The sequence below is a fragment of the Agrobacterium burrii genome (assembly GCF_017313405.1).
Classification (GTDB): Bacteria; Pseudomonadota; Alphaproteobacteria; order Rhizobiales; family Rhizobiaceae; genus Agrobacterium; species Agrobacterium burrii.
Map to the genome: position 1 here is coordinate 388,540 of NZ_JAFLNA010000001.1, position 114,271 is coordinate 502,810.

Here is a 114,271-nt window from a genome sequence, read left to right on the forward strand (position 1 = left end):
CGGTGAACTTGCCGCTTTTGGCCTGCCGGTTCTGGCCGGCACGTCGCGCAAGCGTTTCATAGGGTCGCTGACGGGCAGGGATGCTGCCCATGAACGCGATATCGGAACGGCTGCGACGACAGCGATCCTGCGCCTTTCGGGTGCTTCGATTTTTCGCGTGCACAATGTCACTGCCACACGCGATGCACTGGCAATTGCCGATGCGGTTCTTGCCAAAGCGCCGGCAAAGGCCGATGCGTAGATCAACGAGTGCCGGAATGCCGTGTCCTGACAAAGGCGCGGCTTTCGGGCGAAACATTCCTGCCATGGAGGCGATGCGATGAGCCGCTATACCATCATCCTGAAAAACTGTTCCTTTTTCGCCCGTCATGGCCTTCTCGAGCAGGAGGAGGTGCTGGGCCAGCGCTTTTTCGTCGATGCCGAGATGGAGGTCGAGGCGGGTGACGCGCTGGAAACCGACGAGATCGAAAATACAGTCGATTACGGCGTGGCCTTCGCTGTTATCGAAAAAATCGTCGTGGGCCAGCGCCGTTATCTGATCGAGGCGCTGGCGAACGACATCGCCAAAGCGCTGCGCGCCCGTTACCCGCAAATCGTCTGGCTGCGCATCACGGTGCGTAAACCGTCCGCGCCCGTTCCCGGCATTCTCGATTATGCGCAGGTGAGTGTTGAACACCGTGCCTGAAAAGATGACAGTCGCCGCATTGGGTCTCGGCGGCAATATCGGCGATCCCGCCGCCGCAATGGCCAAGGCCTTGCACGAACTGGATACGCATGAAAATTGCCGCCTGTTGGCCGTCTCCGGCCTTTACCGCACACCTCCCTGGGGTAAGACGGATCAGGCGGATTTCTTCAATTGCTGTGCGCTGGTCGAAACCTCGCTCACAGCGCCCGCGCTGCTGCAATTATGCCTCGGCATTGAAAAGGGCATGAAGCGGGTGCGCACGGAACGCTGGGGGCCGCGGACCATCGATATTGACGTGTTGACCTATGGCGATGAGGTTGTCGTAACGGAAAGCATCGAAGTGCCGCACCCGCGCATGACCGAGCGCGCTTTCGTCCTGATGCCGCTCGCCGAGATCGCCCCGAATATCGACGTCAGGGGAAAGCCGGTACGGGAATGGCTTCAGCAGGCGGATAGAAGCGGCATTGTCCGCACAAACGAAAAGCGGGAGTGGTGGACACTCCCGCTCGGTAATGACTGAGAAGATTATCGCGCTTAAGGCTTGATCGAACCAACAGCGAGCTGGTCGATGTCGCGCGCCAGCGTCACGCCGATGACGGGGATCATCTGGTCGGCGACCTTGACGGAAATGGTGATGTTCATCGAATTGTCACTCGAGACGCGGGCAACCATGGCGCCATTGAGCTTGGAACGGTTGATGCCGACAACGACCTTGTCGCCACTGACCTGTCCGGAGGTGATGTCCAGTCCCTTGCCCTCGGCGCCATCGAGGAACTTGCCTTCGTAGCTGCTGCCCTTCTGGCTGATGATGGCGGACATGGGCTGGCTGAAGACGCCGACGCGGCAGGTGCCGCCAAGCTTGATGCCGGTCTTTTTGTCATCGAGCGGTTCGCCTGTCAGATCGCAGGTGAATTTGGTGCCCTTGTATTTGCCCGCGACGATTTCGCCCGGACCTTTCCAGACGCCGGCCACGGAGCGGAAGAATACGTCGTCGCGATCGCGCGATGCTGCATGGACGTCAGACAGGCCGAAGCCGCCGCTGACGGACAATATGGCGGCAAGTCCGCCCACAAGCGAAAAGAAGCGCGAATACATGATACTTTCCCCGGCGAAGAAGCCTGTTCGATAGGCGGCAATCTACCGGCGGAATGGTTAATGCTTGGTTTATTTCACCCGTATTTGCGGCTTCGCCCGTAACCTTTTGAGCCGTGTATGCCCCACCGATCAGGCTTTTTCACCGCTTTTTCCGCCGCTTAAATCGGGCGTCAGGTCGGACATGAAATCACCGATCCCCGGCCGCTTCACCGCACGAAACGGCAGCGGGCGGCAAAGGTCCATCGCCGCAATACCGATTCGTGCCGTCATCAGGCCGTTGATGACGCCTTCGCCGAGGCGGGCGGAAAGCTTCGAGGCAAGACCGTGGCCAAGAACTTGCTGGGCCAGCCCGTCGCCGACGGCAATCGAGCCCGTGACGGCAAGATGGGCGACGACGTCGCGCAGCAGCCGGAGCATGCCGAGCGTGCCGGGACGGCCGCCGTAAAGCTCGGCCATGGCCCTGACCAGCCGTGTCACCTCGAACAGCACGTAAGCCAGATCGACGATGGCGCGCGGGCTGACGGCGGTGACCACGGAGACACGCTTGGAGGAATTGAGAATCAGCGCCCGCGCCTGCCGGTCGAGCGGTGCCAGCAATTCACGCTCGGCAAGCTCGATGAGATGCGGGCCGTCAATCACATCGTTTTCCGTATCCTTCAGTGCCGCACGGCCCTTGGCTGTTTCGGCCCGGTGGGAGAGGACGGCATTGAGGCGGGTGATAACAGCACGGGCGGGTTTCGGACTTTTGTCGAGGCTCGCCGTCTCCGCATCTGCCTTGAGCGACTGCACCGCGTTGAGCCGCATGATGCCGAAGACTTCCCGCCCGACAAGGACGAGAACGGCGAAAAGCGCGACGATAAGGGCGATACTCGCCGTGTAACCCAGCCAGTCGGAGCGGGAGAACAGGTTGCGGATAAGCTGGTCCGCCCAGAGGCCGAAGGCGAGCGAGAACAGGACACCAAGCGCGCCGAGCGCGAGCTTGCCGAAAGAGAAGCGGTTTTTCTTCGGTGAGGCCACCGGCAATGCGGCCGCATCGATCTCTTCAGGCGCCAGAAACGGATCGTCCTCGTCAGGCGTCAATGAAATCTCGGTATCGAAGCTGCGCGGCGCGCGTTTCCGCGCCGGCGACGGCCGTGCCGTCTGCTCTGTCTCGAGGGTGAAAGCCGCCGGGCGGCGGGCCTGCGGATCGTTTTGTGTGGGAGCCTTCATGCGAGCTTGTCTCCGAACAGGAACTGCATGGCGCGGTCGAGCCTGATATGGGGAACGGAAAGCCGGATGCCGCCGCTACCCGGCTCGTCAACATTGGGCGGGCGGAAGCGCACGACATTGACATCCGGTAGCGTCGCCTTGTCGCCATCCTCGTCTATGCTGCGAAATAACGGTTCCGGGTCTTCGGGCAGGTCGCCGGGAAAGATCGCCGTCTTGCGGTTGCCGTCGAAGGTCTCGCCATTGATGGTTTCACCGGCCATCGGCGTGCCGACGATGACGGGCAGTTCGTGGCCATCCTGACGCACGCTTGCCTCTCTGGTGGCGCGCACGGAAGCGAGAGCCATGACCTCTATGCCGGCACCGTTCATGCCGATGGTGGTGATGGCGCGGTCCACCAGACGACGGGTCAGCCGCTCCAGCCGGTCATGGCTTTCGTGATGCAGATGGTCGGCCTTGGTGGCGGCAATCAGCACCTTGTCGATGCGACGGCCGATGAGCGAGGACAACAAACTGTTGGTGCCGGGGCGGAAACAGGCAAGAACATCGCCCAGCGCCCGTTCCAGATCCTGAACGGCTTCCGGTCCGCGATTAACGGCCTGCAGCGTGTCGATCAGCACGATCTGACGGTCGAGGCGGGCGAAATGCTCGCGGAAGAAGGGTTTGACCACAATCGACTTATAGGCGTCGTAACGCCGCTCCATCATCGCCCGTAGCGAGCCCTTTGGTGCCTTTTCGTCGGTCAGCCCCGGCAGGGGCGCAAAGGTCAGCGCCGGAGAACCCTCCAGATCGCCCGGCATCAGGAAACGGCCGGGCGGCAGGGTGGAGAGCGATCTCTCGTCGGACTTGCAGGCTTTCAGATAGGCTGCGAAGCTCTCGGCAAGGCGGCGCGCCGTCATCTCATCGGCAGGCGCATTGATATCGAGCGAAGAGGCGATCGCCAGCCACTCCTGCGCCAGTTCGGCGCGGATGCCGCTCCCGGCAAGTGCGACGGTCGCATCGCTGAACTGCTTGTAGTCCTGTGAGAGCAGCGGCAGGTCGAGCAGCCATTCTCCGGGATAGTCGACAATATCGATGGATAGCTTGCCGGCCGAGAACCACCGGCCCCAGCCGCTGGCGCTCTGGTAATCCAGCGTGATCCTGAGTTCCGAGATTGCCCGCGTCGAATCCGGCCACAGCCTGTCGCGCACCAGCGCCTGAATATGGTCTTCGTACTGGAAGCGGGGAATAGCGTCGTCCGGCTGCGGCTCAAGGCGCACATTCGAGACGCGGCCTGACCGCATGGCCTCGAATAGGGGCAGGCGGCCGCCATTCAGGAGATTATGGACGAGGGAGGAAATGAAAACCGTCTTTCCCGCCCGCGAAAGGCCTGTAACGCCAAGCCGTAATGTCGGATGGGTGAGGTTGCTCGCACGGTCGGCCAGATTATCGAGCGCGATAAGCGCACTGTCTGTCAGGGACGTCAGAGAAGGCGGCAATGGCAGTTTCCCGGCTGTGGTTCATGATCACGGCTGCAATATAGGAAGTCGCGGCTGCCCAAAAAAGAAGCGCCCCGGTGGATTTTCACGACAGCCGCCATCGGCGATGGCTCCGTCACGCGTTGGGGCGGCTACTTGCCCGGTGAGAGAAAATCGACCAGCCGCCAGCGATCCTCGCCATTTGCGCCACTGCCGTCGTAATCGAGCACGGCGAGCCCTGCGGTCGGGAAACCGGAGGGCAGGGCGGCATGCAGCATATCCTCGCCGATCATCGCCTCCAGTGTCGCCTCCATGGTGGGGTTATGGCCCACCAGCATCACCGAACCAGCATCCGTCTGCGCTGCGATGAGGGAGAGATAGGTTTCGCTGCGCGCATTATACATCTCATCGACATAGGCTATTTCGATGCCTTCGTTGAAGGCGCGCTGCCAGGCCTGCGTGGTCTGCCGACAGCGTGCGGCGGTGGAGGATAGGAGCACGTCGGGGCGGTAACGCCGATCGGCGGCAAGGTCGGCAATGATCTCCGCCTCGGCAAAACCTGCCTCGTTCAATCCCCGGTCGAAATCGCGTTCCCCCGGCGCCGCCCAGGCGGCTTTGGCGTGGCGTAAAAGATAAACTCGCTTCGGATGAGAATCTGTCAAGGGCAGGAACCGGCGTTCGAAACTCTGGGTACAGCCGGATGCTACAGGATAGGATCGAGGGACCGCAAGTCCTCTTTCCTGTTGGCAAGTCGCATTGAAGTGATCGAAGAACAGATCGTCTCGACGCCAATAGAGGATAAAAATTAGTCATTTAGATGATTTTTGTGTCAGTTTTAAAAATGCCTGAAAACTGATCTGTAGACTTGAACCGGCCTATATCATTGGAGTATACACCGCCGCATTGAGATGTTCTTCGAGGAGAATCGCGTTGAGTGAGAAGATCGATCTTAGCAAATATGTACTCTCGGAAGACGACGAGTTCATGAATGCCAGCCAGCGGGCCTACTTCCGCGCGAAGCTGGTCGCCTGGAAAAATGACATCCTGAGAGAAGCGCGCGAGACCCTCGGACATCTCGCCGAAGAAAGCGCCAATCACCCCGATCTCGCTGATCGGGCTTCATCCGAAACAGACCGGGCGATCGAACTTCGCGCCCGCGACCGTCAGCGCAAGCTGATTTCCAAAATCGATGCGGCTCTTCAGCGGATCGAAGACGGCACCTACGGTTTCTGTGAGGAAACGGGTGAACCTATCGGCCTCAAGCGTCTGGACGCCCGCCCGATAGCGACGCTCTCCATCGAGGCGCAGGAACGTCACGAGCGTCGCGAAAAAGTTTATCGCGACGAATAACAAGGCTGCTGTGCCGGACGCCGCAGCGAACCGGCCATCTTAAGCACCTGCACAAGCACAAGCAAAAGGGCACGGAATTGTTCCGTGCCCTTTTGGCATTGAAGCTTTATGCGCGCCGCCTCAGCGGTCGCGGGTAACGGAAAGCTCGCCAAAAATACGCGCCATTTCCTTTTGCACGTCACCATCTGGCGACGCTCCGGTAACTGGTGGCGAAACGGGCTCGTTTTTCTGCTGCTTTTCGGCGGCGGCAATTGCCGGTTCGTTATCCGCATCCCGGCTCTTGGCTATCTCCGCTTCGAGAAAGCTCTCGAAATCGCTGGCCAGCTCATCGGAAAATTTCGGTTCAGCGTCGTTGGACGCAAAAGCCGGACTTTCCGGTTTCGGCGGGAAGGGGGCAGGCGGCGCGTTCTGCTCAGGCTTCAGTTGTTCAGGCTTCATGCCGGGAAGAACCCGCTCGCGCGCCGCATCGAGAAAATCTGCGGCGCTGGATTGGTCGAACACCGGCTCGCGCGCGGCAAAAACCGGTGGGGCGATGACCGTCGGCCGTTCTTCTTCCACCTTTGCCTGCGTCGCCTGTGCTGGCACCGGCGGTGCGACCGGTATCGGTGTCTGTACCGGAGCGGGCACGAAGGGTTCCGCACGACGCGGCTCGCTTCGTTCGCTGGCCATGTCGAGCGACGCGGCGGTTACTGGCAAAATGGCAGCTGCCGGGGCTGCGGCAGCCATTGTTGGCGGTGGCGGGACGGGACGCACGATCTCCCTCTCTGGTGCGGCCTGTCTGACCGGTGGAGCGGGCTCGCGGACTGCCACGGGCGGCGGCGATACGGGTTGCGGCGGTGTCGATGGGCGCGGCGGCAATGGTGCAGTTGTTGCAGTCGGTTGTGGCGGGCGAGGAGCAGGCGGGGCCGGCTCCGGCCGTTGCGGCTGTCTCACCGGTTCCTGCGACACGGGAGGGGCTGCCGCTGCGACGGGCGGCTGTTGCGGCAGGGCGGCGCGGCGTTCCTGGGGAATAGACGGCTCGGCCCTCTTCGGTTCGCTCTCCTGACGCGGCAGGGCCTTCAGTTCCGGCTCCTGCACGTCCCTGACGATAGGGATTGCGCCGATACCGCTTTCGATGACGATATCTGTCGGGCCGCCGATCATCACCAGATGCTCGACATTGTCGCGGCGAACCAGCACCAGACGGCGGCGCGCATCAACGGCCGTCGCGTCGAGAACCTGCAGGCGCGGCTGCCGGTTGCGCCCGCCACGGATAAACGGCGACGAACCGCTGCGCCGGCGCAGGATCCACAAAGCGATCGCCAGAATGAGCAGCGCCGCACCCACACCGACGACGGCAACGATGAGATTATTTCCATAGGTGCCGATAAAATCTTCCATCATGGAGATCATCCCTTCAGATTTTCTGGCCTTTAATTTCTTGGGCAATTAATATTGCCGTGGTTCTTATAGTGTGAACATCAAACAGGAAAAGACGATTTTTTTGGGCGCGATACAAGGTTTATCCGCCACCGTCCCCCTGGAACACAAAACCGCCTGGTGTGGCTTTCGGTTCCCTTGCCGACTGAAAGGCCTGTGTATTGCGCCTTTCCAAGCGTTTTCCCTGTGCGTTTTTAAGCCTTTGTGGCCCGGCGGAGCTTTTTGATGCGCAAGCGAGTTGCTACAAGAAATTTTAACGCCCGATTCCGTCGAGAACCGTGGCTGACCGAATGACGACCTGCACGACTGCGAGGCCAAGATGACACGGGTGCGCGAGACAAGCGACAACGACCTTCCGCTGGTGGACAGGCGTGCCCGTTCCGGCACGGTTTTGCGCATCCTGCTTCTGGCGCTGGTGCTGATCGCCGCTGCCGCCGCGTTCGTTTATTTCAAGAACTCTTTGGAAAACGAAATCGTGCTCGGCATTCTCGGCGTGCTGGCGATGATGGGCATCTTTTTTCTGGTGTCGTCGATCATCGGTTTCATCGAGGTCATGCCCCAGTCGCAATCGGACGGGCTTGCCCGCCGGTTCCTGTCTGCCCATCCCGAGGGCACGCTGATCACCGATGCCAAGGGGCATATGGTATACGCCAACGCCACCTATTGCCGCATGAGCGGCACCACCAGGGCGAGCGATATCCAGAGCCTCGAAACGCTGCTGTCGCGCAGCCGGGAATCGACCGAGGCGCTTTACCGGCTCATCAACGTGCTGCGGGAGGGGCGCGACGGATACGAGGAGTTCCGGCTGCAGAAACCGCTGGGCGAGGATGGGAGCGCCGGGCCGCACTGGTACAGGCTGAAAGGCCGGGTGCTGAAGGATGCGGGCGGCGAGGGTCTGCACGTTTTCCAGATCGCCGACATCACGCCGGAGCGTGAGGATCAGGAACGGTTTTTCCGCGAATTGCAGAATGCCATCGACTATCTCGACCACGCGCCGGCCGGTTTCTTTTCCGCTGGACGCAAGGGCGAGATTGTTTATCTGAACGCCACCCTGTCCGAATGGCTGGGCATCGATCTGGCGCAATTTTCACCCGGCTCGATGACGGTGTCCGATATCGTCGCCGGCGAAGGCATGGCGCTGATCGAATCCGTCCATCCGCAGGGCAGCGCCAAGCGCACCGAAATCCTCGATCTCGACATGCGCCGGGTGAACGGCCAGAGCATGCCGGCCCGCCTCGTGCATCAGGTCAGTTCCAAGGACGGTGCGCCGGGCGAGAGCCGGACAATCGTTCTGATGCGTCCCAAGGGGCAGGAGGATACGGAATCTTCCTCTGCCATGCGTTTCACGCGCTTCTTCAACAATACCCCGATGGCGATTGCCTCGCTGGATGGCGAAGGTCGCATTCTGCGCATCAACGCGCCGTTCCTGAAGCTGTTTTCCGGCGTTGTCGGACGTGACGATATCGATCGCGGCGTGGCGCTTGAAACCGTCCTGCATGACAATGAGAAGCCGCGGCTGGAACAGGCGCTGGCCGAGGCGAAGGACCGACAGGGCGATATCGCGCCGTTCGATTCGCGCCACCCGAGCGACGAGACCAGACATTTCCGTTTCTACGTCAACGCTGTCATCGATCAGGACGACGAGGCGCCGGAAGAAGTGGCGATCGTTTATGCCATCGAGGTGACCGAGCAGAAGGCGCTCGAAACCCAGATGGCGCAGACGCAGAAGATGAATGCCGTCGGCACGCTGGCAGGCGGCATCGCCCACGATTTCAACAATGTGCTGACCGCCATCCTGCTGTCGTCGGACCACTTGCTGCTACAGGCGCGGCCTGCCGATCCGAGCTTCGCCGACCTCATGGAGATCAAGCGCAACGCCAACCGCGCAGCTGTTCTGGTGCGCCAGCTTCTGGCGTTTTCGCGCAAGCAGACGATGCGCCCGGCGATCCTCAATCTGACGGATGTCATCGGCGATCTGCGCATGCTGGTCGACCGGTTGATTTCCGGCACCAATGTCAAGCTTGAGGTGGATTACGGACGCGACCTCTGGCCGGTGAAGACCGATCTGTCACAATTCGAGCAGGTGCTCATCAATCTCTGCGTCAATGCCCGCGATGCCATGCCTGAAGGTGGCAAGATCACCATCCGCACCCGCAATGTGGATGCGCAGGAGGCGGCAGCACTCGGCCGGCCGGAAGTTCCGGCGGAAGACATGGTCATGGTGGAAGTTGCCGACAATGGCACCGGCATTCCGCCTGAAATCATGGACAAGATTTTCGAGCCCTTCTTCACCACCAAGGAAGTCGGCAAGGGCACCGGTCTCGGCCTGTCGATGGTCTATGGCATCGTCAAGCAGTCCGGCGGTTACATCTATCCCGAATCGGAAATGGGCAAGGGAACAGCCTTCCGCATCTACCTGCCGCGCCATATGGTGGAGGCCGTTGCGGGCCAGCAGCCTGGAGAAGCAGCGCTCGCTCCTGTGGCGGCACCTGAGCCGGTAAAGGAAGAACCGCTCGACCTCACCGGCAACTCCGCTGTCGTACTGCTGGTGGAGGACGAGGAGGCGGTGCGGCGCGGCGGCAAGCGCATGCTGGAAACCCGTGGCTACACCGTGCATGAGGCGGGTTCCGGCACCGAGGCGCTGGAGGTGATGGAAGAGCTGGAAGGCAAGGTCGATATCGTCGTGTCCGATGTGGTGATGCCTGAAATGGACGGCCCGACGCTGCTTAAGGAACTGCGCAAGTCTTATCCCGATCTGAAATTCATCTTCGTGTCCGGTTATGCCGAGGACGCATTCGCGAAAAACCTGCCGGCGGACGCCAAGTTCGGCTTCCTGCCGAAACCTTTTTCGCTGAAGCAACTGGCCATTGCCGTTCGCGAAATGCTCGACGCCAAGGAATGACGACGGATTTTCGCCGTCGCCTGCCATGCGCGGGAACCGCTGCCGCCTGGCCAAAAAATGCTTCGGGGACGGCGGGTGTCACGCAGTTTGCCGAAGCGCTGCCGCAAGTCCCCAATTTTTCCCGAGGTTTGCCTCCTTGCAAACGCAATAGTGATTGCGCCGTTGCGCAAGGGGCTTAAAATCGCGTCACGACGACCTAGATATGAAGAGGCGAAGTTCTCCCTGCTGGCGATGAGCTGTCGGTTCGAGAATAGTGTGGAGAATGATGAAAGATGATCGCTAGGCCGATCTACATGCAGGGCGAGGGCGACGGGGAAGACGGCGGCAACAACCGCGGCACCTCCGTTATCACCCGCGTCAAGGCAAAGACGAAAAGACCGAATTTGTACCGTGTTCTTTTACTGAATGACGACTACACTCCCATGGAGTTCGTTATTCATATTCTGGAGCGTTTCTTCCAGAAGGATCGCGAAGCGGCAACCCGTATCATGCTGCACGTGCACCAGCACGGCGTGGGCGAATGCGGGGTGTTTACATATGAGGTCGCAGAGACGAAAGTAAGCCAGGTCATGGATTTCGCCCGACAGCACCAGCATCCGCTGCAATGCGTCATGGAAAAGAAATGAGGATCGCAACGTGCCAACTTTTTCCCCCAGTCTCGAGAAGGCGCTGCACCAGGCACTGACCTTTGCAAATGAGCGTCACCACGAATATGCGACGCTTGAACACCTGCTTCTGGCGCTGATCGACGACGCGGATGCCGCTGCCGTCATGGGTGCCTGCAACGTCGATCTCGATGCGCTGCGCAAGACCGTCAGCGACTACGTCGACAACGAACTGACCAACCTCGTGACCGGTTATGACGAGGATTCCAAGCCCACCTCCGGCTTCCAGCGCGTCATTCAGCGGGCTGTCATCCATGTGCAATCGTCCGGCCGCGAGGAAGTGACCGGCGCGAACGTGCTTGTCGCCATCTTCGCCGAGCGCGAAAGCCATGCCGCCTATTTCCTGCAGGAACAGGAAATGACCCGTTACGATGCGGTCAATTACATCTCCCATGGCATCGGCAAGCGTCCGGGCACCTCGCAGACGCGCGCGCCGCGTGGGGCCGACGAACCCGAAGCCGATCCGAAAGCCAGCCGCAGCAATCCCGAGGAAGAGGGTCCGTCCGCTAAAAAGCAGCAGGACGCGCTGAAAGCCTATTGCGTCAACCTCAACGACAAGGCGCGCAACGGCAAGATCGATCCGTTGATCGGCCGTCACGAGGAGGTCAACCGCACCATCCAGATCCTTTGCCGCCGCTCCAAGAACAATCCGCTTTATGTGGGCGATCCGGGCGTGGGCAAGACGGCTATCGCCGAAGGTCTGGCCAAGCGCATCGTCGAGGGCAAGGTGCCGGAAGCGCTCGCCAACGACACGATCTTCTCGCTCGACATGGGCACGCTGCTGGCCGGCACCCGCTATCGCGGCGATTTCGAAGAGCGGCTGAAGCAGGTCGTCAAGGAACTCGAAGAGTTTCCGGGCGCGGTGCTGTTCATCGATGAAATCCATACCGTCATCGGTGCCGGCGCGACGTCAGGCGGCGCGATGGATGCGTCTAACCTGTTGAAGCCGGCTTTGTCTTCGGGCGCTATCCGCTGCATCGGTTCGACCACCTACAAGGAATATCGGCAGTTCTTCGAAAAGGACCGCGCACTGGTGCGTCGTTTCCAGAAGATCGACGTCAACGAGCCGTCCATCGATGACACGATCGCGATCATGAAGGGTCTGAAGCCCTATTTCGAGGAGTATCATCACCTCAGATATTCCAACGAGGCGATCAAGGCTGCCGTCGAATTGTCGGCCCGCTACATTTCCGACCGCAAGCTGCCGGACAAGGCGATCGACGTGATCGACGAGACCGGTGCGGCCCAGATGTTGCTGCCGGCGTCCAAGCGCCGCAAGCTGATCACCGAAAAGGAAATCGAGGTCACCATCGCGACGATGGCCCGCATTCCGCCGAAGACGGTCTCCAAGGATGACGAGATGGTTCTTGCCAATCTCGAAAAGGAACTGCGCTCGGTCGTTTACGGTCAGGATATCGCCATCGAGGCGCTTGCCACGGCCATCAAGCTGGCGCGTGCCGGCCTGCGCGAACCGAACAAGCCAATCGGCTCCTACGTCTTCTCCGGCCCGACGGGCGTGGGCAAGACGGAAGTGGCCAAGCAGCTTGCCGCCTCGCTCGGTGTCGAGATGCTGCGCTTCGACATGTCGGAATATATGGAGCGCCATACCGTGTCGCGCCTGCTCGGCGCACCTCCCGGTTATGTCGGCTTCGATCAGGGCGGTCTGTTGACCGATGGCGTCGACCAGCATCCGCATTCCGTGGTGCTGCTGGACGAAATCGAAAAGGCCCATCCGGATATCTACAACATTCTGTTGCAGGTGATGGACCATGGCTCGCTGACCGACCACAACGGCAAGAAGATCGACTTCCGCAACGTCATCCTGATCATGACGACGAATGCGGGTGCGTCCGAAATGGCCAAGTCGGCCATCGGTTTCGGTTCTTCGCGTCGCACGGGTGAGGATGAAGAGGCGATCAACCGCCTGTTCACGCCGGAATTCCGCAACCGTCTGGATGCGATCATTCCATTCTCGCCGCTGCCGACCGCCGTTATTCACAAGGTCGTGCAGAAGTTCGTCATGCAGCTGGAAACCCAGCTGTCCGAACGCAACGTCACCTTCGATCTGCACGAAGATGCGATCTCCTGGTTGGCGGAAAAGGGTTACGACGAAAAGATGGGCGCTCGCCCGCTGTCGCGCGTGATCCAGGAACACATCAAGAAGCCGCTCGCCAACGAGATTCTCTTCGGCAAGCTCAAGAAGGGCGGCGTCGTCAGCGTCACCGTCGGCAAGAAGGACGACGGTTCCGACGGCCTTAAACTTGAGGTTCTGCCGGAGACCGCGCCTGTGAAGCCGAAGCCGGAGGCGGAGCTGAAGGCCGCCAAGTCGCCGGGCAAGGCGTCGAAGGCCAAGGCGAAACCCGCCTCGAAGGCGGCGGAGGAGGCGGATGTTCTAGTCGCCGAGGCGGACAAGCCCGACGAAGAGAACAAGCCGCGCCGCAAGGCCAATACGGTGCCGAAAGTGCCGAAGAAGAAATGATGCGGTTGCTCAACCGATAAACCGATGCCGGGCGAAAGCCCGGCATTTTCATGTGTAAAGCGCGACGCATTTCCCGAATTCACGCGACGCGGTTTTTGTTTTATGCACGTCGTTATCCTGAAGCCGCTACTCAGTTTCGGGCGACATGTATTATTGGATTCTGAATGCAAACGGCCGATAGCGACACCATCTCCCTGCGTGGCTGGTTTTTCAGGGGAATGCGGGGCATCTTCTCACTGCCCTCGCTCATTCTCATGACATCCTTCGTCGGTTTCAGCGCCTTTGCGCTGGAATCCGGGGTGCCGCGTGGCGAGGCGGTGTTCATGACGCTGATGATCTGGGCTCTGCCAGCCAAGATGATCCTGATCGGCTCCATGGTCGGCGGCGCCAATCTCGCCGCCTGTTTTCTGGCGGTCACGCTGTCCTCGGTCCGGATGATGCCGATGGTCGCCTCCATCGTTCCGGAGATGCGCGGCGCAAAGACGCCGACATGGATTTTGCTGTTTCTCTCGCATTTCGTCGCGATCACCGCCTGGGTTTTCGCCACGCAGAACCTGTCGAAAGTGCCGCGTGAGGCGCGCGCCGCTTGGTTCGCCGGTTTCGGCATGACGCTGACCGTCATCAACGCCATCATCGTCGGCCTGTGTTACGGCGTCGTCGCCGCCTTTCCGCCATTGGTCGCCGGTGTGCTATTTTTCCTCACACCCGTCTATTTCGTGGCATCGATCTGGGCCACCGCCCGCCATTCCGTCGTCAAGGTGGCGTTCATCATCGGCGTGATCGCCGGGCCGGTTTTCGCGGTGATCGCTCCTGAATTCGATATTCTTTACGCCGGAATTGGTGGCGGCACGCTCGCCTATCTGATCGATCGCTTCATCTTCCGCCGAAAGATCAAACCCGTGTCACCGGAGAGCGAACCATGATGACCGAGCCATGGTGGGTGCCCTATCTGTTCATCGCCATCGCCGGTTGGCTGGCGACCGATCTGTGGCGCTGGCTCGGCGTTCTCGCCGGTAACCGCCTCAAGGAAGATTCCGAGGCGCTTTATTGGGTGAGGGCGGTCGCCACCTCGCTGGTCATGGCTGTCACCGCCAAGCTTATCGTCTTTCCAACCGGAACGCTTGAGGCCACGCCCCTGTGGCTGCGCATCGGCGCGGCGGCACTCGGTTTCGTGGCATTTCTGCTAGCCGGCCAACGCGTCATCGTTGGCGTGGCGGTCCCTATTGTGCTTCTGGCCGGCGGGCTTTTTGTGCTGGGTTTTTAATACTCGCCTTATCCGAATATTAAGCCCGTTGCCGTACTCTGCCAGTGACTGGAACCGGGGCGGGAATTCCATGCGACTATTCGCGGCAGAACGTTTTGTACTTAGCTTCATCGCCATGTTATTCGTTGTCGATGCCATATTGATTGCCGCCAAGGGCATACGTGTCGATTATGCCGGATATCTTGTGTGTATGCTGGCCGGCGCCGGCGTGTTCATCCTCGGTCAAATCTACCGTAGGAGCGGGCGCGATTTTCGCATTGCCGCCGCCCTGACGTCTGCAGGACTGTTCATCCTCTTCACGCTTGCCGCCTCGATTTTTAATTACATGTTCCTGCCCGTCGCCTTTACGACGATCGATCATGTGCTTTTCAACGTGGATGCTGCGTTTGGTTACAGCTGGGCAGGCATCGTCCTGTGGTCGGCGACACACCCTTGGATCGGAACAATCCTGTTTTTTGTTTATGCGACATCGCTGCCGCAGCTTCTGGTGATCGTACTCACGCTAGGGTTCACTGGCAGGGAAAGGGCACTGCACCATTTTCTCGTGACGGGGGTGTTCGGTGCCTTTGCCTGCATTGTCTTCTGGATATTCTTTCCGACATTCGGACCGTCTGCCTATGTGGAACTGCCGCAGTGGGTTTCGCAGGCGATCCCTCTGGCGGTCGACAATGGTTACGGTCAGGAACTCAATCGCCTCGCAGCAGAAGGTGTCAGCTATCTCTCTCCCAAAAATGTGCTGGGCCTCATCGGCTTCCCTTCGTTTCACATCTTCATGGCGGCGATGTCTGTTTGGTTTGTGCCGCGCCATTGGCTGGCGATGTCGGTGATCCTGCCGCTGAACCTTTTGATGCTGCCGGCCGTTCTCGTTCAGGGCGGACACCATCTTGCCGATGTTTTCGGCGGTCTCATCGCTTTTGTCATCGTCTGCGCCGCCTCGGCCCGCCTGCTCAACTGGATGTCGGCAAGGGAGCGCACCGGTGAGACGGTAAGCGTTCCGGCTCAACTTACCGCGGCGGAATAATTGCCATGGGTTTCGCTCTCGCGGGCTTCCGCGAGAAGCCAGTCGGATAACAGCCGGGCCGATGCGCTCATCACTTCGGCTTCAATCAGCCAGTAATATTTTTCCGTATCGGCCGCCCGGTCGAAAAGCACTGTCAATTGTCCCCCGGCGATCTCGTCGCGCAGAAGTGCAGTCGGGCAAAGGCCGATGCCCTGGCCGGCCTTCAGCGCGGTCACCAGCAGGTTAAAATCCGCGAAGATCGGTCCAGCGCTCTGTGGCAGGGGTAGGTGAGCGGTTGCAAGCCAGTCCCGCCATGCCGTCTCGCCGTCGTCATGCAGTAGCTCCGCTTGGGATAGGCGCGATGCGTCGTCAAAGGGACCGGATTTCGCAATGTAAGCCGGTGCGCATGTCGGGCGCGTCTCGGCACTGAAGAGCGCCACGGCTTTCTGTGCAGGGGTCGCGCCATGTATGATTCTGAGATCGGCCTCCACGGCGTAGTCCGTGCCGGAATAGCTGATCGACACCTGTATGTCTGGATGCAGCGCCCGGAAGCGGGGCAGGCGGGGTGTCAGAAAATGCGCCACCACGGAGGGCAGGCTCGCCAGGCGCACAGTCATGCGGTCGTGGCCCCGACGGATACGCTCCGCGCCGGAGGCGATCTGACGTAGGCCACCTGAAACCGTGACGCCGAATTCCTGGCCGGCCGGGGTAAGTCTCACGCCTCTCGCATGCCGGTCGAACAGAGCCACGCCAAGCCAAGCTTCCAGATTGCGCACATGCTGGCTTACCGCAGTTGCCGTCATGCCAAGTTCCTGCGCAGCCATAGAAAAGCTTTGTTGTCTGGCGGCGGCTTCAAAAGCGCGAAGGGTGGCGAGCGGCGGCAGTTTCATGGTTGATGAGGGTAAGTTACGCTTGGGCTGAGCGCAAGAAAAACCCTTCTTGTCAGCCGGGCGTTCATGCCGCAATTTCACGTCGACATTTACATTGCGCGAGGATTTCATGACCCCTATGCCTGCTGCCGAACCCGTCGATGCCGCCGCGCGCCGCGCTATCCGCCCCGTCGTCGTTTACCCAAACGGCTCGCTTGAGACGCCGGACCTTGCGCGTCTGGAAAAGGCAAGGGAGGGCATGGAGAAGATCGACGAGGTCATTGTGCCGCCGCGTGACGGCCGGACTTTCAATGTGCCGAAGGGGCATTTTTTCCGCATCGTCAGCATCGAAGGTCCGCAGGTCGGGGACTTGAACCTCTGGAACGCGCATGACCTGAGCGAGCGCTTTTTCAGCGGCAAGACCCGCGCCCTGCATGCCACTCATGTTTCCGTCGGCAACCGGCTGTGGAGCAACCTGCCGTCCCTGCGACCCATGGCGACTATCACCCACGATACATTGTCATGGTATGGCTGGGACGAGGATGGCGGCGGCGTGCATGATGTAATTGGCACCCGCTGCGATCCCTATACCAACAAGCTGCTCAGCGGCGGCGACTATCATCATTGCTGCCATTCCAACCTGACGACCGCCCTTGCTTCGGCCAGCGGCCTGTCATTCCGGGAGGCCGAGCCGCATGTGCATGATGTGCTGAACGTCTTCATGTGCACGGGGTTCACCCGCGACACCCATCAATATTTCATGAAGGCCAGCCCGGTGCGTCCGGGAGATTATTTGGAGCTTTTCGCAGAAATCGATCTCATCGGCGCGCTCTCTGCTTGCCCCGGCGGCGATTGCGGCTCGGCCCATTCCAGCGATGCGGCTGCCTGTTATCCGCTGAAGGTGGAGATATTCCGGCCGGATGTGGCTGTGCTTGAAGGCTGGCCGTGGCCGGAGCGGAATGCCTATCACCCTGTAGAGTGATGGTAAACATCACCGTCGTCATGCCGGACCAGATCCGGCATCCAGCCACGGCGCGTCTGCGCCGTGAGGAGAGTCTTTCGCGATCAACGACTTGATCGCGCTGGACCCCGGATCTGGTCCGGGGTGACGGTGTGCGGATGCCATGGCATCCTCAACTGCTAACGTGTTGCGCTCAGCCTCAGGAAGCCAGCGCCGCCTTTATCTTCTCCGCATGCGCCTTCAGCACCTCGCCATCGGCCATGGCGCCGGAATGGGGCTTCAGCGGCTCGCCTTCCTTGCGCGGAATGACGTGGAAATGCAGGTGGAAAACGGTCTGGCCGGCCGCCGGTTCGTTGAACTGGGCGACAAAGACGCCATCTGCGTCGAAAGCCTCCTTGGCGGCCACGGCCAGTTTCTGCACCACGGCAATGGTCTTTGCCAGCACTTGCGGATCGGCATCGAGCAGGTTGCGGGAGCCGGTCTTGGGCACGACCAGGAGATGGCCGGGGGCCTGCGGCATCACATCCATGAAAGCCAGCGTATGCTCGTCCTCGTAAAGCTTGTGGCTCGGAATTTCGCCGCGCAGGATTTTTGCAAAGATATTGTTGTCGTCATAGGCGCTCGCCGTCATCGGTGATCTCCTGGTCGCAGATTATGCGTCCGGTTCGTGTTCCTGTCTGTCGCCCTTGCGGAAGGGCGTGTGTTCATCAAGATAATCGCCGATATGCTCGACTTCCTCGCGCTCACGCTGAAGATAATCGGCAATGGCGCGGCGCAGGCCCGGATGGACGATGAAATGCGCCGAATGGGTGGTGACCGGCACGTAACCGCGCGCCAGCTTGTGCTCGCCCTGCGCACCGGCTTCCACCCGTTTCAATCCCTTGGAAAGCGCAAAATCGATCGCCTGATGGTAACAGACCTCGAAATGCAGGAAGGGATGTTCCTCGATGCAACCCCAGTGACGACCGTAAAGCGCGTCCGAGCCAATAAAGTTGATCGCACCGGCGATATAACGCCCGTCGCGTTTCGCCATCACCAGCAGAACATCGTCAGCCATGCGTTCGCCGATCAGCGAATAAAATTCCCGCGTCAGATAGGGCCGGCCCCATTTGCGGCCGCCGGTATCCAGATAGAACGCGAAGAACTGGTCCCAGATGTCCTCGGTCAGATCGCTGCCGGTTAGCCAGTCGATTTCGATGCCGTTTTCCAGTGCCGCGCGGCGCTCCTTTTTCAGCCCCTTGCGCTTGCGTGAGGAAAGAGCGTCGAGAAAATCATCATGGTCGCGATAACCGTCATTGATGAAGTGGAATTGCTGGTCGGTCCTGTGCAGGAAATCGCGGGGCAGAAGTGCTGCAAGATCGTCTTCGGGCAGAAACGTGACATGTGCGGAGGAGACGCCGATCTTTTCCGTCACCTGCGCGAGGCCGGAGGCCAGAAGCGGCTTGAAGCGTGTTTCGTCCACGGTTTCGGAAGTGAGCAGCCGCGGCCCTGTCGCCGGCGTGAAGGGAACCGAACATTGCAGTTTCGGATAATAATGACCGCCAGCCCGCTCGAAAGCATCCGCCCAGCCATGGTCGAAGACATATTCGCCCTTGCTGTGGTTCTTCAGATAGGCCGGTATCGCCCCGACCAGATCCCCGGACGCGTTTTCGAGCAGCAGATGGTTTCCAAGCCAGCCGGTCTTGGCTGTTGCCGATCCGGACTCTTCCATCGATGATAAAAATGCGTGAGAGATGAAAGGATTGTATGGTTTTCCTGACGTATTGCGTGATGTTCCGGAAAGCCGTTTCCAGCTTTCCGGATCGATATCCCCCAGGGATTGCGCAACGCGAATGGAATAGTCTTCTGTCATGCCGTAGCGGAGGGGTTCTCTCTCGGGTCGAAACCTTCGAATGTCATCTGGTCCGCATATTTATAGGTAGTCTCACGCGCATTTTCATCCCTGACCGTCCAGGTAATCACCGGAAGCCCAAGTTTTCTTTGCGCCTCGATGAAGCTGTTGGGCAGGTGACCCCAATGATAGGAGATGAAATCAAGCCCAAGCTGCATCGCTTCGTCATGACTAAAGAAGTCTTCCGGCTTGTCGCCTTCGGCGGTGAGACCCAGAGGCCAGGGAGACCCCGCAGCCTTCAGGTCCTTCAGCAGGTGATGGTCGAAGCTCATCAGCGCCACATGGCCCTTGTAGCCCTCGAGGTCCTCCAGAACCGCCTCGGCAAAACCGTCATCGACGCCGTCGCCCTTGCGGCCCTTCAGCTCGATCACCAGCGGCACCTTGCCGGCGGTGAGCGCCAGAAGCTGCTTCAGCGTCGGAACACGATCCTTCGTCTGGCCGACCGAAAGCATGGCCAGTTCACCCGACGTGCGTTCGCGCACGTCGCCCTTGATGCCGGTCAGCCGGGCCATGTCGTCGTCGTGAAAAATCACTGGCACGCTGTCGGCTGCCAGCTGAACATCGCATTCGATGGCAAAACCGGCTTCGACGGCGCGGGAAAAGGCGGAAAGCGTATTTTCCCAGACCGCCTTGTTGAGATCATGATAACCGCGATGGGCGACGGGCTGGGCCGTCAGCCAGGAAAGTTTTAGCGTCATGCGTCGATTTCCACGATGGCGTCGATCTCGACGGCGGCATTGAAGGGCAGGCAGGCCATGCCGACGGCGGCGCGGGCATGTTTGCCGGCATCACCGAGAACATTGGCGAGAAGATTGGATGCGCCGTTGATGACGAGATGCTGTTCAACGAATTCCGGAACGGAGGCAACGAAGCCGTTCAGCTTGATGACACGACGGATTTTCGAGAGGTCGCCGTTCAATGCGGCCTTGACCTGCGCGAGAATATTGACGGCGCATAATTCGGCGGCGCGCTGGGCTCCCGCAACGTCGACGTCGCGGCCAACAAGGCCCGTCACCGCAATCTTGCCAGATTCCATCGGCAGTTGACCCGATACATACAGAAGATTGCCGCTGATGGTGAAGGGAACGTAGTTTGCGGCTGGTGCTGCGGCTACGGGAAGCGTAAAGCCAAGTTCCTTGAGGCGGCCTTCGATGACATCAGACATTTTCGTCTCCGGTTTTGTTGTAAATCCTTCAAGAATCCGGCATTCAGAAGATGTTGATCCAAAAGCCGGGCGGTTGCTTGTACAATATGAGCAGCGAGTCCAACAGGAGATATTGCATGTTTGTCAGGACGCTTGGTTTTGTTGCCGCAACAGGGCTTATGACCGGCCTGTCAAACGCCGCCAATGCCTTGCCGGTGGCGGTTCCGGACCTCGTCGCCCATCGCGCCGTCTACGATCTCGAACTCAAGGATGCGTCCGATCGCTCCGGCATCGAGGGCATGACGGGCCGCATGGTCTATGAATTCACCGGCTCGGCCTGCCAGGGTTATAAGACGGATTTCCGTTTCGTGACGCAGATCAACACCGGCGACGCGGTGCGCATGACCGACCAGCAGACCACGACCTTCGAGGATCTGGCTGCGAAGAAGTTTACCTTCGAGACCAAGTCCTACACCGACGACAAGCTGGACAAGGAAGTGCAGGGGGCGGCAATCGACAACACCGACGGCGTCAAGGTCGATTTGACGAGGCCCGATGCCCGTCAGGTCAGTCTCGTCGCCAGCGAATTCCCGACGCAGCATATGTTTCAGGTCATCGAACATGCGAAACAGGGAAAGCGCATCTTCGAATCCCGGATTTTCGACGGTTCCGATGATGGCGATGAAAGCCTGATCACCTCGACGCTGGTCGGCAAGTCGCAGATGCCGAAGGATGGCGACGCGGATGCCGGCAAGGCGGGTGATTTCGCCAAAGCCGCATTCTGGCCTGTCACTATCGCCTATTACAACGACAAGACGGGAACGGATTCGCTACCGATCTACCGCATGTCCTTCAAGCTTTACGAAAACGGAATCACCCGCGATCTGACCATGGATTACGGCGATTTTGTTCTGACCGGCAAACTGGCGAAGCTTGATATTCTCAAGCCCGGAACCTGCGAAAACAAGCCGGTTCGCTGAAAGGCGGGCTGTTCGCGCGGTTTTTTTGCATAAAAGCTTGCTTTTTATCTGGGGCGATTGTATGCGCCTCACCATTCCACACGCGAAGCTTGGGATGTTCCGGGAGAAATCCGGTCCGTTCCGCCCGGTGGTGCCGATAAAACGGCGCTGTTTGCTTCGCGGGGGTTAAACCGGAAAAGGAGTAACTAGGCATGGCATTGCCCGATTTTTCTATGCGTCAGCTTCTGGAAGCTGGCATTCACTTCGGCCACCAGACGCATCGCTGGAACCCGAAGATGAAGCCGTACATCTTCGGCGACCGTAACAACATCCACATCATCGACTTGGCTCAGACCGTTCCGATGCTGTCGCGCGCCCTTCAGGTCGTGTCCGACACCGTTGCTCGTGGCGGCCGCGTTCTGTTCGTCGGCACCAAGCGTCAGGCGTCCGAAATCATCGCCGACAGCGCAAAGCGTTCGGCCCAGTATTACGTCAACTCCCGCTGGCTCGGCGGCATGATGACCAACTGGAAGACGATTTCCAACTCGATCCAGCGTCTGCGCAAGGTTGACGAAATCCTGAATTCGGAAGGCTCCGGCTATTCCAAGAAGGAACGCCTGAACCTTGAGCGCGAGCGCGAAAAGCTTGAAAAGGCTCTCGGCGGTATCCGCGATATGGGCGGCGTTCCGGACCTGATGTTCATCATCGACACCAACAAGGAAAAGATCGCGATCGAAGAAGCCAAGCGTCTTGGCATTCCGGTCGTTGCGATCATCGACAGCAACTGCGACCCGGATCACATCGATTACCCGATCCCCGGTAACGACGACGCATCGCGCGCCATCTCGCTTTATTGCGACCTGATCGCCCGCGCTGCCATCGACGGTATCGCACGTCAGCAGGGCGCTTCCGGCCGCGACATCGGCGCTTCGGAAGAAGCTCCGATCGAGCCCGCGCTCGAAGACGAGGCTGGCGCCTGATAAAGGCCCTGTCAGGCGGCGATTTCTTAATCGCCGTCTCCTCGATAAGGATATGACAAGGCCGTCAAAGACCTTCAGTGGGTTGACGGCCTTGTTCGTTTCATACCGCTCCGTCGGGTCTTCGGTGAAGGCTTGGCGTTCGATGTGGTTGAAATGCGGTGACCGCCTTCATAACGCTGTCACACTTCGACGGCACCCATCATTTCGATGTATGGAGACGCCGCAGCACTTGGGAATGCGCATGCCCCTTTCCTGAAATCCTCTCCGGTTTCAAAGGGTGTGCGGCCGGGTACACTCATCACCCAGAACTTCGGCACGGCGAATTCAGCCGGCTGACCGATCGAACCGATAAGAGGCAAACAATGACCGAAATCACAGCCGCAATGGTGAAGGAACTGCGCGAGAAATCCGGCGCAGGCATGATGGACTGCAAGAAGGCTCTTGCTGAGACCAATGGCGACATGGAAGCGGCGATCGACTGGCTGCGCGCCAAGGGCATCGCAAAGGCTGACAAGAAGTCCGGCCGCACGGCTGCCGAAGGTCTGATCGGCGTCGCCACCATGGGTCACAAGGCTGTTGTTGTCGAACTCAACTCCGAGACCGACTTCGTTGCCCGTAACGACGCGTTCCAGGACCTCATCCGTGGTATCGCCCAGGTCGCTCTCTCCACCAACGGCACCGTTGAGGCTGTTGGCGCCGCAACCTACCCGGCGACCGGAAAGTCCGTTTCCGACAGCATCAAGGACGCGATCGCCACCATCGGCGAAAACATGACGCTGCGTCGTTCGGCTGCGCTCGAAGTCGAGCACGGCGTTGTCGCGACCTACATCCACAACGCTGCCGGCGACGGCATCGGCAAGCTCGGCGTTTTGGTTGCCCTGAAGTCGGTTGGCGACAAGGCCGTTCTGAACTCCATTGGCCGCCAGGTCGCCATGCACATTGCTGCGACCAACCCGCTCGCCATCCGCTCGGAAGAAGTCGATGCCGCTGTTGCCGAGCGCGAACGCAACGTCTTCATCGAACAGGCCCGCGAATCCGGCAAGCCGGAAGCCATCATCGAAAAGATGGTTGATGGCCGCATGCGCAAGTTCTTCGAAGAGGTCGCCCTTCTGTCGCAGGCTTTCGTCATCAACCCCGACATCACTGTCGGTGCTGCCGTCAAGGAAGCCGAAAAGGAAGCTGGCGCCGCCATCGAAGTGACGGGCATGGTTCGCCTGCTGCTCGGCGAAGGCGTCGAGAAGGAAGAAAGCGATTTCGCAGCAGAAGTCGCCGCAGTCGCCAAGGGCTGATTATATTTACCCAATCTTGGGAAAACGGGAGGGCATCGCGTGACAACGCGGTGCCCTTCGTGTATCCGCGTTTCGGTTACATTTCCGAGGAGTCATGATGTCTTCCAAGCCGATCTACAAACGTGTTCTTCTCAAGGCTTCCGGTGAAGCCCTCATGGGTGATCAGGGTTTCGGTATCGATGTGGCGGTGGCCGACCGGATCGCCTCCGATATTGCCGAAGCGAGGGCGATGGGTGTTGAAGTCGGCGTCGTCGTCGGCGGAGGCAATATTTTCCGCGGCGTGGCCGTGGCCTCCAAGGGCGGCGACCGGGTTACCGGCGACCATATGGGCATGCTGGCAACCATCATCAACGCGCTGGCGCTGGCAACCTCGCTGCGCAAGCTCAGCATCGACACCGTCGTTCTCTCCGCAATCGCCATGCCCGAGATCTGTGAGAGCTTCTCGCAGCGTGCGGCCCTTCACCACCTCGCGCAGGGCCGCGTGGTGATTTTTGCCGGCGGCACGGGCAACCCCTTCTTCACCACCGATTCCGCCGCAGCGCTGCGTGCCGCCGAAATGGGTGCCGAGGCGATCTTCAAGGGCACCCAGGTGGACGGCATCTATTCCGCCGATCCCAAGAAGGACCCGACGGCCACCCGTTTCGACGAGCTGACCCACAGCGAAGTTCTCGGCAAGGGGCTGGCGGTCATGGATATCGCCGCTGTGGCGCTTGCCCGCGAAAACCATATCCCGATCATTGTCTTCTCGATCCACGAGAAGGGCGGTTTCGCACAGATATTGACCGGCGGTGGTCGCAAGACCATCGTGCACGACAAGTAATCAAGAAAAGACGCCGCCCCTGGGGCGAATTACGGCCGGAAAGGCCGATAGAGATGGAGTATCTAGATGAGTGGTATTGACCTCAACGATATCAAGCGCCGCATGGATGGCGCCATCAATGCATTCAAGAGCGATATTGCATCGCTGCGCACCGGCCGTGCTTCGGCCAATATTCTCGATCCGGTGACCATTGAAGCCTATGGCTCGCGCGTGCCGCTCAATCAGGTTGCCAACATCACGGTTCCTGAGCCGCGCATGCTTGGCGTCAACATCTGGGACAAGTCGATGGTCAACGCCGTCGACCGCGCCATTCGCGAATCCAATCTCGGCCTCAACCCGATCGTCGATGGTCAGAACTTGAGAATTCCGCTGCCTGAACTCAACGAAGAGCGCCGCAAATCGCTCGTCAAGGTGGCCCACGACTATGCCGAAAAAGCCAAGGTGGCGATTCGCCATGTGCGTCGCGATGGCATGGACGGCCTGAAAAAAGCCGAAAAGGACGGTGACATCGGTCAGGACGAGAGCCGTGGACAGTCTGAAAAGGTCCAGAAAATGACCGACGACACGATTTCCGATATTGAACGCTTGCTTGGCGAGAAGGAAAGGGAAATCATGCAGGTGTGATATCGCTTGCGATAGCCCTGTATTTTATTCGTTTTAATTCCGCACTGCCTGTTAATGGATCGATATGCCGACGACGACACGTTCCTCAATACCCGAGCACGTCGCCATCATCATGGATGGAAATGGGCGTTGGGCAAAACAGCGCGGTCTCCCGCGCGTGATGGGGCATCGCCGCGGGGTTGAGGCCGTGCGCGAGACTGTGCGTGCGGCCGGCGACTGCGGCATCAGCTATCTCACGCTTTTCGCCTTCTCCTCGGAAAACTGGCGCAGGCCCGAATCCGAGGTGAGCGATCTGATGGGGCTTCTGAAGGCCTTCATCCGGCGCGACCTTGCGGAGCTGCATCGTGAAAATGTCCGCGTGCGCATTATCGGCGACCGGCAGGGGCTGAAGAACGACATCCGCTCTCTTCTCGAAGAAGCCGAGCAGATGACGGCTGATAACACCAAGCTGACGCTGGTGATTGCCTTCAATTACGGCAGCCGTGACGAGATTACCCGCGCGACGATGGCGATCGCCCGCGATGTCGCCGAAGGTCGGCTGGATGCCGCATCGATCACGCCGGAGATGATTTCGGCGAGACTTGATACGTGCGGAATGCCGGATCCGGATCTCATCATCCGCACCAGCGGCGAAGAGCGCCTGTCGAACTTCCTGCTCTGGCAGGCGGCCTATTCCGAGTTCCTGTTCGTTCCCGAATATTGGCCAGACTTCGACCGGCAGCTGTTCTTTTCCGCAATCGAGCAATATGCAACGCGTAATCGCCGCTTCGGCGCCATCGCCGAGCAGGTTGCCGTGGCAGGCGCCTGATGAGCCGTGAACTCAGACTGCGGATCGTCTCCGCAATCGTCATGGCGGCGGTCATATTGGCCGCCACCTGGTATGGCGGCATCCTGTTCCGTATCGTGGCCGGCCTTCTGGCGATCCTCATCTATTATGAATGGTCGACGGTTACCCGGCTGTCCGAAACCAACTCCACCGGCAATGCCTGGGGCTGGTTTGCGGTCGCCGTCATCGCCGGCAACACGATTTTTGGCGAACCCTCGCTTGATCTGCCGCTACTGTCAGGTTTTACGCTGACAGCCGCACTTTTCCCTGTCCTGCGCGGCAAGAACTGGTGGCTGGTGGGCGGCATCATTTATGCTGGTCTCAGCGGCATTTCGCTGGCTGCCATTCGTGGCGATGAGTTGACCGGCTTCGTTTCTATCCTGTTCATTTTCGCCGTTGTCTGGTCGACGGATATTCTGGCTTATTTCGTCGGGCGCGCCATTGGCGGACCAAAGCTTGCGCCGGCGATCTCGCCCGGCAAGACCTGGTCTGGCGCCATCGGTGGGGCCGTGGCTGCGTTGATCGGCGGCGGCGTGGTGTCGCTCGCCTATCACGGCAGGATCAGCCTGCTGATACTTGGGCTTGCGCTTATCCTCTCGGTCTTCAGCCAGATCGGCGATCTTTTTGAATCCTTCGTGAAACGGCGTTTTCAGGTCAAGGATTCCAGCCATCTCATCCCGGGCCATGGCGGCTTCATGGACCGTGTTGACGGTCTTGTTTTTGCCTGCTTTACGGTATTCCTCATTGCTTTCGTGCATGCGGCAGCGACAGGCGACGTGCCCGGATCGGGCGGCGGTCTGTTGCCGGGCTTCTAAGCGGCGCGAAAGGTCACGATATAAAGGGCACATTGTCATGAACACAGTAATGGCGGCGACCGGTTTTCTGACCGGCTACATCGTGCCCTTCGTCCTGGTGCTGTCACTGCTCGTTTTTGTCCATGAAATGGGCCACTATCTCGTCGGCCGCTGGAGCGGCATCCGCTCGACAGCCTTTTCCATCGGTTTCGGCCCGGAACTGATCGGCTTTACCGACCGGCACGGCACGAGATGGAAGATTTCCGCAATCCCGCTCGGCGGCTACGTCAAGTTCTTCGGCGACGAAGATGCAGCGAGCAAGCCGGATAGTTCCGGCCTGTCGCATATGTCGCTGGAGGAGAGGGCGCAGACGCTTTCCGGTGCAAAGCTCTGGAAAAGGGCGGCGACGGTGGCCGCCGGTCCCATAGCCAACTTCATTCTGGCGATTCTCATCTTCGCGGTCCTGTTCGGTGTTTATGGCCGGATGATCTCCGATCCGATCGTGGCCTCGGTGCGTGAAAACAGCGCCGCTGCAGCCGCCGGCGTGCGCCCGGGTGACCGTCTGGTGGCAATCGACAGCGAAAAAGTCGTGACCTTCGAGGATGTCCGCCGTTATGTCGGCATCCGGCCGGGCACGCCGATCACCGTGACTGTCGAAAGGGCGGGCGAGGAACTGAAGCTGCCGATGGTTCCGACCCGCACCGAAACCACGGACCAGTTCGGCAACAAGCTGGAAATGGGCATCATCGGCATCGTCACCGACCAGACCAGCGGCAATTTCCGCCATATTGAATATTCGCCGACGCAGGCGCTGATGGAAGGCGTGCGCGAAACGGGCCACGTCATCACCGGCACCTTCAACTATATCGGCAATCTCGTGACCGGGCGCATGAATGCCGATCAGCTCGGCGGCCCCGTCCGCGTGGCGCAGGCATCCGGCCAGATGGCGACACTTGGCATTTCGGCCGTGATCCAGCTCGCCGCCGTGCTTTCCGTGTCGATCGGCCTTCTGAACCTGATGCCTGTCCCGGTTCTGGACGGCGGGCACCTGGTGTTTTACGCCATCGAGGCCATCCGCGGCAGGCCGCTTGGCGTCGGCGCGCAGGAAGTAGCGTTCCGTATTGGTATGGCAATGATTCTGGGTCTTATGGTTTTTGCAACATGGAATGATATCAGCAGCTTGATTGGCTGAGGATTGTGTTTTAACGGTTTTGTTAGGGGCTTGTTTACCTTGTTTTTATGCCGAAGTGGCGAATGAGCCACTCTGGATCACGAAGTAAACAGAATTTAACGTTCTGACTTGCTTGTAGGGGAAAAGCAGGTAAAACGACGCACATGGCCGGAGTCGGGTTCCGCCCGCTGAGGGACAACGTAAAAAGGTAAGATTTGAAATGAAGGCTGGTTCAAGATTTTTGAACGCTGTGTCGGCGGTTGCGCTGTCTGCTGGTGTTTCTTCGGTTGCGGGCCTTGGCGTGCTTGCCTCTGCTGGTGCTGCAAACGCAGCCGTTATCAGCAAGATCGATGTTCGCGGGGCCGAGAGGTCCGGTGCGGACTCCGTGCGTTCCAACATCACCATTGCGCCGGGTAAGAACTTTTCCAATTCGGATATCGATGAATCGGTGAAGCGTCTTTACGCCACCGGTTACTTCTCGAATGTCTCCATGCGCGTTTCCGGCAGCACGCTGGTCGTGACCGTCAATGAGAACCAGCTGGTCAACCAGGTGGTCTTCAACGGTAACCGCAAGATCAAGGACGACAAGCTTGTCGGCATCGTGCAGACCCAGTCGCTCGGCCCGTTCAATCAGGCTATCGTGACGGCGGATATTGCCCGCATCAAGGAAGCTTATGCCGCAATCGGCCGCAGTGACGTCGAAATCACCACGCAGACCGTTTCCGTCGGTCAGGGCCGTGTGAACATCGCTTTCGTCATCAACGAAGGTGAGCGTACCAAGATTGGCCGCATCGATTTCGTCGGCAACAATTCCTATAGCGACGGTCGTCTGGCCGCCGTCATCAATACCAAGAAGTCCAACATGCTGTCGTTCCTGACACGTAAGGACGTCTATAACGAGGACAAGCTGCGCGCTGACGAAGAGGCGCTGCGCCAGTTCTATTACAACCGCGGCTATGCCGACTTCCGGGTCGTGTCGTCCGACGCTGTACTGGACGAGTCCAAGAACGAATACACCATCTCCATCACGGTGGATGAAGGCAAGAAATACGACTTCGGCAACGTCGCCGTCGAATCGACTGTTCCGGGTGTTGACGGTTCTGAATTGCAGGGCCTCGTTGAAACCCGCCAGGGCGCCAGCTACAGCGCCAAGGAAGTTCAGCAGAGCATGGAAGCGATTTCCAAGCGCGTCGCCGGCGAAGGTTATCCTTTCGCCCGCGTAACGCCGCGCGGCGACCGCGACATGTCCGGCAACACCATCGGTGTGACCTATATCGTCGATCAGGGCGAGCGCGCTTATGTCGAGCGTATCGAAATCCGCGGCAACACCCGCACGCGTGATTACGTTATCCGCCGCGAATTCGATATTTCCGAAGGCGATGCTTTCAACCAGACGATCATCACGGCGGCAAAGCGTCGGCTCGAAGCGCTGGGTTATTTCTCGAAGGTCAACATCTCGACCGCCGGCGGCAGCGCGCCTGACCGCGTCGTGATCGTTGTCGATGTTGAGGACCAGTCGACGGGTTCGTTCGGTATTGGTGCTGGTTACTCGCAGAACGACGGCGTTCTGCTTGAAGCTTCCATCGAAGAAAAGAACTTCCTCGGTCGTGGCCAGTATATTCGTCTCGCCGCCGGTGCGGGTGAAGACGACGCGCGTACCTACACGCTGTCCTTCACCGAGCCCTATTTCCTCGGCTATCGCCTCGCCGCAGGTTTCGATCTGTTCAAGAGCCAGAGCCGCAGCGAAGACTATTACGATTACGACGAGCAGGGCTTCTCGCTGCGCGTGACCGCGCCGATCACCGAAGACCTCTCGACGACGTTCAAGTATACCTACAAGCAGATCAATTATGATGGCGAAGGCGATTGGGAAACCGGCAGCAATCTTGCCGAGCCCTACAAGGCTCTGATCCGTGGTGGTGACTGGACGCAGTCCATCATCTCCAACACGCTGAACTACAATACGCTCGATGATCGCAACATGCCGCGCGAAGGCTGGCAGGCTGCCCTGACGAACGAATTTGCAGGTCTCGGCGGCGATTCCGAATATTACAAGATCTACGCCAAGGCGCGCTTCTATTACACGCTGTCGGATGAGTACGATGTTATCGGCTCGCTCACCGGTCAGGCGGGTCATGTTGTTCCGACTGGTGACAATCTGCTGGTATTCGATCAGTTCAAGTTCGGCGGCCGTCAGGTTCGCGGCTTCAAGAACGACGGTATCGGCCCGCGCATCGGTTCCGACTCCATCGGCGGCACGACCTACTTCGCAGCTTCTGCTGAAGTCACCGCCCCGATGCCTGGTGTTCCGGAAGATTTCGGCCTGCGTCTGGCTGGTTTCGTCGATGCCGGTACGCTTTACGGCAACAAGGTCGCCAACAGCACTGGTGTAAAGGATGACAACTCCATCCGTGCATCCGCTGGTATCGGCGTGATGTGGGCATCGCCCTTCGGTCCGATCCGCGTCGACTACGCGGTGCCGATCGCCAAGGAAGACTATGACGAGGAACAGCGTTTCCGGTTTGGCATGTCCAACACTTTCTGATATCGGCAGTCCAGAACTGCAACTTTGAACGTTCTGGAGTGTCCGGCTAATGGAATACAACGCCTTTTTTCCGCCCCACGAGGGACTGCGATTGAAAGACATCGCGGACCGTTTTGGGGCGGAACTGTCTGATGAGACAGCAGGAGAGCGGATCATCAGGTCCGTCGCGCCGGTCTACCGCGCAAAACCCGATCAGCTCTGCTACATTCTCACCCGCAAGAACCGTGACGAGTTGCAGAGCTGCGAGGCTGGTGCCGTCATTTGCGACGCGGCGCTGGCGGATATGCTTCCGCCTCACATTCCGGCACTGATATCGAAAAATCCGCATACGCTTTTTGCGCAGGTGGGTGCCTTGTTGCATCCGTCCGCCATGCGTCCCGCGACGATTGCGCCGATGGAGGCCGAGATTTCTCCGGCTGCCCATGTCGACCCATCGGCGAAGCTGGAGGCCGGCGTGATCGTTGAGCCGCTCGCCGTGATCGGCGCTGGCGCTCATATTGGTGCGGGTACAAGGATCGGTCCGGGCGTCATCATCGGCCCTGACGTGCAGGTGGGGCGTGATTGCACCATTGCCGGTGGCGCGAGCATTCTTGTGGCCCTCATCGGCAACAATGTGATTATCCATAATGGTGCACGCATCGGTCAAGACGGTTTCGGTTATGCCCCCGGTCCGCGCGGCATGCTGAAAATCGTGCAGATCGGCCGGGTCATCATTCAGGACAATGTCGAGATCGGGGCCAATACCACGATCGATCGCGGCACGATGGATGATACCGTCATCGGCGAAGGCACCAAGATCGACAATCAGGTCCAGATCGGCCACAACGTTCGCATCGGCCGCCATTGCGGCATCGTCAGCAAGGTCGGCATTGCCGGCAGCACCCGCATCGGCGATGGCGTGATGATCGGCGGCGCGGCGGGCGTCAATGGCCATATCACTATTGGTGACGGGGTGCAGATCGCAGCAATGAGCGGTGTGGTCGCCGATGTTCCGGCCGGCGCCCGTTACGGCGGAACGCCTGCGCGTCCGATGAAATATTTCCTGCGCGACATGGCCGAAATTCTGGCACGCGCTGAAGCGCGTGATAAAAAAACAGGAGAGAAAAACAATGACTGAAGAAACGAAGACGACGCTCGGCGCGGCTGACATTCTGGAAGTCATGAAGCTTCTGCCGCATCGTTACCCATTCTTGTTGATCGACAAGATCATCGATATCGATGGTAACAACTCGGCGACCGGCATCAAGAATGTCACGGTCAACGAACCGCATTTTACCGGCCATTTCCCGGACCGGCCGATCATGCCGGGTGTTCTGATCGTTGAGGCCATGGCCCAGACGGCTGGTGCGATATGCGCTCGCAGTCAGGGCGAGGGTGGTCACCTCGTCTATTTCATGACAATCGACAATGCGCGTTTTCGCAAACCCGTGATCCCCGGCGATCGTCTGGAAATCCACGTCGTCAAGCAGCGCCAGCGCGGCAATGTCTTTAAATTCCATTGTGAGGCGAAGGTGGAAGGCGCGCTGGTGGCGGAAGCCGATGTCGGTGCGATGATGATCCCCGAGGACCAGCAATGAGCAAGATCGCCGCCTCGGCCAGAATTCACCCGACCGCCATTGTCGAAGACGGCGCGGTTATCGGTGAAAATGTTGTCATCGGCGCGCTCAGCTATGTCGGTGCAAAGGTCACGTTGCACGACGATGTCATATTGCACAATCATGCTGTCGTTTCCGGCTTGACCGTTGTCGGCCGTGGATCAGTCATCCATCCCATGGCGGTCATCGGCGGCACGCCGCAGGCGATTCGTCACGATGGGTCGGAAACGACGCTCGAGATCGGCGAACGCTGCATCATGCGCGAAGGCGTGACGATGAATGCCGGCAGTTCTGATGGTGGCGGCAAAACCATTGTCGGCGACGACAATCTGTTCCTCGCCAATTCGCATGTGGCGCATGATTGCCTCCTCGGCAACCATATCGTCCTGTCGAATAATGTGATGCTGGCGGGTCATGTGACTATCGAAGACCGCGCTATTCTTGGCGGCGGCTGCGCCGTGCACCAGTTTACCCGCATCGGCCGTCAGGCCTTCATCGGCGGGCTGTCGGCGGTTAACTACGACGTCATTCCCTATGGCATGTTGAACGGCAACCCCGGCATTCTCGGCGGCCTCAATGTGGTCGGCATGACACGTGCCGGCATTGAACGGGCGGATATTCACAAGGTCCGGCGCGTCTTCAAGCAGGTTTTCGAGGCTGAAGGCACGATCCGCGGCAATGCGGCGGCAATCGACCGCAATGACTATCTGGATTGCCCACAGGCCCTTGAAGTCATCGACTTCATCGGTGCTGGCAGCGACCGCCCGATCTCTTCACCAAACCGGGGCAAGTGAGCCGTGACAGGCGGCGGGCGTCTCGCCATCGTGGCCGGCAGCGGCCAGCTGCCGCTTTATGTGGCGGCCGCCGCCCGCGAGATGGGTGAAAATCCCTTCATCGTGCGCCTGCGCGATGATTCCAGCTTCGACTGGAGCGGCTTCGACAATGCCGTCATCAGCGTGGGCGACGTGGCAGGGCTCGGCCGTTTGCTGCGTGAAAACCGGGTGGACCGCGTCGTGCTTTCCGGCGCCGTGGCGCGACGGCCGGAATGGCGGGAAATCCGCCCGACGGTCGGAATCGTCCTGAAACTGCCCTCCATCGTCCGCACGTTGCTGTCGGGCGGTGATGACGCCGTGTTGCAGATGGTGATCAAGGTCATCGGGACGCTTGGCGCAAAGGTCATCGGCGCCCACGAGATTGCACCCGGCCTGCTTGCCACGACAGGCACTTTGGGTGCACAGAAACCCACAGACGAAGACCTGCGCGATATCTACAAGGCGGCTGAGGCGGCACTTGCGCTCGGCACGCTCGATGTCGGGCAGGGGGCTGTCTCCGTCGGTGGCCGCATCGTTGCGCTGGAAGGCGTCGAGGGCACCGATGCCATGCTGGCACGTGTTGCGGCACTGCGCGCCGAGGGCCGCATATCGCCCCGCCGCAAGGGTGTGCTGGTGAAGCTTTGCAAGCCGCAACAGGATATCCGCGCCGACCTGCCGACCATCGGCATCGAAACCGTGGAGAATGCGCAGAAAGCCGGACTGGCGGGCATCGCTGTCGAAGCGGGACGGGCGCTGGTGCTTGACCGCGACGAGATGTTGAAAGCCGCCGATCAGGCGGGCATATTTGTCTGCGGCATCGATACGTCACTCGGTGGTGATATGATCGGGGAGAGATGATCGGATGACGGCAGCATTAAAAGTGGCGGTTATCGCCGGGGAAGTATCCGGCGATCTTCTGGGCGCAGATTTGATCCGCTCCGTGAAAGCCCGATATCCGGGTTCCATCGAGTTGATGGGCGTCGGCGGCGAGGCGCTGGAGGCGCAGGGGCTGACCTCGCTGTTCGATTATTCCGAACTCTCCATCATGGGCTTCACACAAGTCCTCAAAAAGCTGCCAAAACTCATCGCGCGTATCAATCAGACTGCGCAGGCGATCATTGCCGCAAGGCCGGATATTCTGCTGATCATCGACAGCCCGGACTTCACGCATCGTGTTGCGAAAAAAGTCCGCAAGCAATTGCCGCATCTTCCGGTCGTCAACTATGTCTGCCCCAGTGTCTGGGCGTGGAAGGAATATCGCGCCACCGCGATGTTGTCCTATGTCGATCACGTTCTGGCCCTGCTGCCTTTCGAACCAGAGGCGATGCGGCGTCTCGGCGGCCCGCCGACCACTTTTGTCGGCCACCGCCTCAGCGTCGATCCCGATCTGCTGACGGTGCGGCAAAAGCGGGCGGAACGCTTGCCTCCGGCAAAGGGTGAGCCGAAAACCATTCTCCTCCTGCCGGGGTCGCGCTCCACTGAAACGACGCGGCTGATGGAGCCGTTTCGCGAGGCTGCAAAAGCCTTCGTGGAACGCAACGGCCCAACCCGGTTTCTGCTGCCCACCGTGCCGCGGCAGGAAAGCCGCATGCGCGAGCTGGCGGCGACGTGGCCTGATGATATCAAGCCTGAAATCGGCACGGATGCTGCGTTCAAGTGGAATGCGTTTGCGCAGGGCGATGCGGCGATTGCCGCCTCCGGGACCGTCATTCTCGAACTGGCACTAGCCGGCGTGCCGACAGTATCGGTCTACAAGACCGACTGGATTTTCACCATGCTGAGCAAGCGGATAAAGACCTGGACCGGCGCGCTTCCGAACCTGATTGCCGACTACCCTGTCGTGCCGGAATATCTGAACGAGGTGGTGCGGCCGGGGTCCATGCTGCGCTGGGCTGAGCGCCTGTCATCCGACACCACCGAGCGGCGGGCAATGCTTGAAGGTTACGCTCTGGTGCAGCAGCGTTTGCACACCGACGTGGCGCCGGGCGAAACCGGCGCTGCCATTCTGCTCGATGTGCTGAACGGCCGCAGACAGCAAGGCTGAGCGCGCAACGCTCGCCCATGCTGGTCGCCAAACCCTGTTGGCTTCTTTCTCCACTCAATACGCAACAAAAAAGGCCGGCGGATTTTCATCCGCCGGCCATTTATAGTCTATGGTTTCGCGGGCTTAACGCTTGGAAACCGGAACGTAGTCACGCTTGCCGGCACCGGTGTAAAGCTGGCGCGGACGGCCGATGCGCTGCTGCGGATCTTCGATCATTTCGTTCCACTGTGCGATCCAGCCGACGGTGCGGGCGAGCGCGAACAGAACGGTGAACATGGTGGTGGGGAAGCCGAGCGCCTTCAGCGTGATGCCCGAATAGAAGTCGACATTCGGGTAAAGCTTCTTTTCGACGAAGTAGGGGTCGGAAAGGGCAATCTTCTCCAGTTCCAGCGCGACCTGCATGATCGGATCGTCGGAATTGCCGGTGGCTTCCAGCACTTCGTACATCGTCTTCTGCATGATCTTGGCGCGCGGGTCGTAGTTCTTGTAGACGCGGTGGCCAAAGCCCATCAGGCGGAACGGATCGTTCTTGTCCTTGGCGCGGGCAATGTATTCCGGAATACGGTCAACAGAGCCGATTTCGTTCAGCATGTTGAGCGCCGCTTCGTTGGCGCCGCCATGTGCCGGACCCCAGAGGCAGGCGATGCCCGCCGCAATACAGGCGAACGGGTTTGCACCCGAAGAACCGGCAAGACGCACCGTGGAGGTGGAGGCGTTCTGCTCGTGGTCGGCATGCAGGATGAAAATGCGGTCCATGGCGCGGGCCAGAACCGGATCGACCTTGTATTCCTCGCAAGGCACGGCAAAGCACATGTGCAGGAAGTTGGAGGCGTAATCCAGATCGTTCTTCGGGTAAACGAACGGCTGGCCGATATGATACTTGAAGGCCATGGCGGCGATCGTCGGCATTTTCGCGATCATGCGCAGCGAAGCGACCATGCGCTGGTGCGGATCGGTAATGTCGGTCGAGTCGTGGTAGAAGGCCGAGAGAGCGCCGACCGTGCCGCACATGACGGCCATCGGATGCGCATCGCGACGATAGCCGGTGAAGAAGCGGCTCATCTGCTCGTGCACCATGGTGTGGCGCGTCACGCGGGTGTCGAAATCCTTCTTCTGCGCCGCCGTAGGCAATTCGCCGTAAAGCAGCAGATAGCAGGTTTCCAGGAAGTCGCCCTGTTCGGCCAGCTGCTCGATCGGGAAGCCACGATGCAGGAGAACGCCCTCGTCACCATCGATATAGGTGATCTTGGATTCGCAGGAGGCCGTCGATGTGAATCCCGGATCGTAAGTGAAGGAGCCCGTGTGTTTGTACAGCGTGGCGATATCGACGACGCTCGGTCCAATCGTGCCTTCCCTGACCGGGAGCTCGACCTGCTTGTCGCCAAATGTCACTGTAGCGCTTTTGTCCGTCATACTGATCCTCCGAGAACATGCGGGTGGAGGCGTTGAGACACGCCTCGCGGTTAAGCGTCTACCGATTAGCTATATGATCCTTGCGCCGATGCCAAGCTATTCGAAGGTCAAATTGTGCATTGCGGCAAACGCAATGACGTTGCTTGCGGCTTTATCGGCCATGGCAATTCAATCTCGGTCAACGCTCCGTTAAAGGATAAGGATTGCAATCCTTCGCGCTGCCCTGCAAACCTGTTTCCAGTGCGGCAGGGGCGGCGCGGATTGCTCGGTCAAGGGGAAAGAAAGCATCTCGGATATGCCGAAACGTTGCAGGGCGGCTTGCCCGGCACGCATGAAATCCTGTTTCCCGTTCACCGCGCCGGCGACGTTGTAGCTTATGATTTTCCAGCCCCTGTTCCCAGGCGCAATCTCAAGGCAGTCATCGCCCGAAAAGTTGCCGGCTGCCTCGCTGAAGAGCGCGCATTCGGCCACGATTTTCTTTTCGTTCCCGTCTTCATCGGCTGCGGCGCGATCCTGTGGTTCTCTCTGGAAGTCACGCTGTCTTTATCCGTTCTGGCAATGGCATTCCTGCTGGCTGCCGGTCTGGCACTTTTTACCCGATATGACAGCGGCCTGTGGGCAGCCATCTGCAGCGTTGTCGCTTTTCTTCTGCTGGGCATGCTTCTGGCAGACCTTGAAACCCGGCGGGCGGCAACCGTGGTGCTGGATACTCCGGTCACAACCACCATCACCGGCACGGTGGTGCGCCGGGAGGTGGATGCACGCGGCTCCTGGCGATACGTCGTTCAACTGATCGCGACCGAAGGGCCGACATTGTCGCGCCTGCCGAAGAGGATTTCGCTGCTTGCCCGTGGGGGAGGTGAGCCGGTGGCGCTTGGCGCCACCATCAGCGGCAAGGCGCGGCTCTCGCCGCCATCCGGCCCCGCTTTGCCGGGGCTGAACGATTTCGCCTTCGCTTCCTATTTCAAAGGCATAGGCGCCACCGGATTTTTCTATAAGCCACCGCAGACACTTGTATCACCCAAGGGTGACATCAAGGCCGGAACGGGCTGGCTGGAATGGGCCGATAGGCGGCTTTACGGCCTGCGTAGCGCCATTGCCGAGCGCATCCGCAACACCATTGGCGGTGACGCCGGAGCTTTCGCCGCCTCCATCGTCACCGATGAGAGGCAGGCCATATCCGGCGAGACGATGGAGGCGCTGAGGCTCTCCGGCCTTGCCCATATCGTCGCCATATCCGGGCTTAACATGGCGCTTGCCGCCGGTATATTTTTCGTCGGTTTAAGACTTGCCTTCAGCCTGTTTCCCGCCTTTGCGCAGCGCTGGCCCGTCAAGAAGATTTCGGCTTTCGCAGCCCTCCTGATGACGCTCGCCTATTATCTGATTTCCGGTTTCGCTGTCTCCGCCGAGCGCGCCTGGCTGATGATGTCGGTGATGTTGATCGCGATTCTTTTTGATCAGCCGTCACTCAGCCTCAGGAATGTTGCTCTTTCGGCTCTGGTCATTCTTGTCTTTTCGCCCTCGGAAATTATGGGGCCGAGCTTCCAGATGTCGTTCGCCGCGACCATCGCGCTCGTATCCACCTATGCCTGGTGGAGCCGCCGGCACAACGATCGCGAGCGCCTTTTCATCGGCCGCAAACCGGCATGGATCACGGTGTTTCAAACGGCGGGCGCCGTCATTGGCGGCGTCATCACCACATCGCTGATTGGCGGCCTTTCGACGGCGATCTATTCGGCCGAGCATTTCCATCGTGTCACCACCTATGGACTTTTCGCCAATCTCGCCGCCATGCCGCTAATGTCGCTGATCGTCATGCCCTTCGGCCTGCTCGCCATGCTGCTGATGCCGTTCGGGCTCGATGCGCCGTTCCTGAAGGTTATGGGTTATGGCATGGCGCTCGTCATCGAAGTCGCCAATGAAGTGGCGTCCTGGGGCGGCAGCGCTGCAACGGGGCGGCCGCATGAGTGGTTTATCGGTCTCGGCTCGGCCGGCTTCCTGCTGCTGACCTTACTGCGCAGCCGACTTGCGCTGCTAGGTATTCCGCTTCTTGTCTTCGCTTTCGGCCTGTCGGCGGCCACGGCCTATCGCGATGTCCCGGATCTGCTCATTCACGAGGAGGGGGAACTGGTGGCGTTGCTGGAAGACGGCAAGGCCTATACGACAAAAACGCGACCGCAGGGCTTTGTATACGGCCAGTGGCAAAGGGCGCTGCTGCTGCCGGAACAGCCCGTGCCGCCGGTCATTCTTAAAGCGAATGCCGCAGTAACCAGTGTAGGCCTGACCACAAAATCAAAGCTCACGCCGGAAGAGATGAGGGTGGTGACGCGGCAGATGACGGCGGCGCTGAAAGATGCGGCACCCGGCGTCTTCACCTGCAGCAAAGGCATATGGTGCGTGGCGCGCGCCGGCAGTGGTGAATGGATTGTCGTTCTGGAAGACGGCCGGTTTGCTGGAAAAGCCTGCGACATCGCCGATATTGTCGTCGTTTCCCGCAGGACCTCGTTTTCACAATGCCGCTCAGGAGCGCTTCTGCTCAACCGCGATATATTGCGGCGCATTGGTTCAGTGGAAATAAACTTTGCCGGAAGCGATCAGTCTGCGGTCGTGGGACGGCTGCGTGCGGCGATTGCCGGGGCGGACAGGCCATGGAGCGAGCACCGCTATTACGACTGGAAAAGCGACCGTTTCGAATATGAGGTGCCGGAACCGGTCAGGCAGTTGCTGGCGTCGCAATAAACGCCGCCAGCATGGATCCTCAGACCTTCACACGCAGATCGGCAGTCAATTCACCAATGCCGCTGATTTCCTGTTCATGCGCCGCGTCGCGCCAGATCTCCTTCAATCCGGCTTCATACCATTCACGCATGGCGGGCAGGGCGAGCAGCCGATCGCAATAGGCTTTTGCCGCAGTCGAGAGCTCAGCGCCATAGGTCTGGAAACGGAACGCGACCGGGCAGAAGAAAGCATCGACCGCCGTGAATTTCTGACCGGCAAGATATGGGCCGCCGAATTTTGTCAGACCTTCGCTCCAGAGCACATCGATGCGCTTTATGTCTGCCGCAAGTCCAAGATCGCCATCCTTCGGCTTGACCCGAATACCGACTGACATCGGATAAAGATTGCGCAGCGAGGAAAAGCCGGCATGCATTTCACTCGCAGCCGAACGCGACCATGCACGTGCCTGCTTGTCGCTCGCCCAGACGCCCTGATGCCGTTCGGCGAGATATTCAGCGATAGACAGCGTTTCCCATATCGTCACGCCCTCATCGACAAGGCACGGCACCTTGCCGGTTGGCGAAAAGCTGGAAAAGGCGACGCCTTCGCCGAACGGAACAAGTTTCTCATCAAAAGCGATACCGAGCGTGCGCATCAACACCCACGGCCGCAGCGACCATGAGGAGTAGTTCTTGTTGGCGATATAAAGATCGTACATGGCTTATCTCCCGGATATGACGCGCATTTCTATACCTGTCGGGGCATGATGGAATATCGAAAATAATCAATGACACCCATAAATCGCGTTGATGAATGGCAGGGGCTTTGCACCGCGTGTCACCATTTGGCGGCAGCGCCAGGCCAGCCATATCCCTCAAGCGTAAACGACCTCACGCGACCAAAAGCCCACGGTATATGACGCAGTGGTGACAACACGCCGGAGAGAAGAGCGCGACAAGGATATCCATATGAGACTGGAACTGATCTCTACCAGACAGGTTGCGTCCGTCTGCGGGAAGGATAAGCTTTCCCGACACTCACATAGTCTGCCGAATTAGGAAATTGCCGTCATCTTCGACAGGGTTAGCCTCATGACGATGCCTGTTTCGAGAGGATGACGGCGAATTCAGATCAATGGTAACGACGTATAAGCCCGACCAGCTTGCCCTGAATTTTTACCCGATCAGGCCCGAAGATGCGGGTTTCATAAGCGGGGTTGGCTGCTTCAAGCGCGATGGAAGCACCCTTGCGGCGGAAGCGTTTCAACGTCGCTTCCTCATCATCCACCAGCGCTACGACGATATCGCCTGGATTGGCGGTATTGCTGTTGCGGATGATGACAGTATCGCCGTCGAAAATACCGGCCTCGATCATCGAATCGCCCTTGACCTCGAGCGCGTAATGTTCGCCCGAACCCAGCATGTCCACCGGCACGGCAACATCATGGGTGTTGTTCTGGATGGCGGAAATCGGCACGCCGGCGGCGATGCGGCCCATGACCGGCACGGTGACCGCCCCGCCGAGATCGTTGGCCGGAGCCTTTGGCGCTGGTGCGGGTTCCGGCGTCTTCGGTTTGCCAAGGCTGCCTTCGATGACGCTTGGCGAAAAGCCGCGTTGCGGCCTCGCGCCCGGCGTATAGGCCTCCGGAAGCTTGATGACTTCAAGCGCCCGCGCCCTGTTAGGTAGCCGGCGAATAAAACCGCGCTCTTCGAGGGCGGTAATCAGCCGGTGGATACCGGATTTGGAAGCAAGATCGAGTGCGTCCTTCATTTCATCGAAGGAGGGCGGCACGCCGGACTCTTTCATTCGTTCATGAATGAAGAGAAGCAATTCCTGCTGTTTGCGCGTGAGCATGAGGAAAACACCCTTGAGAATCGTCGTGGAGATCGTGAAACAAATACAGAACGAACACTATATGTTCCATATGTGTTCCGCAATCCCCTAAAATTTCGTGAAGCTGCTATCCGTTGTTTTGATGATTTGCCTGAAAGCACGAAATTGTGCTTTTCTGCCTTTCGGACCGTTCCGGCATCGCTATGCCGGATGTGAGAGCAGGAAGCAGGAAAATGACGAAAGCATACCGTGTCGACCATCTCGTTCTGCCTGTGGATGTCCTTGGCATTGCCGTTAATCGCCTTGGAAACCTTGGGTTTACGGTAGCACCAGCGGCTCTCCACCCTTTCGGCACGCAGAATGCCTGCGTTTTTTTCGCTGACGGCACCTATCTGGAACCTCTCGCAATTGCTAACCCGGCTAACTATAATGCCTCGATTGACCGGGGAAATGTGTTCACCGGGCGGGATCAGGCCTTCCGGAAACATGTCGCAGGGGAGGGATTTTCCGCTCTGGTCGCTGCAACACAGGACGCTCCTGGCGATCACGACCGATTCGTAGCCTCAGGCATTTCGGCCGGAAATGTCTTTGAATTTTCGCGGCCGGTCAAAATGCCTGATGGTTCGCAGAGCGAAGCGGCCTTCCGGCTGGCTTTTGCAGCCAGTGGTTCCGCTGCGGATTTCTTCCTGTTCAGTTGCCAGCGGTTGCAGGCCCTGCCGGGCGACCGTTCAGTGCTGGAGAGCCATGCCAATGGCGTTTCCGGCCTCAGCGAGATCGTCCTGTTTGCCGGTGGTGATGTGAATGCGGTGCGGCTGATCGAAACTGTTTTTGGCTGTGATGGCAAAGTGTCCCCGGATGGTGATGTGGTTTTCGCAACCGGCAATGCCCGCATAAGATTGACGCAAAATCCAGTCTTTGGCAGACATGCCTTTAATGCTCCCGAAGAGGGCGGCGATGGATTGCGCGGCGCAGGCATCGTCTTTTCCGTTCGCGATCTTGCCGTGACAGAAGCAGCACTTGCTGCTAATGGCGTGTCCTGCGCAGAAACGGGCGGCCGGCTGGTGGTGCCCGCAGCACCCGGTCAGGGCGTTGCCTTCGCCTTCGAGGAAAAATGATGAGCGTTACGAACAATCTCAAAGTCACCGCCGGCGATGGCGCCAGCAAGGTTTCCTTTTCCAATACCGAGCGTTTTTCGCTGATTGCCGGCCCCTGCCAGATGGAGAGCCGCGAACATGCCTTCATGATTGCGGGCGTGCTGAAGGAGCTTTGCGACAAGCTTGGAATAGGCCTCGTTTACAAATCCTCTTTCGACAAGGCGAACCGCACCTCGCTTTCCGGCAAGCGCGGCATAGGCCTTGACAACGCGATGCACGTTTTCGCCGATCTCAAGAAGGAATTCGGCTTTCCTGTTCTGACCGATATTCACACCGAGGAACAATGCGCCGTCGTCTCCGAAGTGGTGGATGTGCTGCAGATCCCGGCTTTTCTCAGCCGCCAGACCGATCTTCTCGTTGCCGCCGCCAAAACCGGCCGTGTCATCAACGTCAAGAAGGGCCAGTTCCTGGCGCCCTGGGACATGAAGAACGTGCTGGCCAAGCTCAATGAGAGCGGCAACCCGAATGTGCTCTTATGCGAGCGCGGTGCGTCCTTCGGTTACAACACGCTGGTCTCCGACATGCGCTCGCTGCCGATCATGGCGTCGCTCGGCGCGCCTGTCGTCTTCGACGCCACCCATTCGGTGCAGCAGCCGGGCGGGCAGGGCGGTTCGACGGGCGGTCAGCGCGAGTTCGTCGAGACGCTTTCGCGTGCGGCGGTCGCTGTCGGTGTCGCCGGCCTCTTCATCGAGACCCATGAGGACCCGGACAATGCACCATCCGACGGCCCCAACATGGTGCACCTGAAGGACATGCCGAAACTGCTGGAAAAGCTTCTGGCCTTCGACGCGATCACCAAAGCCTAAGGGGCTGGCGCGGTTTGTGCCAATCGATTTTAAATGGCGGGCGCTCCGTTTCTGCCGCCCGCCGTCATTGTAATTTCTTCGTCATCGTCTAAGACAGGCGACGGAAAATATCTGTTCCATTCCCAAGGGAGAGACCATGACTGCCATTACCGATATCATCGCGCGCGAAATCCTCGACAGCCGCGGCAACCCGACTGTTGAAGTCGATGTTTACCTCGAAGACGGCTCCATGGGCCGTGCGGCCGTTCCTTCCGGCGCCTCCACCGGCGCGCATGAAGCGGTTGAGCTGCGCGATGGCGGCAAGCGTTATCTCGGCAAGGGCGTGGAAAAGGCGGTCGAAGCCGTCAACACGGAAATCTTCGACGCCATCGGCGGTTTCGATGCCGAAAACCAGATCCAGATCGACCAGATGATGATCGCGCTTGACGGTACGCCGAACAAGTCGCGCCTCGGCGCCAACGCCATCCTCGGCGTGTCGCTCGCCATCGCCAAGGCTGCGGCCGAAGCTTCCGGCCTGCCGCTTTACCGTTATGTCGGTGGCCCGAACGCGCATCTGCTGCCGGTTCCGATGATGAACATCATCAATGGCGGCGCACATGCCGACAACCCGATCGATTTCCAGGAATTCATGATCCTGCCGGTCGGCGCGGAAAACATCCGCGAAGCCGTGCGCATGGGTTCTGAAGTGTTCCATACGCTGAAAAAAGAACTGTCCGCACAGGGCCACAACACCAATGTCGGCGATGAGGGCGGTTTTGCACCGGGTCTGGAAAGCGCGCCGGCTGCGCTCGATTTCATCATGAAGTCGATTGAAAAGGCCGGTTACCGTCCGGGCGAAGACATGTATGTCGGCCTCGACTGCGCATCGACCGAATTCTTCAAGGACGGCAAATACGTTCTCGAAGGCGAAGGCCGCACGCTGGAGCCGGGCGCAATGGCTGAATATCTGGCCGAGCTTGTCAACAAATACCCGATCATCTCGGTTGAAGACGGCATGGCCGAAGACGACTGGGAAGGCTGGAAGACGCTGACCGATCTCGTCGGCAACAAGTGCCAGCTCGTTGGCGACGATCTGTTCGTCACCAACTCTGCGCGTCTGCGTGACGGCATCAAGATGGGCGTTGCAAACTCCATCCTCGTCAAGGTCAACCAGATCGGTTCGCTCTCCGAGACGCTGGATGCGGTGGAAACCGCGCACAAGGCCGGCTACACCGCCGTCATGTCGCACCGCTCTGGCGAAACGGAAGATTCCACCATCGCCGATCTCGCTGTCGCGACGAACTGCGGTCAGATCAAGACCGGCTCGCTTGCCCGTTCCGACCGGCTCGCAAAGTACAACCAGCTGATCCGCATCGAAGAGATGCTCGGTCCGCAGGCTGCTTACGCCGGCCGTTCGATCCTGCGCGGATAATTCACGCTGGGGTTTGGCGACATGGCCCGCTGTCTGGCGTGCCATGGTTGGCCAGATGCATATCAATGCATGAGACGTCCTCCTCGGGCTTGACCCGAGGATCCATCCACAATCCCGCTTGTGGATCCTCGCCTCAAGGGCGAGGATGACTGTGAGGGGGATATGTCTCCCGGCAAATCCAGCCCGCCTTCCGGCGGGCTTTTTCATGCCCCTTTGCCGATCGCGATTTAAGGTCAACGGATAGTTAAACAATCCGCTTTAGTCTCGAGACTCACACTGTGCGTTTTAAGGCTTCTCTCCGGCATGTGGACCAGACATCATAAAAAGAGACGATTCGGCCGATTGATCGTTCCGGCCATCACGATCGCTTTTCTCTCTTATTTCGGCTATCATTCCATCCATGGCGACTTCGGCCTGCAGGCGACGGAGCGGCTGGAGCGGCAGCGCATTGCCAGAACGGCGGAGCTCGCAAAGCTCACACAATCGCGTGTGGCGCTGGAGCGGCAGGTGGAATTATTGAGTGACGGCTCGCTGGAGCGAGACATGATCGATGAAATTTCGCGTTATCAGCTGAATATGTCCCGCACGGACGAAATCGTCATCATGAACACATATTTCTAATTAACCGAAATCAGGTTAATTAACGAATTTTGATTTATTCACAGCATCTTAGCGTGAATATGTGCCATGCGTTTATAGCATTGCTGCATGGCATTTTCTTGCATATGGTGCGCGCCAATCTATCCGTTCAAATAGCAACTCAGGGAGGGATGAATGGCGCCGCGAAAACCAGCGACCGTGTCCGGCCGAAAGACAACGGCAAAGGCTGCAACCGAATTCACCGGTAAGAACAGCCCGGACTTCGCAAAGGAAGAAGAGCTTCACGCTTACCGTGAGATGCTGCTCATCCGCCGCTTCGAGGAAAAGGCCGGCCAGCTTTATGGCATGGGCTTCATCGGCGGTTTCTGTCACCTCTACATCGGTCAGGAAGCCGTTGTCGTCGGCATGCAGATGTCGCAGAAGGAAGGTGATCAGGTCATCACCGCTTACCGCGACCACGGCCACATGCTGGCGCTCGGCATGAGCGCGCGTGGCGTCATGGCCGAATTGACCGGCCGCAGCGGCGGCCTGTCGAAGGGCAAGGGCGGCTCGATGCACATGTTCTCCAAGGAGAAGCATTTCTACGGCGGCCATGGCATCGTCGGCGCGCAGGTTTCGCTCGGAACCGGTCTTGCCTTCGCCAACAAATATCGCGGCAACGACAATGTTTCCGTCACCTATTTCGGCGATGGCGCGGCCAACCAGGGCCAGGTCTACGAGAGCTTCAACATGGCGGCTCTCTGGAAACTGCCGATCATCTATATCGTCGAGAACAACCATTACGCCATGGGCACGTCGACTGCCCGCGCCACCGCCCAGTCGAATTATTCGCTGCGCGGCCAGTCCTTCGGCATTCCCGGCATTCAGGTGGATGGCATGGATGTGCGCGCCGTCAAGGCCGCCGCCGACCAGGCGCTGGAACATTGCCGTTCCGGCAAGGGTCCGATCATTCTCGAAATGCTGACCTACCGTTACCGTGGTCACTCCATGTCCGACCCGGCAAAATACCGTTCCAAGGACGAAGTGCAGAAGATGCGCTCCGAACATGACCCGATCGAGCAGGTCAAGGCACGGCTTCTGGAGCAGGGCTGGGCAAGCGAAGACGAATTGAAGGCCATCGACAAGGATGTGCGTGATATCGTCGCCGACAGCGCCGACTTTGCCCAGAACGACCCAGAGCCGGATGCGTCCGAGCTTTACACCGACATTCTGCTCTGATCGGGAAAGGGAAACCCATGCCAGTAGAAATTCTTATGCCCGCCCTTTCCCCGACCATGGAGGAAGGCACGCTTTCCAAATGGCTTAAAAAGGAAGGCGACAAGGTCACCTCCGGTGACGTGATTGCCGAGATCGAGACCGACAAGGCGACCATGGAAGTGGAAGCCGTCGATGAAGGCGTGATCGGCAAACTGCTGATCGATGCCGGCACTGAAGGCGTCAAGGTCAATACGGCTATCGCCATTCTTCTTCAGGAAGGCGAAAGCGCCGACGACATTTCGTCCGCCTCCGCGCCGAAGGCGCAAGCTGCAAATTCCGATTCGGATGCCGCAGGCGGCAAGACCCGCGAAGCGACCGAAGAGCCGAGCGCTGCCAAGGAAGCCGCCAAGGTTCCGGCAGCCCCGAAGATTGACGTAGCAGCTGATCCGGATATTCCCGAAGGCACGGAAATGGTGATGACGACGGTGCGTGAAGCGCTGCGTGACGCCATGGCCGAAGAAATGCGCGCCGACGAAAAAGTCTTCGTCATGGGTGAAGAAGTCGCCGAATATCAGGGCGCCTACAAGATCACTCAAGGCCTGCTGCAGGAATTCGGCGAGCGCCGCGTGATCGACACCCCGATCACCGAGCACGGTTTTGCCGGTATCGGCGTCGGTGCGGCGATGACGGGCCTGCGGCCCATCGTCGAATTCATGACCTTCAACTTCGCCATGCAGGCGATCGACCAGATCGTCAACTCGGCGGCAAAGACGCTTTATATGTCAGGCGGCCAGATGGGCGCACCGATGGTGTTCCGCGGTCCGTCCGGTGCTGCTGCCCGCGTCGGTGCGCAGCATTCGCAGTGTTACGCCGCATGGTACAGCCATATTCCGGGCCTCAAGGTCGTCATGCCTTACACGGCAGCCGACGCCAAGGGCCTGCTGAAAGCGGCTATCCGCGATCCGAACCCGGTCATTTTCCTTGAAAATGAAATTCTCTACGGCCAGAGCTTCGAAGTGCCGAAGCTCGATGATTTCGTGCTGCCGATCGGCAAGGCGCGCATTCACCGCAAGGGCAAGGATGCGACCATCGTTTCCTTCGGCATCGGCATGACCTATGCGATCAAGGCGGTTGCCGAACTCGAAAAGCTTGGCATCGATGTCGAGCTGATCGACCTGCGCACCATTCGTCCGATGGACCTGCCCACCGTCATCGAATCGGTGAAGAAGACTGGTCGTCTGGTGACTGTCGAGGAAGGCTTCCCGCAGTCATCGGTTGGTGACTTCATCGCCAACCAGGTCATGCGCGCCGCTTTCGACTATCTCGATGCGCCGATCCTGACGATCGCCGGCAAGGACGTTCCGATGCCTTACGCGGCAAACCTCGAAAAGCTGGCTCTGCCAAACGTCGATGAAGTCGTTCAGGCCGTCAAAACCGTCTGCTACAAGTAAAGGGGGAGATTGTGAGCAAAATAAAACAAATCCTCCCGGCAACGGAAAATTGGTATCGTGTTTTAGGTTCCAAAGGGGCTCCTCAATTCGAGCGCGTCGTCTTTTGGGCGGTTATCAATGACGGTGAAGGCGATGTGATTGCCGGTGTTCCGCGTGAGTATATCGGCGTCATCGGCGCCGTTAGCGAATGGCTGAGCGATGTCGCCGGATATATCGAAGTCTCGCCATCGCAGCTGGATCGGCTGGCGGAACATCCTGAAGAGTTGGATCAATATAATCTCGTTTGGGGGGACTAGTCATGCCTATCAACATCACCATGCCTGCCCTTTCCCCGACGATGGAAGAGGGCAATCTGGCCAAGTGGCTGGTCAAGGAAGGCGACAAGGTCGCCCCCGGTGACGTGATTGCCGAGATCGAGACCGACAAGGCGACCATGGAAGTGGAAGCCGTTGACGAAGGCACAGTTGCCAAGCTCGTCGTTGCCGCCGGCACCGAAGGGGTCAAGGTCAACGCCCTGATCGCCATTCTCGCCGCTGAAGGCGAGGACGTGGCCGCTGCGGCAAAGGGCGGCGATGCCGCTCCTGCCAAGGCGGAAGCGCCGAAGCAGGAAGCCGCGAAAGCGGAAGCGCCGAAGGAAGAAGCCGCACCTGCCAAGGCTGAAAAGCCGGCCGCCGATCAGGCGGCTGCATCGTCCACACCGGCCCCGGTCGCAAAGTCCGGCGAACGCATCTTCGCGTCGCCGCTTGCGCGCCGTCTTGCCAAGGAAGCCGGTCTCGACCTCTCGGTTGTCTCCGGTTCCGGCCCGCATGGCCGTATCGTCAAGACGGATGTGGAGAAGGCTGCCGCTTCCGGCGGTGCAAAGGCTGCTCCGGCTGCTGCATCGGCAGGCGCACCGGCCCCGGCGCTGGCCAAGGGCCAGTCCGACGAAGCGGTTCTCAAGCTGTTCGAACAGGGCTCCTACGAGCTTGTGCCGCATGACGGCATGCGCAAGGTCATCGCCAAGCGTCTGGTCGAATCCAAGCAGACGGTTCCGCATTTCTACGTTTCCGTGGATTGCGAACTGGATACGCTTCTGGCGCTGCGCGCCCAGCTCAATGCCGCTGCTCCTGAAAAGGACGGCAAGCCGGCCTACAAGCTGTCGGTCAACGACATGGTCATCAAGGCGCTGGCGCTTTCGCTGCGTGACGTTCCTGATGCAAACGTCTCCTGGACGGAAAGCGCCATGGTCAAGCACAAGCATTCGGATGTCGGCGTTGCCGTTTCCATTCCGGGTGGCCTGATCACGCCGATCATCCGCAAGGCTGAAGAGAAGTCGCTCTCCACCATCTCCAACGAGATGAAGGACTACGGCAAGCGCGCGAAAGAGCGCAAGCTGAAGCCCGAGGAGTATCAGGGCGGCACGACTGCCGTGTCCAACATGGGCATGATGGGTGTGAAAAGCTTCTCCGCCGTCATCAACCCGCCGCATGCCACCATTCTGGCGGTCGGCGCGGGCGAACAGCGGGCAGTTGTGAAGAACGGCGAGATCAAGATCGCCAACGTCATGACGGTCACGCTTTCCACCGACCACCGCTGCGTCGATGGCGCGCTCGGAGCCGAGCTGATCGGCGCGTTCAAGCGCTATATCGAAAACCCGATGGGCATGCTGGTTTGATCGGAGAGTAACATGGTGAAGTCGGTCCTCTGCTTTGGCGATTCCCTCACCTGGGGATCGGATGCGCAAACGGGTGGCCGTCACAGCCATGACGATCTTTGGCCGAGCGTCCTGCAAAAGGCGCTCGGTCCTGACGTCCATGTGATCCACGAAGGACTGGGCGGTCGCACCACCGCTTATGACGACCACACCGGCGATTGCGACCGCAATGGCGCAAGGCTTTTGCCGACGCTACTGCACAGCCACGCGCCGCTGGATCTGGTCATCATCATGCTCGGCACCAACGACATGAAACCGGCGATCCATGGTTCGGCCATTGTTGCGATGAAGGGTGTCGAGCGGCTGGTGAAACTCACGCGCAACCACGTCTGGCAGGTGTCGGACTGGGAAGCGCCTGACGTTCTGATCGTCGCGCCGCCGCAACTATGCGAGACGGCCAACCCGTTCATGGGTGCGATCTTTCGTGATGCGATCGATGAATCGGCGATGCTGGCGTCCGTCTACAGGGACCTTGCCGACGACCTCGATTGCGGCTTTTTCGATGCCGGGTCGGTCGCCCGCACGACGCCGGTGGACGGCGTCCATCTCGATGCTGAAAACACGCGGGCCATCGGCCGCGGGCTGGAGCCCGTCGTCCGCATGATGCTCGGACTTTGACAATCATTCTCGTTTCGGAACGGCGTGCCGTCATCCGAATAAGACAAGGCAGGATTTCCAATGGCTCAATCTTATGACGTCATCATCATCGGTTCGGGACCGGGCGGTTATATTGCCGCGATCCGCGCCGCCCAGCTCGGCATGAAGGTCGCCGTCGTCGAGCGCGAGCATCTGGCCGGCATCTGCTCCAACTGGGGCTGCATTCCCACCAAGGCCCTGCTGCGCACCGCCGATGTCATGCACACCGCCACCCACGCCAAGGACTATGGCCTGACGCTGGAAGGTTCGATCAAGCCGGACGTCAAGGCAATCGTCGCCCGCTCGCGCGGCATTGCCGCTCGCATGAACAACGGCGTCGGTTTCCTGTTCAAGAAGAACAAGGTCGATATCATCTGGGGTGAAGCAAAAATCACCAAGCCGGGCGAAATCGTCGTCGGCAAGTCCACCAAGCCGGTGGTTCAGCCGCAGGGGCCGGTTCCGAAGAACACGCTGGGTGAGGGCACTTACACTGCCAAGCACATCATCGTCGCGACAGGCGCCCGTCCGCGCGCGCTGCCCGGCATCGAGCCGGATGGCAAGCTGATCTGGACCTATTTCGAGGCGATGAAGCCGGAAGAACTGCCGAAGTCGCTGCTCGTCATGGGTTCGGGCGCCATCGGCATTGAATTCGCCAGCTTCTACCGCACCATGGGCGTCGATGTTACCGTCGTCGAGATCATGAGCCAGGTCATGCCGGTCGAAGACGCGGAAATCTCTGCTTTCGCGAAGAAGCAGCTGGAAAAGCAGGGCATCAAGATTCATCTGGAAACCAAGGTTTCCAAGGTCGAAAAGGCTGCAAATTCCGTCACTGCGACGCTGGAGAAGAAGGATGGTTCTTCCGAGAAGATCACCGCTGACCGGATGATTTCCGCCGTTGGCGTCGTGGCGAATGTCGAAGGCATCGGCCTTGAAGCCGTTGGCGTAAAGACCGATCGCGGTTTTATCGTCATCGACGGTTATGGCAAGACCAATGTGCCTGGTATCTACGCCATCGGCGATGTCGCCGGCCCGCCGCTGCTCGCTCACAAGGCCGAGCATGAGGCCGTCATCTGCGTCGAAAAGATCGCCGGTCTGCCGAATGTTCATCCGATGGACAAGCTGAAGATCCCCGGCTGCACCTATTGCAACCCGCAGGTCGCCTCGGTTGGTTTGACCGAAGCCAAGGCCAAGGAACAGGGCCGCGATATCCGCGTCGGCCGCTTCTCCTTTGCGGCAAACGGCAAGGCGGTCGCTCTGGGTGAAGATCAGGGCATGGTCAAGACCATCTTCGACAAGAAGACGGGTGAGCTGCTTGGCGCACATATGGTAGGCGCGGAAGTCACCGAACTCATTCAGGGCTTCGTCGTCGCCATGAACCTCGAGACAACAGAAGAAGATTTGATGCACACGATCTTCCCGCATCCGACCATTTCGGAATCGATGAAGGAAAGCGTGCTCGACGCCTATGGACGTGTGCTGAACGCATAAGTGCCGCGTGATGCCCGGCATTGTCTAACCTTGCCGGGTGTCCCATATGTCTCGATACTGGTTCTTTCAGGAGCGCGTGAATGGAAAGTGTAGGCTGGATTGCAGCAATCATCATCGGCGGTCTCGCCGGCTGGCTTGCGGGCAAGCTCATGGACATGCGCTTCGGCATTTTCATGAACATCGTGCTCGGCATTGTCGGCTCGGTCGTCGCGGTCGCGGTGCTTCGGGCCCTCGATGTCTTCGTGCAGGATAGCAGGCTCGGTTATTTTATCACCTCGTTCCTCGGCGCCAGCCTGTTGCTGTTTCTGGCAAAGCTGGTGCGGCGCTGAAAAGGCTTGGTGCCCGGAAGGGGCTTACGCTTTTTCTGGAATTGTTCTAAAGCATCGGGCCAACAGATGTTTAGGTCGCGAAAAGCGATGGAAGCAGGTTTTTAATGGTCACTATTCTCGACAGGACGTTGTCTGACGACAAGCGTATCCGCCATCCGGAAAAGGCGCATCGGCCCGATACCGAGGTCATGCGCAAGCCGGAATGGATCCGTGTCAAGGCGCCAACCTCCAAGGGTTATCACGAGACGCGCGAACTGGTGCGCAGCCACAAGCTGGTAACGGTGTGTGAGGAAGCCGGCTGTCCGAATATCGGCGAATGCTGGGAAAAGAAACACGCGACCTTCATGATCATGGGTGAGATCTGCACCCGCGCCTGCGCCTTCTGCAACGTCGCGACCGGCAAGCCCAATGCGCTGGATATGGATGAACCGGAAAACGTCGCCAAGGCCGTCAAGCAGATGGGCCTTTCGCACGTCGTCATCACCTCGGTTGACCGCGACGATCTCGCCGATGGTGGTGCTGAACATTTCGAGAAGGTCATCTGGGCGATCCGCGCTGCGTCTCCCAACACGACCATCGAAATCCTCACGCCAGACTTCCTGAAGAAGCCCGGCGCTCTGGAACGGGTCGTTGCCGCCAAGCCTGACGTTTTCAACCACAATATGGAAACGGTTCCGGGCAATTATCTTACCGTTCGTCCTGGCGCGCGTTATTTCCATTCCGTGCGCCTGTTGCAGCGGGTGAAGGAACTGGACCCCACCATGTTCACCAAGTCTGGCATCATGGTCGGCCTCGGCGAGGAACGTAACGAAGTGCTGCAATTGATGGACGATCTGCGCACCGCCGACGTGGATTTCCTGACCATCGGCCAGTACCTGCAGCCGACCCGCAAGCACCACAAGGTCGAGGCCTTCGTGACGCCGGAAGAATTCAAGTCCTACGAGACGGTCGCCTACACCAAGGGCTTCCTGATGGTCTCCTCCAGCCCGCTGACCCGCTCGTCGCACCATGCCGGCGACGATTTCGAGCGCCTGCGTGCAGCCCGCGAGAAGAAGCTGCTGGCGGCTGCGGAATAAGGGACGGAAAGGTTCAGCAACATAGGTTGCTGGATCGGGTGATATACGCTCTCTCCACCGTCATGCTCGGGCTTGTCCCGAGCATCTGCGGCCTATCGATTGTACGATACCTGATTGGATGACGGTGAGTGGGAGGCGAGGCTTGTGAAATGGCCCAGCCGCCTGTTGTCGGCCTTCAACCCAATCACACCACAACCTTCTCCGGCCTATGCGCCCGCATACACAAAATCACGCTCAACACCACCGAACAGATCGCCATGATCTCGACAATGGTCGGCCCACGCCCTTCCCACAGAAAACCATAAAGCAGCGCAAACAGCGTTTCGAACAGGATCATCTGTCCGACCAGGGTGAGCGGCAGCATGCGGCTCATGCGGTTCCAGAAGGCATTGCCGAGAATGGAGGCGGTGAAACCGAGCCCGGCGGCGATGGCGGCGAAATGCAGCCAGTCTCCCGAGCTATGGCTTTCTCCGCCAAAGCCGAAGGCTGGAATGGCGAGCAGCAGCGCAAGCCCGCCCGTCACGACGCCCGTCATCATGTTCCAGTCATCGGCGCTGACATCGTGAAGACGCGATAGCCAGCGGGCATTGCCGACAGCAAAGGCCGTCCAGGAGGCCAGCGCCCCGAGAGCACAGGCAAGCCCGATGACACGTGAGACATCCAGCCCGGCGTCGTTTTCCGTCAGCGACTGCCAGGAAATGCCGATAATGCCGATGGCGCCGAAGGCAAGCGACGGCCACAACCGCTTCAGCGACACCGCGCCATGATCGCGGCTGCCGATAATGGTGACGGCGACGGGCAGGAAGCCGATGATGATCGAAGTGAAAGCAACGCCGCTCAGCTTTACCGCCGTTGATATGAAGACGTAATAGGCGATATTGCCGATCATGCTCAGCCAGCCGAGCGCAAACCATTCCCGCGCGCCGAAATGCGCCGATACCCGTTTCAGGCGCGGCCCGATGATGATGAGGGAAATCAGCCCGTAGGTGAGATAACGCGCCGTCGATAATTGCAGCGCGGAAAAATCCGGCACGAGTTTTGGGGCGAGAAAGATGCCACCCCAGAGCGCGCCCGCCAGCACGCCGTAAAGAACACCGAGACCCGTTTTGTTGTTCATGTCATGTCACATCCGCATTCATTTTGTCCGCGATGTGCCACACGCCTTTGCGGCTGTCTTGACGAAAACTCCTGACTTGTCCGCCGCTCTGATTGTTGGTTTTTAGGAGGTTGTTCATTGACAGCGGATCGAGGTGGGTGTGGCTTACCCCCCTCTGCCCTGCCGGGCATCTCCCCCTCAAGGGGGGAGATCGATCTGCGGCAAGGTCTCGTTCATCTCGAAGCTTGAGAATGAAGTGGAGGTAGCGCCTCCTGTCGATCTCCCCCCTTGAGGGGGAGATGCCCGGCAGGGCAGAGGGGGGTAAATCACACACACCCACGCCCCACTATGACCGCACAAACTCCTGAAAGCTCAAATCTAATGAATGCCGCGGTTCCGGCGATAGGCGGCCGGCGTTTCACCCACCGCATTGCGCATGGCGCGCGTCAGCGCCGTCTGGTCGGAAAAACCGGCCCTGAGCGCGATCTCGGCGATTGGCAGGCTGGATTCGCTGAGGAGCGTGCAGACATTGTCCATGCGCAACCCGGCAAGCCAACGGTGAGGCGGGAGACCGAATTCTTCGAGAAACAACACATGCAGGCGGCTGTCGCTGATCGTCACGCAGGTCGCCAGCATGTCGATCGTCCAGGGAAAGAAAGGCTCTGCTCTGACGACTGCACTGAGTTTGCGCAGGCGCTGGCGGATATCCGCCTTTTCAGTCGCGAGACTATCCACCAGCAGGGGCGCCCAGAGACCGGCGATATCGTCGCGCCGGCCGTCGGTTTTGATGAGGCCGCGCATATAGGCGATCAATTGCCGTGTATCAGGCGCAATATCGAGAAACGGCGCGCGGGCGAATCTCTCCAGCGTCTGTTCGGAAACGGCACTTTCATCGATATCGACCACCAGCGAATGGTTGATCGCCGTCGCTTCCTGCGTATGCGGTGCATCACGATGGATGAAAACGCCGCGCCCGGTCGACAGTTCGTCCTGCCGTCCGCCCACATCGATCCGCAGGCAGCCGGAGACTGGAAGAACGATCTGCACGAAACCGTGCCGTTCCCTAGGTCTTTCCTGCCGGTAGGTTCTGATATCTGCCGAGGCGACTGTCATGACGCTGTCGTTTCCATTGTGCAAAGAAATGGCCGCCTCGAAAAAAGCGGCCAGTTTCATTGTCTGACTATGACATCGTCTTGAAGATTGGGCCAGCCGGCTTTATCGGTCGGCTATACGAAACGGCAATTAACAGTCTTCCTTGGCGGTCGATTCGCCGCGTTTGCGCTTGCGCAGAACCGGCTTGTTCTCTCTCGCCTCGCATTTTGCAACGTCGATAAGGTAGGCAAGCACGGGCATGCCGTTCATCGATGCGAGTTGCTTGGCAGATTCGAGAAGGTTGATGATGTTGGAAAAATCGTCCATCGGCTCACTCAGTGGCTCAAAGCGGTTATGTATCGGGTCTGAACCCAAAGATGAATACGCGTGGGGAAAACGGGAGCGCCCGGCGCGTTTGCATCCAGTGGGTGTAATATTAGTGGCAAATAAATAGCAATCCCTGTGAGGGGGTTGCAATAGTCAATTTTCCGTAACTGCCATGCGCGACGACAATATTGCTTCATTGCGATGTGCGTGCGGCAGGCAATCGCCGCAATCCTGACGAGGTCGTGTAATGCCGAACTATCTTGAGAAAGTGGAAGACGCGGCTGCAATCATCGCCGGGGCGCAGCGCATCATGGTTGTCGGCTGTTCTGGCGGTGGCAAGTCGACGCTCTCGCAGAAGCTCGCACGCCATTTTGGGCTTCGTTATATCTCCATGGACCGCGAAGTTTTCTGGCTGCCCGGCTGGCAGGCGCGTCCGCGTGAGGAGCAGCGGGAGATAATTGCCACCATCGTCACCGAGGAGTGCTGGCTGATGGATGGCAGCAATCCGTCGTCTTTCGATATGCGTATGCCGCGGTCCCACATCGTGCTCTGGGTGCGCATGCCGCGCTGGCTCTGCCTGTGGGGCGCCGTCAGCCGGGCGATCAAGGGTTATGGCAAGGCGCGGCCGGAGATGGCGGAGGGATGCCCGGAAAGAATAGACGCCGATTTCCTGCGCTATATCTGGAATTTCGAGCGCCGCCACACCCCGATTTTTGAACAGAATTTCGCCCTTTATGGTCAGGGCGTGCCGGTATTCCAGCTGAAAAGCCGAAAACAGTTTCGCCGCCTTCTTGATCTTCTTGTTATCGACGATTAACTGCCGCTTATGCCCCAGTTCGAAACGCATCGCCACGTCAAACACTCGCCAGACCGCATGTACGACCTTGTCGCCGATGTGGAGAAATATCCGCAGTTTCTGCCCCTTTGCGAAGGGCTCACTGTTCGCTCGCGCAAGGAGCGGGATGGCAAGGTGCTGCTGGTGGCCGATATGACGGTGGGCTACAAGGCAATACGCGAGACCTTCACCACGCAGGTGCTGCTGAACCCGGCCGAGCGCGCCATCGATGTGAAATATATCGATGGGCCGTTCAAATATCTCGACAATCGCTGGCGTTTCGAAGAATCGGAAGATGGCGGCTCGACCATTCATTTCTTCATCGATTATGAATTCAAGAGCCGTCTGCTCGGTGCGGTCATGGGGTCGATGTTTGATCGGGCCTTCCGTATGTTCGCCGAAGCCTTCGAGACCCGCGCAGACAAAATTTACGCCGACCCTGCCTGATTGAGGGCGACAAGCATCTCAAGCGCCGTCTTGACGGTAGCAAGCCGGATTTCGGTACGGCCAATCTCGCCGTAACGCTTTTCATGATGCAGAATTTTACCTCCGCGCGATTTGGCGGCCAGATGCACCAGTCCGACTGGTTTATCAGCGGAACCGCCGCCTGGACCGGCAATTCCGGTCACGGCTACGGCAAAATCCGCCCTTGAGCGGAAAAGTGCACCATGCGCCATCTGTAGCGCCGTCTGCCGGGATACCGCGCCGAATGTCGTCAGCGTCTCGGCACCAACCCCCAGCATGTCCATCTTGGCTTGGTTCGTATAAGTGACGAAACCGCGATCAACGACGGCGGAAGAGCCGGCAATTTCGGTCAGCGAACCGGCGATCAGGCCGCCCGTGCAGCTTTCGGCGGTCGAGACCATGAAGCCACGGGCGGTGAAATCGGCAATGATCTGCCGCGCCAGTTCTTCTATGTCAGCGGGGAAGAGGCTCATAGCGGTCTGCCCCTGTAGACGACGGTAGCGGTGGCGATTGCTGCGATGCCTTCCCGGCGGCCGACGAAACCGATGGTTTCATTGGTTGTCGCCTTCACCGAGCAGCGCTCCAGCGCAATGCCGAGCATGTCCGAGAGCGCTTCGCGCATGGCCTGGCGGTGCGGGCCGATGCGCGGCGCTTCGGCGATCAGTGAGACATCGGCATTCATGATCGTGCCGCCATTGTCGCGCACCACCTTGGCCGCATGTTCGAGGAAGATGCGCGAGGCGGCACCCTTCCATTGTGGATCGGACGGCGGGAAGTGATCGCCGATATCGCCCGCACCGCAGGTGGCGAGCAGGGCGTCCGTCAACGCATGCAGCGCCACATCGGCATCCGAATGGCCTTTGAGTTTCTGGTCGTGTTCGATGAACACGCCGCAAAGCGTCACGCCATCCCCGGCCTCCAACTGGTGTACGTCATAGCCATTGCCGGTGCGCACGTCGGGCAATGCGTGAGAGAGCTTTTCATCGGCCATGGTGATATCCCGCTTGAGAGTGAGTTTGACATTATCGACCGAACCTTCGGTCAGCGTCACCGGCAGACCAGCCCATTCGGCAATCGACGCATCATCGGTAAAATCGGTCTTTCCGGAAGCCGCGGCCGCGCGGTGTGCGGCGATAATATCGCCGAAGCCGAAACTTTGTGGCGTCTGCGCCGCATAAAGCCCCTGCCGGGAAACCGTTTCCACGACGCGATCATCTGACCCGCGCTTCAGCGTATCGGTGACGGGCAGGGCAGGCAGAACGCCGACAGCGCCAGCACGGTGCAGCGCCACAATACGCTCCAACATGTCCACAGTGACGAAAGGCCGCACGGCGTCCTGGATCATTACATGCGTCGGTTCATGCGCGGCCAACGCTTCCAGCCCGGCAAGCACCGATTGCTGGCGTGTCGCGCCGCCGGTCACCGTGATAATCCGTTCGCCGGCATCGAGCCGCTGGAGGATCGGCGACAGGAGTGCTGTATCGTCCGCATGGACGACGACAACGATCGGGCAGGTGCCGTCCCAGCCAAGAAAGGTCGACAATGTATGCTCGATCACGGCCTTGCCGCCGATCGGGCGATATTGTTTCGGCCCTTCCGCGGGGGAGCCAGCCCTTTCACCGCGTCCGGCGGCGACGATGACGATGCCGAGTTTCATAGTACTTTCCTGCATTGGTCTTATGCTTTGCACGCAACCCTTAGCGGTTGACAGTCCTGCTCTAGCGTTTCAAAACCGGGATGGCCAGCCCGATAAGACGCGCATTCATCCTGCACGCCGCAGGATCGTACGTCATTGCACGCTCGGACCTGCACAATTTGCCACCGACCGCAAAACAGGCAGGCAGCCGCCCCGCAAATAAAAGGTGCAACCTTCTAAAAGTGCTTGGCAACTGCGCAAACACTGTCTAAAAATAATGCAAATAACCCTTCTGCATGAAAGATCATCAGTTGTCCCTTCCGGAATTGTCAGAACCGTTCAGCATCGGCTCAGTATCGATCCGTAATCGTGCGGTGCTGGCGCCCATGTCGGGCGTAACGGATCTGCCGTTCCGGCAGCTTGCCTGGCGTTATGGTGCGGGTCTGGTCGTGACGGAAATGGTCGCCAGCCGCGAACTCGTCGCTAACAGGGGGGAATCCTGGGCGCGGCTGAAAAATGCCGGCATGGTGCCGCATATGGTGCAGCTTGCCGGGCGCGAGGCGCATTTCATGGCGGAAGCCGCCAGGATCGCCGCGGATAACGGCGCAGGCATCATCGATATCAACATGGGCTGTCCGGCCAAGAAGGTGACGGGCGGTTATTCCGGCTCGGCGCTGATGCGTGATCCCGATCATGCGCTCTCGCTTATCGAGGCGACGGTTGGCGCGGTCGATGTGCCTGTCACGCTGAAAATGCGGCTTGGCTGGGACGAAAACACCATCAACGCGCCCGAAATTGCCCGCCGCGCCGAAGCGGCAGGGGTTCAGCTCATCACCATTCACGGCCGCACCCGCATGCAGTTTTACGAAGGACGCGCGGACTGGGACGCCATCCGCGCCGTGCGCGAGGTGATTTCCGTGCCGCTGATCGCCAATGGCGATGTCGAGACAGCAGAGGGTGCACGGGAAATCCTGCGTCGTTCCGGTGCTGATGCCGTCATGGTCGGTCGCGGTGCGCAGGGTCAGCCCTGGCTGCCGGCGGTGCTGGCCGGACACGCCGCGCCCCAACGCGCCGAAATCGCTGGTATCGCCGTCGAGCACTACGAGATGATGCTGGAATTTTACGGAAGGGAAGCCGGTCTGCGGCATGCCCGCAAACATCTGGGCTGGTATATCGAGCGTTTCGCGCCTGAGTTCACCACGCCCGACAAGGCTAAAATCATGACATCGCGTGACACGGGGGAGGTGGCGGATCTGCTGCGCGCCGCCCTTTGCGACAATGCCGGCGAAGACGCCGCAAGGAAGGCCGCATGAGCGCTGACAAACACAGCCCGGCAGATGCAAACCCGCTCGCCATGGCGGTTCTGAACGCCGTGCAGAACCCCGTCATTCTGGTGGATGCCGAAGGTTTCATCGCATTCGCCAATTGGGAAGCCGAAGCCTTTTTCGGGGCCAGCGCCTCCCATCTTGCCCGCTACCGCGTCTCCACCTTCATTCCTTTCGGCAGCCCGCTGCTGGCGCTGATCGATCAGGTGCGGGAACGCCGCGCGCCGGTCAACGAATATCGTGTTGATCTGAGTTCTCCGCGTCTGGGACAGGACAAGCTGGTCGACCTTTATGTCGCGCCTGTTGTCAGCGAGCCGGGATCGGTCGTCGTCGTCTTTCAGGAACGGTCGATGGCCGACAAGATCGACCGGCAATTGACCCATCGTGCAGCTGCCCGTTCCGTCACCGGGCTTGCCTCGATGCTGGCGCATGAGATCAAGAACCCGCTTTCCGGTATTCGAGGTGCTGCCCAGCTTCTGGAAATGTCGGTTCCGGACGAGGACCGCGCGCTGACCAGATTGATCTGCGACGAGACCGACCGCATCGTTTCGCTGGTCGATCGTATGGAGGTGTTTTCCGACGAGCGGCCGGTGGACCGTGTACCGGTCAACATCCATTCGGTGCTGGATCATGTGAAGGCCATTGCCAAGGCCGGCTTTGCCCGCAACATCAAGATTTCGGAAAATTACGATCCCTCGCTGCCGCCGGTCTATGCCAATCGCGACCAGCTGGTGCAGGTTTTTCTCAATCTGGTGAAGAATGCGGCGGAAGCCGTGGGCAACCAGCCTGATGGCGAGATATTGCTGACGACCGCTTACCGCCCCGGCATGCGCCTTTCTGTTGCCGGCAGCCGGGAGCGCATCTCGCTGCCGCTCGAATTCTGCGTGCATGACAACGGACCGGGTGTCCCGGCCGATCTCCTGCCGCATCTTTTCGATCCTTTCATCACCACCAAGACGAATGGTTCGGGCCTCGGCCTGGCGCTTGTCGCCAAGCTGATCGGCGCCCATGGCGGCATTGTCGAATGCGACAGCCAGAACCACCGCACGACTTTCCGCGTATTGTTACCCGTCTCGCCGGAAATGGCGCTGGACGACAGCAGCTTGCCGAACTCGACAGGAAATGACCCATGACAGCTACTATCCTCGTCGCCGATGATGATGCCGCGATCCGCACGGTGCTGAACCAGGCGCTCAGCCGCGCCGGTTACGATGTGCGCATCACCTCCAATGCCGCAACGCTCTGGCGCTGGGTTTCGGCAGGCGAGGGCGATCTTGTCGTGACCGATGTCGTGATGCCGGATGAAAACGCCTTCGATCTGCTGCCACGCATCAAGAAGGCCCGTCCGGACCTGCCGGTTCTCGTCATGAGCGCCCAGAACACCTTCATGACCGCCATCAAGGCCTCGGAAAAAGGCGCTTATGATTACCTGCCCAAGCCCTTCGACCTGACGGAACTGATCGCCATCATCGGCCGCGCTTTGTCGGAACCCAAGCGCAAGCCGGCAAAGCTCGACGACGACATGCAGGACGGCATGCCGCTCGTTGGCCGCTCGGCAGCGATGCAGGAAATCTACCGGGTGCTCGCCCGCCTGATGCAGACCGACCTGACGCTGATGATCACTGGCGAATCCGGCACCGGCAAGGAACTGGTGGCGCGCGCGCTGCATGATTACGGCAAGCGCCGCAACGGTCCCTTCGTCGCCATCAACATGGCGGCAATCCCGCGCGACCTGATCGAATCTGAACTGTTCGGCCATGAGAAGGGCGCCTTCACCGGCGCGCAGAACCGCTCGACCGGCCGTTTCGAACAGGCCGAGGGCGGCACGCTGTTCCTCGATGAAATCGGCGATATGCCGATGGATGCCCAGACACGGCTGCTGCGCGTGTTGCAGCAGGGCGAATATACCACGGTGGGTGGTCGCACGCCGATCCGCACCGATGTCCGTATCGTCGCCGCCACCAACAAGGATTTGAAACAGTCGATCAATCAGGGCCTCTTCCGCGAAGACCTCTATTATCGCCTTAACGTCGTGCCGCTGCGCCTGCCGCCACTGCGTGACCGTGCCGAGGATATTCCCGATCTGGTGCGTCATTTCATCCAGACGGGCGAGAAGGAAGGCCTGGAAGGCAAGCGTTTCGAGACCGAAGCGCTGGAAGTCATGAAGGCCTATGCCTGGCCGGGCAACGTGCGCGAGCTGGAAAACCTGATCCGCCGCCTGATGGCGCTTTATCCGCAGGAAGTCATCACCCGCGAGATCGTCGAGCAGGAATTGCAGTCGGATGTCCCCGACAGTCCGCTGGACAAGATGGCGGTTCGCACGGGCTCACTGACCATTTCCCAGGCGGTCGAGGAGAACATGCGGGATTATTTCGCCAGCTTCGGTGACGGCCTGCCGCCGCCCGGTCTTTATGACCGCGTGCTGCGTGAACTGGAATTCCCGCTGATTCTCGCCGCGCTGACGGCAACCCGCGGCAACCAGATCAAGGCAGCCGATCTTCTGGGACTGAACCGCAATACGCTGCGCAAGAAAATCCGCGAGCTTGGCGTTTCCGTCTATCGCAGCTCCCGCCCCAGCTGAGAATGTTGACAAGGCTGCCTTTGTCGTTGCATTTTCGCCACATTGTGTTGCTTGGAACACACTAGGACGGAAAGAGATTCGCCGATGTGACGCGACTCTCGCCTGACTTCAGGAATGTGGCGCTGGCTGGCCAGCGATTGGGAGTAGTGCATGCGGAAACCCGCCGCCGAAAACACTGTTGCCGACGAAGCAGCGGGCATGGTGGTTGCCGATCGCAGGATGTCTTTTGCCCTGCCGGGGTTGGTGCTCGCCGGCGTCGCCCTCGTTTGCGCCATCCTCACCCTCTTCGTGCTTCTGGGGGTCACACCGATTGCGCCGACATCGAATGTCGTCATCGCCTCCGTTGTCATCAATTCGATCTTCGTCATCGGCCTGATCTTTTTGATCGGCCGCGAAATCAACCGTCTGCTGAAAGCGCGCAAAAAGGGCAGGGCGGCGGCCCGTCTGCACGTGCGCATCGTCGTGCTTTTCTCCATCGTGGCGATCACGCCGGCCGTGCTCGTCGCCATCTTCGCCAGCCTGACGCTGAATGTCGGTCTAGACCGCTGGTTTTCGCTTAGAACCCAGTCGATCGTCGATTCCTCCAGCAATATCGCCCAGGCCTATATGATGGAAAATGCCGGCTACCTTCAGGGACAGACCCTGTCGATGGCCACCGACCTCGATCGCAACCGCGCGCTTTTTTATCTTGACCGTACCGGTTTCGTCGATCTGATGACCCGTCAGGCCAAGGGCCGCGGCCTGCTTGGCGCGTTTCTGGTGCAGGAAGATGGTGACGCCGTTGCGCAGGCCAACATCAAGACGGAGAAACCGCTTCCCGCCATTCCGCACGATGCGCTGGAAAAGGCCGCCGCCGGCCAGCCGACCCTGATCCCGCCCGGCATCACCAACCTTGTCGGCGCCATCATCAAGCTTGAGGGTATCGAGGGAACTTTCCTCTACACCGTTCGCGCAGTCGATCCCAAGGTGATGGGCGCGATGCGGCTGATGGAGGAGAACCGCGCCGAATACAAGGCGATGGAGGCAGGCCGCGCGCCGTTGCAGATTGCCTTTGCCATTCTCTATCTCGGTTTCGCGCTGATCGTGCTTCTGGCAGCCATCTGGACCGCAATTGCGGTGGCCGACCGTATCGTGCGGCCGATCCGCCTTCTCATTAGCGCCGCAGATAGTGTCGCGACCGGCAATATGCATGTGCTGGTTCCCGTTCGCGCCGTCGATGGCGACGTCGGGCGCCTGTCGCGCACCTTCAACAAGATGGTCTCGGAACTGCGCAGCCAGCAGGATCAGATCATCGAGGCGAAGGACGATATCGACGATCGCCGCCGTTTCATCGAGGCTGTGCTGTCTGGCGTTACCGCCGCCGTTATCGGCGTTGACGAAAATCGCAAGATCACCATCGTCAATCCGTCTGGCGAAGAATTCCTGGCGCAGACCTCCGAGCAGCTGATCGGTGCGCAACTGTCGGAGATCGCACCTGAAATAGAACAGGTCGTGACCGAGGCCAACACCTGGGCGCGTGGCAACTTCCGCAAGCAGATCAACATCATGCGGCGCGGCAAGGAGCGGACGCTCAATGTGCAGGTAACCCGCGAGGATGCCCGCGACAGCCGCGATAGCTATGTCATCACCCTCGATGACATCACCGATCTCGTTATTGCCCAGCGCTCCACCGCATGGTCGGATGTGGCGCGCCGCATTGCCCATGAAATCAAGAACCCGCTGACGCCGATCCAGCTTTCCGCCGAGCGCATCAAACGCCGTTTCGGCAAGCAGATCGACGAGAGCGACCGCGCCGTTTTCGATCAGTGTACGGACACCATCGTCCGGCAGGTCGGTGATATCGGCCGGATGGTGGATGAATTCTCGGCCTTCGCGCGCATGCCGAAGCCGACGAAGGAAAAGTCGGACCTGCGTTCGATCCTGAAGGATGCGGCGTTCCTGCGCGAAATCAGCGCCGCCGACACGAAATTCTCAACGGAGCTGGGCGATATCCCGCTGGAAGGCATGTTTGATGCCCGCATGCTGGGACAGGCGTTCGGCAATCTCATCAAGAATGCGACGGAAGCGATCGAGGCGGTGGAGGGCGAAAAGCGGCCGGGGAAAATCCTGGTGCGCGCCTCTTTCGACGAGGCCAATTCCCGCTTCGTGGCTGACATCATCGACAATGGCCGCGGCCTTCCCGTCGAAAACCGTCACCGCATTCTCGAACCCTATATGACGATGCGGGACAAGGGCACCGGCCTCGGCCTCGCCATCGTGAAGAAGATCATCGAAGAGCATGGCGGATATCTGGAACTCCACGATTCCCCGCCGGAGTTCGACCATGGCCATGGCGCCATGATCAGAGTGCTGCTGCCCTATATCGAGGCGGTCGGCGGCGAAAATAATAAGGAAGCAGCATATGGCGTCTGATATTCTGGTCGTGGATGACGAGGCGGATATTCGCGAAATCGTAGCGGGCATTCTGTCCGACGAGGGCCACGAGACCCGCATGGCGTTTGACAGCGACAGCGCGCTGGCCGCCATTTCGGAGCGTGTGCCGCGCCTGATCTTTCTCGACATCTGGATGCAGGGTTCGAAGCTCGACGGTCTGGCGCTGCTGGACGAGATCAAGAGCCGCCATCCCGAAATTCCTGTCGTCATGATTTCCGGTCACGGCAATATCGAAACCGCCGTCAACGCCATCAAGCGCGGCGCTTTCGATTTCATCGAGAAACCGTTCAAGGCCGACCGCTTGATCCTGATCGCCGAACGGGCGCTGGAAAACTCCAAGCTGAAGCGCGAGGTTCAAGAGCTCAAGAAGCGCACGGGTGATGCGGTTGAACTCGTCGGTGCTTCGCTTGCCGTTTCGCAGCTTCGCCAGACCATCGACAGGGTAGCGCCCACCAACAGCCGCATCATGATCCTCGGCCCCTCCGGTTCCGGCAAGGAACTGGTGGCGCGCATGGTGCACAAGAAATCTTCGCGCGCCACCGGACCTTTCGTGGCGCTGAACGCCGCGACGATCACACCGGACCGCATGGAAATCGCGCTCTTCGGCACCGAAGGCTTGCCCGGCCAGCCACGCAAGGTCGGTGCACTCGAAGAGGCCCATCGCGGCGTTCTTTATCTCGACGAAGTCGGCGAAATGCCGCGCGAGACCCAGAACAAGATCCTGCGCGTGCTGGTCGACCAGCAGTTCGAGCGTGTCGGCGGCGGCAAGCGGGTGAAGGTGGATGTGCGCATCATCTCCTCGACCGCCCATCATCTCGAAAGCCTGATCGCCGAAGGCCAATTCCGTGAGGATCTTTACCATCGCCTTGCCGTCGTGCCGGTAAAGGTGCCGGCTTTGTCCGAACGGCGTGAGGATATTCCCTTTCTCGTCGACATGTTCATGCGGCAGATTTCCGAACAGGCCGGCATCCGTCCGCGCAAGATCGGTGATGACGCCATGGCCGTTCTCCAGACGCATGACTGGCCGGGCAATATCCGCCAGCTGCGCAACAATATCGAGCGGCTGATGATCCTCGCCCGCCCCGAAGGCGGCGAAGCGCCTATTTCGGCCGACATGCTGCCGGCAGATATTGGCGACATGCTGCCGAAGATTTCGGCGCAGGGCGACCAGCACATCATGACCCTGCCGCTGCGTGAAGCCCGTGAAATGTTCGAACGGGATTATCTGGTGGCCCAGATCAACCGTTTCGGCGGCAATATTTCGCGCACGGCGGAATTTGTTGGCATGGAAAGATCGGCACTACATCGCAAACTGAAATCTCTCGGCGTATAAGGACAGAAGGCGCATCGCCGTAACCAATTATTCCGTCAGAGAGACAGCATGAGAGTCATCATTTGCGGCGCAGGGCAGGTGGGTTACGGCATAGCCGAACAATTGTCGCGCGAGGATAATGAGGTATCGGTGATCGATACCGCCGCGCCGCTCATCTCCGCCATCACCGAGACGCTCGATGTGCGCGGTTATGTCGGCCATGGCGCGCATCCGGATATGCTGGCGAAGGCGGGCGCGGACCAGGCGGACATGATCATCGCCGTCACACTGCATGACGAGATCAACATCGTTGCCTGCGAGGTGGCGCATGCTTTGTTCAGCGTGCCGACGAAGATCGCCCGCATCCGTGACCAGAGTTATCTGAAGCCGGAATATGCCGATCTCTTCAGCCGCGAGAACATGTCCATCGACGTGACGATTTCCCCGGAAGTGGAAGTCGGCAAGATGGTGTTGCGCCGCATTGCCTTTCCGGGCGCCACCGACGTCGTGCGGTTCGCGGATGACACGATATACATGCTGGCGATCGAATGTATGGAGGACTGCCCGGTCATCAACACGCCGCTGCACCAGCTTTCCAACCTTTTTCCGGACCTCATCGCCACGGTTGTCGGTGTTTTCCGTAACGGCATCCTCAAGGTGGCGCATTCCTCCGAACAGTTGCGGGTCGGCGACCTTGCCTATGTCATCTGTCAGCGCCAGCACGCCCGTCGTACCTTGAGCCTGTTTGGCCATGAAGAGCAGGAAGCACAGCGCATCGTGATTGCCGGCGCCGGCAATATCGGCCACTTCGTTGCCCGCAAGATCGAGGAGATGCAGCCGAAAACGCGGGTGAAGATCATCGAGGCGGATCGCGACAGGGCTGTTGCCGCATCGGAGCAGCTCAGCAACACCATCGTCATGCATGGTTCGGCGCTTGATCAGAAAATTCTGATGCAGGCCGATATTCAAGATGCGGACCTGATCGTGACGCTGACCAATAACGACCAGACGAATATTCTGGCCGCCGTGATGGCAAAGCAGCTCGGTTGCAAGTCCAATCTGGCGCTGCTGAACAGCTCGTCCTTTCATGATGTCGCGGGTTCGCTCGGTCTTGATGCCTATATCAACCCTCGCGCCGTTACCATCTCCCGCGTTCTCCAGCATGTGCGCAAAGGCCGCATCCGCTCGGTTTATGCCGTGCAGCGCGGTTCGGCGGAGGTGATTGAGGCGGAAGCGCTGGAAACCTCGCCGCTGGTGGGCCAGTCCTTCCGTGACATCGACATGCCCGACGGCGTGCGCATCGGCGCGATCTATCGCGACGGCGTGGTCATCCGCCCGGATGGCAGCACGAAGATCAAGGCCAAGGACCGCGTCGTGCTGTTTGCGTCAGCGGACGCAGTGCGCGACGTGGAGCAGCTTTTCCGGGTTTCGATACAATATTTCTGACTGTTTCGAATCGAAAAAGCAGGTCAATACTCGTACCCGTCAGGCCGTTTTCGCCGTTGCGGAACGGGACATGATTTGATACCAGAGTTGCAGGCTGGCCAAGCGGGGGACTAGACTCGGCCGGTTTATTATTGATTGATTATTTTCCGGTGTCCCTGCCGGCAATAAAGAAAGAAGCGGCGCCATGGCGGAACGTTCTCAAAACCTTCAGGATCTTTTCCTCAATACCGTTCGTAAGCAAAAGATTTCGCTCACGATTTTCCTGATCAACGGCGTCAAGCTGACTGGCGTTGTCACCTCCTTCGACAATTTCTGCGTGCTTCTGCGCCGTGACGGTCATTCGCAGCTGGTCTACAAGCATGCGATCTCCACCATCATGCCCGGCCAGCCGATGCAGATGTTCGAAAGCGAAGAAGGCGCAGCCTGATCAGGCTCCCTCTGACGGTATCTTCGATATAGACTGACCCGGATCGGAACATTTCCGGTCTGGTGAGGTTAATCTTCATGGCCGTCCGCGCGGATGCTGTCGGCCGCAATGTTCTTTCTGGATAAGGCTGAGCCCATTTCGACGCGCGACACTTCGAACGAATCGATCATTCCGGAGCAGGAGAAGCGCCGCGACGACATGCGCGCCGTGGTCCTCGTGCCGGTCCTCAAGCAACAACGCGAAAATCGCGATGCGGCGGCAGCACCGGCTGCTCCCGGTCGCTCCGTTGAAGCCAAACTTGAGGAAGCAAAGGGTCTGGCGCTCGCCATCGAACTCGAGGTAACGCAGGGTCTCATCGTTTCCGTCAATCAGCCGCGCCCCGCCACCCTGTTCGGAACCGGCAAGATCGAGGAAATCGGTCATCTTCTGGATGAAACCAATTCCGGCCTGGTGATTGTCGATCATCCGCTGACCCCGGTGCAGCAGCGCAATCTCGAAAAACAGTGGAATGCCAAGGTCATCGATCGCACAGGTCTGATCCTTGAAATCTTCGGTCGTCGCGCTTCCACCAAGGAAGGCACGCTGCAGGTCGATCTTGCGCATCTGAATTACCAGAAGGGCCGCCTCGTCCGAAGCTGGACCCACCTTGAACGCCAGCGCGGTGGTGCAGGCTTCATGGGTGGTCCGGGTGAAACCCAGATTGAGGCCGACAGACGCCTGCTGCAGGATCGTATCGTCAAGCTCGAAAAGGAGCTGGAGCAGGTGGTGCGCACCCGCCAGCTTCACCGTGCCAAGCGCCGCAAAGTGCCGTATCCGATCGTCGCGCTGGTCGGTTACACCAATGCCGGCAAGTCCACGCTGTTCAACCGCATCACCGGTGCAGGCGTTCTGGCGGAGGACATGCTGTTCGCCACGCTCGACCCGACATTGCGGCGCATGAAACTGCCGCACGGCCGCACGGTTATCCTGTCCGATACCGTTGGATTCATTTCCGACCTGCCGACCCATCTCGTCGCGGCTTTCCGTGCGACTCTGGAAGAGGTGCTTGAAGCCGATCTCGTTCTGCATGTGCGTGATATGTCCGATCCGGACAATGCAGCCCAGTCTGCGGATGTGCTGCGTATTCTGAGCGATCTCGGTATCGACGAGAAGGAAGCCGAAAAGCGCATCATCGAGGTCTGGAACAAGGTTGATCGTCTGGGGCCGGAAGCGCATGACGCCATCATGCAGCGTGCCGAAGGCCGCTCTGACATCCGCGCCGTTTCGGCAATTACGGGCGAGGGCGTCGATGCCCTGATGGAAGAGATTTCAAAGCGCCTGTCTGGTGTGCTGACGGAAACGACTGTTGTCTTATCCGTCGAGCAATTGCCGTTGATCTCCTGGGTCTATAGCAACTCCATCGTCGATAACCGTGAAGACCATGAGGACGGATCGGTCGCGCTGGATGTTCGTCTGTCGGAAGCGCAGGCCACTGAGCTTGAACGGAAGCTCGGCAAGTCAACTGTACGCGAGCAGGAACACTGGGAGCGCTAACGCTTCGCAACGGTGTTGTCACTTGCATTCGACGTTATCCTCGGCCCTGTGCCGAGGATCTAATCACGTTGAGTAAAATCAATACGTTGCAGATCCTCGGGACAAGCCCGAGGATGACGTTGGCGTGATCGGCCTGCCCGGCTTTCCCATCTAACGACGCTGATCTTCTTTCGTGCCCGGTTCGAGGCGGTACGGCCAAACCGTGTAGCAGTGGGAGAGGCAGACGAAGGAGAGGTTCTGCTTTTGCCATCACCCGGAGCCCGGGCATGCTGTCCAATCGATCAGGACGGAGCCACATCAAGCGACCGCTCGATGCGTTTTGCCGCCTGCCAGAGGTCTTCCATTCTCTCAAGGCTCGCGGCTTGAAGCGTCTCGCCATTGTCGCTGAGCGATGTCTCGATGTGATTGAAACGCCTGCGGAATTTCGTGTTGGTGCCGCGCAGCGCATTTTCCGGATCGGCCTTGACGTGGCGGCCGATATTGACCAGCGCAAAGATAAGATCACCGAGTTCGTCCGAAACCTTCTCCGGCCTGCCTTCCGCCAGCGCCTCGCGCAGCTCGGCTATTTCCTCTTCGATCTTGTCGAGAATGGGCGCCGGATCCGACCAGTCGAAACCGACGCGCGCCGCCTGTTCCTGCAGCTTCAAAGCCTCGGTCAGCGCCGGTTGGCTGCGCTGCACGCCGCCCAGAAAACCGGCTTTGAAATCCTCGGTAATACCCCGGCGCGCACGGCGCTCCGCACGCTCGCGTTTCTCTTCGGCCTTGATCTGGTCCCATTGCAGCTTGACCGTTTCCGGTGTGTCGGCACTGGAGACGGCGAAAACATGCGGGTGACGACGGATCATCTTTGAGGTAACGGCGTGCACCACGTCACCAAAAGCGAATTCGCCCATTTCCTCTGCGATGCGAGCATGGAAAACCACCTGTAGAAGAAGGTCACCCAGCTCGTCACACAGATCGTCCGTATCCTTGCGCTCGATGGCATCGGCAACTTCGTAAGCTTCTTCGATGGTATAAGGCTTGATCGTCTCGAAGGTCTGAACGATATCCCACGGGCAACCGGTTTCCGGCTGGCGGAGCGCCTCCATGATCTCGATCAGGCGGGAAATATCCTTCGATGCTTCCATATGTCTCAAACCTTTGTTTTTACGCATTTTTCGCGCGGAAATCCGCACTGTACCCTCAACGAAAATGCCCTAGTTCAGCGGAATATCGTTGTCGCTCTTCGATGACTGATAGCTGGTGGAGAGATCATCGTAAGCTGCCTTGATGCGGGCCGTCTGCGCCTTCAGCGTGGTTTTCAACGGATCGTCCTCGCCCTCAACCAGATCGGCGATGAAGAAAGAGTTCCAGAAGGCGTTGTTGCGGCGATAACCGCCCGGCTCCAACCCGAATACCTCCTTCAGGATTTTCAGATCATGCGGGATCGCAAAAGCATCGCGTGAATCCTCATGGCTGAAAAACGAGTAAAAATTGTCGAACCCGGCCCAGGTGATGGCGGACATGCACATGGTACAGGGTTCATGGGTTGAAAGGAAAATCAGGTCCTTGGTATTCGGCTTTTCACCCAGCTCGTAAAACCGCTTCAGCGTGTGCACTTCACCGTGCCAGAGGGGGTTTTCGAGTTCGTTGTTCGTCTCGGCAATCACCAGCGACAGGTCGGATTTGCGCAGGATCGCCGCACCGAAAACCTTGTTGCCCAAGCTCACACCACGAGCCGTCAGGGGCAGGATATCGTGCTCGATGACGTCGAGAAGGCGGGACGCGAGGCGGTGGCTGGTCAAGGGTTTGATCCTTTGTGCCGCTTTAAAGAAAGCGGTATTCGCATGGAGAAAACGACAGAAAATGGTCCTCCCTTGTTCGGCGCGAGGATCCGGTTTGTCAAGGGATTCTCATGGGTTTGAGGGCACCGTGACCGGTGCAAAACAGGGGTGCCGGTTTGTTTTCCTCAAAAACAGGGGTGTTCGAGAAATAAAAATCCAGGTGCTGGAAAGGCTTGAATTTCTGTTTCTTCAATCTTGCGCCGCAATGCGGGATATATGTCCAATGCACAACGAACATGATTTTTCTGCTGCTGGCGACCGCCTTTCAACCTTCCCCGCTTTCTTCCGGGTTGAAGGGCGGCAGGTTGCTGTTTTCGGAAATGGTGACGAGGCTTTCGCCAAGGTGAGGCTTCTCGCCAACACCAATGCGCATATCGTCGCTTACGCCGATCAGCCGGAGGCGGATTTTGCTCGCTATATCAGCGAAAACGGTATTGATCATCGGGCTTTGGCTTTCGCCGCTGAACTGATCGAAGGCGCAACGCTGGTTTTTGCAGCCACCGGAAAAGAGGCGCTGGACCGCGAAATCGTATCTGCCGCGCGCGCGAAGAAAATTCCCGCCAATGCGGTGGATCAGCCGGAATTCTGCGATTTCTTCACCCCCGCGCTGGTCGCCCGCGCACCCGTCGCCATCGCCATCGGCACGGAAGGGGCAGGGCCGGTTCTTGCCCAGATGATCCGCGCCCGCATTGACCAGATGCTGTCGCCATCGCTCGGAAAGCTTGCACGTCTTGCGGTACAGTATCGCGATGCAGCCGAAGAAAATGTGCCGAAGGGCGCTTTGCGGCGCAATTTCTGGCGGCGGTTCTTTTCGGGTGCTGTTGCGGATGCTGTCGCTCTCGGTGATACCTCTTCCGCCCGTCATGCCGCTGATCGCCTATTGCAATCGCCCGAACGCAGCGAAGGCCGCGTCTGGCTTGTGGGCGCAGGTCCCGGTGCGGAAGATTTGCTGACGCTGCGTGCCCAGCGCGTGCTGATGGAAGCCGATGTGATTGTCTACGACGCTTTGGTGCCGCAGGCGATTGTCGATATGGGGCGCCGCGATGCCGAGCGCCTGTCCGTCGGCAAGCGCAAGGGTTGCCACAGCAAATCGCAGGATGAAATCAACCGCCTGCTGGTGCGCCTCGGCAAAGACGGCAAGCGCGTCGTGCGTCTCAAATCCGGCGATCCGCTGGTCTATGGCCGGGCAGGCGAGGAAATGGCGGCGTTGCGCAATGCCGGTATCGGTTACGAGATCGTGCCGGGCATCACCTCCGCCTTCGCCGCCGCTGCGGATTTCGAATTGCCGCTGACGTTGCGCGGTGTCGCCTCGTCGCTGATTTTCACTACCGGCCACGATCTGACCGGTGATGTGCTGCCCGATTGGGCGCGCCTTGCCGTCTCGGGCGCAACCATCGCCGTCTATATGGGCCGCAGCGTTGCCGCTTCGGTGGCGACCCGATTGATTGAAGCCGGGCTGGGTGTGGAAACCACCGTCGCCGTCATCGAAAACGCCAGCCGTGCGGATCGCCGCCTGCTCCATGGCACATTGAACGATCTGCCCGACCTCGAACATCGCGATGAACTGACCGGCCCGGTCATGGTCATCATCGGTGATGCGGTGGCGGGTGCGAATTTTGACAGGTCCGAGCCGCTTGCCCTAGCAAAGCTGACGGACCGCAAACGGGAGTATGTAAATGGTTGACAAGGTTTTGACCGCCAATCGTCTGGGCGATGGTATCGCCGTCTGGCTCGACGCCAATGGCGAATGGACGGAGAACCTGCAGGGCGCCATCGTTGCCCGCCATGCGGAGGCCGTCGCTTCGTTCGAGGAAATCGGCAAGCGTGATTTTTCCGCCAACAAGGTGGTCGATGTGGCCATCGTCGATGTGGTGGAGGAAAATGGCAAGCTCTGGCCGACCCGGCTTCGCGAACGCATTCGCGCCGCCGGCCCCACCATGCACTATGCCGCTGGTTTCAAGCCGGCCGATGCAGCCTTTATCGCAGTCTGAGGAAGAAGATGTACCGTTACGACGAGTTCGATCACGCATTTGTTGAAGGCCGCGTGGCACAGTTTCGCGATCAGGTTGAGCGCCGGCTATCCGGCGAACTGGCCGAGGACGCATTCAAGCCGCTGCGCCTGATGAACGGTGTCTATCTGCAGTTGCACGCCTATATGCTGCGCGTTGCCATTCCCTACGGCACGCTGAATTCGCAACAGATGCGGATGCTGGCCCATATCGCCCGTAAATATGACCGGGGTTACGGCCACTTCACCACCCGCCAGAACATCCAGTACAACTGGCCGAAGCTTTCCGATACGCCGGATATCCTGTCCGAACTGTCGAGCGTGGAAATGCATGCGCTCCAGACTTCCGGCAACTGCATTCGCAACGTCACCGCCGATCATTTCGCCGGCGCGGCCGCCGATGAGGTCGCCGATCCGCGTCCTTACGCCGAAATCCTGCGTCAATGGTCTTCCGTGCATCCCGAGTTCTCGTTCCTGCCGCGCAAGTTCAAGATCGCTGTCACGGGTGCCGAGCGCGATCGCGCCGCCATTCAGGTTCATGATATCGGCCTGCATCTGAAAAAGAACGACAAGGGCGAGATCGGTTTTGCCGTCTATGTCGGTGGCGGGCAGGGGCGCACGCCGATGATCGCCAAGAAAATCCGCGATTTCCTGCCGGAAGAGGACCTGCTGTCCTACACCACGGCGATCATGCGCGTTTATAACCTGCACGGCCGCCGCGACAATAAATACAAGGCGCGCATCAAGATCCTCGTGCATGAAACCGGCGCGGAAGAGCTGTCCCGTCAGGTCGAGGTCGAGTTCGCCGAGCTGAAAAACACCGAATTGAAGCTGCCTGATGTCGATATCGCGGCGATTTCCGCTTATTTCGCACCGCCGGAACTGAAGAACCGCCCCGAAGGCTGGGAAAGCCTGGCGCGCTGGAAGAAGGCGGATGAGGGTTTCGCCCGTTTCGTTGACCAGAATGTCCAGCCGCACAAGCACCCCGATTACGGCATGGTGACGATTTCCCTGAAGCCGATCGGTGGTATTCCGGGCGATGCGACCGATGAGCAGATGGACCTCGTCGCTGATATAGCCGAAGAATACGCTTTCGACGAAATCCGCATCAGCCACGAGCAAAACATCATCCTGCCGCATGTCGCGCTGGCCGATCTGGAGCCGATCTATCGCGCGCTGGTGGGTGCTGGCCTTGCGACCGCCAATGCCGGGCTGATCACCGATATCATTGCCTGTCCCGGGCTGGACTATTGCGCGCTTGCCAATGCGCGCTCCATTCCGCTGGCGCAGGAAATTTCCACCCGCTTTGGTTCTCATGAACGCCAGTTGGAAATCGGCGAACTGAAGATCAAGATTTCCGGCTGCATCAACGCCTGCGGCCATCACCATGTCGGCCATATCGGCCTGCTGGGTGTAGAAAAGAAGGGTGCGGAACTCTACCAGATCACGCTTGGCGGATCGGGTGATGAAAACACCTCGATCGGTGAGATCATCGGCCGTGGTTTTGAGCCGGACAGGGTAACTGACGCCATTGAAACCATCGTCGATACCTATCTGCGGCTTCGCCTGTCGAAAGAGGAAATCTTCCTCGATGCCTATCGCCGTGTCGGACCGCAGCCTTTCAAGGATGCGCTCTACGGTTCCGCCGCCGAAGCCGCCTGAGGAGATGGACATGACGAAAATCTGGAACCGCGACGGCTTTGTGGAAAACGACCCCTGGGTCATCGAAACCGAAGAGGTGAAAGCGACCGGCGAGCAAAAGCCGCTCCTGCCGCTTGCTGACTTTCTGGTCCGTGCGGCCGAAAGCAACGATATCGGTCTCGGTGTTCTGATTGCACCGGCTGACGATGTCACGCGACTTGAGCCCTATCTCGATCGCATCGAAATTGTGGCCGTGAGCTTCCCGGCCTTCAACGATGGCCGTGGTTTCAGCCACGCTTCGTTGCTGCGCAACCGGCTCGGTTTTGCGGGCGAGGTGAGGGCAGTCGGCGATGTGCTGATCGACCAGGTGCCGCTGATGCTGCGCACCGGCTTTACCAGCTTTGCGGTGACGAACGGCACGGCGATCCGCCGCCTGTCCGAAAATCGCCTGCCGGAAATCCCGGTTTATTACCAGCCGACGGCCCGACCGGCAGCGGGCGGCGAGGCCTATAGCTGGCGTCGGCGTGCGTCTGTGTGACACGTTGCGCGGAAATATGATTTTTTGATACATATTTCCTGAGCACATAGCAGTTGTGATATTCTCATGCCTTCAAACCGCGGCAAAAATGGTATAATTGCCCAGTTGGAGAATGCCGCTTATCGAATAAGAATGGACGGAACCTGAAATGAACGCGCCAGCCAAGACGGAAGATTTCGCGATCAAGATACCTGATGGTGTTTACGCCGAGACGGTTTTATCTGTGGAGCACTATACGGATCATCTGTTCCGTTTCCGCATGACACGTCCGGCCGGTTTCCGTTTCCGTTCTGGTGAGTTCGCCATGATCGGCCTGATGGTTGGCGAAAAGCCGATCTACCGTGCCTATTCCATCGCCAGCCCGGCCTGGGATGAGGAACTGGAATTCTTCTCGATCAAGGTTCCCGACGGCCCGCTGACCTCGCATCTTCAGGCGATCAAGCCCGGCGATACCGTGCTGATGCGCAAGAAGCCGACAGGCACGCTGGTTCTGGATGCGCTGACGCCCGGCAGACGGCTCTACATGTTCTCGACCGGCACCGGCATTGCGCCTTTCGCAAGCCTGATCCGTGACCCGGAGACCTATGAGAAGTTCGAAGAAGTCATCCTCACCCATACCTGCCGCGATGTGGCCGAGCTGAAATACGGCTTCGATCTGGTCGAGGAAATCAGGAACCATGAATTCCTGAACGAGATCGTTGGCGACAAGCTCAAGCACTATGCAACGGTGACCCGTGAGGATTATCCCTTCAAGGGCCGCATCACCACGCTGATCGAAAACGGCAAGCTGTTTGCCGATCTCGGCGTTCCGGCGCTTGATCCGGAAATTGATCGCGGCATGATCTGCGGTTCCTCGGCCATGCTGAAGGACACCAAGGAATTGCTTGAAAAGGCCGGCCTGAACGAAGGCGCCAACAACAAGCCCGCCGAATTCGTGATCGAGCGCGCTTTCGTCGGCTGACGGCGCGTTTCCCATGCGAATACATTGAAACAGGAGGCCCGCAAGGCCTCCTTTTTTGTTTTAAGGCGTTGACACGAGGCCGGAACGGCAAATCGTCCGACTGGAACATCCGGAGGCGATGGCGCGTTAGCGCTCACAGGAAACCGAACCGGCGAAAACGTCCAATGCAAAAAACAGAAAGAATACGCACCACCATCATTGCTCTTGCGACGAGCCTTTTCACCGCGCTGCCCGCAGCCGCCGATGAAAGCGCCTTTCTGTCATCACTCGAGGGCACATGGACCGGCAAGGGCACGGTGATCACCCGCATCGGCGCGCCAGCCATCAACGTCAATTGTACGCTGAATTCCGACGCGCGGCAGACAGCGTTGCGCATGTCTGGCACCTGCCGCGGGCTTCTGGTGGTAAAGCGGGCGATTGCCGCCGATCTCGCCGCCAGCGGCGCGCGTTACAGCGGCACCTACACAGGCCCTTCCGGCCGTCCTTCGGCACTGGCGGGCAACCGTCGGGGAAATGCGATCAATCTGACCGTTCGCTGGAACCGCGATATCAACGGTGACCGTGTCGCCGCCATGACGATCGAGAAGGTCGGCAATAACGGCCTGCGGCTACGCACCACCGATAAAGACGGCAAGACTGGAAAGACGGTGGTGACGAGCGATATCCAGCTGGTACGCGGATGATCTTCGGCTGATCGAGACAGCGTGGATGAGTGCCCGGCTTCTCAACTGAAGTCGAGCAACAGCGGGCAGTGATCCGAAACCTCCGGCTGCCTCACAACGTCAAAGTGCACGATCTTCACAGCAGGATTGACCAGCATGTAATCCGCATAGCGGTTTTGCTTGGTGTAATGCGAAGTCCGCGTGTCGGTAAAGCCGCGCGTCGTAACCAACTCCGTGAGATCAAGTTCTCTCAGAACGGCAAAAGTCTCGCTATCAGGCAAAACATTGAAATCGCCGCAGACGATGATCCGGTCACCAGCCTCCGCGATGTTTCTAACGAGCTGGACGAGGCGGTTCGCCTGCGCCAGACGCGCAGGACTATCATGTTTACCCTCAAGATGCCGCAGCCCATGCATGTGGGCGATGACGGTGGGTTGGCCTGTTGTGAAGTCAAAAATACGAACGGCATGGGCGGTCCGCGATCTCGGGTGATCCCCATATCCATCGGCTGAAAAAGCACCGTGCACGAAACCCTGAGCCTGCGCGACAATGGCAAAGGATTTGCGAACGAAGGTGGCGAGCCCAAATTGGGAAGGATAGCGCATTTCTCCGTGCCAGAGATCGCCCTGCGCTGCCGCGCAGAAGACCGCCAGATGATCGGGAAGGGCGTCGGCGACATCTCGCAGGAAATTCGCCCTTTGCGGCAAGTCGACGCCGTGATCGCGATAGACCAGCGTGTCCTGCGTGGCACCCGGCGTATGCACCACTTCCTGCAGACACAAGATATCGGGATCAGATGAAGAGAGATAGGGAACAAGCTCGTCGTGGAGCTTTCCACCCCAGCCGTTCAGACATATCAGACGCATTCACACTCCATCGCCGCAGGATTGCATGATCCGATTTAGCATGGAACCACTGGCGATCAATCATATCCTGCCATTTCGGGGTGTAGAGGGTGTCGTCGCCCGAATGACAAAGGCCCGGATACTTCCGGGCCTTTGATGCAGGTTCAAGCCGAATGCTTCATTCGGCCATTTTGTGCCATGCAGCACTAATTACATCTTCGGCAACAACACCTTGTCGATGACATGAATGACGCCATTGGATTGCTTGACGTCGGCGATGGTGACATGAGCAACCGTACCATTCTCATCCGTCAATGTGATTTTGCCCATGCTTTCCTTGGCCTTGAGCACGCAGCCGCCGACGGTCTTCACGTCATGCTCACCCTTGTCGTCCTTGATCATCTTTTCGATGGCGGGTGACAATGCATTGGCGGCAACCACGTGGCAGGTCAGCACTTTGACCAGCTTCTCCTTGTTCTCCGGCTTCAGAAGATCGTCAACCGCGCCCTTCGGAAGGGCCGCGAAAGCTTCGTTGGTTGGCGCGAACACCGTGAACGGGCCTTTGCCTTGCAGTGCTTCGACAAGCCCGGCGGCCTTCACCGCTGCGACAAGCGTTGTATGGTCTTTCGAGTTCATCGCATTTTCAACGATGTTCTTGTCCTCGAACATTGCGGCGCCGCCAACTTTAGGGTTCGCGGCATAAGCGGAAACCATGCCGATGGAAAGAGCTGCGGCCAGCGTCAGGGCGCGAACAGAAACATTGTACATCGTTATTCCTCCTTGGTGACATCCAAACCCCGAAAGGTGGTCCTTCCAGAGGCCGCTATCGGTCATCCGTAGCGATAAAAGAGACGGAGGCCGGCCTCTCGAAGTTTCGAGATGAGCCGCGAAAAATGATAAATAATTGATTTTAAAAATGATTATCTGTGCGCCGTCATAAAAAAAGCCCGGAGCAATCCGGGCTTTTGTCTTCAGCGAAACGAAATTTACTCCGCCGCTTCGGCATAATCCTCCATCGGCGGGCAGGTGCAGATGAGGTTGCGGTCACCATAGACATTGTCGATGCGATTGACCGGCGACCAGTATTTGTCGATGCGGAAGGCGCCGGGCGGGAAGCAGCCCTTTTCGCGGCTATACGGGCGGTCCCATTCGCCGACGAGGTCTTCAACCGTGTGCGGCGCGTTCTTCAGCGGATTGTTGGTCTTGTCTGCCCGACCTTCCTCGATGTCGCGGGCTTCTTCGCGGATCGCCAGCATGGCATCGCAGAACCGGTCGATCTCCGCCTTGGTCTCGGATTCCGTCGGCTCGATCATCAGCGTGCCGGCCACCGGCCAGCTCATGGTCGGCGCGTGGAAACCGCAATCGACGAGGCGCTTTGCCACATCATCCACCGTCACGCCGCAGCTGTCCGCGAGCGGGCGGGTGTCGATGATGCATTCATGCGCAACGCGTCCGGTTTCGGACTTGTAGAGCACGTCGTAAGCGCCTTTCAGCCGCTCGGCGATATAGTTGGCGTTGAGGATCGCCACCTTGGTCGCCTGCGTCAGCCCTTCGCCGCCCATCATCAGGCAATAGCTCCAGGAGATCGGCAGGATCGACGGCGAGCCGAAAGGAGCAGCCGAAACCGCACCTTCACGACCATCGGTCGTCGGATGGCCGGGGAGGTAGGGAGCCAGATGCGCCTTGACGCCGATCGGTCCCATGCCCGGGCCACCACCGCCATGCGGAATGCAGAAGGTCTTGTGCAGATTGAGATGCGAAACGTCCGAGCCGATATCGCCGGGGCGGGCAAGGCCAACCATGGCGTTCATGTTGGCGCCGTCGAGATAGACCTGTCCACCATGCTTGTGGGTGATCTCGCAGATCTCGCGAACCGTCTCCTCGAACACGCCGTGGGTGGACGGATAGGTGATCATGCAGCACGAGAGGTTTTCCGCATACTGCTCTGCTTTTGCACGGAAATCATCGATATCGATGTCACCATTGTCCTGCACCTTCACCGGCACCACTTTCATGCCGACCATCTGCGCGGAGGCAGGGTTGGTGCCATGTGCGGAGGTTGGAATGAGGCAGACGTCGCGATGTGTGCCGCCATTGGCGAGGTGATAGTTACGGATAGTGAGAAGCCCGGCATATTCCCCCTGCGCGCCGGAATTCGGCTGCATGGAAAAGGCGTCGTAACCGGTGACCGAGCAAAGCTTTTCGGAAAGATCGTCGATCATCTCCTTGTAACCCAGCGCCTGATTGGCCGGCACGAAGGGATGGATGTCGGAAAATTCCGGCCAGGTGATCGGCAGCATTTCAGCTGTTGCGTTCAGCTTCATGGTGCAGGAACCGAGCGGGATCATCGAGCGGTCGAGCGCCAGATCGCGGTCCGAAAGACGGCGAATGTAACGGGTCATCTCGCTTTCGGCACGGTTCATGTGGAAGATCGGATGCGTCATATACTGGCTGGTGCGCAGCAGCTCCTTCGGCAGACGATAGTCCGGCTCGAAATCCGAGATCGAGAAATTGCCGCCGAAAGCACGCCAGACGGCCTCAAGCGTTGCCGGGCGGGTGCGCTCGTCAAGGCTCATGCCGATTTTGGTGGCGCCGACCTTGCGCAGGTTCACGCCTTCCGCCACGGCCGAGCGCAGGATGACGCCCTGCATATGGCCGACTTCGACGGTGATGGTGTCGAAGAAGGTTTCCGGTTCGATGGTGTAGCCGAGCTTTTCCAGACCCTTGGCCATCAACACGGCCTTCTGGTGGGTTTGCTGGGCGATTGCCTTGATGCCCTGTGGGCCGTGGAAGACGCCATACATTGACGCCATGACGGCAAGCAGCACCTGCGCGGTGCAGATGTTCGAGGTGGCCTTTTCGCGGCGAATGTGCTGCTCGCGGGTCTGCAGCGACAGGCGATAGGCGCGGTTGCCGCGCGCATCGACGGAAACGCCGACCAGACGGCCGGGCATGGAGCGCTTATGGGCGTCCTTGACGGCCATGTAAGCCGCGTGCGGACCACCATAACCGACCGGAACGCCGAAACGCTGCGAGGTGCCGATGGCGATGTCTGCGCCCATTTCGCCGGGAGATTTCAAGAGCGTCAGCGCCAGAAGATCGGCGGCGACGGCGGCAATCGCGCCCGTCTGGTGCAGACGGGAAATCAGGCCGGAGAAATCGCTGACATGGCCGTGGGTGCCGGGATACTGGAAGATCGCGCCAAACACGTCGACAGGATCGAGATCGGTGAAGGGATTGCCGACGATCACCTTCCAGCCGAGCGGGGCTGCACGGGTTTCGATCAGCGCGATGGTCTGCGGATGGCAATTGGCGTCCACGAAGAAGGCGGTCGCCTTGGACTTGGCGACGCGCTGGCACATGGCCATGGCTTCGGCGGCGGCCGTCGCTTCATCGAGCAGCGATGCGTTGGCGACGTCGAGGCCGGTCAGATCGCAGACCATGGTCTGATAGTTCAGCAGCGCCTCAAGACGGCCCTGGCTGATTTCCGGCTGGTAGGGCGTATAGGCCGTATACCAGGCCGGGTTTTCCAGAATATTGCGCTGGATGACCGGCGGCGTGATGGTGCCGTAGTAGCCCTGGCCGATCAGCGAGGTCAGGACCTGGTTTTTGTTGGCCGTCTCGCGAAGACGATCCAGCGCCTCGCGTTCGGTCAGCGCCGCACCCCAGGTGAGCGGCACCTTCTGGCGGATGGAGGAGGGAACGGTGGCGTCGATGAGGGCGTCAAGGCTCTTATAGCCAAGGACCTTCAGCATCTCAGCCATTTCCGACGGCGACGGCCCGATGTGACGCCGGTTGGCGAAATCATAAGGCTGATAGTCGGTGAAATGGAATTCCGTGGGCGTCGTCATTACGCGATCAGCTCCTTGTAGGCTGCTTCGTCGAGCAGCGTATCGGCATCCGCCACGTTGGAAAGCTTCAGCTTGAAGAACCAGCCGGCACCCTGCGGGTCGGAATTGACCAGCGAGGGATCGTCGACGATCGCCTGATTGATTTCGACCACTTCGCCATCCAGCGGACAATAGACGTCGGACGCAGCCTTGACGGATTCAACGGTCGCTGCATCGCCATCCTTGGCGAAGGTTGCGCCCACTTCCGGCAATTCGACGAAAACGAGATCGCCAAGTTGTTCAGCGGCGTGACTGGTGATGCCAACGGTGGCGATATCGCCTTCGAACTTCAGCCATTCGTGTTCTGCGGTAAATTTCAGCATCGTGTTCTCTCCGGAGATAGGATGAAATTATCGTTTATAGGTGGGCTTGATGAAGGGCAGGGCAGCGACGGTGACGGGCAGGTATTTGCCGCGCACTTCCGCGAAAATCGCCGTGCCGGGTGTCGAGTAGGACACGGGCGCATACCCCATGGCGACAGGGCCTTCGACCGAAGGGCCGAAACCGCCAGAGGTCACTTCGCCGATTTCCGTCTTGCCTTCAGCATCCGCAAAAAGCTTTGAATGGCCGCGCACCGGCGCCTTGCCTTCGGGCTTCAGGCCGACGCGGCGACGTGAGGTGCCATCCTTGAGTTCGCCCAGAATACGCTCCGCCCCCGGAAAACCGCCTTCGCGATCACCACCGGCGCGGCGCGCCTTCTGGATTGCCCATTCAAGCGAAGCTTCGATGGGGGAGGTCGTGGTGTCGATGTCGTTGCCATAAAGACAAAGGCCGGCTTCGAGCCGCAGGCTGTCGCGCGCGCCAAGCCCGATGGCTTCGCAATCGGGATGTTCGAGCAGGGCCTTGGCGATCTCTTCCGCCTTCTCGGCCGGCACGGAGATTTCAAAACCGTCTTCGCCGGAATAACCGGAACGGGAGACGATGCAGGGCACGTCATGCAGCGGCACTTCCTGCACATCCATGAACTTCATTTCGGACACGCCGGCCCACAGTTCCGCCAGCACCTCTTCGGCGCGTGGTCCCTGCAACGCGATCAGCGCGCGGTCGTCGAGAAGGGTGATATCGCAGGCGTCGGAAAGATGCGCCTTCATATGGGCGACATCGGCATCCTTGCAGGCAGCGTTGACGACGACGAAAAGATGGTCGCCGCGATTGGTGATCATCAGGTCATCGAGGATGTGGCCGTTGTCGTCGGTGAAGAAGCCATAACGCTGACGGCCTTCCTTGAGGCCGAGAATATCAACCGGTACCAGCGTCTCAAGCGCACGTGCGGCATCGGCATTGTCGCCGGACTTTGCCTTCAGGATCACCTGGCCCATATGGGACACGTCGAACAGACCGGCGGAGGTGCGGGTCTGAAGATGTTCCTTCAGCACACCGGCCGGATATTGCACCGGCATGTCGTAACCGGCAAACGGCACCATGCGGGCGCCGAGCGAAACATGCAGGGAATGAAGCGGCGTGGTTTTAAGCTCGGCGGTATCGTCCAAGGACGCCTCCAGGGTTGCGCGAGATATCGCGCGGGCTCAGGTCATGGCGCAAACACGCCGGTTCAAGAGCCCCCTCTGTCCTTGTCGCCTGAGATTGTTATCCCTTCGGCGAGCCGTCCTTTGAAAAGGTGGCTTCTCTCCAGAGTTCCGTCGTCACCGCTGGTCCTTTTGCCTGAGAGTTTCCGGGGCGGTTGCTCCTTCGGCACCGCAGTTAAGCGGCTTCTCCCAACGATGATGCGACGCTCATTATCTTCGAAGCCCCGCTGTTGGCAAGGACCAAATGACGCATCTGAACAGATTCTTGCTCCATCTGCGCCATCGGCAGCGCAAGATTCGGTCAATGGTCGGAGCGTCAGACGATACTAATCGGATTTTTTCTCCGGCAGGCCCTTGCGTTTCGTTGATGCGAAATCCTCAAGTTCATTTTCTGTCATGGACTTCTCCATGCTTTTTGAAGCACCTTGTAAACTGGATTTCTTGATATCGCCGCGTTTGGCGGCAAGTGCTGCACCCGCCGCTTTCTGCTGGGCTTTCGATTTGGCTGGCATGTCTGCCTCCCTTTGAAACGATGGTTCCAGCAGGGAAATGCCGCCTTGCGACGATTGTTCCCTTGCGAGACGTCAAGCATGCGGCAAAATTCCCCTTTGAAATCGGCAGGAAAGCGGGATATCGCATGAGGCATGGATGCAAATCGAAACCGACGACTGACAGTGATGGAGAGAATGCTTCGCATTTTCTGCGCGGCCTTGATGTTGTCACTCGGTTTTGCCCACAAGCCCGTGCTGGCCGCAGCGCCGACGGTCTCTCTGGACGAGAGCTACCGGCTGCCGGACGGCACCTTTGCTGAAATCTGCCTTGGCCACGGCGACGGCGTCAACGTCTCCCATGGCAAGGACGATCCGGCCCATTCCGGCGATGCCATGCTGTTTTGCGAGGCCTGCCTGCTGGCCTCGTCCATTCTTCTGCCGATACCCGATACGGAAGGCTGGCTGAGGAGCGAATTCTCCTGGCTCGACAATCGCCTGACCGCAAATTGGAGCTTCCGCTCTGTCCTGACGATTCAGAAACCCGCAGCGCGGGGGCCTCCATCCCTGTCCGTCTAATTTTTCGTTTACCGGATCATCGCCGCCTGCTGGCGGCACGGAGCGACTGCCAGGGCCCTTATGGGATGCAGTCAAAGGGACAAGAAACATGAAGACCACCAAAATCATCACCTGCACGCTGTTTGTTGCGTCGGTTTCGACCGCGCAGGCATTTGCCCACGCCACTTTCGTTGACGGCTCGGCCGAACAGGAAAGCACCGTCGTTGCCGCGCTGCAGGTGCCGCACGGTTGCGACGGCGGGCTTGCCACGACAGAAGTGCAGATCAAGTTGCCGGAGGGCTTCATTTCCGCCAAGCCGCAACCCAAGGCCGGCTGGGAGCTGGAAGTCATCAAGGGTGACTACCAGAAGGCCTACAAGAACCACGGCAAGGAAATTAAAAGCGGTCCGGTCGAAATCCGCTGGAAGGGTGGCAATCTGCCTGATGAATTTTACGACACCTTCGCCGTACAGGGTAAAATCTCCGGCATCGAAGCCGGACAGGACCTACCCTTCAAGGTGACGCAGCTTTGCGGCGACAAGGGCAAGGTTTCCTGGGATGAGGTGGCGGCCACCGGTGTCGATCCGCATTCGCTGAAAAGCCCCGCCCCAACCATTCGCGTTGCCGCAAAGGCGGCCCATGCTGCCGGCGGCCATGATCATGCGGCCATGAATATGGGCATGGACATGGATGTCGTGAAGGCAGGCAGCCTTGAGGTTTCCGGCGGTGCGACCAAGGCCATGCTGCCGGGCCAGCCGGTTGGCGGCGGTTACGTGACGATCAAGAATGCCGGTACCAGCGACGACAAGCTGATCGGCGTCGAATCCTCGGCTTCCGGCCGTGCCGAAATCCACGAGATGGCTATGGTCAACGACGTCATGAAGATGCGCAAGCTGGATGACGGCATTGTCATTCCCGCCGGCCAGACGGTGGAACTGAAGCCCGGCGGCCTGCACATGATGTTCTTCGACGTGAAGAAGCCCTTTGCCGAAGGCGACAAGGTGCCTGTGACGTTGATCTTCGAAAAGGCCGGGAAAGTCGAAATCATGCTTTCCGCTGGCTCGGCCAAAGGCAACGGTGGCGGCCACCAGCATAATTGACCAATAAAGAGCGGCTACCGGAACGCGTGACAGGTCCGGTAGCCGCAAGCTTTTTTATTATTATCTCTTGTTTTCAGCGCCGTGGCGGAAAAGGCGTGATGGCCATCGCCTCCGTGATTTTTCCGGCATTCGGTTGAAAATATTTAGAAAATCAACCTGACACCAGCCTGAATGCCGTAGGCCCGCCTATATTAAGAAATAAAATTAAAATCTTCATGTATCAGTCTGATTTAAATTACTAATTTCTGATCGGCTTTTCGCGTTGTTTTCCTCATAGGCTTCCACAGCCTGTTCGAGCGTCGCCTGCGGTTCGTGGCGCTGGCTGGCAGCGGTCAGGAAATAGAGCGTGAGCGCCGGCGGCTTGATGGCCGTCATCAGGGCTCGGAGCTGGAAGTCGTCGCCATTCTCGGCCTTGCGTGCCAAGGCGTGAATCTCTTCTTCGACCTCGGTTCTGCGCGGCACGCGCTGTGGGGGCTTCACTGCCTCCAGCGCGTAGGCTGCCGTATTCGCAGAAACGGAAAGAACCTGTGTCATCCAACCTCCGGCCATCTTCGCGACCCTTGAAAACTGGAGGTTATCACCCGCGCCTTGTTGGAAGGCTAAATCGCGGGGGTGCAATTTAATCGTATTTTAACGGACGAAAGCACTCGGCAATGGGGTTTCGCGCCCTGACGTGATGGTCTAGAAATGCGTCGGACAACCCGGTCCGGTACTTTCCCCGGAGACAATCCCCCATGGTGAATATCGCTCTTGTCGCCGCAGGCGGCGCAATTGGTTCCGTTTTCCGTTATCTGGTCGGCGTCTGGAGCGTGCGGCTGACGGGGTTGAATTTCCCTTGGGGAACGCTGGCGGTCAATGTGGTCGGATCGTTCCTGATTGGTCTTCTGGTCGAGTTGGTGGCAAGGCGGCTGAATGCCTCGATGGAAATGCGCCTGTTTCTCGTCACCGGCGTGCTGGGCGGCTTCACGACATTTTCGTCCTTCTCGCTTGATGCGGTCGCGCTTTTCGAACGCGGCGCGCTTGGTCTCTCGGCCGTATACGTGCTTGCAAGCCTTGTGGTTTCCATCGCTGCGGTTTTTGCCGGGCTGGCCTTGGGCCGCAGTTTGTTCTAAAGGCTTGATCCAAACGGTGCGCCGACGAACAGAGCGCGCGATCAAGACAGAAAGACTGGAAATTTCATGGCAGGTATCGAGCATATCAAGGTCGAGGCCGACGAGGCCGGTATGCGCCTCGATCGCTGGTTCAAGATTCACTATCCGGGGCTGGGTTTCGGGCAGTTGCAGAAGCTGCTGCGCTCCGGGCAGGTGCGTGTGGATGGTGGCCGGGTGAAAACGGACGCGCGTGTGCAGCCGGGACAGTTGGTGCGTGTGCCACCGGTTGATTCCGACCTCAAGGTCAAAAGCGGCCCGATCGGATCGAGGGACCTTAAACATTCGGAAGACAGCGAGCTTCTGGCGCGCATGCTCTTGCATGAGGACGACAAGGTTTTCGTGTTCAACAAGCCGGCCGGCATTGCCGTGCAGGGCGGTTCCGGCGTCAACCGTCATATTGACGGGCTTCTGGAGGCTTGGACCAGCCCGAAGGGCGAAAAGCCGCGTCTGGTGCACCGTCTGGACCGCGACACTTCAGGTGTGCTGGTGGTTGCCCGCACAAGGGGCGCGGCGCAGAAGCTGACAGCGGCTTTCAGAGAACGCGACACGAAGAAGACCTATTGGGCGCTGGTGCGCGGCGTTCCGCGCAAACATCAGGACAAGATTTCCACCTGGCTCGTCAAAGAGCAGACCCCAGACGGCGATCGAATGCGCATTGCCAAACATGGCGAGGAGGGGGCCGATCACGCCGTTTCCTATTATCGCGTCATCGATACCGCCGCGCAGAACCTCGCCTGGCTGGAAATGGAGCCCTATACGGGCCGCACCCACCAGCTGCGCGTCCATGCCCTGCATATCGGCCACCCGATCATCGGCGATCCGAAATATTATATAGAAGATCCCAACTGGGATTTCCCCGGCGGCGTCCAGAAGCGTCTGCACCTGCACGCACGCCACATCGACATTCCGCACCCGAATGGCGGGCGGCTTCGGGTGAGCGCGCCTTTGTCACCGCACATGGTGCAGACCTGGAACCTGCTCGGTCTCGACGTGGCCGATGGCGACAGGGAAGGCTGATATCAGATGAAGCTCGTTCTTTTCGATTGCGACGGCACGCTGGTGGATAGCGCCGGCCTGATCCATGCCGTGATGGCCGATACTTTCGCCGATTTCGGAAAGCCGCGTCCGGATATCTCGCAGACCAAGGCGATCATCGGCCTGACGCTCGATATCGCCATCGCCCGCATGCTCGGCAAGACGCATGTGGATGACGAGGCGCTGGCGATGACGCAGCGCTACAGGGAAATCTATCATCCGATCCGGGCGCGCCCGGGCATGATCGAACCGCTTTTCGACGGCATCGCGCCGCTGATCGACGCACTGTCGAAACGGGATGACGTTTTGATCGGTGCGGTCACCGGCAAGGGTCGGCGCGGGCTGACCCACATTCTCGAGACCCACGGTTTTGCCGATCACTTCATCGTTTCGCGCACGGCAGATGATTGCCCCTCCAAGCCGCATCCGGCCATGGTGATGGAATGCTGCCATGAAACCGGCATGGTTCCGGCCGACACTGTCGTCATCGGCGATGCGATTTATGACATGCAGATGGCCAAGGCGGCGGGCGCAAAAGCCATCGGTGTCGCCTGGGGTTACGCCTCGGTCGACGATCTCTGGAAGGCCGGCGCGGATGCCGTCGTCAGCCACCCGCGTGAAATCCCGGCCTATGTTCCGGCCGATATTTGAACAACCCTTCTACCTGACTGATGAGGACGTGCCATGCGTGATCTCCTGAACGACCTTACGGAGGGTCTGAGCCACCCCGACCCGATCCTGCGCGCGCAAATCCAGATGCAGAAGCCTTTGCCGAAGCGGTTCTACAAGGATGTGACCGTCGCTGATCTGGAGGAGGGCGGTTTCACCATTCATCTCGATGGCAAGCCGCTGCGCACGCCCGCCAAGAAACCGCTGATCGTTCCGACGAAGGCGCTCGCAGACCTGCTTCGCGACGAATGGGATGCACAGAAGGAAGTGGTGAACCCGGTAGTCATGCCGGTGTCGCGACATGTGAACACCGCCATTGATGGTATCGCCAGCGACACCCAGGCGGTTTTCGAAGACATCCTGCGTTTCTCCTCCTCCGATCTCCTGTGCTACCGCGCCGGTGATCCGGAAGCGCTGGTTGCGCGGCAGACCGACCATTGGGACCCGGTGCTCGACTGGGCGACCAATGTGCTCGGCGCACGCTTCATCCTCGTTGAAGGCGTCATGCATCGCGACCAGCCGCGGGAAGCCATAGCTGCCTTCGCGGTAACGCTCCGGAAATACGATACGCCGATAGCACTTGCCGCTCTTCACACCATGACGTCGCTGACCGGCTCCGCCATTCTGGCGCTTGCACTGGCGGAAGGCGAGCTGACGCTTGAGGAGACCTGGGCGCTCGCCCATCTCGACGAGGACTGGACCGCCGAACAATGGGGTGAAGACGAGGAAGCGCTGGAACGCCGCGCCATCAGGCTCATTGACATGCGCGCCGCACTCAATGTTCTGGAGTCGCTGAAGAGCGTTTCTTAACGCTTTTCTAACCCTGATGATCGAATATGCGGTTACCTCACGTTAGGGGAGCCGCCGATCATGAACACCACGTTGAAACGCCTTGGCATTGTTTTGCTGGCGTGTTTCACACTCATGTCTTTCAGGCTGGAACCGGAAGCGACCAATGCCGACCGGATGCTTTACGATGTGCGCGGCGCATTTGTTGCTGCACGACCGGATGTCGCCCCGGCGCTGATGCAGTCCATCCATGCTCAGGTGCAGAACGCGATCAGAACGACGGCGCGTGGCGAGACCAGACCACGCGTCGTGCTGACCATCCGTCTTGCATCCGTCACGCGCGCGCCGTTCCTGTTTGGAGAGCGGGCCTCAGCCAGGGTGATCGTCCGTGCCGCAGCCGTCGCGACGGGTGAGGTGATCGCCGAGGCCAAATTCACCGCCACCGTCGTCAGCTTCGACAATCAGTCGATCGAGCAGGAACTCGCTTATGGCGTCGCCGAACGGGTAATCCGCGAATTCAGGCTCAGTCGCCCCGGCCCGACGACATTGGCGACAGCTCTGTTTCCATGAACGGACGAAAGGTGAACACACGAGCCGCTCGTCTCTTTTGCTTTGGAAAGCTCTGCTCCCACAAAGTGCGTCGCGTCGCCCATAGTTTCACATACGTCACGTATCTTAGTTGAAATGCGCTGCGGACGTCACTATCTCGCATACGTAACGTATGTGAAATGGCGTTCGAAGCTTTGAATGCAATGCTTCGCCCGTCCATTGCCACTCAGCCACAAAGAGAGATGCAGGATGACCCAACGCGAAGCGATTTTCCCCGCCAACAGACACGCGCTTTATGAGGAGCATGGCTATTCCGCAGCTATTCGCTCCGGTGACCTTCTGTTCGTTTCCGGCCAGGTTGGCAGCCGTGCTGACGGAACGCCTGAACCGAACTTTGAACAGCAGGTCCGGCTGGCCTTCGAGAACCTGAAAGCCACGCTTGAGGCGGCGGGCTGCACCTTTGACGACATAGTCGACGTGACGACGTTCCACACGGACCCGGAAAACCAGTTCGGAACCATCATGACGGTCAAACAGGAGATTTTCAGCAAATCGCCTTACCCGAACTGGACTGCCGTCGGTGTCAACTGGCTCGCCGGTTTTGATTTCGAGATCAAGGTCATTACCCGCATCCCATGATGTCAGTCCGGGCCTGAAATGGCGGCGCTCTCAGGGCGCCGCCTGCCTCGTCTTCATCCTTATTTCAGCCGCTCGGCGTGCCACTTCAGATGGTCATCCATGAAGGTGGAAATGAAATAATAGGAGTGGTCATAGCGATCGTGCAGGCGCAGTTTCAGGCCGATATCCGTGCCCTTGATCGCCTCTTCGAACAGCCATGGGCGCAGACCTTTTTCAAGGAAACTATCGGCCTTGCCCTGATCGATCAGGAACTCGGGAAACCGCGCGCCATCCTCAACGAGCGAGCAGGCGTCGTATTGACGCCATGCGGCACGGTCTGCACCGAGATATTTTTCCAGCGCCGGTTCGGACCAGTCGGCGGAGGAGGGCGCCACGATCGGTGCAAAGGCGGAGCAGCTCTTGAAACGCTCGGGGTTCTTGAGCGCAATGGTCATTGCACCATGGCCGCCCATCGAATGGCCGAAGATGCCCTGACGGCTCATATCCGCGCGGAAATGCTGACCGATGAGGGCTGGCAGCTCTTCCGTTACATAGCTGTACATATGGTAGTGCTCAGACCACGGTGCCTTGGTGGCGTCGAGGTAAAATCCGGCACCCTTGCCCATCTGCCAGTTGGTCAGCTCATCCGGCACATCATTGCCGCGCGGGCTGGTGTCCGGGCAGACGATAATCAAGCCCAGTTCGGCAGCCATGCGGCGATATTCGCCCTTTTCCATGACATTGGCATGGGTGCAGGTGAGGCCGGAGAGATACCAGACAACCGGGCAGGGCTCATGGACTGCCTTCGGCGGCACATAGACTGCAAAGGTCATCTCGGATTTCAGGGTGTCGGATATATGCGAAAATACGCCCTGCATGCCGTCAAAAGCCGTATTTTGCGAAATGATGTTCATGAAGCCATTCCTTTGAGAAAAGTTTTCCGGTTCAACTTGCAAGCGCGACTGCGGCATTCACCGCCGCCGCAACCAGAACCGTGTTGAAAAAGAAAGAAACGATGGAGTGCAGCAGCGTGACCTTGCGCATGGCGGTCGTGGTCACCCCCACATCCGATGTCTGCGCCGTCATGCCGATCACCACAGCGAAATAGAGGAAGTCGTAACCGCAGGGTTCCTTCGTCGCTGGAAAATCCATGCCGCCGCGATGCTGGCGCTTGCCATCCACCGTGGCCGGCCGCCAGTATAAATGCGCATAGTGCAGGGCCGTCATGGTGTGGATCGTCAACCAGCCGAAAATCACCGAGACGAAGGCGATGAGCAGGGTCCAGACCGTCTCGCCCGTATGGTTAAGCGCCTGAAAGAGCGATACAACGGCAACCGCCACCGCAAGCAGCGTGACGGCGATGATGGCGATTGCCGGCAGATCGTCGCTATCGGCATGGGCCTTCAGATGCTGCGCCGTCAATCCCGGCAGACGAAAGGCAACCAGCGTCAGATAGGTCAGGAAAAACAGAACGGCGGCGATTTCTATGGCAAGCGACGGCGCAAAGGCCAATGCCAGACCGAGACCAAGAGCACCGGCGAAAAAAGCGAAGACGAAAGGCTGATGTCGGCGAAAGGCATTGCTTCCGGTAGTGGCGGGGCTTTTCGGTTTGGCCGTGGTCATGGGCGGCACCTTTCTGTTTGCAGCATCATTTTTTGACACGGCGGCAGAAGCGGTCAAGCGTCTCCAGAAAGGCGGAGCGGTCGCGCGGCGAAAAAGCCGCATTATATCCCTTGCTCTCACCGGTTTCGCGCAGATGCGCGCCAAGATCACGCATCGCTGTGGCCATGCCGATATTGGCCGGATCAAAAACACGACCCGTCGGTCCCGTCACCAGCGCCCCCTTGGCGACACAGCGCCCGGCCAGCGGCACATCGGCGGTGATGACGATATCGTTTTCGCCGGCATGTTCGGCAATCCAGTCATCAGCCGCATCGAAACCGGCCGACACGATGACGTTCTTCACCATCGGATCCCGCGAGGGGCGCAGGCCGGAATTGGCGACGAAGGTCACCTCCAGCCCATGCCGCTCGGCCACCTTAAGGATCTCCGGTTTCACCGGGCAGGCATCGGCATCGACATAGATTTGCGGATTTTTCGACATGGGCACTCTTCGCAGATAATTCTTGCGACGCTTTTACGGGCAAATGCAGCGATTACCAAGCCCGTCGTCGCCGAAATGCCGGTTTGATAAGGGGCGCGAATGCGCTTGCGATCATGGCGAAACATCCATATGTTCCCTTTATGTTCTTTCGTTTGGGAATGTCAGATGCTGGAAAAATTCATCGTTCAGGCCAAGTCTGCCACCTATGTCGGCGGCAGCAATAAATCCGCGATTTCTACCCGAAAAGGATCGCATGATCTCACCTATCAGCAAGGCGACTGGCATTATATCGACAGCTATTTCGGCGGAACCGATTTCATCGGGCAGGAGGTGGTCTGGCATCAGGGCGTCGCGCTCTGGGCGATGAATTATTACGGCCGCATCCTGAGGCCGGATATGATCGACGCCGGGATCGCGGGCAGGGTGATCAAGCACTCCCTCTCAACGCTTTATAAGGAAGGGCGGTTTCTCGGTGGCTTCACCCATCAGCTTGAGGAGCTGATCTATGTGGATACCAATGAAGGAGAATTCCGGTCTTTTACCGGGGTTGAGAGGATTTATCGCGAGGATATCGAGGTTTACCGGCTCGACTATCATGGTGGACTGATAAAGCCCTAGGGTTCGCGGAGGTCGCGCTGCGAGTGGCAAAAAAAAGAGGCGATGAAGGTTCATCGCCTCGATTGAGATTTCAAATCAGCCGGGCTGCTTCGTCTTGCGAAGATAGGGAAGAACCGTGTCGTAGGAGCCGAAACGGGCAATCGCATCTTCGTTGGAAACGGCGGCGGTGATGATGACGTCTTCGCCCTGTTTCCAGTTGGCGGGCGTCGCCACCTGGTGCCTGGACGTCAGCTGAATGGAATCGATGGCGCGAAGAATTTCCTCGAAGTTGCGGCCGGTGGTCATCGGATAGGTGAGGACCAGCTTGATCTTCTTGTCGGGGCCGATGACGAAGACGGAGCGCACGGTGGCGTTGTCGGCCGGCGTGCGGCCTTCGGAACTGTCGCCAGCTCCGGCCGGCAGCATGTCATAGAGCTTTGCCACCTTCAGGTCCTTGTCGCCGATCAGCGGATAATCGACATTGAAACCTGTCGCGGTGCGGATGTCGTTTTTCCACTTCTCATGGCTTTCGACCGGATCGACAGAAGTGCCGATGATCTTGACACCGCGCTTTTCAAATTCCGGCTGCAGGCCGCCCATTGCGCCGAGTTCCGTGGTGCAGACCGGCGTGAAATTCTTCGGATGCGAAAACAGCACCGCCCAGCCGTCGCCGATCCAGTCGTGAAAGCTCACCGGCCCATGGGTGGTCTCGGCGGTGAAATCAGGTGCTATGTCGTTGATACGCAGGCTCATCTGATAGTTTCTCCCTAATGATTTGAACTGAAATCCTGGTTGTTTTCGGCAATCCGTGTCCGGCGCCGGAGCTTAGAGTGTCTGCGCGAAATGGCCAGCCTTTTCATCGCACCACGGTAGCGTCGCCGAGCAGGGGAAGTTTGCGAAATTCCAGCGAAAGCTTGATGACACTCCTTGGCAGATATTCGGTTGTGGCCAGTCCGACAATTTTCGACACGGATTATACGGACAAGAGAATCTGCTGAATTTGCGGCAGGATCATGCGACCTTTGGCCACGCCGTCAAAAGCGTTAGGCGGGGCGGTGCATGCCAATGACGCCTGCCGGCGGATATCCCGTCGGAGATGGTGCAGACGCTATTGCCCTAAAGGCGCGTGTGTGAGGCAGGATTATTTTTGGTAGTCGATGTACCTGTTCTGGCGTAGCATAACCAGCCGGCTCTGAAACTGACGCGAAAACTGCGCGCACGCCATCTCCAAACCCAATGTTATGGGGAATACCGATGACGATCACGATTACCGCCTTTGAACGTTCACCCGATAGCGGCAAGGGCCTCGCCCGTGACATGCGCGTTCGTTGGGCGTTGGAAGAGGTGGGCCAGCCTTACGATGTTCGCCTTCTCTCCTTCAAGGCGATGAAGGAACCGGAGCATCTAGCGCTTCAGCCATTCGGGCAGATTCCGACCTATGAAGAGGATGATCTTGTCCTGTTCGAATCCGGGGGCATCATCTTCCATATCGCCGAGCGCCATGCCGGCCTGCTGCCGAAGGAGGCGGATGCGCGGGCGAGGGCGATAAGCTGGATGTTTGCCGCGCTCAGCACTATGGAGCCGCCAATCGTCGAGCACTTTGTCACGGGCTTTCTCGAAAGGGACAAAAGCTGGCATCGAGAACGCCTGCAGATCGTCGATGAACGCATTCGCAAACGGCTCGGCGAATTGTCCCGCCGCCTCGGTAATGCCGACTGGCTCGATGGTGCATTCAGCGCCGGCGATCTGTTGATGATCTCGGTCCTGCAAAGAATAACAAGCTCAGGCATTCTTGATGAATATCCGAACCTTGCAGCCTATGTGGCGCGTGGCGAGGCACGTCCCGCCTATAAGCGCGCTTTCGCCGATCAGTTGGCTGTCTTCAAAGCTGCTCAGAACGGTTGAACGTCTCACTCCGGAGCATTGACGCGATATGCCATTCCAAGCGACCGTGGTGCAGCGATGGCTGATGAGCACGGTTCTCGCCGGGCTCGCCATTCGCATGGCCACGGAGGCGCGTCGTCAGGATCGTCCGGCTTCAGCCCGGCAATCCACAGCCGGTAAGAATATCGTCAACAAGGCCCAGTCGGCCCGAAGTTGAGATTTTGGCCAACTCAAAGAACAGGTAGATAACTCGTGATCACATAGAGTCTGACGGCGAACCTTGGCTTTCCAGGGCGCGGTAGACAGTCATCCTGGGTTAACCGGACAACCTCATCCTCCTCGATCGTGTCGACAAGGATGCCGAAGGTTGGAGAAAACGCGGATGGCCATCTCGCAGACGGTCGTGCGTCCCGGTCCGGACGGCATAGCCTGCGTGACTTCAGTCAAACAACGTGACGTCAGCAAATCCCGTATTAACTAGTTCTAAACCAATTCTTTGCGGATAAAACGATAAATGCTAATGTATCCACCAAAAATGGGGGTCTGTAGCATGTCTGTGCGTATTGCGTTCGTCGATGACCATCCAGTTCTTCTGGAGGGGCTTGTCAGTCTTTATAATGAAAAGACCGATTTTGATGTCGTTGCGATGGGGCATACGGCATTTGATGCGATCAGGATTGTTGAAGAGAAGCGACCGGACGCTATCGTGCTCGACCTGAGCATGCCGGGAGATTCTTTCAAGGCGATAGGGCATTTGCTGGCGCAGTTTCCGGAAACAAAAATTGTGGTATTTACGGCTTCCAACGCGATCCAGCCTGCGGTTGAGCTTTTGGAGGCGGGTGTCTCCGGCTACGTCTTGAAGGGCAGTTCTTGCATTGAGCTTCAAGAGGCGATCAAGACTGCCTGTCGCGGTGAGTCCTATGTAACGCCGGGCTTTGCGACGAAGGTCATCATGTCGATGAAAACTGCAGAGCTTGTTCGGAAAAACGGCGTGACGCAGCAGAGACTTCATCACCGGGAAGAGCAAATCGTCGGTGGTCTTCTCAAGGGAATGACGAACCGGGAGATCGGTGAAAATCTCAAGATCAGTGAAAAGACAGTCAAGCACTACATGACGTCCATGATGCAGAAACTCAATGTGAGAAACCGCGTTGAGCTGGTGATCGCTGTTAAAAACCGCGCTGTTCCACGCGATCCCAGATTGGAAAACACTCTACAATAGATGTGCAGTCAATCGGCATTAATCGGTAAAACGGCAACGGCGATCGAACCGTTTTTACCTGGAAAAAAGCGCATGCGTCCGCCGAAAGAGCGGATGCGGCGTTTTTGGCTGACTTGTCCCAACCTTGCCCTTTGAACCTCTTTTTGGGAGGTGATCAGCCGGCTTGCGCCAAAATCGGCAACGCTGACATAGAGGCGGCCGTTACGCAGGCGATAACGGACGATCTGTCGGTTTCCATGCGCGTGACGATAGCTGTTCATCAACCCTTCCAGTACAAACCGATACAGGCAGATGGACAGGTCGTGCAGACGGATATCGATGCGTTCGCGATCGGCTATCTCCACCTCGCACCCGGTGATCTCGTAATAACGTTTCAGGGATAATTCAATCGACTGCTGAAGCGTGATGCCCTCCAGTTCCGGAAGGATAAGCCCGGCGGAAATATTGCGCAGTTCCTCAAGGACGCCGGAGACCAAATCAAGGATCTTTTGAAGTGTGCGTCGCTGACTTGTATCTTCCGGATCCGTGGCGACCATGTCGCTCATCCGAAGCTTTACAAGTGTCAGCACCTGCACGGAACCATCATGCAGATCCGCGCCAATTTGATCCAAAATGCGTTCATTGAGCTTGCCGGCTTCCGTGCGGGCGCTGTCTGCAATGACCCGCAGTCGGTCGTTTTCTATCGACAGATCAATGGCGTTGCGCAGGCTTTGGCGCAGTGTTTTTCGCTGCTCGTCGATGACCCTGCTGGTACGTCGAACGATAAGGTAAAGCAGAGACAACATTGGCACCGAAAGCAGGAAGACCACCGCCATCGTCACGGTGCGCGCATTGGATATCTGTTTTCGTAACTTCAAGGACTCCTGGTATATCTCACCGGCAAGCAGGACTTTTCCACTGGTGTCCGTGTAGAGTGGCGCATAAATCTCGAGCAGCAGCTCATCTTTCTCGCCCGTGCTGTATTCGTGTTTGTCGCCATCGGTGCGCGAAACCACTATGTCGCCCGCCAATGCGCCGGTGAGCTCGGGAAACATCTCCCGCTGACTGCCAATCTCGCCGCTGGCCGAAAAGGCTGGCGTTCCATCGGAAAGCCAAATCTTCACATTGGTGATACGTTCGTCCTGAGGGCCGTGGCCGATGAGATATTCGATATCGCTTGTGAACTGCTCATCGAAAATGAAGTTGCCCTGGCTGTCGCGTCGCAAGAAGGGTGTAATCGATGTTTGCATACGGGCAGCGCCCGCAACGCCCGCCGCATCCAGCGCTGATCGCTCCACCCGGGATGCGGTAAAAAAGCTCAATGCAGCCATAAGTCCAAAGACGACAATGGAGGCGGTAAGCAAGAACTGATTGGCGATGGAGAGATCGGCAATCGCTCTGAACATCCAGCGTCTTGGCTGCGGCTTTATGTAACCTGCAATGCGGGATGCACTTTTGTTCATTACCAGCCCTCTTCGACAGACTGTAAAAATGATTGTCCTGCATTGCAGACGTTGAACAGTCTATATTCGATCGTTTTCTATAATAAACCGATAAAAACTAATCATTTTGGATTAATTATATCAATAATAATTAAGACGATGGTCGGAAGAAGGATTAGGACCTTGCGACAATACATCGTTAGACCAAGCGCTATTTGAAAAAACTCTGATTATGCCAGTCTCTTAGGCGGGATGTCGTCTTCTGCCTGCAATGGGCGAGGCGGCGATTGTTTTCAGTAGCGTCGGAGGCGGGGACACCCGAACGTCAAATGGTCACACTCATCAAACACGATCTCGAATTCATTCTCAAACAGATCGCAATTGCTGAAGCTCATACTGCATTGATCGCAGGCTTGACGCCTGCGGATTTTGCAGAGGGCGACCCGATCGGGGAGGCGCTACGGAGCTTGGTCGATAGCCCGCTGTTACCATCAGGCCTGCGCACCGTGGATGGCAGCTACAATAATCTGGTACCGGGGCGCGAAAAATGGGGCGCTTCTGGCGAACCCTTCAAGCCGCTGACACAGCCGAACTGGGTCAATGAAAACGACGATACATTGATGTTTGGAACGCCTGCCAACCCAGTGTGGCTGAACAACGGCAACTACGCTCCGGGCGCACCCGGCACTCCGGGCTTTGCGCCTGGAACGGTTGTGGATGCCGATCCCCGTCTCATCTCAAACCTCATTGTGGATCAAACGCTTGCAAACCCGGCCGCTGTTGCTGCGGCCTTGCGCCTTGCCGGCCACTCCGAAGCGAACATAGCCCAGGGCGTGATTGCGATCCGTCAAGCCTTCGAGGGCGACGCCGCCGCGCAGGCAAATCTCGCTGCGGCCAACCTTGCCGTGACAGGCGCGCAAGCCAATGTGCAGCAAGCATTGGCAGATGTCGTTGCGGTGACGGACCCTGCTGATCTTCCCGCTGCGCTCGACGCTCTTGCCGCTGCGCAGCAAGCGTTGACCGCTGCCCAGGCTCAACAGGTGCAAACCGCTCAGGCGGCGGGTATTCTCGACGGCCTCCTTGAGCAATGGGGCGTGCAGATGGACGGCAACACCGTGCTTTTGCCGAATGTTTCTCCGGATGAAGGGCTTTCGGCACCTTACAACGCCTGGTTCACGCTGTTTGGCCAGTTCTTTGATCATGGCCTCGATCTCGTTGCCAAGGGTGGTAACGGCACCGTCTATATTCCTTTGCAGCCGGACGATCCGCTCTATAACCCGGCAACGCCACACACCAATTTCATGGTGCTGACACGCGCTACCGTCGGCGACGGCGCCGGCAACGTTACCACACCATGGGTTGACCAGAACCAGACCTATACGTCTCATGCATCACATCAGGTGTTCCTGCGCGAATATGAGACCATCAACGGGAAGACGGTTGCGACCGGTCTGCTGCTGGAAGGCGAAAATGGCGGCCTTGCGACATGGGGTGAGATCAAGGCGCAAGCGCGCGAAATGCTGGGCATTGAGCTGACAGATGCCGATGTCGGTAAAGTGCCGATGATCCGCACTGATCCCTATGGCCGTTTTATTCCTGACCCCGTGACCGGCTTTGCGCAGTTGATCGTTGGTATCGGCGCCGATGGCGTGCCCAATACGTCTGACGATATCGTGGTGTCCGGCACGCCGGATACGCCGGTTAATCCGACCACTGTGCTGGCACTCAGACTTCCAAACGCGTTTCTGGATGACATCGCCCATGCCGCAGCGCCCGTTATCACCAACGGCGTGCTGATGGCCGACAATGACGATGCCGTGGGTTATTCGGGCGGTTTTGGTCCGCGCGGCAACCAGACGCATTATGACGACGAACTGCTCGATGCGCATTACATTACCGGCGACGGTCGCGGAAACGAAAATATCGGACTGACGGCGGTCCATTTCGTTTTCCATGCGGAACATAATCGCCAGATAAATGCGGTCAAACAGACCGCCATCGCAACGACGATTTCGGAAGGCGACTTCACCTTTATCAACCAGTGGCTTGCCGAACCGATCAGCGTTTTGCCTGCCGATCTGAGCACACTTGTCTGGAATGGCGAGCGTCTTTTCCAGGCGGCGCGCTTTGCCACGGAAATGCAGTATCAGCATCTGGTTTTTGAGGAATTCGCCCGCAAAATCCAGCCGGATGTTGATATCTTCCTCGTTCAGCCGGACGTGGAACTTAATCCGGCTATCTTTTCCGAATTTGCCAATGTCGTCTATCGCTTCGGCCATTCGATGCTGAACCAGACTGTCGACCGCATCTATGCGGATGGAACGCGGGACAATGTCGATCTTTTCGATGCTTTCCTGAATCCGCTGGAGTTTGGCGAAACAGGCATTTCCCAGGCGCAGATGGCCGGTGCGATTGCCATGGGCATGTCGTCCCAGCATGCCAATGAGATCGATGAATTCGTCACCGATGTCCTGCGCAACCAGCTTGTCGGCATTCCGCTCGATCTTGCTGCGCTCAACATCGCCCGCGGTCGCGACACTGGCATGCCGACGCTCAATCAAGCCCGCGCGCAGTTCATGGAATTTGCCAATGGCGATACCAATCTGCGGCCTTATGTCAGCTGGGCAGATTTCGCCGTCAATATCAGAAACCCGGAATCCATCATCAACTTCATTGCGGCCTACGGCACACATTCAAGCGTGACTGGCGCGATGACGATCGAAGCCAAACGTGATGCCGCTATGGAACTTGTCTTCGGTGTCGACATCAACGGTGATGGCATTGTCCCGAGCGAACAGGACCGGCAGGATTTTCTCAACGCACGCGGCCTCTATGCGGGCGGTAGCCTGGGTGGTCTGAACGATATTGACCTGTGGGTCGGTGGTCTTGCGGAAAAGAAGATGGCGTTTGGCGGTATGCTGGGCTCGACCTTCTCCTTCATTTTCCAGCTTCAGATGGAAAATCTGCAGGATTCGGACCGCTTCTACTATCTGTCGCGCACACAGGGCCTCAACCTGCTGACGGAGCTGGAAAACAACTCCCTCTCCAAGATCGTCGCGCGCAACACCAGTGTCGGGCCTGATGGACTTGCCCTCCCGGCCGACATTTTCTCGACGCCCGACCATATTTTCTATGTCGATGCTGCCAAACAGGCGCAGATGACCGGAATAGCCGACCCGCAGCACGAAAACCCTGTTCTTGAAGCGGTCTCCAAATTGGTCGAACGCGGCCCGAATTTCATCCGCTACAACGGTCTCGACCACATTCTCATTCAAGGAACGGATGACGACGACCACATTATTTCAGGTGGTGGTGACGACAGTGTCTGGGGTGGGATGGGCAACGATCGCATCGAGGCCGGTTATGGCGTGGACGCTATCAATGGCGGCGCAGGTGACGACATCATCACCAGTGCCGGCACGGATATAGGTGCTGTCAGCGTGCTGAAGGGTGAAAGCGGCAATGACGTGATTGTCGATGGCACGGGCATGTCGCTGATTTTCGGCGGTGAGGGCAAGGACTACCTTGTTTCCGGCGCCGATGACGGCGAAATCCGCGGTGGCCAGGGCGACGACTTCATCTCCGGGGGTGACGGTATCAATGCGCTTTTCGGCAACGAGGGCGATGACTGGATCGAAGGCGGCGGCGGTTTCGATTACATCGCTGGCGACAATGGTGAGCTCTTCTTCAACTCGACCGTCATCGGGCACGACGTGCTGAACGGCGGTTCCGGCGATACCGACTACGATGCGGACTCCGGCGATGACATCATGTTTGCCGGAGAGGGCATTCAGAAGAACATCGGCATGTGGGGCCATGACTGGGTTATCCATCAGGGCCAGAAGAACGGTGCCGATGCGGATATGCGTGTCGATATCTTCACAACACTGCCTCTGGAAGTGTTGCGAGACCGCTTCAGCCAGGTAGAAGGCCTTTCAGGCTGGGATCATAATGACGTTTTGCGTGGCGATGATCGCCTCGGAACCGGACCGGAAGGCGGCACGGTCACCGACCCGACGCCCGAAACAGGCTTCCGTTACAACGAGCTTAATCAGGCTGGTATCGACCGTATCGCCGGCCTCAACCAGATCATCACGCAAGACATGATGAGCACGGGCGAATACTGGGCCGACGGATCGTGGGAAAATGGCAGAACCGGTACGACGGAACGGGTTTTTGTTGGTGGAAACATCATCCTTGGAGGTGGCGGTTCCGATATGATCGAGGGTCGCGGCGGCGATGATGTCATCGATGGTGACCGTTATCTGAGCGTGCGTATCATCGGCCAATCGAAGGATGGGATCGCCTTCACGGTCAAGAGCCTTGAAGATACCGTCACGCTGAATGGCGTCACGAAATCGCTGACCTCATGGATGGTCGATGGTCGCATCAATCCCGGTTCGATGCAGATCGTGCGTGAACTTCTCGATGGCGGCGGCGATGGAGATATCGATACCGCTATCTACTGGGATGATTTTGCAAACTACGATATCACCGCCAATCAGGATGGCAGCTTTACCATTTCGCATGTCAATCCAACGGCCGGCGCAATCGATCCGATAACCGGGCGTAATCGCGTGCCTGACGGTACTGATCGGCTATACAATATCGAGCGGCTGCAATTTGCCGACCGGACGGTCGACATCAGCGCCGGACTGCCGCAACCAGCAACCGGCGTGCCTGTCATCATCGACGCAACGCCGACCAATGGTCAGGTTTCTCCGGAAGAAGGCCAGACACTGACGGTCGATGTTTCGCAGATTGCCGACGCTAACGGCATCGAAAGCGCCTTCGCCTACCAGTGGCAATATCTGAACGGAACGACCTGGACCGATATTCCCGGTGCGACCGCTGCGACCTTTGTGCCAACCGAGCCCAATGCGCTGCTGCTTCAGCTTGGCGATATCAATGAAATCGGTCGTCAACTGCGTGTCTCTGTCAGCTTCACCGATGGGCTGGGCGGTACCGAGACGGTCATTTCCGTTCCGACCTTGCCGGTTGTGGCACGCGGCGGCGTTACCCTGAATGGCAATGCTCTCACCAACAACGTCTTGAATGGCGGCAATGGCGACGACACGCTCAATGGTGTCGATCCATTCATCATCCTTGGCGGCAACGATACGCTGAACGGCGGTGCCGGCAACGATATCCTGAACGGTCTTGGCGGCAACGACACCCTCAATGGCGGGACCGGTGACGATACGCTGAACGGCGGGAACGGTAACGACACGCTGAATGGCGGCGCTGGTTTTGACGTGATCAATGCCGGTGCCGGCACCGACACGATCAACCAGACCAGCACCGATGGGCGTGATCTGATCGACGGCGGTACCGGGGTCGACACGTATCGCCTGACAGGTGTCGCAGGTGCCGAACTGTTCCGTATCTATGCGGTTACCAACGGCCAGAACGCCAATCTCGCAACGTCTCTCGGAACGATCTTTGCGACGAATACTGAAATCGTCATTACCAGAACAGTGGGTGGTGTCGAATCTGTCATTGCGGAGCTCGACAATATCGAAGAGATCGTCGTCAACACCCTTAACGTGACAGCCAATGATGGCGGTGGGCTCAACACCGGTGTCAACAATGGCGATACCGTGCAGGTTATCGGCAACTTCACCTCCACGAGCCTGAACTTCAGCACCATCACCATCGATGGCAGTGCGGGCAATGATACTGTGGATATCAGCGCGTTGACTTCGGCACATCGCATTGTCTTCCGCTCCAATGGCGGTAGCGACACGATTGTCGGAACGCTTCGTCCGCAGGACGTTATCGAACTGCCCGCCGGCAGCAGTCCGCAGGACTTCAGTCGCACCTATGATGCTGCAACGGGCCTTTCCACCCTCTCCAACGGCACACATCAGATCGTATTTTTCGGCGATATGACTCCAGGGCTTAAAGAATACGAAAATGAGCACGAGGACGACGACGATGATGATGATCAGGAGGGCGAAGGCAACGGTGGCGAATGCGGAAATACGCCAGATGATGGGGTCCCCAATGGCAATAATGGCGGGGGCAACACGACGCCGCAGCCGATAGCTGCCAAAACACTGATCGGTACGTCCGGCAACGACACCCTCATGGGTGCGGCGGGTCACGACACGCTGATTGGCGGCGATGGCACGGATATTCTCGTCGGTGACGCCGGCAACGACATTCTCCGCGGCGAGGCCGGTGATGATGTCATTCTGGGTGGTGACGGCAAGGATGTCGCAAACGGTGGTGACGGTAACGACGAAATCCACGGTGGTGCCGGCAACGATCTCATCTTCGGCGGCGCAGGTAACGACTTGCTGTTTGGAGACGAGGGCGACGATATCCTTGAAGGCGGTGCCGGCAACGATCGTATCTGGGCTGGTGCAGGCAATGACACGATACTTGCCACGCTGAACGATGGTGACGACGTCTATTACGGGGAAGACGGCACAGATACATTGGACTACTCGGTCAGCACGACCAATCTCACCGTCGATCTCGGCAATGGGCTGATGGGGCGCGGTTCCGTCAGTGGTGCAAGCACCGGCAACGATACGTTCTTCGGCTTCGAAAACTTTATCGGCGGATCCGGTCACGACAAGATTGTCGCCTCCACTGCCGTCAACATCATCGATGGCGGACTTGGGGATGACACCTTCAAGTTCAACTCCGCTGCCGCTGCAAATGGCGACACGATCTATGGCTTCAGCACCGGGGACAAGATTGATTTCTCCGGCATGGGGCAGGGGCTGCGCCTGACGGCTGGCACCACGATGACGGCGCTTGGCGATGTGACGATTGCCCACGAAATACGTGATGGCGAGGAATTCACCGTCATCAGGGGCAATACGCAGGGTGATGACGGGGCAGATTTCGAACTCGCCCTGCATGGCCGCCATAACCTCACTGCCAATGATTTCGTTGGCGTTTCCTGAGCTTTAACCCGAGGCATCGGCCGCGACGGGCGGCCGAACATCGCACAGTGCAGTGATCAGGGGGCGTGTTATGAGTAAGCAATCAAACTACAAGATCAGTGGCATCGGCAGCCTTTTATGGTTTGTCTTCGGACTTTCCGGCGTCATCAACATTCTGGCGCTTACCGGCGCCATATACATGCTGCAGATTTACGACCGTGCACTGACCAGCGGCAGCGTCCCGACGCTCCTGTGGCTGTCCGCTATCGCCATCGGCCTGTATCTGTTTCAAGGTATGTTTGATATTCTGCGCTCGCAAATTCTGGTGCGCTTCTCGGCCAATATTGACCAGAAGATTTCGCCGCTGGTGCATAAGGTCGTCATCGACATGCCGCGCTTCGGTTATTCACCAGCTGAAGCAAACGAGCGCGGCAGGGATGTCGATACCGTGCGCACCTTTCTCTCCGGTGCCGGGCCGGTCGCGCTGTTCGACCTGCCCTGGATACCGATCTACCTGGTTTTCGTCTGGTTGCTTCATCCGGTTCTTGGAATGCTGACGGTTGGCGGCGCGGTCTTCCTCGCCTGCGTGACACTGGCCGCTGAACTGCTTTCCCGTCGCCATGCCAAGGAAATGACCCGCGCTGCGGTCAACCGCAATGTCGTTGCGGATAATCACATTCGCAACGGTGATGTCCTCTACTCCATGGGCATGACGGATCGTGCGCTGAAGCTTTTCGAGCGCGCCAATCGCCGTCATCTCGATACGCAGACCGCGACCTCCGATATATCAGGCACTTTTTCGGGCATTTCGAAGGTGCTTCGCATGATGTTGCAGTCAGCCATTCTCGGCGTCGGCGCCTATCTGACGATCAAGGGAGAAATGTCAGCAGGTTCGATTATTGCTTCATCCATCGTCACGGGCCGCGCCCTTGCACCTGTCGATCAGGCAATCGCCCAGTGGAAAGGCGTGGTGGCTGCGCGCAGAAGCTGGGGTCGCATCAAGGATACATTGGCTGCTCTGGACAACCCGGACACACGCTTCGATCTGCCGGCACCTTCCCAGGAGCTTTCGCTTGAAAATATTACGACGGTTGCGCCGCTTTCCGGCACGGTGCTCTTGAGTGATATCAGCCTGAACCTCAAGGCCGGGCAGGCGCTTGCTCTGATCGGCCCAAGTGGCGGCGGAAAGACCACGCTGGTTCGCTCCATTCTCGGCATCTGGCCAGTTCTTCGCGGTGCTGTCCGCATTGATGGCGCAGATCTCAAGCAATGGCCCACGGAGTTCTTCACCTCCAATATCGGTTATCTTCCGCAGGAAGTATCGCTGATGGACGGATCGATTGCGGAAAACATTTCCCGCTTCGACCCGGATGCGGATTCCCGCAAGATATTTCACGCCGCCCGGGCTGCCGGCGTCCATGACATGATCGTGCGCATGCCGGGCGGTTATCAGACGCAGATCGGCCCCAGCGGCCAGGCTCTTTCTGCCGGACAACGTCAGCGCATCGCACTGGCACGCGCGCTCTACGGCGACCCCTTTATCGTCGTTCTGGACGAGCCGAATTCCAATCTGGACGCCGAGGGGGAAGAAGCCCTGGCGCGTGCAATCGTCAAGGTTCGGGAACGCAGAGGTATCGTCATCATGGTCGCACACCGTCCAAGCGCCTTGCAGCCGGTTGATATGGTTGGCGTCGTGCAGGGTGGCAAGCTGGTTTCTTTTGGTCCGAAGGAGGAACTCATCAAGACATCGGCGAATACCCAGATCATACCGCAGCGGGCTGTTGTTGCCGAACGGCAATACGCGGCCGAGTGATGGAGGCATATCATGGCGATCGACATCAAGGACAGCCAGGACGAACTTTCCGCTCTGAGCCGGGAAGCCGCCCTTGAACAGCACGCACCGGGGCGTCGATTTGAAAGCCCGGACCGTCAGGAACCTACTCTGCGTTCCCATATGTTGATTTCGACGATCGGTATCGGTCTCGCCGCCTATCTCGGCCGTGTTCAGGATGTATATGCGCCATCTCCGAATGATGCGATGGGGGACGGTGCCGGGCGACCGGGGATGTTGGACGCCGGCGCTCCTTCACCCGGTTCAGATCCGGTCGCGCTTGCACAACAGCTTGCATCTTTTTGGACAGAGTATCTGCAGAGCTATCTGGATGAAACCGACGGTGTGCGGAGATATGTGCGATACAATGGCCTATCTGTAGATTTCGGCAGGATCAGTTACGGGTCTGACTTTGTTCTTTCACGGGTGGCGGCGCTTGATCTTGATAACAACATGTTCAAGTTTTACCCGGACGCTGGTGCAAATGCTTCCCTGAGCATTCGCTTTGCGTTGCCAGGCAATCATTCGACGCCAACTCCCATCACTAATCCCGGAAATGCTTCAGCACAGGCAGGAGCGGGTAATAGTGGCGGTAATGGCTCCGGCAATGGCAATTCCGAAAACCGGGCTCCTGTCGCGACAGGTGTAATTTATCTCGGAAGCGGTCTCGTCAACCTGTCGATCTTGTTGGCCTGGGCAGATCTGGCGCGCGCGGGATTGGACCCGGACGGCGACAGGCTTTCGATCTCCAACATAAATTCTTCCTCGGGAACTGTAAGCGCTCATGGCGCAGATGTCTGGCTGTTTACGCCATCCCGCGACATGAACGGTATCGTTTCCTTCACATATACTTTGAGTGATGGGCAAAGCAGTGTGACGGGACGAGCCTGGCTTGATCTGCGGCTCCATCCGCAAAAGGAGATCATCGGCACGGATGGCGATGACACGCTGCTCGGCACCCCGAAGGACGACATTATCAAGGCGCTGGATGGCGACGACGTGGTCTATGGGCGTGAGGGCCACGACCTCATCGATGGCGGTGCTGGCAATGATATCTTGATTGGTGGTGATGGAAACGACGTCATTTATGGCGGCAAGGGACATGACCGGATATTGGGCGGACGCGGTGATGACGTTCTGTTCGGTGACGAAGGCAACGACTTCATCTATGGCGAAGAAGGCAACGACATCGCCTATGGCGGCGCTGGTCATGACTTCATCTCGGGCGGTGCCGGTAATGATCGCCTGTTTGGTGAAGCTGGGAACGATGTAATTTCCGGAGATGCCGGAGATGATATTCTCGACGGCGGAGATGGCAACGATCGGCTGATTGGCGGTGAAGGTAACGATGTCGTTCTGGGTGGTGAGGGCGATGACGTCTTTATCGCCGGCGTGCTTGCCGTGCTGGACCAGGAACTTGAAAATGACGCTTCCTGTCTGGTGACAGTGCCGTTGCCTGATGGAAACGACGTGTTCGATGGTGGCAGTGGCTGCGATACATACGATGCAAGTGCCGCCCAGGCAGGGGTCGATATCAATCTGCAGGCTGGCACAGCCCATGGTGTCGAGATTGGCACCGACCGGCTTATCAGTGTGGAAAACGCGATTGGCGGTTCGGGTAACGACCGCATAACGGCGAGCGATACGGTCAATGTGATGATCGGTGGGCAGGGCAACGATATTTTCGTCTTTGCCACAACCTCCAGCCTTCGCAACGGTGGTAGCGGACGCGATGAAATCCGGGATTTCGAAATCGGTGACAAGATCGATTTTTCAAAGCTGAGTGCGGATCTCGGTGCACTTTATTTCGGATCTGACGATCTTGGCATGGCCGATCCGAACGGCCACGACCATCGCACACTCATCAAGCTCTACAAGGAACTCACCGATGACGGTGAGAACCGTCAGGTGGTGCAGATTTATTCCGATCTGGATGCCGACGACAAATACGAGCTCGTCGTCATAAGCCAGCAAGAATTGAATTCGGGCGACTTCATCCTAACGGTGACGGTTGCCCATGCCGATAATGGCTCAATCACCGTTTAGTAAAGCGTTCGGGTGGAGGAAGTGTCATGACCGGTTCAAATAGGGCGGAGCCAAAAAACATCAACGTGGCAGGAAACGGCATTCGTTTGCGCGTGATCACCACCGCGCTGTTAGCGACCTGCCTTGTGGCAGGCGTCGGCGGTTGGGCGGCACAGGCCAAACTTGCCGGAGCCGTGATCTCCCAAGGCGAGGTCGCCATTTCCGGCGAAATCAAACAGGTACAGCATGTCGACGGCGGAACCGTCGTGGAGATTCCGGTGAAATCCGGCGATCTCGTGCGCAAGGGCGATGTGGTCCTGAGGTTGGATGACACGCAGGCCCGTGTGGAGCTTGATATCATACAAAGCCAGATCGGCCAGCTTTCGGCCATGCGGGCGCGGCTTGTTGCCGAAAGGGACAATGCGGCGGAGCTGCTTTTTGACATGCGGGTCATGCCGCAGCTGGAGCGGGAAGAGTTAAAACTTTTCCGGGAAAATCAGCACTTGCGTGAAAATCAAAAGCAGCAATTACGGTTACAGGCCAATCAGCTTCAAAACCAGGTGGATGGTCTGGAGCAACAGCGTAAGGCCAGTATTTCAGAAGAGGATCTGGTTCGAGACGAGGTTTCACTACAACAGCAACTGGTGGACAAGGGGCTGGTCCGCACAGCCGACCTCCGCGACCTGAAACGGCAAATGGTTCGTCTTCAGGGAACGATAGGCGATGTGACCGCCAAGATTGCAGAAGCCAGAGGTCAGATCAGTGAACTGGATATCAAGCTGACGTCTATAGACCAAAGCAGCCGTTCCGAAGCGCAGAAAGAAATTGTTCGAATTGATACCCAGATTGCTGAACTCAACCAGCGGGCCATCGCGGTGTCCCACCGGCTCGACCGCACCACCGTGCGTGCGCCTGAATCCGGTTATATCTACGATCTTCAGGCCCATACGGTTGGTGGTGTCATCGGCTCCGGAGCAGCCATCATGTCACTTGTCCCGAAAGCGGGAGATTTGCGCGTCGATGTAAAAATTGCCCCGACCGATGTCGACCGGATCAATGTTCACCAGCCTGCGCGCATGCGCTTCATTGCCTTCAACCAGCAGACGACGCCTGAGGTGAAAGGCAAGGTCGATATGGTCTCTGCTGCTACCTCGGTAGACAAGGCGACCGGGCTGCCATTCTATAAAACGACGCTTTCCTTCTCACCCGATGCGCTCGGGACATTAGCCGCCAAGCTACAGCCGGGAATGCCGGTTGAGGTCTATATCGAGACCGACGAGCGAACCATGATCTCCTACCTCAGCAAGCCGCTGACCGACCAGATCATGAGGGCCTTCCGGGAAGAGTGAAGCGTTAGGGGGCCATATCGCGCCGGAATATCGGCCGAGGGTAAGAGTCATGTAGCGGCACTTACCCCCGGATCCTGACGTTCATCTTCGGTGCGACGTCTCAACAAACCCGGCGATGAAATCCACATCGTCGTCGCCATCTCTTAATCCGAGATGGATGCTTTTCTGTACGCCGTCCGGACCAATGCGGACGGGGCGGACACCGAGCGCTGCCGCTTCCCGACGTACAAGCCAGTCGGGAATGGCGCTGACCCCGCGGCCCGCCGCGACGAGTTGAAGCATCATTTCAGTCGTCTCGACATTCCGGTGATGACGCGGCCGACAGTTGGCGGGCACCAGAAACTGGATAAATATGTCCAGCCGCTCCGGCGGTACCGGATAGGTGAATAGTGTCTCATTCAGCAGGTCCACAGGTTCTGCATGGCGTTTTTGCGCCAGTGGATGATCAGCCGGCACGGCAAGTACCAACTCGTAGTCGAATACCGGCAAATAATGGATGCCAAGCGTCTCGATCGGGTCCGGCGTGATCAGGATGTCGATTTCATATCCTGTGAGGGCCGCCACGCCGCCGAAAGCGAATGATGTCTTCAGTTCCAGGCCCACATCCGGCCATTCCATGAGATATGGCTTTGTGACGCCCATAAGCCACTGATGGCAAGGATGGCATTCCATGCCGATCCTAAGCGAGCCTCGCTGGCCGTGGCGATAATCCGACAGGACATTTTCAGCCCTTTCGATCTGGGGCAGAACGCGCTGCGCCAGCGTTACGATATAGCGACCGGCCTCGGTGAGGCGGAGGTTACGACCGTCTTTCTCCCACATCGCCACGCCATAGCGCTCCTCGAGCTTGCGGATCGTATGGCTGAGAGCGGACTGGGAGACATTCAGCCGCTCCGCCGCCGCCGTCAGGCTGCCCAGGCTGTCGACTTCCCGCAGGATCGATAGATGTTGCCTGTCCAGCATGGTTATGCCCGCCCATGGTGACGAGGAGTAACGTCTGTAGAGGCGCTATCGTGGGCAGGAACCGGCCGGTGGTCGGTGTCGACTGCGACCATGGTGAAATGTCCGGTGGCCGTAATATGCCTCTCGCCAGTCAGCAGGTTTTCGGACCAGAGTTTCGTCTCGATGGACATAGAACTGCGGCCAACGCGCTCGACGCGTGCCTCCGCCTCGACGATCTCACCGATCTCGACGGCCCTTGCGAAGTCGATGCGCTCGGATGAGGCCAGCACCACCAGCTTGCCGGAGTAACGCGACGCTGCAACGAATGCGGCTTTGGTCATGTAGGCGATCGCTTCGCCCCCGAACATCCGGCCAGCGCTGTTGGCCTGATCCGGAAACACGATCTCGACCATGGCGACGATATCCGTGAGATCCGGCGCTTCCACGGGAACGAGTGCAGGCAAAGCATAGCTCGCGGCGTTCTCGCCCTCCGGAATGGCGACCATATGGAAGGTGCCTCGCGTACAGATGTGCCGCTGATGGCCGACGATGGTCTCCGCCACCATCTCGACGTCGACCGTCAGGGAACGTCGACCGGCTTTGACCGGTCTGGCCGTGAATTCGACGATGTGCCCGATGCGTGCCGGCTGCCTGAAATTGATGCGCTCGCAAGAGGCGGTCACGAACGGCACCCGCCCGAACCGGGTCGCCGCGATGAAGGCAACGCGATCCATCAGAGCAAGTCCGGTTCCCCCAAAGAGGGTGCCGTGATGGTTGGTATCTCCGGGAAAAACGATATCAATGAGACTGGTTATCGAGCCGCGCTGAGCAGGCTTTTCCATCGTCGCGGTTTCTGTCATCGGCCCTGCCATCAGGTTGCGGCAGGGTAGTGGCATGACGCAGAGACGATGGCACGGGAATGCGATCGCGAAAGCGGCACTCCGGGACACCCCGCCCGTGGACGTTATCTATCGCGGCAGGTCTCCTGGCTTACGGGTCGTCGCTCTGGTCCGTCTTCCCGAGGCTTGCCTCAGTGACATGGATGGACTTTCGCTCGCCGCTTACAGTTGCGGGGGCAGCTTCGGCTTTAAGGCAGTAAAGCCCCGACCGAATTCCCTCTTAGCTCCGGACTTTCGCCCGCAGAACCACGATGACGAACCAATGTCGTATGTCGTTGAAGGGGTCAAGGCATTCGTCATCGGTTTTGGGGAGGTGACGGTTATCGCGTCGACCGAGATATGGAACATTCGGCCCATCACCATGAGGTTCGGAGGACAAAGGCCTCCCAAATTCTCTGGCGGATCGCCTCTCATACCCAAATCATGAGCAGGGCTCATACTTCCGTGAGATAATACCATTTTTATTCAATCGGCCTCTCAGGCACAAAACGCGCACCGCTCTCGGGTCGGGACAGTTTAAAAATTGTCCACTGAGACAATGGAAAATAACATCCGGTGCGTCCTGAAATTTACGTCAATAACGTCAGGATGTATCTCGGGATTTTGGGCGTCCTATCGCGATGATTAAGACTTTCGGTTTCAATATAAAGAGTATTTCTTTTGATGAGGATTATCGCCCGTCAGAAAATACGCGTGTCACGACGAATTTTGCCAACTTGGCCAGGGGCGAGAACCGCCAGGAAAACCTCCGCAACGCCCTGAAGATGATTGACAATCGCTTCAACGCGCTGGCGCATTGGGATAATCCGAAAGGCGATCGCTACTGCGTCGAACTTGAGATAATTTCAGTTGAGATGCGAGTTGATGCTGAAAGCAATGATGATGCCTTTCCCCTGATTGAAATCCTGAAAACGAATATTGTTGATCAAAAGACGGGCGAGCGCATCGAAGGCATCGTTGGAAATAACTTTTCCTCTTACGTCCGGGATTATGACTTCAGCGTCGTGCTGCCGGCTTACAACAAGGATCGCCCGTCATTCGGCATGCCAGAGGATTTTGGCGACCTGCATGGAAACCTGTTCAAATGTTTCCTGAACTCACAGGCTTACAGAGAGCATTTTCAAAAGACGCCAGTCATTTGCCTGAGTGCCTCAAGCAGCAAAACATATCATCGGACGGGAAATCAGCATCCCGTATTGGGTGTCGAATACCAGCAGAACGAATTGTCTTCGACCGACCATTACTTCCAAAAAATGGGTTTGCAGGTGCGCTTTTTCATGCCGCCGAACAGCGTCGCGCCTTTTGCCTTCTATTTTCTCGGCGATTTGCTCGACGATTATACCAATCTGGAGCTCATCAGCACCATCAGCACGATGGAAACTTTTCAGAAGATCTACCGGCCTGAGATTTACAACGCCAATTCCGCAGCAGGGGCCTGTTATCAGCCCAATCTGAAACATCAGGATTATTCGCTTACCCGGATTGTCTATGACCGTGAAGAGCGCAGCCGGCTGGCTGTAGAGCAGGGACGGTTTGCTGAGGAGCACTTTATCAAACCTTACAGGACCGTTCTCGAGCGGTGGTCTGCCAATCACGCCCTTTGACAACCAAAACACATAAGGTCGCACATCATGAACAGACTGTTGCCCACGTCAACCGCCGGCAGCTTGCCGAAACCCTCGTGGCTTGCGCAGCCTGAGAAACTCTGGTCGCCCTGGAAATTGCAGGATGAGGAACTGACCGAGGGCAAGCAGGATGCCCTGCGCTTGTCCCTGGATGATCAGCAACAGGCAGGCATCGATATCGTCAGCGATGGCGAGCAAACACGCCAGCATTTCGTCACGACCTTCATCGAGCACCTTGGCGGCGTTGATTTTGAAAAACGCGAGACCGTCAGAATTCGGGATCGTTATGATGCAAGTGTCCCGACAGTCGTCGGTGCCGTGTCTCGCCAAAAACCTGTTTTTGTGGACGATGCCAAGTTCCTCCGTCAGCAGACCAAACAGCCAATCAAATGGGCTTTGCCTGGTCCGATGACCATGATCGATACGCTCTTTGACGGCCATTATAAGAGCCGTGAAAAACTGGCCTGGGAATTCGCCAAGATCCTCAATGAAGAAGCGAGGGAACTGGAAGCTGCCGGGATCGACATCATCCAGTTCGACGAGCCGGCATTTAATGTCTTCTTTGACGAGGTGAATGACTGGGGCGTCGCTACCTTGGAAAAGGCAATCGAAGGTCTCAAGTGCGAAACTGCCGTCCATATCTGCTACGGCTACGGCATCAAGGCCAATACAGACTGGAAAAAGACCCTGGGGGCGGAGTGGCGGCAATATGAGGAATCTTTCCCCAAACTGCAAAAATCAGGCATCAGTCTGATCTCGCTGGAATGCCACAACTCTCACGTCCCGATCGATCTCATTGAACTCCTTCGAGGCAAAAAGGTCATGGTGGGGGCCATCGACGTGGCGTCCAATACCATCGAGACCCCGGAAGAAGTCGCCAATACGCTGCGAAAAGCCCTTCAGTTTGTAGATGCTGACAAGCTCTATCCCTGCACCAATTGCGGCATGGCGCCCCTGTCTCGCCAAGTGGCGCGCGGCAAGCTGAACGCTTTGGGCGCTGGCGCGGAAATTATCCGAAAAGAACTGTCGGCCTAGCGTTGGCTCAGCAGCAGGAGGCCGACATGAACATGGTGAACCACCGCTTCGACATTGTGGATAAACCCACGTTTCGAAATGGCATGTCGCGCCTCGGCTCTGCGGTTAACGTCGTCACCACCATATACGGCGGCAAGCGTTACGGCTTTACCGCCTCGGCGGTTTGCAGTGTCAGTGATACGCCGCCGACACTTCTCGTCTGCATCAATCGCGCCAGCTCGTGTTTTTACGCCTTTAAGAACACGCGCCATTTCTGCGTCAACACGTTGATGCCAGGTCAGGAGGACATATCAGACCGCTTCGGTGGAAAGACGCCGACGGAAGATCGATTTGCGCTTGGCGACTGGAGGGAAGGGCTCACCGGTGCACCAATCCTTGCCGACGCGTCGTTTAGCTTCGAATGCGAGCTCACCAATGCCGTTGACGAGG

At 58.6% G+C, this 114,271-nt stretch carries 106 protein-coding genes, 1 pseudogene and 2 riboswitches (2 of these 109 running past the window's edge); of the genes and pseudogenes, 73 read left to right on the plus strand and 34 right to left on the minus strand.

From position 1 onward, the window contains the following. From folP to folK, 3 genes are all read left to right on the plus strand, one after another. A protein-coding gene (folP, locus tag JZX89_RS02070) for a dihydropteroate synthase (protein WP_440131592.1) crosses the window boundary here: on the plus strand, window positions 1-241 show its 3' end. It extends 620 nt beyond the left edge of the window; the window shows 241 of its 861 coding nt (coding positions 621-861); its start codon lies off the left edge, out of view; the stop codon is at window positions 239-241. Window positions 242-319: 78 nt separating this feature from the next. Then, on the plus strand, window positions 320-685 hold the full coding sequence (folB, locus tag JZX89_RS02075) for a dihydroneopterin aldolase (protein ID WP_142839671.1): 366 nt from the start codon (window positions 320-322) through the stop codon (window positions 683-685). A gap of 4 nt (window positions 686-689) precedes the next feature. Next, window positions 690-1,205, plus strand: a complete 516-nt coding sequence (gene folK, locus JZX89_RS02080; RefSeq protein WP_207133083.1) for a 2-amino-4-hydroxy-6-hydroxymethyldihydropteridine diphosphokinase — start codon at window positions 690-692, stop codon at window positions 1,203-1,205. 14 nt (window positions 1,206-1,219) lie between these two features. Here folK and JZX89_RS02085 read toward each other — a convergent pair whose 3' ends face one another. The 4 genes from JZX89_RS02085 to JZX89_RS02100 form a co-directional block, all read right to left on the minus strand. Further along, a complete protein-coding gene (locus tag JZX89_RS02085; RefSeq protein WP_046800254.1) occupies window positions 1,220-1,780 on the minus strand; it encodes a hypothetical protein in 561 nt (186 codons plus the stop codon). A 129-nt stretch (window positions 1,781-1,909) separates the two neighbouring features. Then, the gene (locus JZX89_RS02090; protein ID WP_207132921.1) at window positions 1,910-2,989 is read right to left on the minus strand and encodes a YcjF family protein; all 1,080 of its coding nucleotides are present in this window, start codon (window positions 2,987-2,989) and stop codon (window positions 1,910-1,912) included. Beyond that, on the minus strand, window positions 2,986-4,464 hold the full coding sequence (locus JZX89_RS02095; protein ID WP_149897692.1) for a YcjX family GTP-binding protein: 1,479 nt from the start codon (window positions 4,462-4,464) through the stop codon (window positions 2,986-2,988). Before JZX89_RS02095 ends, JZX89_RS02090 begins: the two co-directional genes overlap by 4 nt. A gap of 131 nt (window positions 4,465-4,595) precedes the next feature. Further along, a complete protein-coding gene (locus JZX89_RS02100; RefSeq protein WP_207132922.1) occupies window positions 4,596-5,105 on the minus strand; it encodes a SixA phosphatase family protein in 510 nt (169 codons plus the stop codon). Between the two features lie 268 nt (window positions 5,106-5,373). Between JZX89_RS02100 and dksA the strand changes: the two genes are divergently transcribed. Continuing rightward, window positions 5,374-5,793: an RNA polymerase-binding protein DksA gene (gene dksA, locus JZX89_RS02105; protein WP_046800250.1), complete on the plus strand. Its 420-nt coding sequence runs from the start codon at window positions 5,374-5,376 to the stop codon at window positions 5,791-5,793. 120 nt (window positions 5,794-5,913) lie between these two features. Here the strand turns inward: dksA and JZX89_RS02110 are convergent, their stop codons facing one another. Further along, window positions 5,914-7,185: a flagellar biosynthetic protein FliO gene (locus JZX89_RS02110; RefSeq protein ID WP_207132923.1), complete on the minus strand. Its 1,272-nt coding sequence runs from the start codon at window positions 7,183-7,185 to the stop codon at window positions 5,914-5,916. Window positions 7,186-7,531: 346 nt separating this feature from the next. On the opposite strand from JZX89_RS02110, the gene cckA reads away from it, so the two are divergent. The 6 genes from cckA (at window position 7,532) to JZX89_RS02140 (ending at window position 15,543) form a co-directional block, all read left to right on the plus strand. Beyond that, on the plus strand, window positions 7,532-10,114 hold the full coding sequence (cckA, locus tag JZX89_RS02115; RefSeq protein WP_207132924.1) for a cell cycle histidine kinase CckA: 2,583 nt from the start codon (window positions 7,532-7,534) through the stop codon (window positions 10,112-10,114). 272 nt (window positions 10,115-10,386) lie between these two features. Next, window positions 10,387-10,740 (plus strand): ATP-dependent Clp protease adapter ClpS, encoded by a 354-nt coding sequence (gene clpS, locus JZX89_RS02120; protein WP_149897688.1) that lies wholly within the window; start codon window positions 10,387-10,389, stop codon window positions 10,738-10,740. 10 nt (window positions 10,741-10,750) lie between these two features. After that, a complete protein-coding gene (gene clpA / locus JZX89_RS02125) occupies window positions 10,751-13,258 on the plus strand; it encodes an ATP-dependent Clp protease ATP-binding subunit ClpA (protein WP_149897687.1) in 2,508 nt (835 codons plus the stop codon). A 164-nt stretch (window positions 13,259-13,422) separates the two neighbouring features. After that, window positions 13,423-14,181, plus strand: coding sequence for an AzlC family ABC transporter permease (locus tag JZX89_RS02130; protein ID WP_207132925.1), 759 nt, complete (start codon window positions 13,423-13,425; stop codon window positions 14,179-14,181). Then, window positions 14,178-14,522, plus strand: coding sequence for an AzlD domain-containing protein (locus JZX89_RS02135; RefSeq protein WP_207132926.1), 345 nt, complete (start codon window positions 14,178-14,180; stop codon window positions 14,520-14,522). Before JZX89_RS02130 ends, JZX89_RS02135 begins: the two co-directional genes overlap by 4 nt. A 70-nt stretch (window positions 14,523-14,592) precedes the next feature. Next, the gene (locus JZX89_RS02140; protein WP_207132927.1) at window positions 14,593-15,543 is read left to right on the plus strand and encodes a phosphatase PAP2 family protein; all 951 of its coding nucleotides are present in this window, start codon (window positions 14,593-14,595) and stop codon (window positions 15,541-15,543) included. Here JZX89_RS02140 and JZX89_RS02145 read toward each other — a convergent pair. Further along, on the minus strand, window positions 15,522-16,412 hold the full coding sequence (locus tag JZX89_RS02145) for a LysR family transcriptional regulator (RefSeq protein ID WP_207132928.1): 891 nt from the start codon (window positions 16,410-16,412) through the stop codon (window positions 15,522-15,524). The genes JZX89_RS02140 and JZX89_RS02145 overlap by 22 nt on opposite strands. Before the next feature lie 109 nt (window positions 16,413-16,521). Here JZX89_RS02145 and JZX89_RS02150 point away from each other — a divergent pair, with 109 nt between their 5' ends. After that, window positions 16,522-17,373, plus strand: coding sequence for an urea carboxylase-associated family protein (locus JZX89_RS02150; RefSeq protein ID WP_207132929.1), 852 nt, complete (start codon window positions 16,522-16,524; stop codon window positions 17,371-17,373). Between the two features lie 178 nt (window positions 17,374-17,551). On the opposite strand, the gene JZX89_RS02155 is transcribed toward JZX89_RS02150, so the two are convergent. From JZX89_RS02155 to JZX89_RS02170, 4 genes are read right to left on the minus strand one after another with little or no spacing between them, the layout of a single operon-like run. Next, a complete protein-coding gene (locus JZX89_RS02155) occupies window positions 17,552-17,983 on the minus strand; it encodes an HIT family protein (protein ID WP_111789258.1) in 432 nt (143 codons plus the stop codon). 21 nt (window positions 17,984-18,004) lie between these two features. Further along, a complete protein-coding gene (locus JZX89_RS02160; protein ID WP_149897682.1) occupies window positions 18,005-19,204 on the minus strand; it encodes a GNAT family N-acetyltransferase in 1,200 nt (399 codons plus the stop codon). Then, window positions 19,201-19,941 carry a glycerophosphodiester phosphodiesterase gene (locus JZX89_RS02165; RefSeq protein WP_207132930.1) on the minus strand — a complete coding sequence of 247 codons (741 nt, stop codon included), beginning with the start codon at window positions 19,939-19,941 and terminating at the stop codon, window positions 19,201-19,203. The genes JZX89_RS02160 and JZX89_RS02165 overlap by 4 nt, the downstream gene beginning before the upstream one ends. Next, window positions 19,938-20,408, minus strand: a complete 471-nt coding sequence (locus JZX89_RS02170) for a RidA family protein (RefSeq protein WP_046800238.1) — start codon at window positions 20,406-20,408, stop codon at window positions 19,938-19,940. Before JZX89_RS02170 ends, JZX89_RS02165 begins: the two co-directional genes overlap by 4 nt. Before the next feature lie 116 nt (window positions 20,409-20,524). On the opposite strand from JZX89_RS02170, the gene JZX89_RS02175 reads away from it, so the two are divergent. The 14 genes from JZX89_RS02175 (at window position 20,525) to lpxB (ending at window position 34,846) form a co-directional block, all read left to right on the plus strand. Beyond that, window positions 20,525-21,367, plus strand: coding sequence for a cell envelope integrity EipB family protein (locus tag JZX89_RS02175; RefSeq protein ID WP_149897681.1), 843 nt, complete (start codon window positions 20,525-20,527; stop codon window positions 21,365-21,367). A gap of 191 nt (window positions 21,368-21,558) precedes the next feature. Further along, on the plus strand, window positions 21,559-22,326 hold the full coding sequence (gene rpsB, locus JZX89_RS02180) for a 30S ribosomal protein S2 (protein ID WP_149897680.1): 768 nt from the start codon (window positions 21,559-21,561) through the stop codon (window positions 22,324-22,326). Window positions 22,327-22,688: 362 nt separating this feature from the next. Beyond that, on the plus strand, window positions 22,689-23,615 hold the full coding sequence (gene tsf, locus JZX89_RS02185; RefSeq protein ID WP_149897679.1) for a translation elongation factor Ts: 927 nt from the start codon (window positions 22,689-22,691) through the stop codon (window positions 23,613-23,615). 97 nt (window positions 23,616-23,712) lie between these two features. After that, window positions 23,713-24,435: a UMP kinase gene (pyrH, locus tag JZX89_RS02190; RefSeq protein ID WP_045018801.1), complete on the plus strand. Its 723-nt coding sequence runs from the start codon at window positions 23,713-23,715 to the stop codon at window positions 24,433-24,435. 66 nt (window positions 24,436-24,501) lie between these two features. After that, the gene (gene frr, locus JZX89_RS02195) at window positions 24,502-25,059 is read left to right on the plus strand and encodes a ribosome recycling factor (RefSeq protein ID WP_149897678.1); all 558 of its coding nucleotides are present in this window, start codon (window positions 24,502-24,504) and stop codon (window positions 25,057-25,059) included. A 64-nt stretch (window positions 25,060-25,123) separates the two neighbouring features. Continuing rightward, on the plus strand, window positions 25,124-25,867 hold the full coding sequence (locus JZX89_RS02200) for an isoprenyl transferase (RefSeq protein ID WP_046800233.1): 744 nt from the start codon (window positions 25,124-25,126) through the stop codon (window positions 25,865-25,867). Next, window positions 25,867-26,700: a phosphatidate cytidylyltransferase gene (locus JZX89_RS02205; protein ID WP_149897676.1), complete on the plus strand. Its 834-nt coding sequence runs from the start codon at window positions 25,867-25,869 to the stop codon at window positions 26,698-26,700. Before JZX89_RS02200 ends, JZX89_RS02205 begins: the two co-directional genes overlap by 1 nt. A 49-nt stretch (window positions 26,701-26,749) precedes the next feature. Then, a complete protein-coding gene (rseP, locus tag JZX89_RS02210; protein ID WP_174373110.1) occupies window positions 26,750-27,871 on the plus strand; it encodes an RIP metalloprotease RseP in 1,122 nt (373 codons plus the stop codon). A 199-nt stretch (window positions 27,872-28,070) separates the two neighbouring features. Next, complete coding sequence (gene bamA / locus JZX89_RS02215) at window positions 28,071-30,395, plus strand: outer membrane protein assembly factor BamA (RefSeq protein ID WP_149897674.1); 2,325 nt, start codon at window positions 28,071-28,073, stop codon at window positions 30,393-30,395. Between the two features lie 49 nt (window positions 30,396-30,444). Next, complete coding sequence (gene lpxD, locus JZX89_RS02220; protein WP_207132931.1) at window positions 30,445-31,512, plus strand: UDP-3-O-(3-hydroxymyristoyl)glucosamine N-acyltransferase; 1,068 nt, start codon at window positions 30,445-30,447, stop codon at window positions 31,510-31,512. Further along, the gene (gene fabZ / locus JZX89_RS02225) at window positions 31,505-31,972 is read left to right on the plus strand and encodes a 3-hydroxyacyl-ACP dehydratase FabZ (RefSeq protein ID WP_149897672.1); all 468 of its coding nucleotides are present in this window, start codon (window positions 31,505-31,507) and stop codon (window positions 31,970-31,972) included. Before lpxD ends, fabZ begins: the two co-directional genes overlap by 8 nt. Continuing rightward, a complete protein-coding gene (lpxA, locus tag JZX89_RS02230) occupies window positions 31,969-32,784 on the plus strand; it encodes an acyl-ACP--UDP-N-acetylglucosamine O-acyltransferase (RefSeq protein WP_153513642.1) in 816 nt (271 codons plus the stop codon). The genes fabZ and lpxA overlap by 4 nt, the downstream gene beginning before the upstream one ends. A gap of 3 nt (window positions 32,785-32,787) precedes the next feature. Then, window positions 32,788-33,660, plus strand: a complete 873-nt coding sequence (locus JZX89_RS02235) for an LpxI family protein (RefSeq protein ID WP_188355885.1) — start codon at window positions 32,788-32,790, stop codon at window positions 33,658-33,660. A 4-nt stretch (window positions 33,661-33,664) separates the two neighbouring features. Then, entirely contained in the window at window positions 33,665-34,846 is a 1,182-nt protein-coding gene (gene lpxB / locus JZX89_RS02240) for a lipid-A-disaccharide synthase (protein WP_207132932.1), read from the plus strand. Between the two features lie 123 nt (window positions 34,847-34,969). Here the strand turns inward: lpxB and gltA are convergent, their stop codons facing one another. After that, window positions 34,970-36,259, minus strand: a complete 1,290-nt coding sequence (gltA, locus tag JZX89_RS02245; protein ID WP_149897669.1) for a citrate synthase — start codon at window positions 36,257-36,259, stop codon at window positions 34,970-34,972. 306 nt (window positions 36,260-36,565) lie between these two features. Here gltA and JZX89_RS02250 point away from each other — a divergent pair, with 306 nt between their 5' ends. After that, window positions 36,566-38,998, plus strand: a complete 2,433-nt coding sequence (locus JZX89_RS02250) for a ComEC/Rec2 family competence protein (RefSeq protein ID WP_207133084.1) — start codon at window positions 36,566-36,568, stop codon at window positions 38,996-38,998. A 19-nt stretch (window positions 38,999-39,017) separates the two neighbouring features. On the opposite strand, the gene JZX89_RS02255 is transcribed toward JZX89_RS02250, so the two are convergent. Further along, entirely contained in the window at window positions 39,018-39,695 is a 678-nt protein-coding gene (locus JZX89_RS02255) for a glutathione S-transferase family protein (protein WP_207132933.1), read from the minus strand. A 413-nt stretch (window positions 39,696-40,108) separates the two neighbouring features. After that, complete coding sequence (lexA, locus tag JZX89_RS02260) at window positions 40,109-40,831, minus strand: transcriptional repressor LexA (protein WP_149897667.1); 723 nt, start codon at window positions 40,829-40,831, stop codon at window positions 40,109-40,111. Window positions 40,832-41,043: 212 nt separating this feature from the next. Between lexA and JZX89_RS02265 the strand changes: the two genes are divergently transcribed. The 12 genes from JZX89_RS02265 to lipA all read left to right on the plus strand — a co-directional run bounded on the left by JZX89_RS02265 (window position 41,044) and on the right by lipA (window position 52,651). Beyond that, window positions 41,044-41,925, plus strand: coding sequence for a VOC family protein (locus JZX89_RS02265; RefSeq protein WP_207132934.1), 882 nt, complete (start codon window positions 41,044-41,046; stop codon window positions 41,923-41,925). Then, window positions 41,925-42,770, plus strand: coding sequence for a 3-deoxy-8-phosphooctulonate synthase (kdsA, locus tag JZX89_RS02270; RefSeq protein ID WP_207132935.1), 846 nt, complete (start codon window positions 41,925-41,927; stop codon window positions 42,768-42,770). Before JZX89_RS02265 ends, kdsA begins: the two co-directional genes overlap by 1 nt. Window positions 42,771-42,906: 136 nt before the next feature. Continuing rightward, the gene (eno, locus tag JZX89_RS02275; protein ID WP_006312487.1) at window positions 42,907-44,181 is read left to right on the plus strand and encodes a phosphopyruvate hydratase; all 1,275 of its coding nucleotides are present in this window, start codon (window positions 42,907-42,909) and stop codon (window positions 44,179-44,181) included. Between the two features lie 303 nt (window positions 44,182-44,484). Beyond that, complete coding sequence (locus JZX89_RS02280; RefSeq protein ID WP_149897664.1) at window positions 44,485-44,802, plus strand: FtsB family cell division protein; 318 nt, start codon at window positions 44,485-44,487, stop codon at window positions 44,800-44,802. 153 nt (window positions 44,803-44,955) lie between these two features. Next, window positions 44,956-45,999, plus strand: a complete 1,044-nt coding sequence (gene pdhA / locus JZX89_RS02285) for a pyruvate dehydrogenase (acetyl-transferring) E1 component subunit alpha (RefSeq protein WP_149897663.1) — start codon at window positions 44,956-44,958, stop codon at window positions 45,997-45,999. A 17-nt stretch (window positions 46,000-46,016) separates the two neighbouring features. Beyond that, window positions 46,017-47,429, plus strand: coding sequence for a pyruvate dehydrogenase complex E1 component subunit beta (locus JZX89_RS02290; protein ID WP_207132936.1), 1,413 nt, complete (start codon window positions 46,017-46,019; stop codon window positions 47,427-47,429). 11 nt (window positions 47,430-47,440) lie between these two features. Next, a complete protein-coding gene (locus JZX89_RS02295) occupies window positions 47,441-47,725 on the plus strand; it encodes a hypothetical protein (RefSeq protein WP_174372647.1) in 285 nt (94 codons plus the stop codon). 2 nt (window positions 47,726-47,727) lie between these two features. Then, a complete protein-coding gene (locus JZX89_RS02300; RefSeq protein ID WP_207132937.1) occupies window positions 47,728-49,083 on the plus strand; it encodes a pyruvate dehydrogenase complex dihydrolipoamide acetyltransferase in 1,356 nt (451 codons plus the stop codon). Between the two features lie 12 nt (window positions 49,084-49,095). Continuing rightward, the gene (locus JZX89_RS02305) at window positions 49,096-49,740 is read left to right on the plus strand and encodes an SGNH/GDSL hydrolase family protein (protein WP_149897659.1); all 645 of its coding nucleotides are present in this window, start codon (window positions 49,096-49,098) and stop codon (window positions 49,738-49,740) included. Between the two features lie 60 nt (window positions 49,741-49,800). Next, the gene (gene lpdA / locus JZX89_RS02310) at window positions 49,801-51,246 is read left to right on the plus strand and encodes a dihydrolipoyl dehydrogenase (RefSeq protein ID WP_046800216.1); all 1,446 of its coding nucleotides are present in this window, start codon (window positions 49,801-49,803) and stop codon (window positions 51,244-51,246) included. A gap of 80 nt (window positions 51,247-51,326) precedes the next feature. Then, window positions 51,327-51,575, plus strand: coding sequence for a GlsB/YeaQ/YmgE family stress response membrane protein (locus tag JZX89_RS02315; RefSeq protein ID WP_149897658.1), 249 nt, complete (start codon window positions 51,327-51,329; stop codon window positions 51,573-51,575). Window positions 51,576-51,679: 104 nt separating this feature from the next. Then, a complete protein-coding gene (gene lipA, locus JZX89_RS02320; protein ID WP_149897657.1) occupies window positions 51,680-52,651 on the plus strand; it encodes a lipoyl synthase in 972 nt (323 codons plus the stop codon). 184 nt (window positions 52,652-52,835) lie between these two features. On the opposite strand, the gene JZX89_RS02325 is transcribed toward lipA, so the two are convergent. The 3 genes from JZX89_RS02325 to JZX89_RS02335 all read right to left on the minus strand — a co-directional run bounded on the left by JZX89_RS02325 (window position 52,836) and on the right by JZX89_RS02335 (window position 55,166). Beyond that, window positions 52,836-53,768: a DMT family transporter gene (locus JZX89_RS02325; RefSeq protein WP_207132938.1), complete on the minus strand. Its 933-nt coding sequence runs from the start codon at window positions 53,766-53,768 to the stop codon at window positions 52,836-52,838. Between the two features lie 357 nt (window positions 53,769-54,125). After that, on the minus strand, window positions 54,126-54,860 hold the full coding sequence (locus JZX89_RS02330; RefSeq protein WP_207132939.1) for a helix-turn-helix transcriptional regulator: 735 nt from the start codon (window positions 54,858-54,860) through the stop codon (window positions 54,126-54,128). Between the two features lie 129 nt (window positions 54,861-54,989). Then, entirely contained in the window at window positions 54,990-55,166 is a 177-nt protein-coding gene (locus tag JZX89_RS02335; RefSeq protein WP_003496171.1) for a hypothetical protein, read from the minus strand. Between the two features lie 247 nt (window positions 55,167-55,413). Here JZX89_RS02335 and JZX89_RS02340 point away from each other — a divergent pair, with 247 nt between their 5' ends. After that, window positions 55,414-55,983: a P-loop NTPase family protein gene (locus JZX89_RS02340; protein WP_207132940.1), complete on the plus strand. Its 570-nt coding sequence runs from the start codon at window positions 55,414-55,416 to the stop codon at window positions 55,981-55,983. A gap of 9 nt (window positions 55,984-55,992) precedes the next feature. Then, the gene (locus JZX89_RS02345; protein WP_207132941.1) at window positions 55,993-56,448 is read left to right on the plus strand and encodes a type II toxin-antitoxin system RatA family toxin; all 456 of its coding nucleotides are present in this window, start codon (window positions 55,993-55,995) and stop codon (window positions 56,446-56,448) included. Here the strand turns inward: JZX89_RS02345 and JZX89_RS02350 are convergent. Beyond that, a complete protein-coding gene (locus tag JZX89_RS02350; protein ID WP_207132942.1) occupies window positions 56,430-56,939 on the minus strand; it encodes a CinA family protein in 510 nt (169 codons plus the stop codon). The genes JZX89_RS02345 and JZX89_RS02350 overlap by 19 nt on opposite strands. Beyond that, window positions 56,936-58,123 (minus strand): bifunctional 2-C-methyl-D-erythritol 4-phosphate cytidylyltransferase/2-C-methyl-D-erythritol 2,4-cyclodiphosphate synthase, encoded by a 1,188-nt coding sequence (locus JZX89_RS02355; protein WP_207132943.1) that lies wholly within the window; start codon window positions 58,121-58,123, stop codon window positions 56,936-56,938. Before JZX89_RS02355 ends, JZX89_RS02350 begins: the two co-directional genes overlap by 4 nt. 275 nt (window positions 58,124-58,398) lie before the next feature. Between JZX89_RS02355 and dusB the strand changes: the two genes are divergently transcribed. From dusB to hflX, 8 genes are all read left to right on the plus strand, one after another. Beyond that, window positions 58,399-59,415 carry a tRNA dihydrouridine synthase DusB gene (gene dusB, locus JZX89_RS02360; protein WP_207132944.1) on the plus strand — a complete coding sequence of 339 codons (1,017 nt, stop codon included), beginning with the start codon at window positions 58,399-58,401 and terminating at the stop codon, window positions 59,413-59,415. Further along, window positions 59,412-60,560: a two-component system sensor histidine kinase NtrB gene (locus JZX89_RS02365; protein WP_149897649.1), complete on the plus strand. Its 1,149-nt coding sequence runs from the start codon at window positions 59,412-59,414 to the stop codon at window positions 60,558-60,560. Before dusB ends, JZX89_RS02365 begins: the two co-directional genes overlap by 4 nt. Next, on the plus strand, window positions 60,557-62,008 hold the full coding sequence (ntrC, locus tag JZX89_RS02370; protein ID WP_149897648.1) for a nitrogen regulation protein NR(I): 1,452 nt from the start codon (window positions 60,557-60,559) through the stop codon (window positions 62,006-62,008). The genes JZX89_RS02365 and ntrC overlap by 4 nt, the downstream gene beginning before the upstream one ends. A gap of 150 nt (window positions 62,009-62,158) precedes the next feature. Then, window positions 62,159-64,420: a sensor histidine kinase NtrY-like gene (locus JZX89_RS02375; protein ID WP_149897647.1), complete on the plus strand. Its 2,262-nt coding sequence runs from the start codon at window positions 62,159-62,161 to the stop codon at window positions 64,418-64,420. Beyond that, window positions 64,410-65,774, plus strand: coding sequence for a nitrogen assimilation response regulator NtrX (ntrX, locus tag JZX89_RS02380; RefSeq protein ID WP_003496149.1), 1,365 nt, complete (start codon window positions 64,410-64,412; stop codon window positions 65,772-65,774). The genes JZX89_RS02375 and ntrX overlap by 11 nt, the downstream gene beginning before the upstream one ends. A 48-nt stretch (window positions 65,775-65,822) precedes the next feature. Beyond that, the gene (gene trkA, locus JZX89_RS02385) at window positions 65,823-67,199 is read left to right on the plus strand and encodes a Trk system potassium transporter TrkA (protein WP_153513660.1); all 1,377 of its coding nucleotides are present in this window, start codon (window positions 65,823-65,825) and stop codon (window positions 67,197-67,199) included. A gap of 184 nt (window positions 67,200-67,383) precedes the next feature. Then, entirely contained in the window at window positions 67,384-67,626 is a 243-nt protein-coding gene (gene hfq, locus JZX89_RS02390; protein WP_003496145.1) for an RNA chaperone Hfq, read from the plus strand. Window positions 67,627-67,734: 108 nt separating this feature from the next. Next, the gene (gene hflX, locus JZX89_RS02395; protein ID WP_207132945.1) at window positions 67,735-69,159 is read left to right on the plus strand and encodes a GTPase HflX; all 1,425 of its coding nucleotides are present in this window, start codon (window positions 67,735-67,737) and stop codon (window positions 69,157-69,159) included. A gap of 281 nt (window positions 69,160-69,440) precedes the next feature. Here hflX and mazG read toward each other — a convergent pair whose 3' ends face one another. Both mazG and JZX89_RS02405 read right to left on the minus strand, forming a co-directional pair. Next, window positions 69,441-70,286: a nucleoside triphosphate pyrophosphohydrolase gene (gene mazG / locus JZX89_RS02400; RefSeq protein ID WP_174372642.1), complete on the minus strand. Its 846-nt coding sequence runs from the start codon at window positions 70,284-70,286 to the stop codon at window positions 69,441-69,443. Window positions 70,287-70,355: 69 nt separating this feature from the next. After that, window positions 70,356-70,943, minus strand: a complete 588-nt coding sequence (locus tag JZX89_RS02405; protein WP_207132946.1) for a deaminase — start codon at window positions 70,941-70,943, stop codon at window positions 70,356-70,358. A 262-nt stretch (window positions 70,944-71,205) separates the two neighbouring features. Here JZX89_RS02405 and cysG point away from each other — a divergent pair, with 262 nt between their 5' ends. The 6 genes from cysG (at window position 71,206) to JZX89_RS02435 (ending at window position 76,813) form a co-directional block, all read left to right on the plus strand. Further along, window positions 71,206-72,666 (plus strand): siroheme synthase CysG, encoded by a 1,461-nt coding sequence (cysG, locus tag JZX89_RS02410; RefSeq protein WP_207132947.1) that lies wholly within the window; start codon window positions 71,206-71,208, stop codon window positions 72,664-72,666. Then, entirely contained in the window at window positions 72,659-72,973 is a 315-nt protein-coding gene (locus tag JZX89_RS02415; protein WP_153513663.1) for a DUF2849 domain-containing protein, read from the plus strand. The genes cysG and JZX89_RS02415 overlap by 8 nt, the downstream gene beginning before the upstream one ends. An 8-nt stretch (window positions 72,974-72,981) precedes the next feature. Then, entirely contained in the window at window positions 72,982-74,652 is a 1,671-nt protein-coding gene (locus tag JZX89_RS02420; RefSeq protein WP_207132948.1) for a nitrite/sulfite reductase, read from the plus strand. Between the two features lie 10 nt (window positions 74,653-74,662). Next, the gene (locus JZX89_RS02425; protein WP_149897640.1) at window positions 74,663-75,169 is read left to right on the plus strand and encodes a DUF934 domain-containing protein; all 507 of its coding nucleotides are present in this window, start codon (window positions 74,663-74,665) and stop codon (window positions 75,167-75,169) included. Between the two features lie 148 nt (window positions 75,170-75,317). Beyond that, window positions 75,318-76,130: a ferredoxin--NADP reductase gene (locus JZX89_RS02430; RefSeq protein ID WP_035217416.1), complete on the plus strand. Its 813-nt coding sequence runs from the start codon at window positions 75,318-75,320 to the stop codon at window positions 76,128-76,130. A 164-nt stretch (window positions 76,131-76,294) separates the two neighbouring features. Further along, on the plus strand, window positions 76,295-76,813 hold the full coding sequence (locus tag JZX89_RS02435; RefSeq protein ID WP_207132949.1) for a hypothetical protein: 519 nt from the start codon (window positions 76,295-76,297) through the stop codon (window positions 76,811-76,813). 41 nt (window positions 76,814-76,854) lie between these two features. Here JZX89_RS02435 and JZX89_RS02440 read toward each other — a convergent pair whose 3' ends face one another. The 6 genes from JZX89_RS02440 to JZX89_RS02465 all read right to left on the minus strand — a co-directional run bounded on the left by JZX89_RS02440 (window position 76,855) and on the right by JZX89_RS02465 (window position 83,565). After that, complete coding sequence (locus JZX89_RS02440) at window positions 76,855-77,658, minus strand: endonuclease/exonuclease/phosphatase family protein (protein WP_207132950.1); 804 nt, start codon at window positions 77,656-77,658, stop codon at window positions 76,855-76,857. A 189-nt stretch (window positions 77,659-77,847) separates the two neighbouring features. Further along, window positions 77,848-78,405 carry a fasciclin domain-containing protein gene (locus JZX89_RS02445; RefSeq protein ID WP_207132951.1) on the minus strand — a complete coding sequence of 186 codons (558 nt, stop codon included), beginning with the start codon at window positions 78,403-78,405 and terminating at the stop codon, window positions 77,848-77,850. Window positions 78,406-78,623: 218 nt separating this feature from the next. Further along, the gene (gene gcvP / locus JZX89_RS02450; RefSeq protein WP_207132952.1) at window positions 78,624-81,488 is read right to left on the minus strand and encodes an aminomethyl-transferring glycine dehydrogenase; all 2,865 of its coding nucleotides are present in this window, start codon (window positions 81,486-81,488) and stop codon (window positions 78,624-78,626) included. After that, the gene (gcvH, locus tag JZX89_RS02455) at window positions 81,488-81,850 is read right to left on the minus strand and encodes a glycine cleavage system protein GcvH (protein ID WP_006315335.1); all 363 of its coding nucleotides are present in this window, start codon (window positions 81,848-81,850) and stop codon (window positions 81,488-81,490) included. The genes gcvP and gcvH overlap by 1 nt, the downstream gene beginning before the upstream one ends. A 27-nt stretch (window positions 81,851-81,877) precedes the next feature. Continuing rightward, window positions 81,878-83,017 carry a glycine cleavage system aminomethyltransferase GcvT gene (gcvT, locus tag JZX89_RS02460; RefSeq protein ID WP_207132953.1) on the minus strand — a complete coding sequence of 380 codons (1,140 nt, stop codon included), beginning with the start codon at window positions 83,015-83,017 and terminating at the stop codon, window positions 81,878-81,880. Window positions 83,018-83,167: 150 nt separating this feature from the next. Then, a riboswitch (glycine riboswitch) is annotated at window positions 83,168-83,255 on the minus strand. A 124-nt stretch (window positions 83,256-83,379) separates the two neighbouring features. After that, on the minus strand, window positions 83,380-83,565 hold the full coding sequence (locus JZX89_RS02465) for a DUF3008 family protein (RefSeq protein ID WP_207132954.1): 186 nt from the start codon (window positions 83,563-83,565) through the stop codon (window positions 83,380-83,382). A 174-nt stretch (window positions 83,566-83,739) separates the two neighbouring features. Here JZX89_RS02465 and JZX89_RS02470 point away from each other — a divergent pair, with 174 nt between their 5' ends. Beyond that, the gene (locus tag JZX89_RS02470; protein ID WP_246746643.1) at window positions 83,740-84,120 is read left to right on the plus strand and encodes a hypothetical protein; all 381 of its coding nucleotides are present in this window, start codon (window positions 83,740-83,742) and stop codon (window positions 84,118-84,120) included. Window positions 84,121-84,208: 88 nt separating this feature from the next. Continuing rightward, a complete protein-coding gene (locus tag JZX89_RS02475; RefSeq protein ID WP_207132956.1) occupies window positions 84,209-85,198 on the plus strand; it encodes a DUF1775 domain-containing protein in 990 nt (329 codons plus the stop codon). A 213-nt stretch (window positions 85,199-85,411) separates the two neighbouring features. Here the strand turns inward: JZX89_RS02475 and JZX89_RS02480 are convergent, their stop codons facing one another. Then, window positions 85,412-85,732 (minus strand): hypothetical protein, encoded by a 321-nt coding sequence (locus JZX89_RS02480; protein ID WP_207132957.1) that lies wholly within the window; start codon window positions 85,730-85,732, stop codon window positions 85,412-85,414. Between the two features lie 200 nt (window positions 85,733-85,932). On the opposite strand from JZX89_RS02480, the gene crcB reads away from it, so the two are divergent. The 6 genes from crcB (at window position 85,933) to JZX89_RS02510 (ending at window position 90,030) form a co-directional block, all read left to right on the plus strand. Further along, complete coding sequence (gene crcB / locus JZX89_RS02485; protein WP_149897633.1) at window positions 85,933-86,310, plus strand: fluoride efflux transporter CrcB; 378 nt, start codon at window positions 85,933-85,935, stop codon at window positions 86,308-86,310. Between the two features lie 66 nt (window positions 86,311-86,376). Beyond that, window positions 86,377-87,366: an RluA family pseudouridine synthase gene (locus tag JZX89_RS02490; RefSeq protein ID WP_174372631.1), complete on the plus strand. Its 990-nt coding sequence runs from the start codon at window positions 86,377-86,379 to the stop codon at window positions 87,364-87,366. Between the two features lie 6 nt (window positions 87,367-87,372). Then, the gene (locus JZX89_RS02495; RefSeq protein ID WP_207132958.1) at window positions 87,373-88,035 is read left to right on the plus strand and encodes an HAD family hydrolase; all 663 of its coding nucleotides are present in this window, start codon (window positions 87,373-87,375) and stop codon (window positions 88,033-88,035) included. A gap of 33 nt (window positions 88,036-88,068) precedes the next feature. Then, a complete protein-coding gene (locus JZX89_RS02500) occupies window positions 88,069-88,863 on the plus strand; it encodes an ATP12 family chaperone protein (RefSeq protein ID WP_207132959.1) in 795 nt (264 codons plus the stop codon). A gap of 60 nt (window positions 88,864-88,923) precedes the next feature. After that, window positions 88,924-89,412: a hypothetical protein gene (locus tag JZX89_RS02505; RefSeq protein WP_149897629.1), complete on the plus strand. Its 489-nt coding sequence runs from the start codon at window positions 88,924-88,926 to the stop codon at window positions 89,410-89,412. A 228-nt stretch (window positions 89,413-89,640) separates the two neighbouring features. Then, window positions 89,641-90,030, plus strand: coding sequence for a RidA family protein (locus JZX89_RS02510; RefSeq protein ID WP_207132960.1), 390 nt, complete (start codon window positions 89,641-89,643; stop codon window positions 90,028-90,030). A gap of 59 nt (window positions 90,031-90,089) precedes the next feature. Here JZX89_RS02510 and fghA read toward each other — a convergent pair whose 3' ends face one another. The 3 genes from fghA to JZX89_RS02525 are packed head-to-tail and all read right to left on the minus strand — an operon-like array spanning window position 90,090 to window position 92,113. After that, a complete protein-coding gene (fghA, locus tag JZX89_RS02515) occupies window positions 90,090-90,923 on the minus strand; it encodes an S-formylglutathione hydrolase (RefSeq protein WP_207132961.1) in 834 nt (277 codons plus the stop codon). Between the two features lie 31 nt (window positions 90,924-90,954). Next, window positions 90,955-91,632, minus strand: a complete 678-nt coding sequence (locus JZX89_RS02520) for a DUF1345 domain-containing protein (RefSeq protein ID WP_207132962.1) — start codon at window positions 91,630-91,632, stop codon at window positions 90,955-90,957. Between the two features lie 25 nt (window positions 91,633-91,657). Beyond that, on the minus strand, window positions 91,658-92,113 hold the full coding sequence (locus tag JZX89_RS02525; RefSeq protein ID WP_174372628.1) for a YaiI/YqxD family protein: 456 nt from the start codon (window positions 92,111-92,113) through the stop codon (window positions 91,658-91,660). 165 nt (window positions 92,114-92,278) lie between these two features. Here JZX89_RS02525 and JZX89_RS02530 point away from each other — a divergent pair, with 165 nt between their 5' ends. After that, entirely contained in the window at window positions 92,279-92,731 is a 453-nt protein-coding gene (locus tag JZX89_RS02530; RefSeq protein ID WP_174372627.1) for a DUF5680 domain-containing protein, read from the plus strand. A gap of 75 nt (window positions 92,732-92,806) precedes the next feature. Here the strand turns inward: JZX89_RS02530 and JZX89_RS02535 are convergent, their stop codons facing one another. Continuing rightward, window positions 92,807-93,463 carry a peroxiredoxin gene (locus JZX89_RS02535; RefSeq protein WP_207132963.1) on the minus strand — a complete coding sequence of 219 codons (657 nt, stop codon included), beginning with the start codon at window positions 93,461-93,463 and terminating at the stop codon, window positions 92,807-92,809. Window positions 93,464-93,964: 501 nt separating this feature from the next. Here JZX89_RS02535 and JZX89_RS02540 point away from each other — a divergent pair. From JZX89_RS02540 to JZX89_RS02550, 3 genes and pseudogenes are all read left to right on the plus strand, one after another. Next, complete coding sequence (locus JZX89_RS02540) at window positions 93,965-94,615, plus strand: glutathione S-transferase family protein (protein WP_207132964.1); 651 nt, start codon at window positions 93,965-93,967, stop codon at window positions 94,613-94,615. 46 nt (window positions 94,616-94,661) lie between these two features. Further along, window positions 94,662-94,733, plus strand: a pseudogene (locus JZX89_RS02545) (LysE family translocator); the annotation flags it as partial. A gap of 411 nt (window positions 94,734-95,144) precedes the next feature. Then, a complete protein-coding gene (locus tag JZX89_RS02550) occupies window positions 95,145-95,816 on the plus strand; it encodes a response regulator (protein ID WP_149901376.1) in 672 nt (223 codons plus the stop codon). 8 nt (window positions 95,817-95,824) lie between these two features. On the opposite strand, the gene JZX89_RS02555 is transcribed toward JZX89_RS02550, so the two are convergent. Next, window positions 95,825-97,258 carry a sensor histidine kinase gene (locus JZX89_RS02555; RefSeq protein ID WP_246746644.1) on the minus strand — a complete coding sequence of 478 codons (1,434 nt, stop codon included), beginning with the start codon at window positions 97,256-97,258 and terminating at the stop codon, window positions 95,825-95,827. Between the two features lie 308 nt (window positions 97,259-97,566). Here JZX89_RS02555 and JZX89_RS02560 point away from each other — a divergent pair, with 308 nt between their 5' ends. The 4 genes from JZX89_RS02560 to JZX89_RS02575 all read left to right on the plus strand — a co-directional run bounded on the left by JZX89_RS02560 (window position 97,567) and on the right by JZX89_RS02575 (window position 109,341). Then, window positions 97,567-104,157 (plus strand): peroxidase family protein, encoded by a 6,591-nt coding sequence (locus tag JZX89_RS02560; protein WP_207132965.1) that lies wholly within the window; start codon window positions 97,567-97,569, stop codon window positions 104,155-104,157. Window positions 104,158-104,227: 70 nt separating this feature from the next. Beyond that, window positions 104,228-105,949 (plus strand): type I secretion system permease/ATPase, encoded by a 1,722-nt coding sequence (locus JZX89_RS02565; protein ID WP_207132966.1) that lies wholly within the window; start codon window positions 104,228-104,230, stop codon window positions 105,947-105,949. A gap of 12 nt (window positions 105,950-105,961) precedes the next feature. Next, window positions 105,962-108,013: a calcium-binding protein gene (locus JZX89_RS02570; protein ID WP_207132967.1), complete on the plus strand. Its 2,052-nt coding sequence runs from the start codon at window positions 105,962-105,964 to the stop codon at window positions 108,011-108,013. 26 nt (window positions 108,014-108,039) lie between these two features. After that, window positions 108,040-109,341, plus strand: a complete 1,302-nt coding sequence (locus JZX89_RS02575) for an HlyD family type I secretion periplasmic adaptor subunit (RefSeq protein WP_207132968.1) — start codon at window positions 108,040-108,042, stop codon at window positions 109,339-109,341. Between the two features lie 81 nt (window positions 109,342-109,422). On the opposite strand, the gene JZX89_RS02580 is transcribed toward JZX89_RS02575, so the two are convergent. After that, window positions 109,423-110,304, minus strand: coding sequence for a LysR family transcriptional regulator (locus JZX89_RS02580; RefSeq protein ID WP_207132969.1), 882 nt, complete (start codon window positions 110,302-110,304; stop codon window positions 109,423-109,425). A 2-nt stretch (window positions 110,305-110,306) separates the two neighbouring features. Further along, window positions 110,307-111,143, minus strand: a complete 837-nt coding sequence (locus JZX89_RS02585; protein ID WP_207132970.1) for an acyl-CoA thioesterase — start codon at window positions 111,141-111,143, stop codon at window positions 110,307-110,309. 98 nt (window positions 111,144-111,241) lie between these two features. Next, a riboswitch (cobalamin riboswitch) is annotated at window positions 111,242-111,448 on the minus strand. Window positions 111,449-111,802: 354 nt separating this feature from the next. Here JZX89_RS02585 and JZX89_RS02590 point away from each other — a divergent pair. The 3 genes in view from JZX89_RS02590 to JZX89_RS02600 are tightly spaced (at most 27 nt apart) and all read left to right on the plus strand, a layout consistent with a single transcriptional unit that may run on beyond the window. Continuing rightward, window positions 111,803-112,786: a DUF1852 domain-containing protein gene (locus tag JZX89_RS02590; protein ID WP_207132971.1), complete on the plus strand. Its 984-nt coding sequence runs from the start codon at window positions 111,803-111,805 to the stop codon at window positions 112,784-112,786. 27 nt (window positions 112,787-112,813) lie between these two features. Further along, the gene (locus JZX89_RS02595) at window positions 112,814-113,842 is read left to right on the plus strand and encodes a methionine synthase (protein WP_207132972.1); all 1,029 of its coding nucleotides are present in this window, start codon (window positions 112,814-112,816) and stop codon (window positions 113,840-113,842) included. 26 nt (window positions 113,843-113,868) lie between these two features. Further along, a protein-coding gene (locus JZX89_RS02600; protein ID WP_207132973.1) for a flavin reductase crosses the window boundary here: on the plus strand, window positions 113,869-114,271 show its 5' portion. Its footprint extends 98 nt past the window's final position; only the first 403 of its 501 coding nucleotides appear in the window; its start codon is at window positions 113,869-113,871; the stop codon falls past the right edge of the window.

What these genes read in the sequence shown, in the direction of transcription:
- folB (WP_142839671.1), top strand. Translation starts at nt 320, where the DNA reads ATGAGCCGCTATACCATCATCCTGAAAAACTGTTCCTTTTTCGCCCGT.
- folK (WP_207133083.1), top strand. Translation starts at nt 690, where the DNA reads ATGACAGTCGCCGCATTGGGTCTCGGCGGCAATATCGGCGATCCCGCC.
- JZX89_RS02085 (WP_046800254.1), bottom strand. Translation starts at nt 1,780, where the DNA reads ATGTATTCGCGCTTCTTTTCGCTTGTGGGCGGACTTGCCGCCATATTG.
- JZX89_RS02090 (WP_207132921.1), bottom strand. Translation starts at nt 2,989, where the DNA reads ATGAAGGCTCCCACACAAAACGATCCGCAGGCCCGCCGCCCGGCGGCT.
- JZX89_RS02110 (WP_207132923.1), bottom strand. Translation starts at nt 7,185, where the DNA reads ATGATCTCCATGATGGAAGATTTTATCGGCACCTATGGAAATAATCTC.
- cckA (WP_207132924.1), top strand. Translation starts at nt 7,532, where the DNA reads ATGACACGGGTGCGCGAGACAAGCGACAACGACCTTCCGCTGGTGGAC.
- clpS (WP_149897688.1), top strand. Translation starts at nt 10,387, where the DNA reads ATGATCGCTAGGCCGATCTACATGCAGGGCGAGGGCGACGGGGAAGAC.
- JZX89_RS02130 (WP_207132925.1), top strand. Translation starts at nt 13,423, where the DNA reads ATGCAAACGGCCGATAGCGACACCATCTCCCTGCGTGGCTGGTTTTTC.
- JZX89_RS02135 (WP_207132926.1), top strand. Translation starts at nt 14,178, where the DNA reads ATGATGACCGAGCCATGGTGGGTGCCCTATCTGTTCATCGCCATCGCC.
- JZX89_RS02140 (WP_207132927.1), top strand. Translation starts at nt 14,593, where the DNA reads ATGCGACTATTCGCGGCAGAACGTTTTGTACTTAGCTTCATCGCCATG.
- JZX89_RS02145 (WP_207132928.1), bottom strand. Translation starts at nt 16,412, where the DNA reads ATGAAACTGCCGCCGCTCGCCACCCTTCGCGCTTTTGAAGCCGCCGCC.
- JZX89_RS02150 (WP_207132929.1), top strand. Translation starts at nt 16,522, where the DNA reads ATGACCCCTATGCCTGCTGCCGAACCCGTCGATGCCGCCGCGCGCCGC.
- JZX89_RS02155 (WP_111789258.1), bottom strand. Translation starts at nt 17,983, where the DNA reads ATGACGGCGAGCGCCTATGACGACAACAATATCTTTGCAAAAATCCTG.
- JZX89_RS02160 (WP_149897682.1), bottom strand. Translation starts at nt 19,204, where the DNA reads ATGACAGAAGACTATTCCATTCGCGTTGCGCAATCCCTGGGGGATATC.
- JZX89_RS02165 (WP_207132930.1), bottom strand. Translation starts at nt 19,941, where the DNA reads ATGACGCTAAAACTTTCCTGGCTGACGGCCCAGCCCGTCGCCCATCGC.
- JZX89_RS02170 (WP_046800238.1), bottom strand. Translation starts at nt 20,408, where the DNA reads ATGTCTGATGTCATCGAAGGCCGCCTCAAGGAACTTGGCTTTACGCTT.
- JZX89_RS02175 (WP_149897681.1), top strand. Translation starts at nt 20,525, where the DNA reads ATGTTTGTCAGGACGCTTGGTTTTGTTGCCGCAACAGGGCTTATGACC.
- rpsB (WP_149897680.1), top strand. Translation starts at nt 21,559, where the DNA reads ATGGCATTGCCCGATTTTTCTATGCGTCAGCTTCTGGAAGCTGGCATT.
- tsf (WP_149897679.1), top strand. Translation starts at nt 22,689, where the DNA reads ATGACCGAAATCACAGCCGCAATGGTGAAGGAACTGCGCGAGAAATCC.
- pyrH (WP_045018801.1), top strand. Translation starts at nt 23,713, where the DNA reads ATGTCTTCCAAGCCGATCTACAAACGTGTTCTTCTCAAGGCTTCCGGT.
- frr (WP_149897678.1), top strand. Translation starts at nt 24,502, where the DNA reads ATGAGTGGTATTGACCTCAACGATATCAAGCGCCGCATGGATGGCGCC.
- JZX89_RS02200 (WP_046800233.1), top strand. Translation starts at nt 25,124, where the DNA reads ATGCCGACGACGACACGTTCCTCAATACCCGAGCACGTCGCCATCATC.
- JZX89_RS02205 (WP_149897676.1), top strand. Translation starts at nt 25,867, where the DNA reads ATGAGCCGTGAACTCAGACTGCGGATCGTCTCCGCAATCGTCATGGCG.
- rseP (WP_174373110.1), top strand. Translation starts at nt 26,750, where the DNA reads ATGGCGGCGACCGGTTTTCTGACCGGCTACATCGTGCCCTTCGTCCTG.
- bamA (WP_149897674.1), top strand. Translation starts at nt 28,071, where the DNA reads ATGAAGGCTGGTTCAAGATTTTTGAACGCTGTGTCGGCGGTTGCGCTG.
- lpxD (WP_207132931.1), top strand. Translation starts at nt 30,445, where the DNA reads ATGGAATACAACGCCTTTTTTCCGCCCCACGAGGGACTGCGATTGAAA.
- fabZ (WP_149897672.1), top strand. Translation starts at nt 31,505, where the DNA reads ATGACTGAAGAAACGAAGACGACGCTCGGCGCGGCTGACATTCTGGAA.
- lpxA (WP_153513642.1), top strand. Translation starts at nt 31,969, where the DNA reads ATGAGCAAGATCGCCGCCTCGGCCAGAATTCACCCGACCGCCATTGTC.
- lpxB (WP_207132932.1), top strand. Translation starts at nt 33,665, where the DNA reads ATGACGGCAGCATTAAAAGTGGCGGTTATCGCCGGGGAAGTATCCGGC.
- gltA (WP_149897669.1), bottom strand. Translation starts at nt 36,259, where the DNA reads ATGACGGACAAAAGCGCTACAGTGACATTTGGCGACAAGCAGGTCGAG.
- JZX89_RS02255 (WP_207132933.1), bottom strand. Translation starts at nt 39,695, where the DNA reads ATGTACGATCTTTATATCGCCAACAAGAACTACTCCTCATGGTCGCTG.
- lexA (WP_149897667.1), bottom strand. Translation starts at nt 40,831, where the DNA reads ATGCTCACGCGCAAACAGCAGGAATTGCTTCTCTTCATTCATGAACGA.
- JZX89_RS02265 (WP_207132934.1), top strand. Translation starts at nt 41,044, where the DNA reads ATGACGAAAGCATACCGTGTCGACCATCTCGTTCTGCCTGTGGATGTC.
- kdsA (WP_207132935.1), top strand. Translation starts at nt 41,925, where the DNA reads ATGAGCGTTACGAACAATCTCAAAGTCACCGCCGGCGATGGCGCCAGC.
- eno (WP_006312487.1), top strand. Translation starts at nt 42,907, where the DNA reads ATGACTGCCATTACCGATATCATCGCGCGCGAAATCCTCGACAGCCGC.
- JZX89_RS02280 (WP_149897664.1), top strand. Translation starts at nt 44,485, where the DNA reads ATGTGGACCAGACATCATAAAAAGAGACGATTCGGCCGATTGATCGTT.
- pdhA (WP_149897663.1), top strand. Translation starts at nt 44,956, where the DNA reads ATGGCGCCGCGAAAACCAGCGACCGTGTCCGGCCGAAAGACAACGGCA.
- JZX89_RS02290 (WP_207132936.1), top strand. Translation starts at nt 46,017, where the DNA reads ATGCCAGTAGAAATTCTTATGCCCGCCCTTTCCCCGACCATGGAGGAA.
- JZX89_RS02300 (WP_207132937.1), top strand. Translation starts at nt 47,728, where the DNA reads ATGCCTATCAACATCACCATGCCTGCCCTTTCCCCGACGATGGAAGAG.
- JZX89_RS02305 (WP_149897659.1), top strand. Translation starts at nt 49,096, where the DNA reads ATGGTGAAGTCGGTCCTCTGCTTTGGCGATTCCCTCACCTGGGGATCG.
- lpdA (WP_046800216.1), top strand. Translation starts at nt 49,801, where the DNA reads ATGGCTCAATCTTATGACGTCATCATCATCGGTTCGGGACCGGGCGGT.
- JZX89_RS02315 (WP_149897658.1), top strand. Translation starts at nt 51,327, where the DNA reads ATGGAAAGTGTAGGCTGGATTGCAGCAATCATCATCGGCGGTCTCGCC.
- lipA (WP_149897657.1), top strand. Translation starts at nt 51,680, where the DNA reads ATGGTCACTATTCTCGACAGGACGTTGTCTGACGACAAGCGTATCCGC.
- JZX89_RS02325 (WP_207132938.1), bottom strand. Translation starts at nt 53,768, where the DNA reads ATGAACAACAAAACGGGTCTCGGTGTTCTTTACGGCGTGCTGGCGGGC.
- JZX89_RS02330 (WP_207132939.1), bottom strand. Translation starts at nt 54,860, where the DNA reads ATGACAGTCGCCTCGGCAGATATCAGAACCTACCGGCAGGAAAGACCT.
- JZX89_RS02335 (WP_003496171.1), bottom strand. Translation starts at nt 55,166, where the DNA reads ATGGACGATTTTTCCAACATCATCAACCTTCTCGAATCTGCCAAGCAA.
- JZX89_RS02340 (WP_207132940.1), top strand. Translation starts at nt 55,414, where the DNA reads ATGCCGAACTATCTTGAGAAAGTGGAAGACGCGGCTGCAATCATCGCC.
- JZX89_RS02345 (WP_207132941.1), top strand. Translation starts at nt 55,993, where the DNA reads ATGCCCCAGTTCGAAACGCATCGCCACGTCAAACACTCGCCAGACCGC.
- JZX89_RS02350 (WP_207132942.1), bottom strand. Translation starts at nt 56,939, where the DNA reads ATGAGCCTCTTCCCCGCTGACATAGAAGAACTGGCGCGGCAGATCATT.
- JZX89_RS02355 (WP_207132943.1), bottom strand. Translation starts at nt 58,123, where the DNA reads ATGAAACTCGGCATCGTCATCGTCGCCGCCGGACGCGGTGAAAGGGCT.
- dusB (WP_207132944.1), top strand. Translation starts at nt 58,399, where the DNA reads ATGAAAGATCATCAGTTGTCCCTTCCGGAATTGTCAGAACCGTTCAGC.
- JZX89_RS02365 (WP_149897649.1), top strand. Translation starts at nt 59,412, where the DNA reads ATGAGCGCTGACAAACACAGCCCGGCAGATGCAAACCCGCTCGCCATG.
- ntrC (WP_149897648.1), top strand. Translation starts at nt 60,557, where the DNA reads ATGACAGCTACTATCCTCGTCGCCGATGATGATGCCGCGATCCGCACG.
- JZX89_RS02375 (WP_149897647.1), top strand. Translation starts at nt 62,159, where the DNA reads ATGCGGAAACCCGCCGCCGAAAACACTGTTGCCGACGAAGCAGCGGGC.
- ntrX (WP_003496149.1), top strand. Translation starts at nt 64,410, where the DNA reads ATGGCGTCTGATATTCTGGTCGTGGATGACGAGGCGGATATTCGCGAA.
- trkA (WP_153513660.1), top strand. Translation starts at nt 65,823, where the DNA reads ATGAGAGTCATCATTTGCGGCGCAGGGCAGGTGGGTTACGGCATAGCC.
- hfq (WP_003496145.1), top strand. Translation starts at nt 67,384, where the DNA reads ATGGCGGAACGTTCTCAAAACCTTCAGGATCTTTTCCTCAATACCGTT.
- hflX (WP_207132945.1), top strand. Translation starts at nt 67,735, where the DNA reads ATGTTCTTTCTGGATAAGGCTGAGCCCATTTCGACGCGCGACACTTCG.
- mazG (WP_174372642.1), bottom strand. Translation starts at nt 70,286, where the DNA reads ATGGAAGCATCGAAGGATATTTCCCGCCTGATCGAGATCATGGAGGCG.
- cysG (WP_207132947.1), top strand. Translation starts at nt 71,206, where the DNA reads ATGCACAACGAACATGATTTTTCTGCTGCTGGCGACCGCCTTTCAACC.
- JZX89_RS02415 (WP_153513663.1), top strand. Translation starts at nt 72,659, where the DNA reads ATGGTTGACAAGGTTTTGACCGCCAATCGTCTGGGCGATGGTATCGCC.
- JZX89_RS02420 (WP_207132948.1), top strand. Translation starts at nt 72,982, where the DNA reads ATGTACCGTTACGACGAGTTCGATCACGCATTTGTTGAAGGCCGCGTG.
- JZX89_RS02425 (WP_149897640.1), top strand. Translation starts at nt 74,663, where the DNA reads ATGACGAAAATCTGGAACCGCGACGGCTTTGTGGAAAACGACCCCTGG.
- JZX89_RS02430 (WP_035217416.1), top strand. Translation starts at nt 75,318, where the DNA reads ATGAACGCGCCAGCCAAGACGGAAGATTTCGCGATCAAGATACCTGAT.
- JZX89_RS02435 (WP_207132949.1), top strand. Translation starts at nt 76,295, where the DNA reads ATGCAAAAAACAGAAAGAATACGCACCACCATCATTGCTCTTGCGACG.
- JZX89_RS02440 (WP_207132950.1), bottom strand. Translation starts at nt 77,658, where the DNA reads ATGCGTCTGATATGTCTGAACGGCTGGGGTGGAAAGCTCCACGACGAG.
- JZX89_RS02445 (WP_207132951.1), bottom strand. Translation starts at nt 78,405, where the DNA reads ATGTACAATGTTTCTGTTCGCGCCCTGACGCTGGCCGCAGCTCTTTCC.
- gcvP (WP_207132952.1), bottom strand. Translation starts at nt 81,488, where the DNA reads ATGACGACGCCCACGGAATTCCATTTCACCGACTATCAGCCTTATGAT.
- gcvH (WP_006315335.1), bottom strand. Translation starts at nt 81,850, where the DNA reads ATGCTGAAATTTACCGCAGAACACGAATGGCTGAAGTTCGAAGGCGAT.
- JZX89_RS02465 (WP_207132954.1), bottom strand. Translation starts at nt 83,565, where the DNA reads ATGCCAGCCAAATCGAAAGCCCAGCAGAAAGCGGCGGGTGCAGCACTT.
- JZX89_RS02470 (WP_246746643.1), top strand. Translation starts at nt 83,740, where the DNA reads ATGCTTCGCATTTTCTGCGCGGCCTTGATGTTGTCACTCGGTTTTGCC.
- JZX89_RS02475 (WP_207132956.1), top strand. Translation starts at nt 84,209, where the DNA reads ATGAAGACCACCAAAATCATCACCTGCACGCTGTTTGTTGCGTCGGTT.
- JZX89_RS02480 (WP_207132957.1), bottom strand. Translation starts at nt 85,732, where the DNA reads ATGACACAGGTTCTTTCCGTTTCTGCGAATACGGCAGCCTACGCGCTG.
- crcB (WP_149897633.1), top strand. Translation starts at nt 85,933, where the DNA reads ATGGTGAATATCGCTCTTGTCGCCGCAGGCGGCGCAATTGGTTCCGTT.
- JZX89_RS02490 (WP_174372631.1), top strand. Translation starts at nt 86,377, where the DNA reads ATGGCAGGTATCGAGCATATCAAGGTCGAGGCCGACGAGGCCGGTATG.
- JZX89_RS02495 (WP_207132958.1), top strand. Translation starts at nt 87,373, where the DNA reads ATGAAGCTCGTTCTTTTCGATTGCGACGGCACGCTGGTGGATAGCGCC.
- JZX89_RS02500 (WP_207132959.1), top strand. Translation starts at nt 88,069, where the DNA reads ATGCGTGATCTCCTGAACGACCTTACGGAGGGTCTGAGCCACCCCGAC.
- JZX89_RS02505 (WP_149897629.1), top strand. Translation starts at nt 88,924, where the DNA reads ATGAACACCACGTTGAAACGCCTTGGCATTGTTTTGCTGGCGTGTTTC.
- JZX89_RS02510 (WP_207132960.1), top strand. Translation starts at nt 89,641, where the DNA reads ATGACCCAACGCGAAGCGATTTTCCCCGCCAACAGACACGCGCTTTAT.
- fghA (WP_207132961.1), bottom strand. Translation starts at nt 90,923, where the DNA reads ATGAACATCATTTCGCAAAATACGGCTTTTGACGGCATGCAGGGCGTA.
- JZX89_RS02520 (WP_207132962.1), bottom strand. Translation starts at nt 91,632, where the DNA reads ATGACCACGGCCAAACCGAAAAGCCCCGCCACTACCGGAAGCAATGCC.
- JZX89_RS02525 (WP_174372628.1), bottom strand. Translation starts at nt 92,113, where the DNA reads ATGTCGAAAAATCCGCAAATCTATGTCGATGCCGATGCCTGCCCGGTG.
- JZX89_RS02530 (WP_174372627.1), top strand. Translation starts at nt 92,279, where the DNA reads ATGCTGGAAAAATTCATCGTTCAGGCCAAGTCTGCCACCTATGTCGGC.
- JZX89_RS02535 (WP_207132963.1), bottom strand. Translation starts at nt 93,463, where the DNA reads ATGAGCCTGCGTATCAACGACATAGCACCTGATTTCACCGCCGAGACC.
- JZX89_RS02540 (WP_207132964.1), top strand. Translation starts at nt 93,965, where the DNA reads ATGACGATCACGATTACCGCCTTTGAACGTTCACCCGATAGCGGCAAG.
- JZX89_RS02550 (WP_149901376.1), top strand. Translation starts at nt 95,145, where the DNA reads ATGTCTGTGCGTATTGCGTTCGTCGATGACCATCCAGTTCTTCTGGAG.
- JZX89_RS02555 (WP_246746644.1), bottom strand. Translation starts at nt 97,258, where the DNA reads ATGAACAAAAGTGCATCCCGCATTGCAGGTTACATAAAGCCGCAGCCA.
- JZX89_RS02560 (WP_207132965.1), top strand. Translation starts at nt 97,567, where the DNA reads ATGGTCACACTCATCAAACACGATCTCGAATTCATTCTCAAACAGATC.
- JZX89_RS02565 (WP_207132966.1), top strand. Translation starts at nt 104,228, where the DNA reads ATGAGTAAGCAATCAAACTACAAGATCAGTGGCATCGGCAGCCTTTTA.
- JZX89_RS02570 (WP_207132967.1), top strand. Translation starts at nt 105,962, where the DNA reads ATGGCGATCGACATCAAGGACAGCCAGGACGAACTTTCCGCTCTGAGC.
- JZX89_RS02575 (WP_207132968.1), top strand. Translation starts at nt 108,040, where the DNA reads ATGACCGGTTCAAATAGGGCGGAGCCAAAAAACATCAACGTGGCAGGA.
- JZX89_RS02580 (WP_207132969.1), bottom strand. Translation starts at nt 110,304, where the DNA reads ATGCTGGACAGGCAACATCTATCGATCCTGCGGGAAGTCGACAGCCTG.
- JZX89_RS02585 (WP_207132970.1), bottom strand. Translation starts at nt 111,143, where the DNA reads ATGACAGAAACCGCGACGATGGAAAAGCCTGCTCAGCGCGGCTCGATA.
- JZX89_RS02590 (WP_207132971.1), top strand. Translation starts at nt 111,803, where the DNA reads ATGATTAAGACTTTCGGTTTCAATATAAAGAGTATTTCTTTTGATGAG.
- JZX89_RS02595 (WP_207132972.1), top strand. Translation starts at nt 112,814, where the DNA reads ATGAACAGACTGTTGCCCACGTCAACCGCCGGCAGCTTGCCGAAACCC.